This is a genomic window from Neobacillus niacini, assembly GCF_048572935.1.
GTDB classification, from domain to species: Bacteria; Bacillota; Bacilli; order Bacillales; family Cytobacillaceae; genus Neobacillus; species Neobacillus niacini.
Window position 1 is genome coordinate 3315001 of the sequence record NZ_CP183883.1, and the last position, 114424, is coordinate 3429424.

General features: G+C 38.0%; 122 protein-coding genes and 1 rRNA gene. 92 read left to right on the top strand and 31 right to left on the bottom strand.

What is annotated here, in order from left to right; genetic code table 11:
* Window positions 1–60: 60 nt before the first annotated feature.
* The 9 genes from rrf to ACN6MT_RS16400 all read left to right on the top strand — a co-directional run bounded on the left by rrf (window position 61) and on the right by ACN6MT_RS16400 (window position 7875).
* A 5S ribosomal RNA gene (gene rrf, locus ACN6MT_RS16360) occupies window positions 61–176 on the top strand.
* Window positions 177–376: 200 nt separating this feature from the next.
* The gene (locus tag ACN6MT_RS16365) at window positions 377–529 is read left to right on the top strand and encodes a YpzG family protein (protein ID WP_082799371.1); all 153 of its coding nucleotides are present in this window, start codon (window positions 377–379) and stop codon (window positions 527–529) included.
* Window positions 530–941: 412 nt separating this feature from the next.
* Window positions 942–2123, top strand: coding sequence for an ABC transporter substrate-binding protein (locus ACN6MT_RS16370; RefSeq protein ID WP_419887093.1), 1182 nt, complete (start codon window positions 942–944; stop codon window positions 2121–2123).
* 87 nt (window positions 2124–2210) lie between these two features.
* On the top strand, window positions 2211–3089 hold the full coding sequence (locus ACN6MT_RS16375; protein ID WP_063251662.1) for a branched-chain amino acid ABC transporter permease: 879 nt from the start codon (window positions 2211–2213) through the stop codon (window positions 3087–3089).
* A gap of 13 nt (window positions 3090–3102) precedes the next feature.
* Entirely contained in the window at window positions 3103–4041 is a 939-nt protein-coding gene (locus tag ACN6MT_RS16380; RefSeq protein WP_419887094.1) for a branched-chain amino acid ABC transporter permease, read from the top strand.
* A gap of 1 nt (window position 4042) precedes the next feature.
* Window positions 4043–4825 (top strand): ABC transporter ATP-binding protein, encoded by a 783-nt coding sequence (locus tag ACN6MT_RS16385; RefSeq protein WP_063251664.1) that lies wholly within the window; start codon window positions 4043–4045, stop codon window positions 4823–4825.
* Window positions 4818–5525 (top strand): ABC transporter ATP-binding protein, encoded by a 708-nt coding sequence (locus tag ACN6MT_RS16390; protein ID WP_063251665.1) that lies wholly within the window; start codon window positions 4818–4820, stop codon window positions 5523–5525. The genes ACN6MT_RS16385 and ACN6MT_RS16390 overlap by 8 nt, the downstream gene beginning before the upstream one ends.
* Window positions 5526–5633: 108 nt before the next feature.
* Window positions 5634–6314, top strand: a complete 681-nt coding sequence (locus tag ACN6MT_RS16395; protein WP_419887095.1) for a BsuPI-related putative proteinase inhibitor — start codon at window positions 5634–5636, stop codon at window positions 6312–6314.
* An 85-nt stretch (window positions 6315–6399) separates the two neighbouring features.
* Window positions 6400–7875: a spore germination protein gene (locus ACN6MT_RS16400; protein ID WP_419887096.1), complete on the top strand. Its 1476-nt coding sequence runs from the start codon at window positions 6400–6402 to the stop codon at window positions 7873–7875.
* Window positions 7876–7919: 44 nt separating this feature from the next.
* Here the strand turns inward: ACN6MT_RS16400 and ACN6MT_RS16405 are convergent, their stop codons facing one another.
* The 4 genes from ACN6MT_RS16405 to ACN6MT_RS16420 all read right to left on the bottom strand — a co-directional run bounded on the left by ACN6MT_RS16405 (window position 7920) and on the right by ACN6MT_RS16420 (window position 10769).
* Window positions 7920–8195: a YqhV family protein gene (locus ACN6MT_RS16405; protein WP_063251668.1), complete on the bottom strand. Its 276-nt coding sequence runs from the start codon at window positions 8193–8195 to the stop codon at window positions 7920–7922.
* Window positions 8196–8310: 115 nt separating this feature from the next.
* On the bottom strand, window positions 8311–9075 hold the full coding sequence (locus tag ACN6MT_RS16410) for a sulfite exporter TauE/SafE family protein (protein WP_063251669.1): 765 nt from the start codon (window positions 9073–9075) through the stop codon (window positions 8311–8313).
* Between the two features lie 125 nt (window positions 9076–9200).
* Entirely contained in the window at window positions 9201–9488 is a 288-nt protein-coding gene (locus ACN6MT_RS16415) for a hypothetical protein (protein WP_063251670.1), read from the bottom strand.
* 30 nt (window positions 9489–9518) lie between these two features.
* Window positions 9519–10769 (bottom strand): MFS transporter, encoded by a 1251-nt coding sequence (locus ACN6MT_RS16420; RefSeq protein WP_063251671.1) that lies wholly within the window; start codon window positions 10767–10769, stop codon window positions 9519–9521.
* Window positions 10770–10931: 162 nt separating this feature from the next.
* Between ACN6MT_RS16420 and ACN6MT_RS16425 the strand changes: the two genes are divergently transcribed.
* The 5 genes from ACN6MT_RS16425 to cysC are packed head-to-tail and all read left to right on the top strand — an operon-like array spanning window position 10932 to window position 14774.
* Complete coding sequence (locus ACN6MT_RS16425) at window positions 10932–11699, top strand: phosphosulfolactate synthase (protein WP_419887097.1); 768 nt, start codon at window positions 10932–10934, stop codon at window positions 11697–11699.
* Window positions 11684–12211, top strand: a complete 528-nt coding sequence (locus ACN6MT_RS16430) for a histidine phosphatase family protein (RefSeq protein ID WP_419887098.1) — start codon at window positions 11684–11686, stop codon at window positions 12209–12211. Before ACN6MT_RS16425 ends, ACN6MT_RS16430 begins: the two co-directional genes overlap by 16 nt.
* Before the next feature lie 43 nt (window positions 12212–12254).
* The gene (locus ACN6MT_RS16435; RefSeq protein WP_419956457.1) at window positions 12255–12956 is read left to right on the top strand and encodes a phosphoadenylyl-sulfate reductase; all 702 of its coding nucleotides are present in this window, start codon (window positions 12255–12257) and stop codon (window positions 12954–12956) included.
* 56 nt (window positions 12957–13012) lie between these two features.
* Entirely contained in the window at window positions 13013–14185 is a 1173-nt protein-coding gene (gene sat, locus ACN6MT_RS16440; RefSeq protein WP_419956458.1) for a sulfate adenylyltransferase, read from the top strand.
* Window positions 14175–14774: an adenylyl-sulfate kinase gene (gene cysC / locus ACN6MT_RS16445; protein ID WP_419887099.1), complete on the top strand. Its 600-nt coding sequence runs from the start codon at window positions 14175–14177 to the stop codon at window positions 14772–14774. Before sat ends, cysC begins: the two co-directional genes overlap by 11 nt.
* 8 nt (window positions 14775–14782) lie before the next feature.
* Here the strand turns inward: cysC and ACN6MT_RS16450 are convergent, their stop codons facing one another.
* The 4 genes from ACN6MT_RS16450 to ACN6MT_RS16465 all read right to left on the bottom strand — a co-directional run bounded on the left by ACN6MT_RS16450 (window position 14783) and on the right by ACN6MT_RS16465 (window position 19642).
* Entirely contained in the window at window positions 14783–15337 is a 555-nt protein-coding gene (locus ACN6MT_RS16450) for a YitT family protein (protein WP_419887100.1), read from the bottom strand.
* Window positions 15338–15579: 242 nt separating this feature from the next.
* The gene (locus ACN6MT_RS16455; protein ID WP_419887101.1) at window positions 15580–17028 is read right to left on the bottom strand and encodes a carbon starvation protein A; all 1449 of its coding nucleotides are present in this window, start codon (window positions 17026–17028) and stop codon (window positions 15580–15582) included.
* Window positions 17029–17171: 143 nt separating this feature from the next.
* Entirely contained in the window at window positions 17172–17903 is a 732-nt protein-coding gene (locus tag ACN6MT_RS16460) for a LytR/AlgR family response regulator transcription factor (protein ID WP_419887102.1), read from the bottom strand.
* 2 nt (window positions 17904–17905) lie between these two features.
* On the bottom strand, window positions 17906–19642 hold the full coding sequence (locus ACN6MT_RS16465; RefSeq protein WP_419887103.1) for a LytS/YhcK type 5TM receptor domain-containing protein: 1737 nt from the start codon (window positions 19640–19642) through the stop codon (window positions 17906–17908).
* 286 nt (window positions 19643–19928) lie between these two features.
* Between ACN6MT_RS16465 and ACN6MT_RS16470 the strand changes: the two genes are divergently transcribed.
* Together ACN6MT_RS16470 and ACN6MT_RS16475 are read left to right on the top strand one after the other, a co-directional pair.
* On the top strand, window positions 19929–20720 hold the full coding sequence (locus tag ACN6MT_RS16470) for an HAD family hydrolase (RefSeq protein ID WP_419887104.1): 792 nt from the start codon (window positions 19929–19931) through the stop codon (window positions 20718–20720).
* Window positions 20721–21007: 287 nt separating this feature from the next.
* On the top strand, window positions 21008–22015 hold the full coding sequence (locus ACN6MT_RS16475; RefSeq protein WP_419887105.1) for a DUF3231 family protein: 1008 nt from the start codon (window positions 21008–21010) through the stop codon (window positions 22013–22015).
* Between the two features lie 69 nt (window positions 22016–22084).
* Here ACN6MT_RS16475 and ACN6MT_RS16480 read toward each other — a convergent pair whose 3' ends face one another.
* Together ACN6MT_RS16480 and ACN6MT_RS16485 are read right to left on the bottom strand one after the other, a co-directional pair.
* Window positions 22085–22537 (bottom strand): S1 domain-containing RNA-binding protein, encoded by a 453-nt coding sequence (locus tag ACN6MT_RS16480; RefSeq protein ID WP_419887106.1) that lies wholly within the window; start codon window positions 22535–22537, stop codon window positions 22085–22087.
* A gap of 194 nt (window positions 22538–22731) precedes the next feature.
* A complete protein-coding gene (locus ACN6MT_RS16485) occupies window positions 22732–23322 on the bottom strand; it encodes a guanylate kinase (protein ID WP_419887107.1) in 591 nt (196 codons plus the stop codon).
* Window positions 23323–23691: 369 nt separating this feature from the next.
* Between ACN6MT_RS16485 and ACN6MT_RS16490 the strand changes: the two genes are divergently transcribed.
* The 5 genes from ACN6MT_RS16490 to ACN6MT_RS16510 all read left to right on the top strand — a co-directional run bounded on the left by ACN6MT_RS16490 (window position 23692) and on the right by ACN6MT_RS16510 (window position 27333).
* Window positions 23692–25137: a DEAD/DEAH box helicase gene (locus ACN6MT_RS16490; protein ID WP_419887108.1), complete on the top strand. Its 1446-nt coding sequence runs from the start codon at window positions 23692–23694 to the stop codon at window positions 25135–25137.
* A 74-nt stretch (window positions 25138–25211) separates the two neighbouring features.
* Window positions 25212–25403, top strand: coding sequence for a hypothetical protein (locus ACN6MT_RS16495; protein ID WP_419887109.1), 192 nt, complete (start codon window positions 25212–25214; stop codon window positions 25401–25403).
* Window positions 25404–25425: 22 nt separating this feature from the next.
* Window positions 25426–26358, top strand: coding sequence for a D-2-hydroxyacid dehydrogenase (locus ACN6MT_RS16500; RefSeq protein ID WP_419887110.1), 933 nt, complete (start codon window positions 25426–25428; stop codon window positions 26356–26358).
* Window positions 26359–26558: 200 nt separating this feature from the next.
* A complete protein-coding gene (locus tag ACN6MT_RS16505; RefSeq protein ID WP_063251687.1) occupies window positions 26559–26921 on the top strand; it encodes a DUF3147 family protein in 363 nt (120 codons plus the stop codon).
* 16 nt (window positions 26922–26937) lie between these two features.
* Window positions 26938–27333, top strand: coding sequence for a DUF3147 family protein (locus ACN6MT_RS16510; protein ID WP_063251688.1), 396 nt, complete (start codon window positions 26938–26940; stop codon window positions 27331–27333).
* 64 nt (window positions 27334–27397) lie between these two features.
* On the opposite strand, the gene ACN6MT_RS16515 is transcribed toward ACN6MT_RS16510, so the two are convergent.
* On the bottom strand, window positions 27398–27559 hold the full coding sequence (locus ACN6MT_RS16515) for a hypothetical protein (protein WP_419887111.1): 162 nt from the start codon (window positions 27557–27559) through the stop codon (window positions 27398–27400).
* 358 nt (window positions 27560–27917) lie between these two features.
* Between ACN6MT_RS16515 and ACN6MT_RS16520 the strand changes: the two genes are divergently transcribed.
* The 3 genes from ACN6MT_RS16520 to ACN6MT_RS16530 all read left to right on the top strand — a co-directional run bounded on the left by ACN6MT_RS16520 (window position 27918) and on the right by ACN6MT_RS16530 (window position 30409).
* On the top strand, window positions 27918–29006 hold the full coding sequence (locus tag ACN6MT_RS16520) for an FAD-dependent monooxygenase (protein WP_419887112.1): 1089 nt from the start codon (window positions 27918–27920) through the stop codon (window positions 29004–29006).
* 151 nt (window positions 29007–29157) lie between these two features.
* Entirely contained in the window at window positions 29158–29841 is a 684-nt protein-coding gene (locus ACN6MT_RS16525; RefSeq protein ID WP_419887113.1) for a phosphatase PAP2 family protein, read from the top strand.
* Between the two features lie 13 nt (window positions 29842–29854).
* Entirely contained in the window at window positions 29855–30409 is a 555-nt protein-coding gene (locus ACN6MT_RS16530) for a GNAT family N-acetyltransferase (protein ID WP_419887114.1), read from the top strand.
* 60 nt (window positions 30410–30469) lie between these two features.
* Here the strand turns inward: ACN6MT_RS16530 and ACN6MT_RS16535 are convergent, their stop codons facing one another.
* A complete protein-coding gene (locus ACN6MT_RS16535) occupies window positions 30470–30910 on the bottom strand; it encodes an N-acetyltransferase family protein (RefSeq protein WP_419887115.1) in 441 nt (146 codons plus the stop codon).
* 239 nt (window positions 30911–31149) lie between these two features.
* Between ACN6MT_RS16535 and ACN6MT_RS16540 the strand changes: the two genes are divergently transcribed.
* The 3 genes from ACN6MT_RS16540 to ACN6MT_RS16550 all read left to right on the top strand — a co-directional run bounded on the left by ACN6MT_RS16540 (window position 31150) and on the right by ACN6MT_RS16550 (window position 33989).
* The gene (locus ACN6MT_RS16540; RefSeq protein WP_419887116.1) at window positions 31150–31749 is read left to right on the top strand and encodes a biotin transporter BioY; all 600 of its coding nucleotides are present in this window, start codon (window positions 31150–31152) and stop codon (window positions 31747–31749) included.
* 18 nt (window positions 31750–31767) lie between these two features.
* On the top strand, window positions 31768–32757 hold the full coding sequence (bioB, locus tag ACN6MT_RS16545; RefSeq protein ID WP_419887117.1) for a biotin synthase BioB: 990 nt from the start codon (window positions 31768–31770) through the stop codon (window positions 32755–32757).
* Between the two features lie 131 nt (window positions 32758–32888).
* A complete protein-coding gene (locus ACN6MT_RS16550) occupies window positions 32889–33989 on the top strand; it encodes a threonine aldolase family protein (protein WP_419887118.1) in 1101 nt (366 codons plus the stop codon).
* A gap of 47 nt (window positions 33990–34036) precedes the next feature.
* Here ACN6MT_RS16550 and ACN6MT_RS16555 read toward each other — a convergent pair whose 3' ends face one another.
* Complete coding sequence (locus ACN6MT_RS16555; RefSeq protein WP_419887119.1) at window positions 34037–35608, bottom strand: hypothetical protein; 1572 nt, start codon at window positions 35606–35608, stop codon at window positions 34037–34039.
* Between the two features lie 200 nt (window positions 35609–35808).
* Here ACN6MT_RS16555 and ACN6MT_RS16560 point away from each other — a divergent pair, with 200 nt between their 5' ends.
* From ACN6MT_RS16560 to ACN6MT_RS16585, 6 genes are all read left to right on the top strand, one after another.
* On the top strand, window positions 35809–36552 hold the full coding sequence (locus ACN6MT_RS16560; RefSeq protein ID WP_419887120.1) for a DUF2161 domain-containing phosphodiesterase: 744 nt from the start codon (window positions 35809–35811) through the stop codon (window positions 36550–36552).
* Entirely contained in the window at window positions 36549–37193 is a 645-nt protein-coding gene (locus ACN6MT_RS16565; protein ID WP_063251697.1) for a LytTR family DNA-binding domain-containing protein, read from the top strand. The genes ACN6MT_RS16560 and ACN6MT_RS16565 overlap by 4 nt, the downstream gene beginning before the upstream one ends.
* A 120-nt stretch (window positions 37194–37313) precedes the next feature.
* Window positions 37314–38828, top strand: a complete 1515-nt coding sequence (locus tag ACN6MT_RS16570; RefSeq protein ID WP_419956459.1) for an acetyl-CoA hydrolase/transferase family protein — start codon at window positions 37314–37316, stop codon at window positions 38826–38828.
* A gap of 167 nt (window positions 38829–38995) precedes the next feature.
* Complete coding sequence (locus ACN6MT_RS16575) at window positions 38996–39196, top strand: cold-shock protein (RefSeq protein WP_026568674.1); 201 nt, start codon at window positions 38996–38998, stop codon at window positions 39194–39196.
* A gap of 750 nt (window positions 39197–39946) precedes the next feature.
* Entirely contained in the window at window positions 39947–41107 is a 1161-nt protein-coding gene (locus ACN6MT_RS16580) for a hypothetical protein (RefSeq protein ID WP_419887121.1), read from the top strand.
* Window positions 41108–41120: 13 nt separating this feature from the next.
* Window positions 41121–41666 (top strand): GNAT family N-acetyltransferase, encoded by a 546-nt coding sequence (locus tag ACN6MT_RS16585; protein WP_419887122.1) that lies wholly within the window; start codon window positions 41121–41123, stop codon window positions 41664–41666.
* Window positions 41667–41723: 57 nt separating this feature from the next.
* On the opposite strand, the gene ACN6MT_RS16590 is transcribed toward ACN6MT_RS16585, so the two are convergent.
* Complete coding sequence (locus tag ACN6MT_RS16590; protein ID WP_419887123.1) at window positions 41724–42653, bottom strand: DMT family transporter; 930 nt, start codon at window positions 42651–42653, stop codon at window positions 41724–41726.
* Between the two features lie 161 nt (window positions 42654–42814).
* Here ACN6MT_RS16590 and ACN6MT_RS16595 point away from each other — a divergent pair, with 161 nt between their 5' ends.
* The 5 genes from ACN6MT_RS16595 (at window position 42815) to ACN6MT_RS16615 (ending at window position 47102) form a co-directional block, all read left to right on the top strand.
* Window positions 42815–44356 carry a spore germination protein gene (locus ACN6MT_RS16595; protein WP_419887124.1) on the top strand — a complete coding sequence of 514 codons (1542 nt, stop codon included), beginning with the start codon at window positions 42815–42817 and terminating at the stop codon, window positions 44354–44356.
* Window positions 44357–44362: 6 nt separating this feature from the next.
* Entirely contained in the window at window positions 44363–45472 is a 1110-nt protein-coding gene (locus ACN6MT_RS16600) for a GerAB/ArcD/ProY family transporter (RefSeq protein ID WP_419887125.1), read from the top strand.
* Entirely contained in the window at window positions 45447–46694 is a 1248-nt protein-coding gene (locus tag ACN6MT_RS16605; protein WP_419887126.1) for a Ger(x)C family spore germination protein, read from the top strand. The genes ACN6MT_RS16600 and ACN6MT_RS16605 overlap by 26 nt, the downstream gene beginning before the upstream one ends.
* Before the next feature lie 4 nt (window positions 46695–46698).
* Window positions 46699–46854: a hypothetical protein gene (locus ACN6MT_RS16610; protein WP_157411713.1), complete on the top strand. Its 156-nt coding sequence runs from the start codon at window positions 46699–46701 to the stop codon at window positions 46852–46854.
* A 71-nt stretch (window positions 46855–46925) separates the two neighbouring features.
* Window positions 46926–47102 (top strand): DUF2187 family protein, encoded by a 177-nt coding sequence (locus ACN6MT_RS16615; protein ID WP_082799372.1) that lies wholly within the window; start codon window positions 46926–46928, stop codon window positions 47100–47102.
* A gap of 66 nt (window positions 47103–47168) precedes the next feature.
* On the opposite strand, the gene ACN6MT_RS16620 is transcribed toward ACN6MT_RS16615, so the two are convergent.
* The gene (locus tag ACN6MT_RS16620; protein ID WP_063251703.1) at window positions 47169–47360 is read right to left on the bottom strand and encodes a hypothetical protein; all 192 of its coding nucleotides are present in this window, start codon (window positions 47358–47360) and stop codon (window positions 47169–47171) included.
* 162 nt (window positions 47361–47522) lie between these two features.
* Here ACN6MT_RS16620 and ACN6MT_RS16625 point away from each other — a divergent pair, with 162 nt between their 5' ends.
* From ACN6MT_RS16625 to ACN6MT_RS16645, 5 genes are all read left to right on the top strand, one after another.
* The gene (locus tag ACN6MT_RS16625) at window positions 47523–47678 is read left to right on the top strand and encodes a hypothetical protein (RefSeq protein ID WP_157411714.1); all 156 of its coding nucleotides are present in this window, start codon (window positions 47523–47525) and stop codon (window positions 47676–47678) included.
* Between the two features lie 209 nt (window positions 47679–47887).
* The gene (locus tag ACN6MT_RS16630; RefSeq protein ID WP_419887127.1) at window positions 47888–49009 is read left to right on the top strand and encodes a cysteine desulfurase family protein; all 1122 of its coding nucleotides are present in this window, start codon (window positions 47888–47890) and stop codon (window positions 49007–49009) included.
* A gap of 90 nt (window positions 49010–49099) precedes the next feature.
* Window positions 49100–49789 carry a hypothetical protein gene (locus ACN6MT_RS16635; protein ID WP_419887128.1) on the top strand — a complete coding sequence of 230 codons (690 nt, stop codon included), beginning with the start codon at window positions 49100–49102 and terminating at the stop codon, window positions 49787–49789.
* A gap of 76 nt (window positions 49790–49865) precedes the next feature.
* Window positions 49866–50300 carry a CBS domain-containing protein gene (locus ACN6MT_RS16640; protein WP_419887129.1) on the top strand — a complete coding sequence of 145 codons (435 nt, stop codon included), beginning with the start codon at window positions 49866–49868 and terminating at the stop codon, window positions 50298–50300.
* Window positions 50301–50548: 248 nt separating this feature from the next.
* Complete coding sequence (locus ACN6MT_RS16645; RefSeq protein ID WP_419887130.1) at window positions 50549–51061, top strand: CBO0543 family protein; 513 nt, start codon at window positions 50549–50551, stop codon at window positions 51059–51061.
* A 72-nt stretch (window positions 51062–51133) separates the two neighbouring features.
* Here the strand turns inward: ACN6MT_RS16645 and ACN6MT_RS16650 are convergent, their stop codons facing one another.
* Window positions 51134–51439 (bottom strand): monooxygenase, encoded by a 306-nt coding sequence (locus ACN6MT_RS16650; protein ID WP_419887131.1) that lies wholly within the window; start codon window positions 51437–51439, stop codon window positions 51134–51136.
* 13 nt (window positions 51440–51452) lie between these two features.
* Complete coding sequence (locus ACN6MT_RS16655) at window positions 51453–52370, bottom strand: DsbA family protein (RefSeq protein ID WP_419956460.1); 918 nt, start codon at window positions 52368–52370, stop codon at window positions 51453–51455.
* A gap of 151 nt (window positions 52371–52521) precedes the next feature.
* Here ACN6MT_RS16655 and ACN6MT_RS16660 point away from each other — a divergent pair, with 151 nt between their 5' ends.
* From ACN6MT_RS16660 to qacH, 5 genes are all read left to right on the top strand, one after another.
* Window positions 52522–53091: a TetR/AcrR family transcriptional regulator gene (locus ACN6MT_RS16660; RefSeq protein ID WP_419887132.1), complete on the top strand. Its 570-nt coding sequence runs from the start codon at window positions 52522–52524 to the stop codon at window positions 53089–53091.
* A gap of 127 nt (window positions 53092–53218) precedes the next feature.
* A complete protein-coding gene (locus ACN6MT_RS16665) occupies window positions 53219–54277 on the top strand; it encodes an LLM class flavin-dependent oxidoreductase (protein WP_419887133.1) in 1059 nt (352 codons plus the stop codon).
* A 721-nt stretch (window positions 54278–54998) separates the two neighbouring features.
* A complete protein-coding gene (locus ACN6MT_RS16670; protein ID WP_063251710.1) occupies window positions 54999–55556 on the top strand; it encodes a cysteine hydrolase family protein in 558 nt (185 codons plus the stop codon).
* Between the two features lie 143 nt (window positions 55557–55699).
* On the top strand, window positions 55700–55951 hold the full coding sequence (locus ACN6MT_RS16675) for a hypothetical protein (protein ID WP_419887134.1): 252 nt from the start codon (window positions 55700–55702) through the stop codon (window positions 55949–55951).
* A 210-nt stretch (window positions 55952–56161) separates the two neighbouring features.
* On the top strand, window positions 56162–56539 hold the full coding sequence (gene qacH, locus ACN6MT_RS16680; protein WP_419887135.1) for a quaternary ammonium compound efflux SMR transporter QacH: 378 nt from the start codon (window positions 56162–56164) through the stop codon (window positions 56537–56539).
* Between the two features lie 110 nt (window positions 56540–56649).
* Here qacH and acpP read toward each other — a convergent pair whose 3' ends face one another.
* On the bottom strand, window positions 56650–56886 hold the full coding sequence (gene acpP, locus ACN6MT_RS16685; protein WP_419887136.1) for an acyl carrier protein: 237 nt from the start codon (window positions 56884–56886) through the stop codon (window positions 56650–56652).
* Window positions 56887–57054: 168 nt separating this feature from the next.
* On the opposite strand from acpP, the gene ACN6MT_RS16690 reads away from it, so the two are divergent.
* Window positions 57055–57417 (top strand): group I truncated hemoglobin, encoded by a 363-nt coding sequence (locus tag ACN6MT_RS16690; RefSeq protein ID WP_419887137.1) that lies wholly within the window; start codon window positions 57055–57057, stop codon window positions 57415–57417.
* 230 nt (window positions 57418–57647) lie between these two features.
* Window positions 57648–59015: an amino acid permease gene (locus tag ACN6MT_RS16695; protein WP_419887138.1), complete on the top strand. Its 1368-nt coding sequence runs from the start codon at window positions 57648–57650 to the stop codon at window positions 59013–59015.
* A gap of 55 nt (window positions 59016–59070) precedes the next feature.
* Here the strand turns inward: ACN6MT_RS16695 and ACN6MT_RS16700 are convergent, their stop codons facing one another.
* Window positions 59071–59487 carry a DUF1284 domain-containing protein gene (locus ACN6MT_RS16700; RefSeq protein ID WP_419887139.1) on the bottom strand — a complete coding sequence of 139 codons (417 nt, stop codon included), beginning with the start codon at window positions 59485–59487 and terminating at the stop codon, window positions 59071–59073.
* 239 nt (window positions 59488–59726) lie between these two features.
* On the opposite strand from ACN6MT_RS16700, the gene guaD reads away from it, so the two are divergent.
* The 4 genes from guaD (at window position 59727) to ACN6MT_RS16720 (ending at window position 63628) form a co-directional block, all read left to right on the top strand.
* A complete protein-coding gene (gene guaD / locus ACN6MT_RS16705) occupies window positions 59727–61082 on the top strand; it encodes a guanine deaminase (RefSeq protein ID WP_419887140.1) in 1356 nt (451 codons plus the stop codon).
* Between the two features lie 276 nt (window positions 61083–61358).
* Window positions 61359–62609: an ATP-binding protein gene (locus ACN6MT_RS16710; protein WP_419887141.1), complete on the top strand. Its 1251-nt coding sequence runs from the start codon at window positions 61359–61361 to the stop codon at window positions 62607–62609.
* 111 nt (window positions 62610–62720) lie between these two features.
* Window positions 62721–63410 carry a DUF421 domain-containing protein gene (locus ACN6MT_RS16715; RefSeq protein WP_419887142.1) on the top strand — a complete coding sequence of 230 codons (690 nt, stop codon included), beginning with the start codon at window positions 62721–62723 and terminating at the stop codon, window positions 63408–63410.
* Window positions 63411–63469: 59 nt separating this feature from the next.
* Complete coding sequence (locus tag ACN6MT_RS16720) at window positions 63470–63628, top strand: hypothetical protein (protein ID WP_419887143.1); 159 nt, start codon at window positions 63470–63472, stop codon at window positions 63626–63628.
* 50 nt (window positions 63629–63678) lie between these two features.
* Here the strand turns inward: ACN6MT_RS16720 and ACN6MT_RS16725 are convergent.
* Window positions 63679–64859 (bottom strand): IS3 family transposase gene (locus ACN6MT_RS16725; RefSeq protein WP_419886923.1). Its coding sequence is split into 2 segments (ribosomal slippage): window positions 63679–64571 and window positions 64571–64859, totalling 1182 coding nucleotides; the frame shifts between segments, so codons are not numbered across the junction.
* A 199-nt stretch (window positions 64860–65058) separates the two neighbouring features.
* A complete protein-coding gene (locus tag ACN6MT_RS16730) occupies window positions 65059–66480 on the bottom strand; it encodes a Na+/H+ antiporter NhaC family protein (RefSeq protein ID WP_419887144.1) in 1422 nt (473 codons plus the stop codon).
* A 193-nt stretch (window positions 66481–66673) separates the two neighbouring features.
* Here ACN6MT_RS16730 and ACN6MT_RS16735 point away from each other — a divergent pair, with 193 nt between their 5' ends.
* Window positions 66674–67111: a MarR family winged helix-turn-helix transcriptional regulator gene (locus tag ACN6MT_RS16735; protein WP_419887145.1), complete on the top strand. Its 438-nt coding sequence runs from the start codon at window positions 66674–66676 to the stop codon at window positions 67109–67111.
* 73 nt (window positions 67112–67184) lie between these two features.
* Entirely contained in the window at window positions 67185–67946 is a 762-nt protein-coding gene (locus tag ACN6MT_RS16740; protein ID WP_419887146.1) for a TerC family protein, read from the top strand.
* 97 nt (window positions 67947–68043) lie between these two features.
* Here the strand turns inward: ACN6MT_RS16740 and ACN6MT_RS16745 are convergent, their stop codons facing one another.
* Window positions 68044–69456 carry a vWA domain-containing protein gene (locus ACN6MT_RS16745; RefSeq protein WP_419887147.1) on the bottom strand — a complete coding sequence of 471 codons (1413 nt, stop codon included), beginning with the start codon at window positions 69454–69456 and terminating at the stop codon, window positions 68044–68046.
* Between the two features lie 249 nt (window positions 69457–69705).
* On the opposite strand from ACN6MT_RS16745, the gene rarD reads away from it, so the two are divergent.
* From rarD to ACN6MT_RS16760, 3 genes are all read left to right on the top strand, one after another.
* Window positions 69706–70635: an EamA family transporter RarD gene (rarD, locus tag ACN6MT_RS16750; protein ID WP_419887148.1), complete on the top strand. Its 930-nt coding sequence runs from the start codon at window positions 69706–69708 to the stop codon at window positions 70633–70635.
* Between the two features lie 187 nt (window positions 70636–70822).
* The gene (locus tag ACN6MT_RS16755; protein ID WP_419887149.1) at window positions 70823–71683 is read left to right on the top strand and encodes an HAD family hydrolase; all 861 of its coding nucleotides are present in this window, start codon (window positions 70823–70825) and stop codon (window positions 71681–71683) included.
* A gap of 45 nt (window positions 71684–71728) precedes the next feature.
* Window positions 71729–72721, top strand: a complete 993-nt coding sequence (locus tag ACN6MT_RS16760) for an LLM class flavin-dependent oxidoreductase (protein WP_419887150.1) — start codon at window positions 71729–71731, stop codon at window positions 72719–72721.
* 117 nt (window positions 72722–72838) lie between these two features.
* Here the strand turns inward: ACN6MT_RS16760 and ACN6MT_RS16765 are convergent, their stop codons facing one another.
* On the bottom strand, window positions 72839–73156 hold the full coding sequence (locus tag ACN6MT_RS16765) for a winged helix-turn-helix transcriptional regulator (RefSeq protein ID WP_063251726.1): 318 nt from the start codon (window positions 73154–73156) through the stop codon (window positions 72839–72841).
* A gap of 178 nt (window positions 73157–73334) precedes the next feature.
* On the opposite strand from ACN6MT_RS16765, the gene ACN6MT_RS16770 reads away from it, so the two are divergent.
* Genes ACN6MT_RS16770 through ACN6MT_RS16780 form a run of 3 tightly spaced genes read left to right on the top strand, consistent with a single transcriptional unit; the run spans window position 73335 to window position 75927 of the window.
* A complete protein-coding gene (locus ACN6MT_RS16770) occupies window positions 73335–74186 on the top strand; it encodes a VOC family protein (RefSeq protein ID WP_419887151.1) in 852 nt (283 codons plus the stop codon).
* Between the two features lie 17 nt (window positions 74187–74203).
* A complete protein-coding gene (locus ACN6MT_RS16775) occupies window positions 74204–75265 on the top strand; it encodes an LLM class flavin-dependent oxidoreductase (RefSeq protein ID WP_419887152.1) in 1062 nt (353 codons plus the stop codon).
* Between the two features lie 23 nt (window positions 75266–75288).
* Complete coding sequence (locus ACN6MT_RS16780; protein WP_419887153.1) at window positions 75289–75927, top strand: NAD(P)-dependent oxidoreductase; 639 nt, start codon at window positions 75289–75291, stop codon at window positions 75925–75927.
* Between the two features lie 65 nt (window positions 75928–75992).
* Here the strand turns inward: ACN6MT_RS16780 and ACN6MT_RS16785 are convergent.
* Window positions 75993–77326, bottom strand: a protein-coding gene (locus ACN6MT_RS16785) for an IS3 family transposase (RefSeq protein WP_419887154.1) whose coding sequence is annotated in 2 segments (ribosomal slippage) — window positions 75993–76954 and window positions 76954–77326 — 1335 coding nt in all. Because the reading frame shifts where the segments join, the coding sequence is not laid out codon by codon here.
* Window positions 77327–77535: 209 nt separating this feature from the next.
* A complete protein-coding gene (locus ACN6MT_RS16790; RefSeq protein WP_063251730.1) occupies window positions 77536–77859 on the bottom strand; it encodes a BC1872 family protein in 324 nt (107 codons plus the stop codon).
* A gap of 178 nt (window positions 77860–78037) precedes the next feature.
* On the opposite strand from ACN6MT_RS16790, the gene ACN6MT_RS16795 reads away from it, so the two are divergent.
* The 4 genes from ACN6MT_RS16795 to ACN6MT_RS16810 all read left to right on the top strand — a co-directional run bounded on the left by ACN6MT_RS16795 (window position 78038) and on the right by ACN6MT_RS16810 (window position 81043).
* Window positions 78038–78262 (top strand): YdbC family protein, encoded by a 225-nt coding sequence (locus ACN6MT_RS16795; protein WP_419887155.1) that lies wholly within the window; start codon window positions 78038–78040, stop codon window positions 78260–78262.
* 135 nt (window positions 78263–78397) lie between these two features.
* Entirely contained in the window at window positions 78398–79306 is a 909-nt protein-coding gene (locus ACN6MT_RS16800; RefSeq protein WP_419887156.1) for an alpha/beta hydrolase, read from the top strand.
* Window positions 79307–79479: 173 nt separating this feature from the next.
* Window positions 79480–79962, top strand: a complete 483-nt coding sequence (locus tag ACN6MT_RS16805) for a hypothetical protein (RefSeq protein WP_063251732.1) — start codon at window positions 79480–79482, stop codon at window positions 79960–79962.
* A 16-nt stretch (window positions 79963–79978) separates the two neighbouring features.
* Window positions 79979–81043, top strand: a complete 1065-nt coding sequence (locus ACN6MT_RS16810; RefSeq protein ID WP_419887157.1) for an alpha/beta fold hydrolase — start codon at window positions 79979–79981, stop codon at window positions 81041–81043.
* A 352-nt stretch (window positions 81044–81395) separates the two neighbouring features.
* Here the strand turns inward: ACN6MT_RS16810 and ACN6MT_RS16815 are convergent, their stop codons facing one another.
* Entirely contained in the window at window positions 81396–82088 is a 693-nt protein-coding gene (locus ACN6MT_RS16815) for a diphthine--ammonia ligase (protein WP_419887158.1), read from the bottom strand.
* Between the two features lie 145 nt (window positions 82089–82233).
* Here ACN6MT_RS16815 and ACN6MT_RS16820 point away from each other — a divergent pair, with 145 nt between their 5' ends.
* From ACN6MT_RS16820 to ACN6MT_RS16845, 6 genes are all read left to right on the top strand, one after another.
* Complete coding sequence (locus ACN6MT_RS16820) at window positions 82234–82416, top strand: hypothetical protein (RefSeq protein WP_419887159.1); 183 nt, start codon at window positions 82234–82236, stop codon at window positions 82414–82416.
* A 106-nt stretch (window positions 82417–82522) separates the two neighbouring features.
* On the top strand, window positions 82523–83455 hold the full coding sequence (locus ACN6MT_RS16825; RefSeq protein ID WP_419887160.1) for a VOC family protein: 933 nt from the start codon (window positions 82523–82525) through the stop codon (window positions 83453–83455).
* Window positions 83456–83636: 181 nt separating this feature from the next.
* The gene (locus ACN6MT_RS16830; protein WP_063251736.1) at window positions 83637–84113 is read left to right on the top strand and encodes a DUF2975 domain-containing protein; all 477 of its coding nucleotides are present in this window, start codon (window positions 83637–83639) and stop codon (window positions 84111–84113) included.
* A 10-nt stretch (window positions 84114–84123) separates the two neighbouring features.
* Window positions 84124–84342: a helix-turn-helix domain-containing protein gene (locus ACN6MT_RS16835; RefSeq protein WP_063251737.1), complete on the top strand. Its 219-nt coding sequence runs from the start codon at window positions 84124–84126 to the stop codon at window positions 84340–84342.
* A 37-nt stretch (window positions 84343–84379) separates the two neighbouring features.
* Window positions 84380–85174, top strand: a complete 795-nt coding sequence (locus ACN6MT_RS16840) for a DUF817 domain-containing protein (protein WP_419887161.1) — start codon at window positions 84380–84382, stop codon at window positions 85172–85174.
* A 246-nt stretch (window positions 85175–85420) separates the two neighbouring features.
* Window positions 85421–86686 (top strand): mechanosensitive ion channel family protein, encoded by a 1266-nt coding sequence (locus tag ACN6MT_RS16845; protein WP_419887162.1) that lies wholly within the window; start codon window positions 85421–85423, stop codon window positions 86684–86686.
* A 165-nt stretch (window positions 86687–86851) separates the two neighbouring features.
* Here the strand turns inward: ACN6MT_RS16845 and ACN6MT_RS16850 are convergent, their stop codons facing one another.
* The 3 genes from ACN6MT_RS16850 to ACN6MT_RS16860 are packed head-to-tail and all read right to left on the bottom strand — an operon-like array spanning window position 86852 to window position 89427.
* Window positions 86852–87637, bottom strand: a complete 786-nt coding sequence (locus ACN6MT_RS16850) for an ABC transporter permease (RefSeq protein ID WP_419887163.1) — start codon at window positions 87635–87637, stop codon at window positions 86852–86854.
* 3 nt (window positions 87638–87640) lie between these two features.
* Window positions 87641–88432, bottom strand: coding sequence for an ABC transporter permease (locus ACN6MT_RS16855; protein WP_063251741.1), 792 nt, complete (start codon window positions 88430–88432; stop codon window positions 87641–87643).
* Window positions 88429–89427 (bottom strand): ABC transporter ATP-binding protein, encoded by a 999-nt coding sequence (locus ACN6MT_RS16860; RefSeq protein WP_419887164.1) that lies wholly within the window; start codon window positions 89425–89427, stop codon window positions 88429–88431. The genes ACN6MT_RS16855 and ACN6MT_RS16860 overlap by 4 nt, the downstream gene beginning before the upstream one ends.
* Before the next feature lie 278 nt (window positions 89428–89705).
* Here ACN6MT_RS16860 and ACN6MT_RS16865 point away from each other — a divergent pair, with 278 nt between their 5' ends.
* The 18 genes from ACN6MT_RS16865 to ACN6MT_RS16950 all read left to right on the top strand — a co-directional run bounded on the left by ACN6MT_RS16865 (window position 89706) and on the right by ACN6MT_RS16950 (window position 110581).
* Complete coding sequence (locus ACN6MT_RS16865) at window positions 89706–91739, top strand: YhgE/Pip family protein (RefSeq protein WP_419887165.1); 2034 nt, start codon at window positions 89706–89708, stop codon at window positions 91737–91739.
* Between the two features lie 155 nt (window positions 91740–91894).
* The gene (rbsK, locus tag ACN6MT_RS16870; protein ID WP_419887166.1) at window positions 91895–92800 is read left to right on the top strand and encodes a ribokinase; all 906 of its coding nucleotides are present in this window, start codon (window positions 91895–91897) and stop codon (window positions 92798–92800) included.
* Window positions 92801–92815: 15 nt separating this feature from the next.
* On the top strand, window positions 92816–93727 hold the full coding sequence (locus tag ACN6MT_RS16875; RefSeq protein WP_419887167.1) for a nucleoside hydrolase: 912 nt from the start codon (window positions 92816–92818) through the stop codon (window positions 93725–93727).
* Window positions 93728–94326: 599 nt separating this feature from the next.
* Window positions 94327–94632 carry a hypothetical protein gene (locus ACN6MT_RS16880; RefSeq protein ID WP_419887168.1) on the top strand — a complete coding sequence of 102 codons (306 nt, stop codon included), beginning with the start codon at window positions 94327–94329 and terminating at the stop codon, window positions 94630–94632.
* 275 nt (window positions 94633–94907) lie between these two features.
* Window positions 94908–95663 (top strand): SDR family NAD(P)-dependent oxidoreductase, encoded by a 756-nt coding sequence (locus tag ACN6MT_RS16885; RefSeq protein WP_419887169.1) that lies wholly within the window; start codon window positions 94908–94910, stop codon window positions 95661–95663.
* 20 nt (window positions 95664–95683) lie between these two features.
* The gene (locus ACN6MT_RS16890; protein ID WP_419887170.1) at window positions 95684–96115 is read left to right on the top strand and encodes a MarR family winged helix-turn-helix transcriptional regulator; all 432 of its coding nucleotides are present in this window, start codon (window positions 95684–95686) and stop codon (window positions 96113–96115) included.
* Between the two features lie 23 nt (window positions 96116–96138).
* The gene (locus tag ACN6MT_RS16895) at window positions 96139–96954 is read left to right on the top strand and encodes an SDR family NAD(P)-dependent oxidoreductase (RefSeq protein WP_419887171.1); all 816 of its coding nucleotides are present in this window, start codon (window positions 96139–96141) and stop codon (window positions 96952–96954) included.
* Between the two features lie 173 nt (window positions 96955–97127).
* Window positions 97128–99176: a helix-turn-helix domain-containing protein gene (locus tag ACN6MT_RS16900; protein ID WP_419887172.1), complete on the top strand. Its 2049-nt coding sequence runs from the start codon at window positions 97128–97130 to the stop codon at window positions 99174–99176.
* Window positions 99177–99470: 294 nt separating this feature from the next.
* Window positions 99471–101657 carry an acetate--CoA ligase family protein gene (locus ACN6MT_RS16905; RefSeq protein WP_419887173.1) on the top strand — a complete coding sequence of 729 codons (2187 nt, stop codon included), beginning with the start codon at window positions 99471–99473 and terminating at the stop codon, window positions 101655–101657.
* Between the two features lie 4 nt (window positions 101658–101661).
* Entirely contained in the window at window positions 101662–102111 is a 450-nt protein-coding gene (locus tag ACN6MT_RS16910) for a MaoC family dehydratase N-terminal domain-containing protein (RefSeq protein WP_419887174.1), read from the top strand.
* A 62-nt stretch (window positions 102112–102173) separates the two neighbouring features.
* Window positions 102174–102590, top strand: coding sequence for a MaoC/PaaZ C-terminal domain-containing protein (locus tag ACN6MT_RS16915; protein ID WP_419887175.1), 417 nt, complete (start codon window positions 102174–102176; stop codon window positions 102588–102590).
* Between the two features lie 86 nt (window positions 102591–102676).
* Window positions 102677–103840: a thiolase C-terminal domain-containing protein gene (locus ACN6MT_RS16920; protein WP_419887176.1), complete on the top strand. Its 1164-nt coding sequence runs from the start codon at window positions 102677–102679 to the stop codon at window positions 103838–103840.
* A gap of 11 nt (window positions 103841–103851) precedes the next feature.
* Window positions 103852–104271 (top strand): Zn-ribbon domain-containing OB-fold protein, encoded by a 420-nt coding sequence (locus ACN6MT_RS16925; RefSeq protein ID WP_419887177.1) that lies wholly within the window; start codon window positions 103852–103854, stop codon window positions 104269–104271.
* 32 nt (window positions 104272–104303) lie between these two features.
* On the top strand, window positions 104304–105500 hold the full coding sequence (locus tag ACN6MT_RS16930; RefSeq protein WP_419887178.1) for an acyl-CoA dehydrogenase family protein: 1197 nt from the start codon (window positions 104304–104306) through the stop codon (window positions 105498–105500).
* A gap of 22 nt (window positions 105501–105522) precedes the next feature.
* Window positions 105523–106659 (top strand): acyl-CoA dehydrogenase family protein, encoded by a 1137-nt coding sequence (locus ACN6MT_RS16935; protein ID WP_419887179.1) that lies wholly within the window; start codon window positions 105523–105525, stop codon window positions 106657–106659.
* A 42-nt stretch (window positions 106660–106701) separates the two neighbouring features.
* On the top strand, window positions 106702–108174 hold the full coding sequence (locus ACN6MT_RS16940) for an aldehyde dehydrogenase family protein (RefSeq protein WP_419887180.1): 1473 nt from the start codon (window positions 106702–106704) through the stop codon (window positions 108172–108174).
* 144 nt (window positions 108175–108318) lie between these two features.
* On the top strand, window positions 108319–109737 hold the full coding sequence (locus ACN6MT_RS16945; protein WP_419887181.1) for an MFS transporter: 1419 nt from the start codon (window positions 108319–108321) through the stop codon (window positions 109735–109737).
* 316 nt (window positions 109738–110053) lie between these two features.
* A complete protein-coding gene (locus ACN6MT_RS16950; protein ID WP_419887182.1) occupies window positions 110054–110581 on the top strand; it encodes a YceI family protein in 528 nt (175 codons plus the stop codon).
* An 83-nt stretch (window positions 110582–110664) separates the two neighbouring features.
* On the opposite strand, the gene ACN6MT_RS16955 is transcribed toward ACN6MT_RS16950, so the two are convergent.
* Window positions 110665–111576 (bottom strand): LysR family transcriptional regulator, encoded by a 912-nt coding sequence (locus ACN6MT_RS16955; RefSeq protein WP_419887183.1) that lies wholly within the window; start codon window positions 111574–111576, stop codon window positions 110665–110667.
* Window positions 111577–112057: 481 nt separating this feature from the next.
* Between ACN6MT_RS16955 and ACN6MT_RS16960 the strand changes: the two genes are divergently transcribed.
* Window positions 112058–112348: a hypothetical protein gene (locus ACN6MT_RS16960; protein WP_419887184.1), complete on the top strand. Its 291-nt coding sequence runs from the start codon at window positions 112058–112060 to the stop codon at window positions 112346–112348.
* A 127-nt stretch (window positions 112349–112475) separates the two neighbouring features.
* Here the strand turns inward: ACN6MT_RS16960 and ACN6MT_RS16965 are convergent, their stop codons facing one another.
* Complete coding sequence (locus tag ACN6MT_RS16965) at window positions 112476–113783, bottom strand: cytosine permease (protein ID WP_419887185.1); 1308 nt, start codon at window positions 113781–113783, stop codon at window positions 112476–112478.
* 418 nt (window positions 113784–114201) lie between these two features.
* Here ACN6MT_RS16965 and ACN6MT_RS16970 point away from each other — a divergent pair, with 418 nt between their 5' ends.
* Complete coding sequence (locus ACN6MT_RS16970; protein WP_027322891.1) at window positions 114202–114402, top strand: cold-shock protein; 201 nt, start codon at window positions 114202–114204, stop codon at window positions 114400–114402.
* Window positions 114403–114424: the final 22 nt, after the last annotated feature.

Consider the following 114424-nt stretch of genomic DNA (forward strand, 5'->3'; position numbering starts at 1 on the left):
CGTTTTACAAAATACTTCTTCTGATTATCTAGTTTTGAGGGAATGATACCTCAAAAACAGTCTGGCAATAATGGCGAGAAGGTCACACCCGTTCCCATACCGAACACGGAAGTTAAGCTTCTCAGCGCCGATGGTAGTTGGGACTTTGTCCCTGTGAGAGTAGGACGTTGCCAGGCAAACCAGCAGATAACCTAATTGGGTTGTCTTTTTTGTGTGTTCAAAGCTCACCGTCGTTTTCTAAAATTTATCAGACTAAACGGCGTTTTTGCTTTAAATAATGTGTATTTTTATATAGCTAAAATCCAATACTATAAATGATATTCTTGTAATATCGCGTTTCAGAGTATCCCAATCCTAACTATTGAGGTGATTCATTGTGAGTACTCAAGATCATTTGGATCCACATTCTCAAAAGTTCTTCAATAATTGGACCAGGCCTAAGCGTGCTAGTTCTCAGGTAAATGGACACACAAAAATGTCTCAGCATAATATTATCACGAGATCAAACGCAAAGGCTCATAGGTGGTAAAGGATACATCTGAGTAAAAAGAAAGAAGACGAAATTTAGTCTTCTTTCTTTTTTTATATGTAAGGAACCTTTTGATGGTAATAAAAGTATATATCAGTAAAATATTTCAAGTGTAAATACATAAATACGAATAATATTTTCTATAGTTTTTTATGAATATCAATAAAATACAAGTCCGGAAAAATTATAAATTTTTTATAAAAAAGCTTTAAATCAACAAGAAAGCGCTTTAATTATTATAAAAAATAAAAAGTTCTGAAATATTGAAATAATATACTAGACTAACAATGAAAAAAGTACTACAATAACTAATGTTAATTAATTTAGCCTATAAACAAATCTCATGGGGGCAAGAAAGATACTAACCTACGAATCTTAGTATCTGAAAATTCAATCAAAGGGGGAAAACACCATGAAAAAGAAATTAGCAAGCGTGTTTATGGCTTCTACCATCTTTGCAGGAGTATTGGCAGGATGTGCAGGAGGAGCGAAAGAAAGTTCAGAAGGCGGCAATTCAGATACCATTAAATTGGGTGTGAATTTAGAGCTTTCAGGGAACGTTGCATCATATGGTGAATCAATGGCAAAAGGAATTGAAATGGCTGTTGAAGAAATCAATAAAAATGGCGGCGTTGACGGTAAAAAGTTTGATGTTGTTAAAGTTGATAATAAATCAGAAGCAGCAGAGGCTACAAACGGTATTATTAAGTTAACAAGCCAAGACAAGGTAACGGCTGTTATTGGAGCAGCAACTAGCGGTAATACAGTAGCTCAAGCGCAAATTGCCAATGATACGAAAACAGTTCTAATTGCTCCAGGCGGAACAAGCCCAACTGTTACGGTAGATGAAAAAGGTAAAGTAAGAGAATTCGTTTTCCGTACTTCTTTCATTGATCCTTTCCAAGGTACAGTAGCAGCAAACTTTGCCTTAGATACATTAAAAATTAAAGACGCAGCGATTTTCGCTGATAACTCAAGTGATTATGCTAAAGGCCTATCTAACGCCTTCATCGAAACCTTTGAAGCAGCCGGAGGTAAAATTGTTGCGGAAGAAGCATATGTAGCGAAGGATACAGATTTCCGTGCAACATTAACTAGAATCAAGGCGAAAAATCCTTCATTCATTTTTATTCCTGGTTATTATGAAGAAGTTGGATTAATTGTTAAGCAAGCTCGTGAGTTAGGCATCGATGTTCCATTAGTTGGTGCTGATGGCTGGGATTCGCCTAAGTTGGTTGATTTAGCGGGAGCAGAAGCATTAAATAATACGTATCTAATCAACCATTACTCATCTGAAGATCCAGATGAAAAAGTACAAAAGTTTGTTACAGCATTTAAAGAAAAGAACAATGATGAAGCACCTAATGCCTTTAATGCTCTAGGCTATGACACGGTTTACTTTTTAGCGGATGCGGTTAAGCGTGCAGGCAGCATTGATTCAAGTAAGATTCAGGCTGAATTAGCAAAAACAAAAGACCTAAGCCTAGTTACAGGTGTAGTAACAATTGATGAGAATCATCATCCAATTAAAACTGCTACTATTTTAGAATACAAAGATGGAAAACAAGTGTTTAACACAAAAGTAAATCCTTAAAAAGTACTAGTTAAGTAAAATGGAAGGATTATCCTTCCATTTTACTTGTGTAAAGAGTTAAATCTGGAAAAAATAGGAGTGAGAACAGTGGAGTGGTTACAACAATTGATTAACGGAATATCACTCGGTAGCATCTATGCCTTAATCGCATTAGGCTATACCATGGTTTATGGAATCATAAAATTAATTAACTTCGCCCATGGTGATGTTTTTATGGTAGGTGCGTTCGTCGGGTTTTATGCGATTAAGGGATGGGGTCTAGGCTTCTTTCCAGCATTATTATTCTCAATGGCATTTTGTGCAGTATTTGGAGTATTAATTGAAAGAATTGCCTATAAACGTCTTCGAAACGCGACTAGAATTGCGGCCTTAATAACGGCCATTGGTATGTCGCTATTAATTGAATACGGTGTGATATATGCTCGTGGGGCACAGCCAGAGGCGTATCCTGATAATGTATTACCAAGCACAACTTTTAACCTGTTTGGTGCTCAGATTAGCAGCCAATCCCTTTTTATTCTTGGCGTTTCCGTTGGACTTATGATTATTTTACAATTTATCGTTCATCGTACGAAAATTGGTAAAGCTATGCGTGCCGTATCACACGATATGGACGCTGCCCGCTTAATGGGTATAAACGTAGACATGACCATCTCCTATACATTTGCGATTGGTTCTGCATTAGCAGGAGCTGCCGGTGTTATATTTGGTGTCTATTATACGAAGATTGAACCACTAATGGGGATTATTCCCGGATTAAAGGCGTTTGTTGCCGCTGTTTTAGGTGGAATCGGAATTATCCCAGGAGCCATGGTTGGTGGTCTTATCCTTGGGGTTGTCGAATCAGTGGTTAGTGCAATGGGATTCTCCCTATGGAGAGACGCAGCAGCATTTATTATCTTAATCCTAATCCTTATTTTTAGACCTTCAGGCATCTTTGGAAAAAATACGAGAGAGAAAGTGTAGGTGAGATAGACAGATGAAAAAGGTTAATAAATTCTGGCTATTTCTCATTTTAGCAGTACTAATATATGGAATTGGTCAAGGCTTAATTCAAACAGGAATATTAAATGCATTTTATAGCAACATGCTAATCCTAATGATTATTAACATCATTTTAGCAGTCAGTCTTCACTTGGTTATTGGGATTACCGGACAATTTTCGATTGGACATGCTGGATTCCTTGCAGTCGGAGCTTATGTCTCAGCGATAATCACCATGAGATTTGAACTGCCATTTGTTCTAGCTATTATTATTGGAGGAATTGTAGCTGCGTTAGCTGGTCTTCTTGTTGGGATTCCAACTCTAAGGCTTCGAGGAGATTATCTGGCTATTGCTACTCTAGGATTCGGTGAAATTATCAGAATTGTGTTTTTAAATATCGATTATGTTGGCGGCGCTGCAGGAATGATGGTTACCAATATGACTACATGGACCAGTGCATTTGTCTGTCTCGTTATTACCATTTTAGTGATTGCCAATTTTACGAACTCACGGCACGGAAGAGCGTGTATTGCCATTCGGGAAAATGAAATTGCGGCAGATGCAATGGGGATTAATACAACATTTTATAAAGTTGCAGCGTTCGCGATTGGTTCCTTTTTCGCGGGAATTGCCGGCGGATTATTTTCACATAACTTTTACATTATTCAGCCAACAAACTTTGGTTTCCTAAAATCGTTTGATATTTTAATCTTTGTTGTTTTAGGCGGACTTGGAAGTATGTCTGGTTCGGTAATTTCTGCGGTCCTTTTAACTGTAATTTCAACCTACCTGCAGCAATATCCTGAGACTCGAATGATTATTTACAGTTTAGTCTTGGTTGTTGTAATGCTATATCGTCCACAGGGCTTAATGGGTACCCGTGAAATTACAGACTTCTTTGGTAAAAAGAAAAGTGTGAAAGGAGGAAATTAACATGGGCGCTTTATTAGAAGTTAAAAATGCGGGGATTCAGTTTGGCGGGCTTAAGGCAGTTTCAGGCTTTAATATGGAACTCAATCAAGGAGAATTGGTCGGTTTGATTGGTCCGAATGGTGCCGGGAAAACCACGAGCTTTAACCTACTGACTGGCGTATATGTCCCGACTGAAGGAGATATCTTGTTCAATGGTAAAAGACTAAATGGTCTTGCTCCATACCAAGTAACAAGAAACGGAATCAGCCGTACGTTTCAGAATATTCGTCTATTCAGTGAATTATCTGTATTAGATAATGTAAAGGTAGCTTACCATTCTTTAGCGAAGCATTCCATTTTAAGTTCTATCTTTCGCCTTCCTTCTCATTTTTCTGAAGAAAAGGTGATGGAGGAAAAATCATTAGAATTTTTAAAGATTTTTCAATTGGATCGTTTTAAAGATGAAAAAGCAAAGAATTTACCATATGGTCAGCAAAGAAGATTGGAAATTGCCAGAGCATTGGCGGCCAGTCCTAAACTATTACTGCTCGATGAGCCTGCTGCTGGTATGAATCCTCAGGAGACACACGAATTGATGGAATTGATCGCTTTTATCCGAAAACAATTTGATTTAACGATTCTTTTAATTGAACATGATATGGCGCTAGTAATGGGAATTTGTGAAAGAATTTATGTACTTGATCATGGGCAGCTGATTGCAGCAGGAACCCCTGATGAGATTCGTAATCATCCAAAGGTAATCGAGGCTTATTTAGGAGAGGAGGTTACGAGTGACCATGCTTAAAGTAAATGGAATTAATGTTTTTTATGGAAATATCCATGCCCTTAAAGGTGTATCATTAGAAATTAATGAAGGGGAAATTGTTACCCTGATAGGTGCCAATGGTGCAGGTAAAAGTACTCTACTTAAGACGTTATCCGGGCTGCTTAAGCCAAAGTCTGGGACAATTGAGTACTTAGGCAGTTCAATTTCTGGCAAGGCTCCCCAGTCTATTGTGAAGACCGGAATTTCTCATGTACCAGAAGGTCGCCGTGTATTCGCCAATATGAGTGTAGAGGAAAACCTAGAACTAGGTGCTTACCTACGGAAAGATTCGAAGGAAATCCGCAAAGATATACAAAGCGTTTACGAGCTTTTCCCAAGACTAGAGGAGCGTCGAAAGCAGTTATCGGGAACCCTTTCCGGAGGAGAGCAGCAAATGCTCGCGATGGGAAGAGCGATTATGGCAAAGCCTAAGCTGCTTTTACTCGATGAGCCTTCCATGGGATTGGCACCGTTAATGGTAAAAACGATTTTCCAAATTATCGAAAAAATTAACAAAGACGGAACAACCATCCTTCTAGTTGAACAGAATGCGAATATGGCACTTTCCGTTGCAGACCGCGCCTATGTAATCGAAACAGGTCGGGTTGAAATCTCTGGAACAGCAGCAGAGCTGCAAGCAAGTGAAGAAATCAAAAAAGCCTACCTTGGTGGTCTCTAGATTTCCGTAGGAAGCTAAAAATCTTTATATGAAAAATAAAATAGGTGTAACTCCAAACTCCTTTTAATCGACTATTAAGGTAATTCGATTAAAAGGAGTTTTTCATTTATGGGATATAAGATAATGATAATTTTATTGGCAGGATTGTTAAGTGCTTGTGGTACTGGGAATCAAACAAATGGAAACAGTGAGGTTGTGAAGAAAGAGAACCAAATGGATAAACGAAAACAAAGTGAAATTGCTGCAAATGTTCATCCAACGATTGAAATAAAAGAAGAAAACAATTCTATCATTATCAATTACAAAGTGAAAAATATATCTGGCGGACCGCTAAAACTATCTTTTACAAGCGGCTTACAGGCAGATTACATCGTTTATGATGAGGAAGGGAAAAAAGTAAAACAGTATTCTGATGAAGCCATGTCAACACAGGCAATCACTGAGATGACGTTTGTTAATAACCAAGAAATTCAAAACTCATTTACCATATCAGACCTTTACAATGGGAGTTACAAAATTGAAGTATTTTTAACCGCAAAGGAAGAACAAGCTAAGGTTGTAATGGATGTATTGGTTGAAAAATCACTATTTACAAAGGCATCTGGCATATTCACTGGCCAAATTGATCCTCATTCGATTGAGGTAGATATTAATGGAGAAAAAGTTTCATTTCAGTTAACAGATGAAGCAATACAGCAATTGCAAACCTTAAAAGAGGGCAGTGAAACTTTATTTGTTTATACAGAAAATGACACCCAAAAGACTATTAAAACGTTTTTACTGGATTAAACGATGATAAAAACTCGTAAGGTTAGTATATAACATCCAAACTTGCAGCAAAATATCATTATGAAAATTTTAGGAGTTGGCAGGTTTGGGAAAAAAGGGTACACAGGTTCCAGTAAAAGAGACGTTTGAAGAAAATGTTGATTATTTAATTAAAGAATTACGGATAGGAAAAAGTTTTGATGTAATTCACCGTCCTTTGGTATGGGGAGAGCGCAAGTTTGCTATGTTCTTGATTGATGGTTTTGCAGCGGCAAATATTCTGCTCTTAATCATGAAGGAGATTGAAAAGCGTAAACCTGAGGACTTTGGTGATAATCCCATTGAAAAGCTCTTTAAAACTTTCATTCCTCATGTAGAGGTTAATAAAACAGAGGATTTAGAAGAGGTTATCGCCCAAATTCTTGCGGGTCAAACGGCATTAGTGGCAGAGGGTGGTAAAGAGATTATCCTGATTGATTCACGTGAATATCCGATTCGATCACCTCAAGAGCCGGATATTGAGCGTGTGGTACGGGGCCCGCGTGATGGTTTTGTTGAAACGATAGTTTTTAATTTAGCATTAATTAGAAGGCGTGTTCGTGATCGCTCTTTAATCATGGATTATGTTCAGGTAGGAGAACGATCTAAAACAGATATTGCATTAGTTTATATTGATAGTATCGTTGATATGGAACACGTAAAGATGTTAAAAGATAAGCTGGAGAATATCTCTGTTGACGGTATCTCAATGGGGGAGAAAACCATTGAAGAATTTGTCTTTGGCCGAAATTATAACCCATATCCACTTGTCCGTTATACTGAAAGAGCAGATACCAGTGCGGTTCATCTAATGGAAGGCCATGTCCTGATTGTTGTAGATGGCTCACCCAGTGTGATGATCTGTCCTTCTACCTATTGGCATCATTTACAGCATGCAGAGGAATATCGCCAAAAACCCATAATAGGTGTCTTCTTGAGATGGGCACGATTTATTGCTGTTTTGGCTTCTTTATTCCTCTTACCATTATGGTACACGTATGCTACCAATGAGCAGCTGCTATCTGACCGGTGGAAGTTTATTGGTCTAAAGGATACCGGTGAAATTGGGTTGATATGGCAATTCCTCATTGCTGAAATTGGGATTGAAATTCTCAGAATGGCAGCCATCCATACACCGAATGCCCTTGCAACAGCGCTCGGTATCGTTTCTGCTATTATTATTGGAGATGTGGCGGTACAAGTGGGTATCTTTACACACGAGGTAGTTCTTTATGTAGCGGTTGCCGCAATCGGAACTTTTGCCACACCAAGTTATGAATTAAGTCTAGCCAACCGATTGTTCCGTGTTTTCTTTTTACTTATGGTCGCGTTACTAAAAGTACCGGGTCTAGCCATCGGAATTACCTTGTGGATTATTCTTCTTGCAAGAACGAAGAGCATGAATACTCCTTATTTGTACCCGTTCATCCCGTTTCATCCACTGGATTTTAAAATTATGCTTGCGCGAACACCAATCCCAATTAAAAATACCCGTGCCAGAATACTTAATCCACAAGATGCAACTAGACAAGCACATAAATAAGCCTATCATCATTCGATGATAGGCTTCCTTTTATGTAGTTTTGTTCATGATGACTTTACACCTATGAAGATAAAACTTACCCCAAGTGCAATCCAGACGAATTTCATAATCGATATTTTTTCGACTAAGCCAAATAAACCTATGGAGGTGGTTAAAACTAATATAATAGGTCCGATAAGTGCAAGCGAAGAGTTAACCATCAGGGCTTTTTCTACCGTATTAAATTTAATCATTAGGATTGCTGCAAATATTTCAATACTTCCCGATATTAATCGTAAAAACGCCATTCCGAGTACTACTTTTTCAATAATGATAAACATAATGACCTCCTGGAATTACCATTTCTACTATATGTATATGATTGGTTTTTCAAGAGAAGGACAGGTTTTTCATTTTCGTTAAAAATAGAAAAAAACACGGTGAGTACCGTGTTTCTTAAATAAGTTTAACACCACTAATCAAAATCATGATAGCCATAATTGTCCTTAATGGTTTCGCTGGGAATTTGGAGGATAAGTTACTTCCAATCAGAACCCCTGGGATGGAACCCATCAGAAGGTTCATCACCAATAAATAGTCAACATTGCCAATACCAGCATGCATAAATCCGGCAGCTGTGACGAGTAAAAATGCATGAGCAATATCTGTTCCGACAAGCTCTGAAGGGCTCATTCTGTATAGATAAAGCATTGCCAAGGCAAACAAAGAACCAGAACCAATAGAAGTCAGCCCAACAATAAAGCCCAAGATAACCCCAATACCAATCGTTAATCCACGTTTCTCATGAAGCGGCTTTTTTTGGAGAGAGTTTTCTTTTAATTTACCTTTAGCAAACGTTTTAATAAGAGTAGTCAATGCTACTAAAATTAAAACGTATCCTAAAGCATGTTTGATTACTTCCTCTTGGTTATGAAAAAATGAGTCGAACAGATGGAGAATCCCGACTGCACATATTGCACTTGGAATACTTCCGATAGCAAGATATTTTACCAGCGTTAGATTGATCGTCTTTTGCCTCCAATGTTGAAAAGATCCGAAAAGCTTGGTGATAGAATTATAAACCAGGTCTGTTCCTACTGCTATGGATGGACTAATCCCTAATAATATTAATATGGGTGTTAACAATGCTGCTCCGCCCACACCGGTCAAGCCAACCATAAACCCGATTAATAGCCCCATTAGAATAATTCCAATACTCATTAGGCCACACACTCCATATTTGTCTAACTGCTTATCAATAAATTATGAAGTGGTTAAATGCCATGTTACTACTGCCCAAACCCAAATTAAAAGAGGGCGGTCAATACCGTCCTCTAACCTTATCTTTATTCTTCTTCATCCTCTTCTTCTTTTAGCTTAATTTTTTTACAACCCACATACAAGCAGGATAGAATATCAAGCCCTGGTTTAGCCTTTGCTAATCCTTTTATATAGGGAGTGACCAAATCTTTAAAATCAGAACCCACTTCTTCATCTTCTAAAATGCCGTAAACATACAACTTCTTTTCATCAAATAAAAAGGCAACATTTCCTACACCCTTATTTTTCGAATTAACGACATTCAAGACCTGATATTCCGGGGTTATAACCTCAGGTGAAAAATATATTTGCAATTAAATCTACTCCTTTATATCTAACATGACTTAGGTGAATTGCAATTTTTCAAATAATGAATCACTTTCATTTTCTTCCGATGGTTTGGTTTTCGCTACGTGAATCAAGACCATACAAAGCAGTGCACAAAACAATGTTAAGCCGGCAGTGACTAAAAACATACCAGATCTGGACCATTCCATTAGGGAGCCAAAGACAGGAGGACCAATCGCCACCCCTAAGAATCGAACAGAACCGTATAAGGAGGTTACAAAACCCCTTCGGTCTGTGGGAACGGAACCCGTGATAAAACTATTGATACATGGGAGAACAAGTCCTGTTCCAATACTGCTTACAGAAAGTACGGCGAAAAAGGGAACTAAATTTTTAAAGAATATCAGCGTTGCAAAAGAAGTTGTCATTAGCAATAACCCTAATACGATTAAGGTTTTCATCAACTTCATTTTTTTACCAATTTTACTTCCAGTTATATATGAGGTGGTAGTCATGACAAGTAGGGGAATAGCTAATATCAATCCTTTTAACACACCATCAATTTGATAATCTTTTTCCAATATGTCTGAAATGTAAAATAAGATCCCAAAAAGTGTAAATAAACAAGTTGCTCCTGTTATATAAGCAGCAAATAACCAACGGCCCTCCGTTTTAAAAACAGATACAAGACCCTTCACATATTTACCAACCGGAGGGGGTTCCTTTTTGGTTTTCTTTTCCTTGATGAAAAAGATCGTTAATAAGCAGGAAATAGCACAGAAAATCGGAAAGGCGAAAAACGCTGCATACCAAAAGATTAAGGCTAAAAGAGAACCGATAATCGGGCTGATAACCTTTCCAAAACCATTGGATGCTTCAACTAAACCTAAAACTTTACTTTGCTGCCCACCTTTAAATAAATCACCTGTTAAAGCCATGGCAATAGGAGCAGTTCCTGCAGCACCCATACCTTGCATAATCCTGCCTGCAAGGATCCATGTATAAGAATTGTCAAACCAAGCGGAGGCCGCACCCGCTAAAAGTCCTCCACTCCCATATAAAATGAGGGCTGGGATAATAATGGCCTTTCGCGAAAACCTGTCAGACAAATAACCTAAGACAGGTATCGATATGGCAGCTGCAATTGAAAATGCAGATATGACTAAACTAACTTGAAATTGTGAAATATCGAGTTCTGACTTCATTTTAGGAAGGACTGGAATAAGCATTGAGTTTCCTAAAACAAGGATAAGCGGTATGGAACTAATGGCCAGAATCGTTAAGCCGCTATGTTTTTGCTTTGACAAGGATCTACACCCCTAACTGTGAGAATAGCCTTTTTATTGTTTCAAGTGAAGGCAGAGTTTATGCAAGACAATAGCCTAATTTCTCCTTTTCAAGCCTAATATCTACACATTCACCTAATTTTTGAATAATCTATCCTAGAAAAAAAGAGGAGGCGCTTTTATATGGATTTTTTAATACTTCCAGAAAGGACGTCAGGAAATAGAACGTATGGCTTAACCTCGGTGATCGATTTTGGCACCCCAATCGGTGAGTTAAAGCATATTTTAGATGATTATGGATACCTCATTGATATTGCCAAGATAGGAATTGGTTCTGCCTATGTGACTCCAAATCTAAGGCGAAAAATAGAACTTTATAAGGAGCATCAGATAAAGCCTTATTGTGGAGGAACACTATTTGAAAAATGCTTTTATCAAAATAAGGTACCTGAATATTTAAGGCATTTACGTAATTTAGGAATTGAATGGATTGAAATTTCCAACGGAACTCTGGACATACCACTTGAAGAACGCCTCCAATTGATTTCTAGTATTAAGAAGGATTTTCACGTTATTGCTGAAGTTGGGTCAAAGGATTCTACCAAGGAAATGGATATTTCTGATTGGAAGGAAGAAATAAACCTTTTATTACACGCAGGGTGTGCCTATGTGATTACAGAAGGCAGGGACTCAGGGACTTCAGGGATTTATGAAAAAACAGGCAGCATAAAATCTAATTTAATTCAGGAATTAATAAAAGATATCGACAGTAAAAAGATTATCTTTGAGGCACCAACCCCAAAACACCAAATGTATTTTATTAGAGAAGTTGGACCAAACGTTAATTTAGGTAATGTAAGACTTCAGGATGTTTTAGTATTAGAAACACAACGCTGTGGACTGCGAAGTGAAACCTTTTATGTGGAGGAAGATGAATGCAAATTACTGTGATTAGACACCTTCCAACGGAATGGAATAAAAAAACGTGGCTTCAGGGGAGGAAGGACATCGGACTTTCACAGGTTTCCCAAGAATTATTAAAAGGGATTGCTGACAATCGAATGAGACTTGAAAAATTAGCACCATTTGACCTTGTTCTAGCAAGTACATTACAAAGAACCCACCAAACAGCCAATCTCTATGGATTTGAATATGAAATAGAAGGATTGTTAGATGAATTAAACTTTGGACCATTTGAAGGTGTACCCAAAAATAAGCTAATAGAAAAATATGGGGACGTATGGTTTGAAAATCCGAAAGAATTGGTTTTAGGGGAAAGTATAAACAATTTAGAAAAACGGATTGAACTGTTTTTAAATAAATATCAAACATATAGAAATATCCTAGCGTTTGGCCATGGCTCTTGGATAAGAGCTATGATTTCATATGTCAAGTATGGTGATATTAACCAAATGAATAAACTGGAAGTGGTTAATAATGCCTGTATCACGTTGGCCATTTAACCTAAGGGATAGGAGAGAAATGGAGGTCTGAGGATTGTCTGAGATTTTAACGCATGATAAATGGGATGAAAAACGAATTGCCTCCTTTATAAATAGTCAGCCAGATTATTTAGATGTATTAAAGTGGGCATATCGAGAATATCAAGACGAAATTGTCTATGCCTGCAGCTTTGGTGTAGAGGGTATTGTACTAATCGATTTAATTTCTAAGGTAAATAAAGAGGCAAAAATCATTTTTCTTGATACAGAATTACATTTTCCAGAAACCTATGAATTAATAGAAGAGGTTAAGAATCGATACCCTTCCTTGAAAATCAACATGATAAAGCCGAAGAATTCCTTGGAGGACCAGGCAAAATGGTATGGTGAAGAATTGTGGAAGCATAATCCCAATCTTTGCTGCCATATGAGAAAGGTAGTTCCTCTGCAGGAAGGATTAGCGGACGCAAAGGCATGGATTTCTGGTTTAAGACGTGAACAATCCCTTTCCAGGAGCAAGACAGAATATATTAATAAAGATGACAAATTTCAAAAAATCAAAGTATGTCCCCTCATCCATTGGACCTCAGAAGATATCATGACGTATATTCAACTTAATAAGCTGCCTTATAATCCACTCCATGACAAAGGGTACCCAAGTATCGGCTGTGCTCCTTGTACGAAGCCTGTTTCAGACCAAAAGGATTCTCGTGCGGGCAGATGGGCGGGTCTATCAAAAACAGAATGTGGATTACATGAATCATAATCGGCTTTACCTATTCGGCCGTTTTATGATTCAGTTGGAATTGGGAGGGAAGAATGATGAGTGAAAGTGTGCCACATGGCGGCAAATTAATCAATCGTATTAACCATGGTCTTTCTATCGACTTATCACGAAACTATGTTTTGCTCGATAATTTGGAATTAAGCGATATGGAGTTAATTGCAAATGGCGCGTATAGCCCTTTAGAAGGGTTCATGGGAAAAGCCGATTATGAGTCGGTTGTAAGAAAAATGAGGTTATCCAACGGTCTTCCGTGGTCATTACCGATTACATTAGCGATAGATAAGAATAAAGCTATCGAACTTAAGGTTGGGGAAACGATTAATCTGATAAAAGATGGAGTCGTTTATGGTGAAATGAATGTGGAGGAAATCTATATTCCTGATAAAATCGTAGAGGCGGAAATGGTTTATAAAACAACGGACTTGCAGCACCCTGGTGTAAAAAAACTGTTCGCAAGGGATGAACTCTATGTAGCAGGTCCCATTATGATGGCAAGAAGGATCAATAACAGTGAGTTTGAACGTTTTTATCTAGATCCAATCCAAACAAGGGAGAAATTTAGGAATCTTGGCTGGAAGACAGTAGTAGGATTCCAAACTAGAAATCCAGTGCACAGAGCACATGAATATATTCAAAAAACAGCCTTGGAGACGGTTGATGGTCTTTTTCTAAATCCTTTAGTAGGGGAGACAAAGGCGGATGATATTCCAAGTGATATAAGGATGAAAAGCTATCAGGTTTTACTTGAACATTACTATCCAAAAGATCGTGTTTTCTTATCTGTTTTCCCGGCTGCTATGCGTTATGCAGGACCTAGAGAAGCGATTTTTCATGCCATCGTACGGAAAAATTTCGGATGTACTCATTTTATTGTTGGGCGGGACCATGCGGGAGTAGGAAACTATTATGGAACATATGATGCTCAGAAAATCTTTAGTGAATTTAACGAAGCGGACCTAGGAATTAAGCCACTATTTTTTGAACATAGTTTTTATTGTAAAAAGTGTGAAAACATGGCCTCTGAGAAAACCTGTCCACATGATTCTCGTGATCATGTTGTCCTGTCCGGAACAAAGGTAAGAGCCATGTTAAAAAATGGAGTGCACCCGCCTAAGGAATTCAGTCGACCTGAGGTAATTGAAATTCTAATTCAAGGTATGAAGCATGTTTACACGAAGGAAATAAAGGGTGTTGAACATGAAAAATAGTCAAAACATCACTTGGCACCATTCGAGTGTCAGTAAAAAAGAACGTCATGTGAAGAATGGTCATAAAAGTTGTGTTCTTTGGTTCACAGGGTTATCTGGGTCTGGGAAATCTACTTTGGCGAATGCAGTGGATCACTCATTATTTCATGAGGGATATAGCAGCTATGTATTAGACGGTGATAATATTCGCTATGGCTTAAATAGTGATTTACGTTTTGGTCCTGCAGATCGAAAAGAAAATATCCGGAGGATTGGAGAGGTGGCAAAGCTATTTGTAGACAGCGGGATTATCGTCTCATCTGCCTTTATTTCTCCGTTTCAAGAGGATAGAGAGCTAGTTCGTCAAATGTTTGATATAGGAGAATTTGTTGAGATTTTTGTTAAATGCCCTATTGAGGTCTGTGAAAATAGGGATCCCAAAGGGTTATATAAAAAAGCAAGAAAGGGAGAAATTCCAGAGTTTACAGGGATTTCTTCTCCGTATGAGTCTCCTGATCTACCTGAGATTGTAATTGAAACCGATCATATGACGATTACTCAATCAGTTGAAATCATAAAAAAATACCTAAAAGATAAGAAGATTCTATAAGGGTCTTCTTACCTTTTTCGCCAATTTGCTGTTAAAAACCTTATTCTATGGATCTTTAAATCATAGATAAAATCAATAATATTGGTAGAAAAAAATTGGCAAATAATCGCATATAAAACGATGTTATAGTCGATTACCACAGCGGTTAGTAAAAAGATAATAAGGTTAATTCCCATCATTACTTTTCCAGGGCTCCACTTTTTATAGTTGGCAATCATTAACGATGGAATGACCATTCCACCACTTGATGCACCTGCCCGAATCAATAATCCGACTCCAAAGCCAAAAATAATACTCCCAGCTACAATACAGATGAAAATATTAATGTGCGGGTGAGGATAGTGAGAAGTTATGTAACCTACCGTCATAGCGGTAATCGCAACTGAGATAATAGTGCGAAAGGTCCAGGTAAAACCAAAATAAGGGAGAGCAAATAATAAAAAGACAACATTCGCCAGCCATAAGGAAAATCCAAGTGATAGATGGGAAAAATGATTGATTAGGATGGCGAGACCAGCACCCCCGCCAGACGGAATGGAATGTGGAAATAAAAATACAGACATAGCAAAACCCTGAAGGGTTGCTCCTATTACTAAGCAAAAATATGTCAGCAATGTTTTTTTCATAACTAATAGAAATGGATCCTCAAATGTATAATCGTGATCTCCACTTTCATTCCTCCTCTTTGGACTACCTCTCCTTGTCCATTTTATGAGAACAGAAAAAGGAATATGTTGAATTAATTTTTACAATTAAAAAAGTGCACGCTGCAGCGTACACTTAATTCTTCAGAGGGGAAAGTACATTACGCAACTTTCCATCCAGAAATATCATCTTCAAGCGGCATATTAGTTGCTCGTGCCTTTTTAGCAGCACGGAAGAATAACCCAATAAGTACAGCAGCACCGATGAAGCCGCCAATCCAAGAAAATGTCATCGGCAATCCAAACCCGATAGGTGCATTTAATATATAGGTAATGACCATCACTAACATGAAGGAGCCTGGCACCAATGCTGTATAGTAGTTTTTCTTAGCAATGTACAAGTACATGGCACCGACAAAGAGCGCAATGACAGCTGTTGCTTGGTTGGCCCAACTGAAGTATCTCCATAATAAATTAAAGTCAATTTGAGTAAGTATAGCTGAAATCACGAATAAAGGTAGTGCAATCCATAAGCGGCTTGAAAATTTCTTTTGGGCAATATTTAGGTATTCTGCAATAATCATACGTGCACTGCGGAAAGCAGTATCTCCAGAGGTAATCGGCAGGACCACCACGCCAAGAACAGCTAACGTTCCGCCAATGGCTCCAAGAAGGGCAGTAGATGCTTGGCTGACAACCGCACCAGGACCGCCAGCTGCTAAAATATCATTCAATCCGTTATAACCATTGAACAAACTCATACCTGCAGCAGCCCAAATCATCGCAATGACACCTTCTGCAATCATCATACCGTAGAAAATTTTACGTCCTTGTTTTTCATTTTGTGTGGTACGTGAAATAATAGGTGTTTGTGTCGCATGGAATCCAGATAGCGCGCCGCATGAAATCGTGAAAAATAATAATGGCAAAATTGGGGCATTAGCTGGATGGAAATTCGTTAGTGATAATTCAGGAATTGGTGCCCCCGTTACAACCATTCCAATTCCTACACCTAAAGCACTAATTAAAAGCAAAGCACCAAAATACGGATAGAGTCGACCAATGATTTTATCAACTGGAAGTAATGTAGCTGCAATATAATAAATGAAAATAGCCGTAATAATAATTCCTAATGCAATTTTTCCATCCATTAAGACGTGAAGCAGACTTGCTGGTGTAGAAACAAATACGGTACCTACTAATAAAAGAAGCAGAACTGCAAAGGCATTTACCACGTGCTTCATCACTTTTCCTAGGAACTTACTTGCAAGCTCCGGTAAATGAGCACCTCGGTTACGGATTGAGATCATTCCAGTTAAATAGTCATGTACTGCTCCTGCGAAAATACAGCCAATCACGATCCAGATAAAGGCGACTGGTCCATATAGAGCTCCCATAATGGGACCAAAAACCGGACCTGTGCCGGCAATATTTAAGAGTTGAATTAAGGAATTCTTTGACGTGCTCATTGGCACATAGTCAACGCCATCGTTATTAACATAGGCAGGCGTTGCCCGATCTTCTTTCACGCCAAACATTTTTTCAATGAATTTTCCATAGGAAAAATAACCAATAATTAAAAGTGCAATACCAGCTAAAAATGTATACAATACTTCTCCCCCTTTTTTATGAATACGGTTACATTTATTAGTTTAAAAGAGTTAGAGGCAGAATAGAGTGATTTTAGATTAACAAGTAAAAAAAGAAGAATATCATGCTTATAATTGGATTTAAGATGCAAAAAATGAAATGATTAAATTTCTAATCGTAACCTTAATGCTTTCACGTAATTTCTGCTAACGGAAAGTAATTCCTTCCTGCCTTGAATTTCCAACTGATAGGCACCGTTAAACCACGGAGACAGCTTGTTCACATACTCCAAATTTACTAGAAAACTTTTATGAATTCTAAAAAATCCAAAGTTTAGTAGTCTGATTTCCAACTCCTTAAGAGGTGTTTTCGTTTCAAATTCACGACTTTTTGTAATCAGTTTGGTGACTTTATCGTCTTTAAGGATATAAAGAATTTCTTTTGGTTCCAGATAAATGATTTCACCATCGACTTCGAGTGCGAGTTTTCCTGGAGCTTTACCGTTATCCGGTTCGATTAGAGTGGTAAATTTCCTCTTTATGCGGTTTATCGTTTCCTGTAATTGCTCTTCATCATAGGGCTTTAATAGGTAATCAATTGCGTCGTAGCGGAAAGCCTCAGCTGCAAATTGTGGATAGGCAGTGGCGAAAACAACCAAAGGTGCCTTTTTTAATTCTAAGAGTGCTTTAGCTGCTTTCATTCCATTCATTTTTGGCATTTCTACGTCCAGAAAGACGACATCCGGTTGAAGTTGAATGGCACACAGGATGGCAGATTCCCCTGATTCAGCTTCTCCGACAATTTTAATACTGGGGTAGGTAGCTAATAAATGTTTTAATTCATCACGACTGTAGGGTTCATCATCAACAATTAATGTTCGAATAAGTGTTTCCATATTTAACTTACCTCCATACAGGGGACACAGAATTCAATCTCAGTCCCTTTACTTAACTCACTCTTTATATGTAGACGTGAAGAATTACCATACATGATGGTCAGCCTGCGGTTCACATTGTAAAGGGCTACTCCATTTCCGGTTTCCGAAAGAATAGGTGATTTGCATATTTGGCTGGCGCGGTCCTCGCTCACACCAATCCCGTTATCTTCTACTTTTACGAGGGTTACTTTGTTTTGTTTTTGTATTGTAATTTTCACCAATCCGTTCCTTTCCGTATCCTTCATGCCATGTTTAATTGCATTTTCAACGATTGGCTGAAGGGTGAGTGGGGGGATCGTCTCTAGAAGCGCACTATCCTCGATATCATATATGACTTTCAATTTATCTTTAAATCTAGCTTCTTCTATAGCCAAATACGCCTTAACATGCTTTAATTCTTGTTCTAGCGTGGTCACGCTTTGAGTCGTGACGGAAAGATTTTGCCGCAAGAAATGGGACAGAGAAACAAGCAGCTTCCGAGCCTTACCAGGATCGACTCGAATAAGAGAAAGTATCGTATTTAATGTATTAAATAGGAAGTGAGGACTAATTTGTGCCTGAAGTGCCTTGATTTCTGCTTCCTTAGCTAATTGAAAGGATTTTTCAGCTTCTGCTAGTTCAAGCTGGTTACTTAAAAGCGAGCTAAGCCCTGTTATTAATTCCATCGTGACGGGTGTAATTTCCTTTTCTGAGCGAAAATAGAACTTTAACGTTCCAATTGTGTCTCCTCGTTGTTTTAAGGGGGCGATAACAGCAGCACCAAGAGGACAGCCCTTTTCGCGGCAATGAATGGATTCTTGGTTTGCTGTTACGATTTCTCCCTTTTCGATGGCTTCCATCGTAATTTCGGTTTGGATGGGGCTTTCAGAACGATGATGGTCATGTCCTAGTCCAATGTGAGCCAATATTTCTGATAAATTTGTCATTGCCACAGCTCTTGTATTCATTTCATTATGGAGAATATGGCAGACTATTTTTGCGGAATGGGAAGTAAGTCCGTTTCTTAGATAGGAAAGGGTCTTTTCCGCAATTCTCAATGTTTTTTGTGCCTGCAGGGCACCTGCTTTTTCTTCTTCGTTTATAACACTTTTAATGATAAGCAGAAATAGGGCGCAGCCTAATCCATTTGCTAAAATCATTGGCAAACCAATGATTTCAACTAATGTCCAAGCCTTTTCAAAAGGGCGGGAAATGAGTATAATAACCAACATTTGCAATGATTCTGCAAGAGCACCAATCACAAAAGCAGATCTTAGTTTTAAGATTTTATTTTTTCGATAGAAGATTCCTGCCAAGAGTCCCGCGATAATGGTTGCTAAACCACAGGATAACCCGGTAAAACCGCCTAGTGTAAAGCGGTGTATACCTGCAATTAAACCTGCACCTAGTCCGATTTTATATCCTCCAAGTAGACCGGCTAATACAACTCCTATTACACGGGAATTGGCAATCGCTTCATCGGCATTTAAATTGGAAGTCCAACGGTTTATTTCCAGGCTGTCAGTATTGAGCGTTAATCCAGAATATGTTCCTATGATTCCGAAAAAACCAAAGAAAAGGATGGCTGTTAATTGCTGCTTGCGATTCAGTTTTTCCTGATAAATCATATCTCGAAAAAACGGAAATCGCGTTAAAATAAAGGCAATCATCACGAGAATGCCTAATCGCTCCACCATGGTTATTAATAAATTGAACATGGCAATCCCCCTTAATGGTGACTGTTACCAGCTAGTAAATCTTTCTTATTATTATATCAGTGTTAGGAATATTCGGAATAGTATTTCGGTTTATCTATTAAACTCATTGGGATTTCCACCGATGGGTGTAGTCGTCGATGATTAAAATCTTAGGTTTTTAAAATTCTTCTAATCCTTCAACCGTTTAGAAATGAGAAATTTATTTTTTACTTGTGAAAGAATATTCATTTAATTTTAAAAATGGTAAACTAGAAAAATATATTTGTGTGAAAGGTGATGCTTAGAAATGATAAGAGCAATTTTTTTTGATTTAGATGACACACTGCTTTGGGATCAAAAAAGTATTCAGGAAGCATTTGTTGCGACTTGTAAAGTAGCAGAGGAACGATATGGAGTAGACGCCACTGTACTAGAAGATGCAGTTCGTGAGGCTGCTAGAAATTTATACTCTTCTTATGAGACATATTCGTTTACACAAATGATTGGAATTAATCCGTTTGAAGGTTTATGGGGGAATTTTTTAGATGATCATGATGATTTTAGAAAAATGAAGGAAATTGTACCTGGCTATCGAAAAGAGGCATGGACAGCAGGACTTAAGGCATTGGGAGTAGATGACCCTGAATTTGGATATGAGTTAGCGGAAAGGTTCCCCAAGGAGCGCAGGAATTTACCGTTCGTGTATGAGGAAACGTTTCAAATTCTTGATTCATTAAAAGGGAAGTATCAATTGCTTCTTTTGACAAATGGATCCCCAGATTTGCAGAATACGAAATTATCAATTACACCTGAACTGGTTCCCTATTTTGACCAGATTGTCATTTCAGGTGCGTATGGAAGAGGAAAACCGGATCCTTCGATATTTGGGCATGCATTATCACTGATGGAATTAGAGAAGGAAGAAGTACTAATGGTTGGGGATAACTTAATGACTGATATTTTGGGTGCCAATAGGGCAGGAATTAAATCCGTTTGGATCAACCGCCACGATAAAGAAAGAAATGAAGTGATTCCAACCTATGAAATCCACCACCTCGAAGAGCTTTTTCCACTATTAGATGAGTTAAACAAGAAATAGAATAATAAAAGGCTGTCAAAAGTATACTAGACTTTTGGACAGCCTTATTTTTTTGTCCCATAAAAGCGTGGGCATTTGATTAGGGTAACAATCAGGGAAGGAGTGTTACCCTGATTTATGGTAAGAATCATGCTAGGATTGTTACGATAAAATCGGCAGCGTTGGATTTTGGTCATAATCAGACAAGCATTCTTATAGCAAAACTGCAAGCTGAATGGTAGAACCGTGTAAATAATTCCCTCCTATTCTGGAAATATTATGCCTGAAGAAGCTAGGAGGAACTAAATATGAATAATAACCTCAATCCTATTAAGTTAACGGCAGCTGAATTGTCTTATCTTTGGACCAGTTATCTTGCAGACAGTATGTCTATCTGCGTTTTGAAGTATTTTTTAGTACATATCGATGACCTTGACATTAAATCCCTTATCAATCATGCATTAGAATTATCGCAAAAACATCTTGATTTTATTCGTGAGCTATTTACTTATGAACAAATTCAGATTCCACAAGGATTTACCGAACAAGATGTAAATTTATTGGCTAAACGATTATTCTCGGATATTTTTTATCTAAGGTATATTCGGAACATGTCAAAGGGCGGTTTAGTTACCTATGGTAGGGTATTACAAAACGTTTATCGCCAGGATATTCGTTCTTTCTATGCTGAATGTATGACAGATACCCTTGAATTGGATTCTAAGGCAACGACAATTTTATTAGAAAAAGGGCTCGCTATGCGCCCTCCTATTATTCCTTATCCACAAAAATTAGAGTTCGTCCATAAACAATCCTTTATCTTAGAAGGTCTAGGGAGAAGGGAAGCGCTAACAGGAGCAGAGGTTACCAATCTCTATGCAAACGTTCTGACCAATCGCCTAGGTGTCGCAATCACAACTGCTTTTAGCCAAGTCGCGAAATCCAATAAGGTCCGAAAATATTTCTTGAGAGGAAAAGAAGTTTCATTGAAGCATATAAAAGTCTTAAGCAGCTATTTGGAAATGGACTCACTAGGATTTCCGATTGCGTTCGAACAAGAAGTGACAGACTCTAAGGAATCCCCATTTTCAGATAAATTAATGATGTTTCACTTTAATCTCATGATATATGCTGGGGTAGGTAACTATGGGATTGCGGTTTCCGAAAGTCAGAGAACCGATTTAGTTGTGGATTATACACGATTTAATATGGAGGTTCTGAAACTATCTGAAGATGGAGCCAATCTTATGATCGAAAATGAATGGTTAGAGCAGCCGCCTTTAGCTGCAAATCGGAGAGATCTGTCAAAGGGTTAGTGAGGATTTTCCTTTATTTAAAAAATAAAAGAAGGCATGCCCGTGCTGGCATGCCTTCTTTATCTATAATTATCCGCGTCTTCCGCCTCTGCCGCCACGTTTCGTTTCGGTGTTGCGTTTTAAGCTGGATAAGTTTTCTTCACTAGCTTTTAAGAATTTAGCCATTTTATCTTCAAAGTTCTCTTTTGGCTTAAAATTGCCGCCTTTTGAACGGAAGTCTTTTGATTGCCTGTTATCTCTTCCTTGGCGTTGTGGGCGCTGGGAATAAGAAGAAGTTTGACCTTCTGGCTTATGAATAGCTTTTTTAATGGACAAGGCAGTTTTACCGTCTTTCTCACTAATTACCTTAACTTCAACTTGATCTCCTACTTTAAGATGATCATTCACGTCTTTAACATAGCTATCAGCTACTTCACTGATGTGCACAAGACCAGTTGTGCCACCTGGTAATTCTACAAACGCTCCAAAATTAGTAATACCCGTTACTTTACCTTGTACTTTGCTGCCTACTTCGATCGACAAAAAGAGTTCCCCCTAAATAATGTTTTCAACACTTAATTATACACGGTCAATTAGACAATTTCAAGCTGTTATCTATATTGATTTACTTCATTTAAAAGTTTTTGGAAATATTTATGGTGATTCCTAATTATAAGGCAGTAAATATGAAAAAGGTCCAATGACAGGATAACATCCTATCGATTGGACCTTATTTTTTAGTAATCTGTGACAATTCGATTTCGATCGAGGAAAGCTTCAATGACTTCACTCACTTGATAGGAAACCTGTGGGGAGTCATAGTTTTCAAATATATGTTCACATTGATTTTTATATGCCATGGTTTCATCATAGTGTGCTAAGTGTCTTTGAATATCTTCTTCTTTATCATTACGAGCCTTATGTCTTTCAATAACCGTATCACGGTCAGCAAAAACGAAAAAGCGCATAACTTTGTCACCATACATGTTTTTTAATTTTTCAGTGCCTTCTGGATTTAACGTTAAATAGACAAGATTATGATTTTCAAATGCCTTAACAATATCCTCTTCACGGATTCCATAATGAATTCCATCGATTTCCACGATCTCAAGAAATTCTTCGTTGTCTTTCAGCTTGTTGAAATTTTCTTCCGAAACAAAATGGTAGTCTACGCCATCTTGCTCGTAATGACGGGGAGGACGAGTCGTGTAAGAGAGGACAGTTTCCATATCAAACGCGGTTGCGACCATCTTAGCAATCGTTTTTCTCCCTGAGCCATCGGGTCCAGTGTAAATGAATAACTTTTCCTTATCTTTAATTTTATACATAGATTACCTCCTAATAAAAAGATTTTTAGTAAATAAAAAAAGAGATCCACTGATGTATGAAGTTGCTGTCCAGTGAGTGATTCGTAATATCCTTATAACAGGATATTACTATTATAACAGATTCTGACGAAAATTTGGACTTTTCTGTTTTTTAATTCTAGTATCTCACTATAACTATCAGACAGCTTCTAAATCTACTGTACATTTTCTCTATGATGTTGTAAAGCTGTTGTGCAAGAGAGTATTAAAATAAAAGTCGAATTATCTAGCTTTTCAAGTATAATGAACATATTCAGATTTTGCATATGATATTTCTCACAGAGAAATCCTATAGAGAAGTTGGATAATAATAAAAAATGGGGTTGCCGCATGAGTGAAAAAAAGTTTGAGGATTATTCGTTAAGCGATGAAATAAGAAGGGCGCTTACGGTGCTTAAATACGAAAGTCCTACTGAAGTACAAACAAAAGTTATACCAAAGGCTATGGAGAGTCAGGATTTGGTTGTAAAATCGCAAACAGGCAGCGGCAAGACAGCAGCCTTTGCGATACCGATTTGCGAGATGATGGAATGGGAAGAGAAAAAGCCACAGGCTTTAATCCTTACACCGACTCGTGAACTTGCGGTTCAGGTTCGTGAAGATGTAACGAATATTGGTAGATTTAAACGAATCAAAGCAGTGGCGGTCTATGGAAAAGAACCATTCTCGAAACAAAAAGAAGAATTAAACCAAAAGACGCATGTGGTCGTTGGTACACCTGGCCGAACGATGGACCACATTGAAAGGGGAACGCTCCAATTAGATAAAATAAAATATCTAATCATCGATGAGGCGGACGAAATGTTAAATATGGGGTTTATTGACGAAGTTGAGGCTATCATTAAAGAGCTACCAGAGAACCGGGTAACAATGGTCTTTTCAGCAACCCTGCCAAAGGATGTTGAAAATCTTTGCCATCAATATATGAAAGATCCAATTCATATTGAGATCGCCTCTACAGGTGTTACAACGAATACGATTGAACACAGTGTTATCGAAGTGAAGGAAGAAGATAAGATTTCACTGTTGAATGATGTAACAGTAGTTGAAAATCCAGAAAGCTGTATCATTTTTTGCCGTACAAAAGAAAATGTAGAAAATGTCTATGCGGAATTGGACAAAGCCAATTATTCCTGTGAAAGATTACATGGCGGCCTGGAACAAGAGGATAGGTTTGCTGTCATGGACGGATTTAAAATGGGAAATTTCCGTTATTTAGTGGCTACGGATGTGGCTGCAAGGGGAATTGATATTGATAATGTGACGCTCATTATTAATTATGATGTTCCGATGGAAAAAGAGAGCTATGTTCACCGAACAGGTAGAACTGGTCGAGCTGGGAACAAAGGAAAAGCGATTACTTTCGCAACACCATTTGAAGGGAAGTTCCTAAAAGCAATTGAAAGATATATTGGCTTTGAAATTCCTCCAATGGACGCTCCTTCCGAGGATGAGGTGTTGAGTGGAAAAGCGGCATTTGAAGAAAAACGAAGCGGGCGAAGGGTAGTTAGAAATAATAAGACAGCTCGAATTAACAAGGACATTACCAAGCTCCACTTTAGCGGCGGTAAAAAGAAGAAGCTTCGAGCAGTCGACTTTGTTGGGACCATTTCCAATATTCCAGGTGTTTCAGCAGACGATATTGGCATTATTACCATCCAGGACAACTTATCTTATGTTGACATACTAAATGGCAAAGGCTCAATAGTGCTGCAAGCCATGGAACACACAACGGTAAAAGGCAAGAAATTGAAAGTGAGTAAAGCGTTAAAATAATCTGAACAAATAAGGACGATTAAATATACAATAATCGTCCTTATTTTTATAATTGAACAGAGAGGATCATCCCAATGAAATATTTTAAATCACAAATGAAGCAGTTAGTAAAAGACAACAAGGAATTGCAGCAGCACTTAAAGGAATTGATATATGAACATGAGCTTGAAAAAAACTATGCTCTTAAGGCTTTGTACCATTCAGAAGTGGCTGATGGCGGAAAATATCAGGCTGCCTATCAGGCACTTGACGTGCCGAAAGTTTGAGCTTTTTAGGAGAGGGAAAGAATTGAATATAAAGAATATTTTACTTGTCAGTCCAATGTATAGAGAACTACAAGCGTTAATTGAAAAGGAAGCCCCACATAAGAATTTCCGTTTTATGCCGGAGGAAGAGCTTTCACAGGACGATTTAAGCTGGGCGGACGCACTGGTCTCTTTTAATCTGAAAACGGAATATGATTACAGCACTGTGAAATGGGTTCACTCGTTGGGCGCAGGCGTTGACCGTTTTTTACATAAGAAAGATTGGAATCAAGAGGTACTATTAACAAGAACCATTTGTTCTTTTGGACAAAGAATTTCAGAATATTGCTTGAGCTATATCCTAAAAGATTTACAGCTCCATGACCGTTTTCAAGAGCAACAGCAGCAAAAAATTTGGGTTCAGTCGACTCCGAAATTAATACGAGAACAAAAAGTTCTTGTTTATGGAACAGGTGAAATCGGTCAAAGGATTGCGGAGGTTTTTTCTGGATTAGGAGTTAACGTTTACGGGGTATCTTTAGGCGGGAAGGAAAAAGCCGGTTTTACTAAGGTTATGACTCTTGATACTCATTTTTCTGTTTTAAATGAAATGGATTATGTGATTAATACATTGCCTTTAACGGAAAGAACAGAAAAATTATTTAACGATGCCATCTTTAGTGGTCTTTCTAATGCAGGATTTATTAATGTAGGGAGAGGTGCTTCAGTAGACGATACCGCCTTACTTCAGGCTTTAACCAATAATAAAATTCGATTTGCTATACTTGATGTATTCGAACAGGAGCCGCTTGCAGATAGTAATCCGTTATGGAATCATCCAAGGGTTCATATAACTCCACATATCTCTGCCATAACGACTCCGAGTGAGGGGGCTGCTTGTTTTCTTGAAACACTTAAAAATATTGACGATAATAGGCTGCTTGCCAATAAAGTTGATACAAACAAAGGTTATTAGCATAGAATTCATCCAAAACCCTGCGAAAGGGTTTTTTTAGATTTTCTTACACACTTCACAATGGTAACGCTTTAAAAATAGTAAAGAAATGTTCACATGTGATGGAGTGAAAATGCGGTAAAATGAACATGTATCATATTTATGTGAAATAATTCACAATAAATTATTTGGTCTTTCAAAAATAACAGGGGTGAATCACCATGGGAGAACTATCAATAAGTGCTTTACTGATAAGATTTATTTTAGGAGGAGGAGCCGTAGTTGTTTCAACACTTGTTGCTAGGAAATTAGGTGAAAAGGCTGGAGGCATTTTTGCAGCATTTCCAGCCGTGTATTTAGCCGCATTATTGACAGTAGGTTTGGACTTCAGTGGTAATGAACTAGTTGCCCATTCGATTATTTTATCGAAAGGTGCCATAGTCGGCATGGGAATTAATATTATGGTTGCCATTCTTGCGGGATATCTTTTGCCAAGGCAAGGATGGAAACGCGGTCTGTTGCAGGCTATGGGATTTTGGTTGGTTGTATCAATGGCTGTCGTGATGATTACAACATACTCATGAGGGAAGGGTGCTATTTATGTATAAAGATTTATTGATCCGCTTCATTCTTGGCGGTGCAGCGGTAATGGTCAGCTATTTGATAACGGTTATATCTCCTTGGAAAATCTTAGCCGGAATCTTTGCAGCATTCCCAGCCGTTATGATAACAGCGGTGTTAATGGTAGGGATTGCTTCCGGTTCAAAGAATGCAGCGAAGATTGCAAATGGGTCGGTTTTTGGAATGATTGGCGGTGTGGTTTGCGTAGCGACAGTATGGACCGTATTACAAGTAAGTGGTAACTGGATGTTAAGTATTGTACTTGGGCTTCTGTTTTGGCTGGGCAGTTCTATCATAATATCCACATTTAAAGACAAGCTTAAAAATAGTAGAAGAAATACCTTTAGAGTAAATTTACTCATTAGACACAAATAAAAACAAACAAGACGGCAGTTAGCCGCCTTGTTTAAGGTTACATAGTGTGTATTTTATATAATGCTTATTCCTCTGTATTTACTGTACCTTCCTCAGTACCTTCTTCATTTTGTTCTGTTTCTTCTGTTTCTGTTTCATCATTTCCCGTATCAGCACATCCAGTGGCAACTACAAGCAACATTAAAACAGACATTGAAGCAACTAACCAAGTCTTGAAACTTTTCATCTTAAAATTCCTCCTTGAATGCTTATAAATTGTATTACAGGATTATCATACAAGCTTTTGAAAGGAATTAGATTCGATTTGCCATTTCTTAACATTTGTTAACCTATTCTTTAAAAAAACTCAAACACTATGAAGCAAAATTTACAAATAATTTAGAATATCTGTTTTGAGTACATAATCAGAATCTATTACATGGGTAAATGGTAATAGGTATGTAAAATAATTAATTGACCGTTCTCAATAATTTTGTTACTCTATACTTAACTTTTTTTCTTATCATGAAACTTTTTGAAGCCAAACATTTAGTTGAAAATACATTATTATATAGAAAATTCATTAACAGTAGAAGGTGGGTAAAATGAACTTACAAGCAGATGTTTGTATCGTTGGCGGCGGACCTGCAGGGACATTACTCGGACATTTATTAGCTAAAAACGGTGTATCAACTATCATAATAGAACGATCTGCTGGAGTGAATAGGCAATTCAGAGGCGAGCATATTAATGCCGAAACAGAAAACATCTTAAAAGAGCATAAATTATTTGAGAAAATAGAAGAGCTCGGGATTCTCAAAATGAAAAAAGTTGAATACTTTTCTGGCAGAAAAATGGTGAAAAGTATCTCACCTGGTATCCATGAGGATCACGTTGGCATTCATGTACCTCAAGCACATTTATTAAGTGCTATTATTCAAGAGTCAGAGGCGTATAACCATTTCCAGTTATTATTTAATACAACAGTGAAGGAATTAATCCTGGATGAACAAGGAATCTATAGGGGTGTAAAAGCAATCCAAAACGGTCAAGAAATTATGATCTCAAGCAAAGTGACAATAGGGGCAGATGGTCGTTATTCAACCGTTCGGAAGCTTGCTAAGATTCCTACCATCGAAATGACACACGGATATGATGTCCTGTGGGCAAAAATCCCAGCTCCAGAGGGATGGGAACCGACAACAAGAATGGCGTTAGTTAATGGTCATCAGTTGGCGTTGTTTAGCCAAACGGGGGGATTGATCCAAATAGGCTGGAACATTTCTGAAGGAACTTTTTCTGCATTAAGGAAATGTTCTATCCAGCCTTTTCTACAACCATTGATTGAAAGTTTTCCGGAGCTAGAAGATGGTGTGAAAGAACACCTTCAATCCTGGAGTGACTTTGTTTGTTTAAAGGTACAAAGCTCCCGCTGTGAAACATGGGTAGAGAACGGATTAATCCTCATAGGGGACGCTGCTCATACCATGACACCAACAGGTGCAATCGGAATAAATTGTGGAATGAAAGATGCCCATATCCTAGCACCAATCTTAACCAAAGCACTAATGGAAAATAATATCCGATCTGAGCATTTGAAAATATTTGAAATGAACAGAAGAAACGAAATTAAATCGCAACAAATCATGCAAGTAAAACAAGAAACAACCTTTTACGAGAAATTTGTAGGGTGACAACTGATACGGTGACAGGCACCAAATATACAAAAAACACTGTTTATGCAGCGTTTTTTGTATATTTGGTGCCTTTTTTATTTGTGTATAATTAGTAGGAATGCAGTAAATGGGAAATTATATGTTTAACCAGTATGAAGGGGTTTTCAATATGAATGTGAAGTTTCAGGTTACACGTCTGTTTGTTGTGAGTTTATTTTCACTATTGTTTTTTAGCTTAGTAGCGGCCATGATTAGGGCAGATAAATTGCTTGATTTTGATCGTGCTGTCATTGAGGCTGTTCAATCGCATGAGGCACCTTTTATTACATCTATTATGAAGTTTTTCACAGAGATTGGGTCAACTAAAACCGTTGTGATCTTATGCCTTTTGATTATCTTTTTTCTATATAAGGTGCTGCACCACCGAATGGAATTACTATTATTTATTGGGGTTGTTATAGGATCCCCAATCCTAAATAAAGTGCTGAAAGAAATCTTCCGACGCGCACGCCCAGATTTACACCGGCTGATTGAAATTGGCGGTTATAGTTTTCCAAGCGGCCATGCCATGAATGCTTTTACCGTATATGGAATTCTAACCTTTCTACTGTGGAGACATATTTTTATTCGAAGTGGACGTACCCTGCTGCTTCTTGGTAGCTCCTTTTTCATTATCATGATTGGGGTAAGCAGGATTTATTTAGGAGTCCACTATCCTAGTGATATCATCGGCGGTTATTTTGCAAGTGGTTTTTGGCTTGCTACATCCATTTGGTTTTTTCAATGGGTTATGGAGCGACGACCGCACCTTGCTAGTAGAATGCTAAAAAGATCAGTAAAAACTTCTAAATAAAGGAACTAGACCGATGGAATTTATCACAACACACCAATGGGATGCAGATTTATGGCAAAAGACAAGAGATATCTATAATGTTGCTTTTGGCGAACATGCTACCAAGCCGGAAAGGATTATCCGCAATATGTTTGCGAGAGGTCTTAGTACGCTTCATGTGTTAATGGAGAACGATGTGGTTCTGGCGATGGCACTGACTGGATCTATGCCTAGCTCAAGCGTACTGCTGTTGGATTATTTGGCGGTACGGAAGAATATTCGAGGTCATGGTATTGGTAAGGACTTTTTTGATTACATAAAAGAATGGGCCAGAGCGCAGCATCAATACAACCGAATATTGGTTGAAGTAGAATGTGATGACATACCAGAAAATCATGCGAGAATCCATTTCTGGGAAAGATGCGGGTTTCACTTGTTAGACGATTATAAACATTGCTACAAATGGGGACCGCAGCATTATATGGCAATGGTCCTTTACCTTAAGAGTAAGCCTTCCACTCCGTTAAAAGGAAAAGACTGTCTTATGTATATGGCTTCTTTCCATAAAGAATCCTACAAATTAAACTAGTTACTGGCAGGGGTCATCAGATTTTATTCTGACGACCTTTTTTGCTTAAAGATAATGGTTTTAATTTAGATTCTTTGTCATTAAAGTAGATACGTCTGTAAATCCAAGCTTTTCATAAAGGCGCTTTGCCTGGTTGCCGGCATAAACGTTTAATTGGACCTTTCTATGACCCTCAGCCCTTAATTGTATGAACGCAGCCTTACATAGCTTCTCAGCTGCACCCTGTTTGCGAAAGGGTGGGAGTACATACATTTCATTGATAAAGCCAACTGTTTCATCTGTATTTTGATCGATGATTTGCCCTAAACCTACCCAACCTTGAATAACATTATGTTTTACTCGAACAAGGTAATATCCACCGCCATTCAAAAAAGGGGTCATCATTTCCATTGCTTTTTCCCGGCTAGGTTTTACGTACCCCATAGTGGCTTCTTTTAATACCTGTAAATGGTAATTTAAGATACTTTGAGTCTCCTCATAGGTTGCTTTTCTAATCGTCATTTCCCTTTCCATCCCCTTCAAAGACTATAAAAAAACTAGTTGAATACCTAGACTATAGTATGAAATTAGATAAATTTTGTTGCTGGTAAGGTGGCAATCATAAATGGTTTCTCTAAAGTCTGAAATATTGAGTGAAGGTTACGCTAAACCAAATTTTTATCATATGTTAACTTATGAATAAATTAAGTTGACATAAAAAGATGAACCTATTATTCTTAATTTAAAGAATATTTAGGGGGATGTTTATGAAACTTAAAACAACAGATTTAACAGCAGCGGCCATGTTTGTTGCGCTAATGGCTGTTGGGGCTAACATTACTTCCATCGCTCCATTCATGGTCGTAGGGGGGGTACCCATTACGCTGCAAACATTTTTTGCTATCTTAGCAGGCGTCGTTCTCGGCAGCCGATTGGGTGCGATTGCAATGATGGTCTATGCATTCGTTGGTTTGGTAGGAGTTCCTGTTTTTGCTCAATTTGGCGGTGGATTTGGCACTTTCTTAAAGCCTACATTCGGTTTTATTGTTTCTTATGTTTTTACAGCTTTTATCACCGGTTACATAATAGAAAAAATGAAAAATACGGTTGGGGTTTTTGCATTTGCAGCACTTGTAGGAATGGCAATTAATTATCTTTTCGGTACGAACTGGATGTACGCCGCATATAAAATTTGGGCTGCAGCACCAGACGGTTTTACCTATAAAATGGCTTGGTTATGGATGGTGGTTCCTCTTCCAAAAGATATTATTCTAGCTATTTTAGCAGGTGTTATGGGACATCGCCTAAAACGAACCTTATCCAAAAGTCAATTTTTTAAAAATGTTAGAAAAGCGAGTTAAGATAAGCGGAGGGATTCGATGAGTAAGTGGAAGGAATTAGCGTTAGAGGTGCTAAATGGTCATGTTATTTCTAAAGAGGAAGCCTTAGAGATTCTGAATTCCTCTGATATGGATTTACTAGAGGTTTTGCAAGGTGCATACGTTATTCGCCATCATTATTATGGGAATAAGGTTAAACTTAATATGCTAATTAATACAAAGTCAGGTCTTTGTCCTGAGAATTGCGGCTACTGTTCGCAATCTAGTATTTCCAATGCACCGATTGAAAAATATAGAATGGTTGATAAAGATACCATCCTTAAAGGAGCTGAGCAAGCATACCAGCTTAACGCTGGTACGTATTGCATAGTAGCGAGCGGTCGCGGTCCAAGTAATCATGAAGTGGATCAAGTGGTTTCAGCAGTAAAGGAAATAAAGGACAAATATCAGTTGAAGGTTTGTGCCTGCCTTGGAATTTTAAAACCAGAACAAGCCGCCATGCTGAAAGAAGCTGGTGTCGATCGCTACAATCACAATCTTAACACCTCAGAAAACCACCATGACTTCATCACGACATCACACACTTATCAGGATCGAGTGGATACTGTCGAGGTAATAAAAGAAGCCGGAATTTCTCCATGTTCAGGAGTCATCGTCGGCATGAAGGAAACGAAGGAAGACGTAGTGAACGTGGCAATGAGTCTAAGAGTTTTAGACGCAGATTCTATTCCTGTTAATTTTCTGCATGCAATAGATGGTACTCCGCTAGAAGGTACAAAGGAATTGAACCCTAGGTACTGCTTAAAGGTTTTAGCTTTAATGCGGTATGTGAATCCTACAAAAGAAATCAGAATTTCAGGTGGACGAGAGGTTAACTTAGGAAGTTTACAGCCGCTGGGATTATATGCTGCCAATTCAATTTTCGTAGGTGATTATTTAACAACATCAGGACAAGCAACAACTGCCGATCACCAAATGCTTGAAGATTTAGGATTTGAAGTCGATTTTGTAAAAGAAACTGTTCAATAAATAGGATATAAGAAAATTTGGGTATCATCTAGTAGATGATGCCCTTTTACATGTTTTATTATAAAATATCATTAAAAAGGTTAGAAGTTATTTTTGTTAAATTTACATAGTAGCTTGAAGGGAGAACAGTAATGTCAGAGATTAATGTTTTAGGAGAAGCCTATAAAAAAGCAAAATATAAGGTACCGGGTCATGGTCCTAGAAATATTAAGGTGCTTAAAGATGCACTCATGGATATCGATGGTGAAACGGAAAGCGAAATGTATGGAAAAGGTACAATCATCGATGACTTTCAAGAGAAAATGGCAAAGTACCTTGGTAAGGAATCCGCTGTATTTTTTCCAAGTGGAACGATGGCACAGCAAATCGCCTTACGTATTTGGTGTGACCGGAAAGAGGTCAAAAAAGTCGCTTACCATCCATTAAGTCATTTAGAAATTCATGAAGAAGATGGATTAAAGGAATTGCATCATATCGAGACGATCTTATTGGCTGATAAAGACAGAGTCATTCAACTGGAAGATGTGGTTAGCTTAAAAGAGGAAATCTCTTGTTTATTGCTTGAGCTTCCGCAAAGGGAGATTGGCGGTCAGCTGCCGGATTACAAAACATTGGAAGATATATCGGCATACTGTAAGGATAGTGGAATTAAATTACATTTAGACGGTGCAAGATTGTTTGAAATTCTACCTTATTATCAAAAAACAGCTGCAGAGGTTAGTTCTCTTTTTGATAGTGTATATGTGTCTTTTTACAAAGGAATTGGCGGTATCGCAGGGGCAATACTCGCTGGAGAAAAAACCTTTACGGAAGAATCAAAAGTTTGGAAAAGGCGTCATGGCGGCGATTTAATTAGTCTTTATCCATATTCCTTAACTGCTGATTTTTATTTCGAACAACGAGTGGGAAAAATGAACCAGTACTATGAAGAAGCAAAAGAACTTGCCCAATACTTTAATCGATGTCATGGAGTTTCGACAAAGCCATTGGAACCAGTTTCTAATATGTTTCATATCCATTTTGAGGCACCAAAAGAGGAGATAGAAGGGATTCTAGTAGCCATCTACGAAGAAACAGGTATAGGCTTAACCAGTTACGTGCGCGAAATCACTAAGACGACTAGTTACTACGAAGCGAGTATTGGTGATTTGTATGCTCAACTGCCTAAGGAGGATTTAAAAAAGGTTTTTCAACTGCTAGATGAAAAAATGAAGACCATTATAACGCTATGATTATAAAAATCCCCATTTCAGTTCAACACCGGAATGGGGATTACTAATTAGATAATATAAGGACCAAAGAAAATCGTTAATAGTAAGATGTGAAGTCCGACAAAATAGCTTATTCTTACCGTACCAGCCCAATGATTTACCTTTTTCGTATGAATCGTTAACCACAATGCGATGATGGCAAATAAAATCATGTAAAGATACGAACTGCCAGTAAAAGTTAAGTAGCTCGGTGCATTTGTATATATGTTATCAACAAAAAAACGATCTTTCCAAATGAGAGATGCTATCGCGTAAAGTCCAATCCCTGTATAAAAATACCAAATTGGATCGCGATCAGCGATTCTATTCCTAAAGATATACATAAATACAACAAACAGAAGCGGCCAAATAAACCATATAACGGCAAAGGCAATACCGAAAAATGATGAGGTTATCATCCCAAACGTTTTACCTAGTGCCTGCAGCCAATCATCTTGAGTATACTCTATTAATGGATTGACAGATTTAATGTCAGCAGATGATAGTTTAATTTTATGGCTATCGCCGCTTAAATCAATCCATGCGATCGTTTTTTCATTAATCCATTGCGGGTTCGTTGAAATCTCAGGTGTATTGCTGCGTCGTTCTGTTTTAGTGGTGCCACTTTCGTTTATTTCTGCAGAATAGATATTAAAGGTTGTACTGTCATTGAATTGGGTTTGTGTTCTCCCGTTTGCATGAAAAAGTATCGTTGGTTTATCATTACGAAAGGTAAGAATGACATCAGAAACTTCCTTCAAGCTGTTATTTCCTGCTGGATCTTCAAGGGTTAACTCGTTTAACGTTTGTGTTTTTGGACTAAATAAACTTGTTAGCATAAAATAGTTAAAGAACTCCGGATTTCCGCCTTGAGTCGATTGAAGCTCTTCCTGAAGTAACAGTGCTAACTTTTTACCATTCAATGCAAATGAAATATCATTTACAACTTTTCCCGGATCAACCTTTAAACTCGACTGGTATATGGTATTCATTTTGCCATTTGCATGCTGTTGCAGTGTAATATCGACACCAGTTGGATGAGATGAATAGGTTAATATACTTACTCCATTTTTGTTCTCTTTAGCTTTGAGCTTGAGTTTATCCAAATCAATATCCATTATTTTTTCGGAATTCTTTGTTCCGGGTGAAAGTTGATAGAGAACATGACCTTTTACATAAAGAGTGGTAGTTTCCAAAGGATAAAACTTCTCTACGTCTGAGACAATCATATTTTTTTCTTGGTCATAAATATTTTTAAAATCAAAATATAGAATCGTATCTTTCTGCTGGTAAACTTGAGTCCATTTAGTTACCGGTATGTTGTAAGTTTGCTCTTCCTTTACGGTGAAATCCTTGCTCAAAGTGGTTGTGGCTAATTTTCCATCTTCAAATCTTGTGAAAACAAAATCACCATTTTCCGTGACTTTTACAGGAGGCAAGTGATTCAAATTTGTTTCTCCTACCGTCAGGGCCCTGCTCCAATCATCAGCTGGAGGTTCCGTCACATCGGAAAAGTTTTCATAGAATAATAGAAATATTGCTAAAACGATCATGAACGCAGGTACAAACCAATAAAGCTTAGTAGTGAATTTATTGTTCATATTAGACCCCCATGTTACTCTTTAGTTCTCTATATATTTTGACAAAAATAATAGTAACATAATTCTGACAGAATAGGCTATACCAAACACAGTGCCGTTGTAAAATATTGTTAATTTAAACGCAGCTTGCCAATCGATAAAAATCAGTATAATTTCATGGTAAGATAACTTAGAGGAAAAATGTTTTTTAGGAGATACATATGACGGAAATGAAAAAACTGCAAGAGGCAGATTTATATAAACCAATTCAGAGGTATTTTTTACGAGAAGGCTATGAGGTATATGGGGAAGTGAAGGACTGTGATATGGTCGCAGTTAAAGAGGATGACCTGGTTATTGTTGAATTAAAACTCACCCTAAGTGTGGATCTTCTTATTCAGGCAGCCAAACGGCAAAAATTAACGGACCAAGTATACATTGCCATTCCTAGACCAAAAGGACGGTTGAATTCTAAGCAATGGGCTGATAAATGTCATTTAGTTAAAAGACTAGAGCTTGGCTTAATTGTCGTTTCCTTTCCAGGAAACCGCTCGAAAGCAGATATTCTTATCCACCCAACTTCCTTTCATCGTAAAATAGCTGCCGGTCGTAACAAGATGAAGAGAGAAGCCATCTTGAAAGAAATTAGCGGACGGAGTGCTGATTTCAATATAGGGGGCAGCAGCAGGACTAAAATCATGACCGCTTACAAAGAAAATTGCATTCAAATTGCATGTATTCTAAATAAAATGGGACCATTATCTTCCAAGGCGTTAAAAGTTTTGGGGGCGGGTGATAAAATCCCCTCCATCTTAACGAATAACTATTATGGTTGGTTTGAACGGATTAAAAGAGGTACCTATGCTATTACTGAGAAGGGCAGGCTTGAGGTGCAGGAGTATCAGGAGCTTGTAAACTATTATTTAGAAAAACTAGACATAAGTGATGGGGGAGAATCCAATTGAAGAGTATTACAGTTGTTTCCCTTCTAGATGTAATTAGTGAATTGTTTTCGGAGGAAATTTCAATAGCAGTCTCAGATACGAGTGAGTACATCTATTACCGCCCTAGTAAAAGGGTGGATTTGAAGATCCGGCGAGGAGATGTTTTGAAGGAGGGGACCATAGCCCATAAAGCTATAACTTCTCGTCAGAAGGTATCCGAATTTATTGACCGTGATGTATTTGGCGTTCCCTATCATGGGATGGCAGTCCCCTTCTTTCATGAAGGGAACCTAGAAGGGTGCGTTACAGCGATTTTCCCTTCATTAACCAGCGGTAAATTAGTGGTAACTATTAAAACCGAGGATGGCTGGATTCCCATGCCTTTTTCCGATGTGATTTACTTAGAGGCGAAGGAGAAAAAAACATTTGTAAACGGAAAGGACCATTCTGGCACCCATAAAAATACCTTACAGGAATTTGAGTTTCTGTTGCCAAAGGACCATTTTATCCGTTGCCACCGCTCGTATATTGTTAATGTTAATCATATCAAGGAGATATTTCCTGATACGCATTCCACCTTTATTCTTTCAATGAATAATGGGGACAGGGTTCCAGTCAGTCAATCCTACTCTAGTTATTTTCGCAGGCTGTTAGGGTTTTAAATCTGCTGGTTTAGAAATCGAATTTGCTGTTTTGTCTGAAAATTCCGTAGTTAATTCCACATTTTCCTACTAACTAAAACCTTTCAGTTAAAATAGGTGCAAAGGGGAGTGGGATGGATGATCGAAAGTAATTTAAAGCGGATTAGAGACCCTCAGCTTTGGGACCGGGTCGTGACACCAGAAGAAGCGGCAGAGTGGATTGAAGACGGAATGACTTTAGGGTTAAGCGGATTTACACGTGCGGGTGACGTGAAAGCGGTTCCGTTTGCATTGGTAAACCGTGCAAAGTCCGAAACATTTAAAGTCAACGTGTATACAGGGGCTTCTTTAGGATCTGATGTAGATAAATTATTTGCGGAGGCAGGTATTCTTGGAAAAAGACTTCCGTTTCAGGCAGATCCCACTATGAGAAAAAAGATCAATAGCGGTGAGTTGTTATTTGTCGACCAGCACTTGTCACATACAGCTGAGTTGGTTCGTGCAAATGTGATTGCCCCTATTGATTATGCAATTTTGGAAGCGGTATCAATAACAGAGGATGGAATGGTAATACCAACAACGTCTGTTGGAAATTCGTTATCGTTCGCATTAAATGCGAAGTCAATCATCATTGAAATCAATGTAGCTCAAAATGAAAATCTTGAAGGACTCCATGATTTATATGAACCTGGTAAACAAGGTGAACGGGATCCAATTCCGTTAACAGCAACAGATGACCGGATTGGAACACACGGAATACCCATCGACATTAATAAGGTAAAAGGGATCGTGTTTACCAACCAGCTCGATTCTCCGTCAACGATTGTACCGCCTGATGAGGAAACGGAAATCATGGCCCATTATTTAATCCAATTTTTAAGGAAGGAAGTAGACGCTGGCAGACTTACTGAACGACTTGCTCCTTTACAGTCAGGGATTGGCTCCGTAGCTAACGCAGTTCTACACGGAATGATCGATTCCGAGTTTCATGATTTAGAGGTCTATTCGGAAGTATTACAGGATGCCGTATTTGACTTGATTGATGCAGGGAAAGTCCGAACTGCCTCCTGCTGCTCGATTACCCTTTCAGATGGAAAAATGAAAGAGGTATTTGCTCATTTTGATAAGTATCGTGACAAATTAATCATGAGACCTCAGGAAATATCAAATCATCCGGAAGTTATCCGTCGTCTTGGATTGATTTCTATCAACACGGCTTTAGAAGTAGACATCTATGGAAATGTTAATTCTACTCATGTATTAGGAACAAAAATGATGAACGGTATCGGTGGGTCAGGAGACTTTGCCCGCAACGCCAGATTGGCTATTTTTGTCACAAAGTCGATTGCAAAAGGTGGAAACATATCGAGTATTGTTCCATTTGTTTCTCATGTGGATCATACGGAGCATGATGTGGATGTAATCGTCACCGAGCAGGGCTATGCAGATTTGCGTGGACTTGCACCAAGAGAACGGGTGGAATTAATTATCGAGAATTGTACCCATCCCTTGTATCGTGAGCAGCTTCGTGACTATTACCAAGAGGCATTAACGAGAGGCGGTCAAACTCCGCATGTATTGGAAAAAGCTTTTTCCTGGCACACCCATTTTGCCGAACAGGGGACAATGTTAAAAAAGATAGTTGAAACGGTGTAGAAAAAAACTTTGGAGATTCATTTGCTTTAATTGGATATCTCTGTTATAGTAAAGAAGAATTATTTTTGTTTGTCAGTTGGATTAAAAAGTTTTCAAACTTTACGTCTAAAGAACTGAGCAAGGATAGTAACACAATGTGTGCACAGCACACGAGGAGGAAACAACAAATGGAACAAGGTAAAGTAAAATGGTTTAATGCAGAAAAAGGTTTCGGATTCATTGAAAGAGAAGCAGGAGACGATGTATTCGTACACTTCTCAGCTATCCAAAGCGAAGGTTTCAAAACTTTAGACGAAGGTCAAGCAGTTACTTTTGAAGTAGAACAAGGTCAACGTGGACCCCAAGCTACTAACGTTCGTAAAGCATAATTGAACCGACATATATAAAAGACTCTCTTTTGAGGGTCTTTTTTTTGTGTTTTAAAGGGTGAATTGTAGCCTGGGTTGAGGAAAAACAGGGTTAGTGGCTGCGATTAGAAACTATTCGTGCCCGTCAGCGGGGAAAAGTGAGATTGGCGGTAACGAATAGGTGCTATTCGTGCCCGTGAATGAGGGAAAGTGGGATTGGCGATAACGAATAGGTGATATTCGTTCGCCCCCATGAATAAGGAAAAGTGGGATTGGCGGTAACGAATAGGTGCTATTCGTGCCCATGAACGGGGAAAAGTGAGATTGGCGGTAACGAATAGGTGCTATTCGTGCCCGTGAATGAGGGAAAGTGGGATTGGCGGTAACGAATAGGTGCTATTCGTCCCCGTGAACGAGAAAAAGCAGGGTTAGCGGTAACGAATAAAAATCAATCAAGCCCAAGCTTTCTAAAAACGTTCACTTTTTTACAAAAAAACCCTGCTCAGTAATGAGCAGGGCAAGTAACCGAAAAACGTATTACGTAAAGCAAATGGTAGACACAGTATAGCACACATTGAACATAATCCCTAATTATTTTTGAAAATAATCAAAAACTGTCCAGACTTCGCAAACAATTATGCCTATTATACACAAAAGACTCAAATGAATTCCAAAGGTTTTTTAAGGAAAAATAGCAATTTTAAAAGGTTTAGAGGACTTTTTGTTGAAATAAGTATAGTAAGTTTTTCCATTGGTGAGGTGGGATAAAAATTGAATAATATCCAATACGCTTTTATAAATGAATTTGGCCATTATGGATTCGATTTTGATCAACCTGAGACTTCGACCCACTTTATAATCGTTTCTATTTTAGTAAAAGGTTCTGATAAAGAATTCCTCGAACAGGAAGTTGAGAGAATTAAACAAAAACATCTCCAAAAAGGGGATATTGATGATAGTCTTCGACTGGAAATCTTAAGAGATTTAAAGGACTTACCCTTTAAGGTGTATGCGTATGTCATTGACAAGCGGAAAATTAGGGAAGACAGCGGCGTTACATATGAGAAGACATTTATTAAATTTTTTTCTAGAAAGATTTTTGAAGATCTCTTTCGTACCTTTGACACTCTTGACCTTGTCGCCGATGAACAGGGAGGAAGGGAGTTTACGCAGGAATTTATTGGTTATGTAAAAAAGAATTGCATTCCAGACTTATTTAATTATTCAACCTTTGGTTTTAACAGCAGCGAGTCTGATATTCTTCTGGAACTGGCGGAATTTATCGCTGAGACGATTGCAAAAGGTTATGACGTAAAACATCATTCTAATCAATATCCATCTTTTTATAGATTGTTGAAAAATAAAATCATCACCATTAATCTTTGGCCCCATAATTACAAGTACTATCTATATGACTGCCATTTTGAAAAAACAGACTCCGAAACAGATCAGATTATTATTAAACAAGCAGTTAATTTGGCTTATCAATACATTGAGAAACATCGGAAAAGTGAAGAAGAGGATGAAAAAGTCAGGATTGATTTATTGAAGTTTCTATTATTCAATTTAAAGGAAAATCCTGATGAATATGTTTATACCGAAGAGATCCTTGATAATCTTAATGCAATTAGAATTAATAAAATCAAGCAGCATTATTTTCGCTCAAATATTGTTTCGAAACTCCGGGACCAGGGGTTATTAATTGCCTCCAGTAATAAAGGTTATAAGCTTCCTGTTTGTTTAAATGATTTGTACGACTTTGTGAATCTATCAAGTTTAACGATCCATCCAATGATTCAACGAGTCGCTAAATGCAGGGACCAAATTCTTTTGGCAACAAACCATGAAATAGATATCCTTGAAAAATCAGAATACGACTATTTAAAAAGAGTAATAGAATTGGAAAAACTAGCATTGATGAACAATGAGTAAAAGGGGAATTTTCATGTTTTCATACAAAGTAGATGAAGAAATAGCAATTGAATTATTACAGCAGCACCATAAGGGTGAACTATATGACCTTATCGATTCAAATCGTGAACATCTAAGAAAATGGTTATTGTGGGTGGATAAACGGAAATCAGCAGATGATTTCGAATCAATCATTCCAATTTGGATTAGAAACTACGCAGACAATAATGGATTCGATGCCGGCATTCGATACAACGGAAAATTAGTAGGCATGATAGGGCTCCATTATATTGATTGGAAGAATAGCGCAACCAGTATTGGCTATTTTCTGTCGGAAGAAGCGCAGGGAAATGGGATTATCACACGGACAGTATCTTCTTTACTAAAATACTTATTCGAAACCTTGAAACTAAATAGAGTCGAAATACAAGTTGCTGTTAATAATCATAAGAGTATTGCGATTCCTGAACGTTTGGGTTTTGTTAAGGAAGGAATGAAACGAGACGGGCAATGGCTGCATGACCATTATGAGGACATCGCGACTTACAGTATGTTAGCAAGGGATTGGAAAAAACTATAGTAAGTCAATCTTAAATCAAAAAATGCTCTAGAGGGAGAATCCACTAGAGCTTTTTCATTACCGGAAATCCGCCACCTTTACGGCAGGTATTTTCCGATTAAATAACTTCGTATTTGTTCCAATATAAACTCCGGTTAAAACAAACGCCGCTCCAATTCCGTGAGCCCAGGTGAAGGTTTCTCCTAAATAGATGGTTGCCATCAACACTGCAGAAACCGGCATGACATTAATAAAAATCGAAGCCTTGGCTGCACCTACCTCTTTAATTCCGTAATAATACATAATAAAAGAAACCACGGTTACGAATATACTCATATGTGCAATCGCCACCCAAGTTGAGAAGTTGGCCTGTGCGATGTCCTGCCATGATGATTCTACATAAGCAAACGGTGCTAAGAAAACCGTACCAAACGCAACTGCGTAGGTGGTTGATTCAACAGCGCTATATTTTTTTAATACGACTTTACCAACCACACTGTACAAGGCCCAGCTAATAACGGCGCCTAATAAAACCAAGTCAATAGTCTTAAAACCTAATTGAAACAAGGTTAGGAAATGCCCATCGGTGATAATAAAGGCTGCCCCTGATAATGCGATTACCATGCCAATGATATGGTTTTTCGTGATTTTTTCTTTTAGAAAGACCCCAGATAAAAGGACGATTAATACAGGGTTCGAGGCGATAAATAGAGAACTCTTAATAACCGGTGCCTGTTTGGTGGCAATGAAAAAGCAGATATTATAGAGGGCAATTCCGGTTAACCCTAGGACCGCAAATAGTCCATAATCCTTGAGCGTTGGTTTTTTTCGATTCTTTTCCATTATCCACATAATCGGAAACAGAAGGACTGCAGCCCCTAAAAACCGTAAAAATGCGACAGTTGCCGGTTCAAAGCTTTGAACAGCAATTTTTCCTGCAATAAAGGCACTTCCCCATGTAGCCGTTGCAATGAACAACATCCCGTAAATCATCCATTTCTTTTTCATTCGCTATCCCCTAACCCGTCATTTTGCTAATTTTTATTTTACCATCTTTTTCGAAATTCGAAATAAAAAATTCAGTTGAACTTCTTTTTATTTCAGTAGACCAGTTCATACATAAAACTCCTTTAGATGGAAAACGATATAAAAACTGGGAGGGGTTTATTGTGAGGAAAAGGATGACAAAGTTGTTGAAGAAAAGTCTCAACACTGAACCTGAATTTAAAGAAGAGACCAATGCAGAGGAAATTGAAATAAAAAAACAAGATATAAGTACTCATATTGAGAAAAATTTAGATACATTTAAGTCATTATTTTCGATACCGAATAATGCAGATGTTAAATTACGCGAGTTTACGATTCAACAACTAAATCGTAAGGCTTTTATCATTTATATCAGTACGATGGCAGATTTAAAAGCCATTATGGACGGTATTGAGGGACCTTTAATTGATAGTGAGCACCCTTCAACAAAAATCCAAGATATCGTTTCCTACCCACTTGAAAAAACTGCTACCAAGATTGGAGACATCACAGAATTCATTACTGCAGGTGTCACGGCACTGTTTGTTGATGGTGATTCCAATTGCTATTTATTTGAAACAACAAAAATACGCGGCCGTTCAATTGAAAAGTCTGATAATGAAGTAATCGTAAAAGGGGGTAAAGAATCTTTTAATGAAAAGGTAATTGATAATATTGCCTTGATTCGGAAAAAAATTAAAAATGAAAACCTTCTCGTTGAAGCGCAGAAGATTTCAAAAAGATCGAGGAATAGTGTGTTTCTTGTTTACCAAAAGGACCTTGTAAATGACGATCTACTTAAAAATGTAAAAGAGAGGCTAAATTCATTTGATATTGATAGTACTCTTGATTTAAGTATATTAGAGCAAATGCTAGAGGAACGGCCAAAATCTTTATTTCCAACCATTGTATATACAGAACGTCCAGACCGCGCTGCCTCTTTTATCGAAGAAGGTCATATTATTTTACTGATGGAAAATTCACCAAGTTGTTTAATTCTGCCTGCTACCTTTTGGGCGATGTTTCATTCACCAGAAGATCATTATTTGCGGGCACCCTATGGTAATTTCATTAGAATATTAAGATTCTTTGCTTTGTTTGTTGCTGTTTTTACCTCCCCCATCTATCTTGCAATTACAAACTTTCATGTTGGGATGATTCCTCCAGATTTATTGATGGCCATTGCAGGAACTAGAGAAAGAGTACCTTTTCCATCGATCGTTGAAGTGTTGATGATGGAAATAGCCTTCGAGCTTATTCGTGAAGCCGGATTACGCGTTCCATCCCCGATTGGTCCCACGATTGGGATTGTGGGTGCATTAATCCTAGGTCAAGCAGCTGTACAAGCGAATATCATAAGCCCCATCGTCATTATCGTCATTGCCTTAAGCGGGCTAAGCTCTTTTATTATCATTGATATAAGTATGAATTTCGCAATTCGAATTACCCGTTTTTTATTTATTTTTTCAGCCGGATTTATTGGAATATATGGAATCACTGCCTTATTTATAGGAGGCCTCTTTTATTTAGTATCATTGAAATCATTTGGCACACCTTATTTTGCGCCGATGACGCCGCATTCCTTCTCGTCAAAGGATTTACTGATCCGTCATATTCCAATGAAAGAAAGGTTCCGGCCAGGATATCTAAAACCTAAGGATATGGTTAAACAAAGAAAGGGATAAAATCTTATGAAACAGCAATCTGGAAAACTTGGAATTCGTGAATTTGTTTCCATTGCAATATTGATGGTTGGGTCTAAAGCTACGGAGGATACTCCAGCTATTCTTTACAGTCACGTACAAAATGCAGCATGGATGATTCCGTTCATTTCAGCGGGAATCTTTTTTATCCCTCTTTATTTATTAATAAAAACGATGTCAGTGTATGATGAAAAAGATTTGTTTTCGGTCATTAAAATAATACTCGGAAAATACATCGGATTTTTGGTTTGTCTCGTTATTTTTATCATGAGTTCATATGCTGTATCGTTTGATACGAGAACGTATTCGAACATCATTCGAGCCTTTTACTTTACTACCACCCCTACTCTCATCGTCTATGCACTTCTAATATTAATTTGTGCATATGGAGCCAAGAAGGGACTTCAACATATTGGGTCGGTGTCTTATTTAATTGTGTTCTATGGCGTACTTTCTTTGTATATAGCCTTATTACTTGGTACTCAGAATGCCAATATTAATTCGATGTTTCCCATTTGGGGTCCAGGGCCACTTTCTCTCGTGAAAGAAGGCTCACAAAAGTTAACTTTATTTGCCGATTTTTTTCTCTTAACCATGCTCGTACCCTATCTTACATCAAAAAAGGCATTTAAAAGAGGTACTTGGTTAGCCTATTTTTACGTCAGCTTTCAAATTAGTATAGCTATTCTTACTTATGTCTGCATGTTTGGTGAGGGCTTAGCAGGGATTGCCTACCCTTTTCACACAGTTATTCGTTTTATATCACTAGGTCAATACATTCCGAATGTAGAAATCATTTTTTTCATCATTTGGATAATGGCGGCATTTATTCGTTTTACTGCTTTTTTATACATCAATGCCATGATGTTCGGTCATCTATTTAAAATTAAAGACTTTGAATACTTGATTCCATCACTGGCGACGCTTTATTTAATGATTGGCATGATTCCTGAAGCACCTATTAATGTCAGCCTTGTATTTAAACCATTAATAGTGAATACAGCAGGACCTTTTTTTGCCGTCATTTCAATTATTTTATGGCTAGTTGCTTTGTTAAAGGGAGAATTTAAACATGCAAAAAACAAAGACATTATTTAAATTATGGTTGTTTTGTGTCATGGTTTGCTTATTATCTGGCTGTTGGGATCGTGAAGAACTAGAGGATAAATCTTATGTCATCGGTTTAGGTCTTGACCATTCCAAAGAAAAAGATAAAATAAAAGTCACCATGTTGCTTGCCAACCCTGAAGTGGGGAGTATGCAAGGCGGTGGCGGTTCAACAGAAAAACCGCGAGAAATCATCACATTTGATGCGAATGATTTTATCGCGGCGAAAGCGACTGCCAATTCAGTCATTTCACGTAACATAAGTTACGAACTATTAAGGATTTTTGTTGTTTCCGAAGAATTTGCAAGGGATCCAATGTTTCCTACTACCTTTGACGAAGTGTTAAAAGATAAAGAAATCCGCCTAAATAGTTATATTGCGGTTTCGAAAGAAAAGGCATCACAGTATTTTTTGAAAAATAAACCAAGAATGGAAACCCGGCCGCACAAATATTTTCAGTTTATGGTTGATCACGGAATTGAAAATGGGCTCATTCCGGATTCTAACCTATTCCGTTATTTCAACACGATCGAAAGAGGAAGCGATCTCTTTTTGGCCATGTATACGACTGCAAAAAGGCAAAAGAACCCTGAGATAAAAAGGGAGGATGAATACACGGCAGGCGAACTGAATGCCACGGGTGAACTTGATAATACACAATTTATCGGGTCAGCTGTTTTTAAGAATGGAGTTATGTTCGATACACTAACTGGCCAAGAAACCCGAACGATCAATATTCTAGATGATACAACGAATATTAAAGATATATTAGTAAATATGCCTGATCCTTTTTCTGATAAAAAAAGACAATTTGCAGCAAGAATCATGAAAACGGAAAACAATAAAGTGAAAATGAATTTGAAAGGGATAACTCCTAAGATATTCATTAACATCCCGTTACAAATAGAAGTTATGTCTAATCCAAGTATGGTGGATTTTTCAAAAGAAAAAAACCAACAAATCTTAAAAAAATCTATTGCTGATCATATTGCAAAAGTGAATGAAGACCTTTTAAAGAAAACCCAAACCAAATTCAAAGGAATACCATACCCTCTTCCATTATATTCAAAAAAATATTTTGCAACAATTCAAGAATACAAAAAATTTAATTGGGCAAAAGCTTACCCTCGTGCAGACATCAAAGTAAAAGTGGATATTACGATTGTAGATTATGGAAATCGAACTAAAAAGGCTAAAAGGTTAGGGGGGTAGGAGATTGCAATTATTCATTTTCGTTACGTTAGCTGCAATTACGTTTTATACCTTTGGATTTGGGGTAACTTTATGGAAAGGAAAACAAAAAATAAGTGCAATAGCCGTATTTTTCCTTACCCTAGCTATCATCGTTCTTCCTTTTTTTTCGATATTTTAAACAGTATGTTTAAGGAGAAATGCAAGTATTGAAACAGTAATTTTTGGAAAATATAATTTCGAGGTGATAAAATGGCTCATGCAAAAGTTGGCGATAAGATTTCCTTTAAACGCGACGGTAATGCTTTAGAAGGTGTAGTCACGGGAGTAAGGGAAAATTCCGTTATGGTACAATACGGAATTTCAAAGGATAAGGATGAACCTTTAATTACGATTGTCAATCATAAAAATTACAAGATCACAAAATAAATGTGCCGCATATGATCAAAGAAATACAAAGAAAAAATCCCTTAGTCCAAAGGGATTTTTTCATTTCTAATCGTGATTGCGCTGACCTTTTTCGTTCCTGTTACCAGTTAAATTATTTGTAACGTTTTTGGCCGCGTCAACAGCATTCATAGCGACGTTTTCAGTTGTTTCTAAAGCACTGTGAACGGCATGGAAAGCAGCACCCGCTGTTTCTTTAATGCCTTCAGCAACACCTTTATCATTTTGTCTATTTGCCATGTTGATTCACCTCCTAAACAGAAATAGGTTATGTAGTTATCGAGGGACTATTCAGTAGGAAAGCAACTGGGAAAATTTTTTCATTTAACCCTTTTATTTATTAAGGGAATAGTAAGTGTGAGACTACATGGAACCATGAACAAGAAAATAGGAGGAAAAAGAATGGAAGAAAATAAAAAAATGGAAAAGCTGCTTCGCGAGTATGGCTATCCTGAAAAAGCCATTCCAAGATTAATGCGCGAAATTAGTTCAATGAATTATGATCGAGTGAAAAAGCTGATTCTGCCATATAACGATTTCACAGCAGGAAAATCCTAGAATACAAAAATTTTAACGATAAAAATATTATGTAAACCTAAATAAAAATTCATTCCCAGCCGCCTTCATTTAAAAGTCCATTTCAGAAAGTATTCCTTACTTGCTGGAATGGACTTGAATATCAATTAAATTTAGAACTATTATTCTATTTTTAGTAGAATAAGATAAGACAAACGTAATTCTTTTTAGCGGAAGGAATGATTATTCGTATGAAAAAAATTTATCTAGATTATAATGCTAGCACACCATTGGCACCAGAAGTGGTGGAAGTAATGCAGCCGCTTTTGAATGATTACTACGGGAATCCTTCAGCATTGCATTGGGCCGGAAAACCTGTGAAAGCAGTATTACATAAAGCGAGAAAACAAGTTGCCGAACTTTTAAACTGTTCCTTTGGAGAGATTATATTTACATCGGGTGGAAGTGAAGCCAATAACCTTGCATTAAAAGGTTCCTATATTAAAAACCTGCATAAAGGGAACCATATTATAACCACAAAAATTGAACACCCTGCAATCATAAATCCTTGTAAGTTTCTAGAAAAAATTGGAGCGGTTGTAACGTACGTAGGTGTAGATCAATACGGTAGAGTTTCACCCGAGGAAATTGAGAAGGCAATAACAAAAGATACCATCTTAATTACTATCATGCATTCTAATAATGAAACCGGCACCTTGCAGCCTATTCAAGAAATTGGAAGCATCGCTAATAGGCATGGAATAACATTCCATACAGATGCTTCGCAATCCATCGGAAAAGTTCCAGTGAATGTGAATGAATTAAAAGTGGATATGCTAACCATTGCTGGTCATAAACTGTATGCACCAAAGGGCATTGGTGCTTTGTTTGTTCGCAAGGGTGTTGAGTTAGAACCACTGATTCATGGTGCCGGGCATGAGCATGGACTACGTGCAGGTACAGAAAATACTTTATTGGCTGTAGGATTAGGAGCGGCATGTGAAATTGCGCGTACTCAATTAGATAATAACAAGCAAAAGGATCTGACTAATTATTTTTGGAAACAATTAAAAGATGAGCTTGGTGATCAGGTTGTGTTAAATGGACATCCTCAAGAACGATTACCGAATACTCTAAATGTCAGTTTTGTTAGAAAGATAGGCCAAGAACTATTAGATACAATCCCTCAGCTTGCTGCATCAACTGGATCGGCATGTCATGCTGGTAGTATTGAATTATCACCGGTATTAAAAGAAATGAAGGTACCTGAAGAGGTAGGGATGGGTGCCATTCGATTTAGTTTGGGCAGATATACAACAAAGGATGAAATTGATAGTGTTCTGAAAGCATTTAAAGAAATCTTGAAACCTTAATTAAAATATTTAATAAATAGAGTAAATTCATAAATAGATCTTTTGCTGTGTTAAATACTAATTAAAAATGTTTCTTTAATGAGGTCCTTTATGAAAAAGCTAGTTCTAACAACCCTTTTTGTTGTAGTGTTTCTAACGGGATTCGCAAAGCCTATCGAAGTCGTCCCTTTCTTGCAATCGTCCGCAAAAGGATTGCCAGAAAAGACTAATGTCCCTGTGCTTCTTCCAACTTATTGGGAAGAACAAACGAAGAAGCCAAAGAGGCATACAGCCGTAAAAGTAAAAGCCTTTGAAAATGGCTATGTGATATATTTTTTATCGATGGATAAGCACTATCGAGCAAATGACCCGGCGTTATTTCATCCAAGGGAGTCGAGTAAAACAGGAGAACTGTCCGGGTATGTTGGCAATATGACAGCTAGCGAGCGGCCAAATAATTTTGTTTTTTATAAAAAGAAAGATGGCGTTTCATTATGGATTCAACCGTGGATTAAATCTATCATTTACGCGAAGCGCGGACCCTGGACCTTGCGTTTTGATGGGGATAATGGGGATGAGCCATATCAACAGGCAGATGAGTTGTTTATTGCGATGAAGAAAGCTGACTGGTTAAAAAGAAAAAATATTCAAGAAGGTAATATCAATATATTAGGCACCCGAAGTGAAGCATACACAAGCTTTTCTTGGGAAACAAGTGATGGTTTTGTTTATCATTTTTCTTATAAAGGTCCTATTAAGGAAGCCGTTAAAATTGCGGATAGTCTAAAATATGTGGAATAAGCGAAAAAAATTTACCATTAATAATATCGCCAAGTTTTACAATCCTATAAAGGAAAAACATATTTGGAGGTAAACCATGGCGCAATTAAGAGATATCATGACATCAAATGTAGTTACAGTTAACGAAACACAGACTGTTCAGGAAGCTGCCGCGTTAATGAGCCAATATAATATCGGAGCTATCCCAATAGTAAATAACAACAGAGAAATAGTCGGAATAGTAACAGATCGCGATATTACCCTTCGTACGACAGCACAGGGAGAAAATCCACAAACACCTGTATCTGAGGTCATGACAGCACAGAAAATCGTACAAGGTACACCTGATATGGATGTGCACCAAGCAGCAAGTTTAATGGCACAACAGCAAATTCGCCGATTACCGGTAACCGAAAATGGACAAATAGTAGGAATGGTTGCTCTAGGTGATTTAGCAGTACAAAATCAATATGCAAACGAGGCAGAAGAGGCATTACAAAGTATTTCAACTCCATCTTCTCCACAACAATAATAAGAGGATTGTCCCCATCTTAAAATATTTTAATTCGCCTTTAGCGGTGCAGGTAAATTAGAAAAGTTTAATTCGTAACGTCCAAAGCCCATCTCACGCGAGAGGGGCTTTGGTTATTTTGATAAAATAATCTCAGTGTCTTTCAGACAGGGTTAAGGAAAAATTTTTTAGAATGATACTCATGAATAGAGTCAGGGGATTAAGAACTACTAATATTGGAAAACTACCAGTAAGGTAGGTGTTCGGTTATGGTAGCAATCGTTCTCTCTATATCATGGATTATTGCTGCCATGAAATTTGGAGATCGTGATTGGAAAAAATATTATCCCTCAATGTTATTTGCTGCACTGGGGAATGCATTGTATGAAATCCTTTGTTATAAATATCAACTCTGGAGTATGGAACCCAATGGGGTCGTTTATTCCATAATCCCAATGTTGTTGCTTATATTAGTTGGTATGCCATTATCAACATGGGTATTTTTATCTAAATATCCATATGAATTAAGTATATATAAAAAGGGCATTTATGTTTCATTTTTCGTTACAGTATTTATTGTTTTAGAATATATATCTATAAAATTTGGCGCAATTTCCTATCATAATGGGTGGAATCTCGGATGGTCATTATTTTTTGTGATAGTCATGTTCCTGGTGATTAGATTACATTTTACAAGACCTATTCTAGCACTACTCATTTCAATTCCTTTTTCGTTTTTATTATGCATGATATTCGAAGTTACGTTAGAGAAAATGAAGTAAAGCAAACAAACAAAAGCGAAAAAAAGCAACTTAATTGGAAAAGTCGCTTTTTTTTCGTTTTAGTCGTTGATTTTATTTTACTGGGCCGTTTGTGATTTCAGTAAGTTTAGAATTGATGGAAAGGATATTTGCGTTGACTTCTGTTATTCCAAATCCAGCCAATCTTTTTGAGTGCATATCTAAATAATTTTCTGCTGTTTCTTTTGTTTCAAAAATATAAATGCCGCCCGCTACATTTGTTTCAGGACTCTCTGTCCAGATTTTCCATATGAAGCCTTCTTCTTCATTAATACTATGTGCTAATCCGGAAAACTCTGTTGCCATTTCATCTCCGAATGGTCCATTCATTTTAAAATCAACTTGTAATACGAATGCCATAAATCATTCCCCTTTATTTTGTAAAATAAGATTCGCCCAGAATTTCTTGCTTAACGTAACTGCCTGGTGTAAGTTCTTTTTCAACAAAAGCACTCAGATCCGATTGTTCAATGTCGTACATTACTTCAATTTCTTTTGAAAATAAAAGTTTTTCTTTTTCAAGTAAGCTAGAAAGGGAAGGTTGTGGTTTTGGCTGCAGTTCTTCCATGTTTAGGACCTGCTTTAATCCGTCCACATAAGATTCAAACGGACGTCCACCAACAATTTTTACCCCTTTATTTTCCCCATTAATCATAACAATCGTTGGAAATCCTCTAACACCAAGGCTTCTGGCAAGACTAAAATCTTCATTTAATAATTGTTGTCCTGCTGGCTTTTCTGCTTCCTTTACAATCGCTTCTCCATCAAGACCAAGTTTATTTACTAGTTCGATCATAACAGATTGATCTGAAATATTTCGATTGAATGCGAAAAGGTCTTCTCTAGCACGTCGTAAGTATTCATAAGCCACTGCGTCGTTATGATTTTTTTGAATCACTTTATATACACGCGAAGGCGGGTAGGATGATTGAACGGGATTGTCAATCATGAGTGATCCATCTATTGGCATCCGGGAATGTACTCCAACTTCCCTCCAGTGAGGGGCAACGTCCGCGGGCTTATAAATACCGTTCGCAGGATCAATGGGACCATCATGCCATTTTTCCAGCAATCCACCCATCACAGGCTGAAAGTTAAAATAGTGGCCATACTGTTCTTTGAAACGACGTAAAACGGGTTCAATTGCCCAGCAATGTGAGCAAATAGGATCCGTAACATAATAAACTTCAATAGATTTTTTTGGTTGATTAAAATCAATCATCTCCATTTGTTCCTCTCCAGCCACTCCACATACACCTGTTTCTAAATCACATATCATATTATCGTTCATCAATTGATATTCACTCCTCTAAAGTTCTTTGTATTTGCTTTATAATTGAATTTTAGTAAATAATGAAAGAAATCAATACCAATAGTTCCTTCGATTTGTCGGTTATCCAACACTTTGAAGAAATTGTTGAAAAAGTAGGAGTGACAACAGAATGACTCAATCAAAGACGGATCCGCGCGTTCTGCGTACTCGGAGATTAATTATGGATTCTTTCATTGAACTTTCAGCTAAAAAAGAATTTAAGGATATTACCATAAAAGATATAACAACAGAGGCGATGATAAATAGAGCTACTTTTTATTATCATTTTGAAGATATTTATGATTTATTAGAGAAGGCATTATCCGAAGTATTGTTAGTGAATTTAAATGGTGATGCATACAAGTATGACAAACTTAATGATGAAGCTTTTGTAAGTATTTTCACAGCCATCACAAATTTTCAAAAGTCATTATCGAATCGTTGTCATAGAGGATACGAAGATACGATTGCCCGTATCATTAGAGAACAGCTCGAAGTCATTTTTTACAAAATGTTAGTCAAACAAACGACAATAGTAGATAAGGATTCACCAAAGATTCAATCAATCATTTTAAGCTGGGGGCTTTACGGTGCTTCAGTTGAATGGAAACGAACCGGTATGACGATACCGCCTGAAAAATTTATTAAATCGGCCATTCCATATCTACTGTCTGGGATTGAATTGGATTCCAATAACTGACAAGTCATGGTTTTGTCAGGAGAGTAAATTCAATTACTTGTCAATTAGTGTTAGATTGTTAAGATAATGATAGGGTTAACAAGAAAGATTACTTTTGAAGAATACATAAGTAGTAGGAGGCTATTTCGTGGAAATAGGATTAAGTACGTTTGTAGAAACAACACCGGATGTCGAAACTGGTAAGGTGATTAGTCATGCACAACGAATACGTGAAGTGGTGGAGGAAATTGTCCTCGCTGATAAGGTTGGGCTTGATGTCTTTGGAGTAGGTGAACATCATCGCGAGGATTATGCAGCCTCATCACCTGCGGTCGTGTTAGCCGCCGCGGCGTCACAAACAGAGCGAATTCGGTTGACTAGTGCGGTTACCGTACTTTCATCTGATGACCCAGTAAGAGTTTTTCAGGACTTTGCGACACTTGACGCCATTTCAAATGGACGTGCCGAGATTATGGCAGGTCGCGGCTCTTTCATCGAATCCTTTCCGTTGTTTGGCTATGATTTAAAGGACTATGATCAGTTATTTGAAGAGAAGCTTGATCTTCTATTAAAAATAACGAAGTCTGAGAAGGTAACCTGGAAAGGTGAACATCGGCCATCCATAAATAATTTGGGTGTGTATCCAAGACCTGTTCAAGATCCACTCCCAGTATGGATTGGAAGCGGCGGTAATCAGGAGTCGGTTATTCGTGCGGGTCTGCTCGGATTGCCACTTGTACTAGCAATCATTGGCGGAAGTCCACAGCATTTTGCTCCGCTCGTCCAGCTTTATAAAAAAGCAGCTGAACACGCTGGTCATGATGCTTCAAAATTGCCAATTGCCTCGCATTCGCATGGTTTTGTAGGCGAAAGCACAGAAGAAGCCGCGGCGAAGTTTTTCCCATCTACCCAACAGGCGATGAACAAATTAGGACGCGAGCGTGGATGGGGAAGATATGACCAAACAACTTTTGATGCGGCACGCAGTCTACATGGAGCCTTGTATGTAGGTGATCCACATGTGGTTGCTGAAAAAATCATTAACCTGCGAAAAAATGTTGGAATCACTCGTTTTATGCTCCACTGCCCAGTAGGCACCATGCCGCATGAGGATGTAATGAGGTCGATCGAATTATTAGGAAAAGAAGTTGCACCGATTGTTCGTGAAGAAGTTGCTAGGTGGGGAAAGGAAAACGAGGGTAAGTAATAGAGAAATAACGATTTTTAATAATTGCACCCGAAAATCGGGGGAAAGTTTGGTGGGTAACAATCGCGCGTACAAGGTTACCTAAAATTTGAAAATATATAATTGGGGTCACAATTCGAAGTGAATTGTGGCCCTATTTTAGTAGGAATCATTTCTTCGGTCAATCATTGCTTTTGTAATCAAATCCGTTCAATTTGTTCCTGAAGTCTTCATAAGTTCACCTTGGCATGTTTCTTGCGTTGATGTTTAGTATTGTTATTACATTCATGGGAGGGACAAGGAGAAGTATTAGGTCTAAGACTCACCATTAACAGGGCTTCACAATTTTCAGCGCCATTTGTTTTCGGGGGACTGGTACAGCTACAGGTGTAGGATCACTATTCTTTTTTATCGATACAATTATATTTACGGGAACATTTTTTACGAGAATTAAAGAAGACAAGGAAGCAGCTTCAGATAGCTTTAATAAAGCCAAAAATAAAACTAGCTTAACTGATCTAAAATAAAGTTTGGCAGGTGATATGATACTTACTCTTTAAAAAGAAATGGTATTGGTAGTTTACTACCTTAACTTGCCATTAGGTCATAACTCAGTGCTCTCTTATAGAACAGGTTCATAAATGATCGACATAAGTATGGAGGGGAAGTATGATTAACCAGTATACATTTTTTACAAAGCAATGAAGGACCTGAACAAATTATGTTGAGAGGAGTTTTGCCAGTGAATCAAGCTTTACTCGTAATTGACGCCCAGCAAGAATTGATTGAGGGAAATGAAAATGAGACCAGTGTTTTTAATAAAGAGGAACTCTTGAAAAATATTAACTTGGTTATTGAAAAAGCAAAAGAAGCTGAAGCATTGGTGGTTTTTGTAAGGGATAAAGATGTGGCTTCTGGTGAAGGAAAAGGGTTTCAAGTTCATCAAAAAATTAATATTCCTTCTGCTTCCATGATTTTTAATAAAAAAGCAACCAATTCATTTTATGGGACAGGTTTGCTAGATTACTTGAAAGATAATGAAATCGATCATCTTGTCGTCATGGGATGCCAAACTGAATACTGTATAGATTCGGCTGTGAGAACCGCAACAATTAATGGTTTTGACGTGACCCTTGCAGCAGATGGGCATTCCACAAGGGATTCGTCCGTCCTTACTGCCGAACAAATCATCAATCATCATAATAATACACTTCATGGACATGACAACGTTGACCATTTTGTGCTCGTTCGAAAAAGTGAAGAAGACTTGTTTCAACCTACACATAATAACTACAGATAAAAAGGGTTTGTAATAGACCAACAAATTGTAATTAGATTTGTTGGTCTATTTTAATGGTCATTTTAAAAAAATTATCTTTTTTTACATAAAAACCAAACATAAGTTCTATAATTAAGAGTGTCAATCGAAATGGGGGAATTAGAGTGTATTTCAATCTTGAAGTCCATCTTTGCATCGAAGGAACAGGAATTTTATCGAAGGGAAGGATTGCAGCTAGGAAAAAAAGTGAAATTCCATTGGTAGCATATCAGATAATACGAGACATTAAGCGAGACACGGGTTATCGTACAACCTTAATCCAACAGGTTATTGTAAATGGAACAGAGGATATAACAGAGGAGGTTAAGATAATCGATTGTATGCCCATTCCTCCTTTAGATACTATCTTTTGGTAATTACATGTAATAGCCAATAGTTTCTATGACGGGTTAGCCACGTAGCTTATGCCCGTGGAATATTGGTAGAACGAGAAAAGGTATGAAATATTTAGAACTTTTCCGTAACAATATCGTATATAATTGTAGCTAAAGATTAGGTCAAAACGCATCGCAAACTGCGGTGCTTTTTGTATTAGAAATAAAGTTGCCCAGGAGGACGGAATAACAGTGTCGTACCTATATTTAGCACTTGCAATAATCGGGGAACTTATCGGTTCTTCTTTATTAAAAGCATCTGAAGGATTTTCAAAACTGTTTCCTACGATAGGGGTAATAATAGCTTTTGTTGGTTGTTTTTTCTTTTTGTCATTGTCATTAAGGACCATCCCTTTAAATACTGCGTATGCAATATGGTCAGGAATTGGAATGGTTGCTACTACAATTATTTCCGTTTTAATTTGGAAAGAAAAAATTAACACTGCTAGCATTTTAGGGATCATACTTATTCTTGTTGGTGTTGTAATATTAAATTTGTTCGGGCCAGGACATGGCGAATCTGGTCATAAAACAAGTGAAACTATAACAATCAATGAAAAAATGGAATAACGAATAGAGAAGGATTATTTTACTCATTTAAGAAGATAAAAAAAGACGCCCCCGTATATATAAAAAATGACTGACAAATTAACCTACAATTTGTTAGTCATTTTTGGTTCTTATTTGTTACGTTGGTTCTGAATATAGTTTACGACATCGCCGACTGTTTGAAGTGTCGCTGCAACTTTGTCACTAATTTCAATTGCGAATTCATCTTCTATCTCCATTGTCAGATCGACCATATCAAGTGAATCAGCTTCAAAATCATCTTTGAAGGATGATTCCATTTTGATATTTTCCATTTTGATTCCTAGTTGGTCTGCAATAATAGGTTTTAACTTTTCAAATGTGCTCATGGTGACAACCTCCTACGTTTTCATACTCTCTATTATAACAACCTATTAAGGAACATAAAACAAAAACCAAAAATTGAGTTTGCTCTCGTGAAGATTTTAAACATTAAAGAATAAAAACAATTTTTGTGAAGAAAACTACTGCTATTAATTCTAGTTAGGAGTGTACACATGGAACAGAACCTTTATGAAAAAGTTGGTGGAGAAGAAGCCATTGCAAAAGTGGTGGACTATTTTTACTCAGAGTTGGTTCTTAAAGATAATACAGTTAATCAATTTTTTAAAGAAACAGATATGGAAAAACAACGCCGTCATCAGTCTAAATTTATTAGTTTTGCATTAGGAGGTCCAAATCAATATTCTGGACAATCTATGGCAAAAGCTCACGAAGGGATGAATCTTCAACCCGTTCATTATAGTGCAATCGAAAAACATTTACACGACGCGCTTGCTCACTTTGGAGTAGATGAAACAGATATAGATACAGCATTAACGAAAGTGGCAACATTGCGAGACGACATATTGTATAAATAACAAAATAAATTTTGGAATTTCAGAAAAGAAGGTTGGGCTGCCGTTTGGTGGCTTTTTCTTTTTTAATAAAAAACGTTTATATAATAAAAACTATTATGATTCAACAAATTAAAACGAAGAAGCAATAATACAGTAATGCGTTAATACGGTCCATTGCTAGAAAATTCTAAGAAGTTTATAATCTCTTAAAGAATAGATATAAAAGAAAGTTTTTATTGGAGGAGTATAGGTTGGGGAAAATTCATCAAAGTGAGAAACTACATCGCGGGTTAGATAACAGACATATCCAGCTAATTGCCCTAGGGGGTGCAATAGGAGTTGGATTATTCTATGGTTCCAGCGCAACGATTCAAATGGCTGGGCCATCGATTTTGTTCTCCTATTTAGTAGGAGGTTTAGTTATTTTTACCATAATGAGAGCACTTGGGGAAATGGCGGTAGATGAACCTGTTTCGGGTTCATTTAGTTCGTATGCAAATCGTTATTTAGGGGCATTTGCAGGGTACTTTACTGGCTGGACCTATTGGTTTATGTGGGTTGTTGTTGGAATGGCAGAAATAACAGTAGTGGGTGTTTATGTGAATTACTGGTTCCCAGACATTCCACAATGGCTGACAGCACTGGCTGTACTAGTCTTGATTACCATGATCAATCTTGCAAACGTAAAAGCATTCGGGGAGTTTGAATTCTGGTTTGCGATGGTTAAAGTTGTAGCTATTATCGGTATGATTCTCCTTGGATTAGGGATTATCTTCTTTGGAATCGGAAACGGTGGAAAGCCAATCGGCTTCGAAAACCTATGGATTCATGGAGGATTTATGCCAAATGGGGTCACAGGTATTTTAATGTCGTTGGTACTTGTGATGTTTTCATTTGGCGGGGTAGAATTGATTGGTATTACGGCAGGAGAGGCAAAGAATCCTCAAAAATCGATTCCTTCAGCAATTAATAATGTAGTATGGAGAATATTAATTTTTTATATAGGTGCATTAGGGATCATGATGATTTTATATCCTTGGAGTGAGATTGGAACAAATGGCAGCCCGTTTGTATTAATTTTTGATAATGTTGGAATTCCAGGTGCTGCTCACATTATTAACTTCGTGGTGATAACAGCAGCATTATCTGCTTTTAACAGCGGGCTATTCAGTTCTGGAAGAATGCTATACAATTTATCTCTACAAAATAATGGTCCAAAGTACTTTGGAAAACTTAATAAGAATGGTAATCCTAGACGTGGCATTTTGTTTTCATCTTTGTTTTTATTAGTGGCAGTTGTATTAAATTACTTTGTTCCCGAAAAAGTATTTATATATATATCATCAGTCGCTACGGTTGCCGTCATTACTAGCTGGACAATTATTCTAATAACACAATTAAAATTCAGACAATCAAAAACAAAACAAGATATCGAAAAACTAGCATTCAAAATGCCATTATATCCAGTTTCCACTTATTTAGCTTTAACTTTTTTAGCACTTGTTATTGTCTTAATGGCATTTATTGAAGGAATGCGAATGGCATTAATTGTTGCACCCGTATGGTTCCTAATTCTATATTTAGGATATAAATTTAAAAACAAAGGTACAACAATTTAATGAATTAAACGATGAGAAAACTTTCATATCTCGACTGTTATATAAAGAGGGAAGATTATTTAACTTCCCTCAAGCCATTACCGTTCAGAATCTCTTGAACACCTTCTTCACAAACTCCATAAGACCTCCAGGAGCAAGATTTACAAACTTTTTGAATATCGGAAGGTACAATATGCTTTCGAATGCGCAACTCAATCTCCTCCCATGCCAGAGTTTGACCAATCTGCAGTCCTAATCTCTCTAAAATCAAGGCATCTCTTTTATAGATATTGCCATCTTCACAGTGGTATACTCCTGAGTTCGGGTACTTTTCACACAATTGATCAGGACCCTCTACAAGTTGAATATTTATCTTGGGGTTTTCTCTCAAAGTTTGGTGCAGTCTTGTCATATTTTCCACATATTCTTCGGAATAGCCCATTCCTCGATAGCCCAAAAGACAAAATAGATGATGACCCCTTAGCTTGAACATAAATTTCCCCCATTTAAACAATTCGATCAACATTCATATGTTAACCTTAAATTTATATTGGTTTACTAATTGCTTTTATGATACCATATCTTACAAAATTAGAGTGTACTTCTGGGGAAAATTAGAATTAAACAAAGTTTAGATAATAATGCATAAAGGTCCTGCAAAATAGACTTACCATAGTAGATAACCTATAATATCAAATAGTAAAAACATAATACGAACAAAAGGTGAAGCTAATGGAAAACTATTCGAGGGTCTTTAAGGGGACTGCTTTTACGAGCAAGTCACCAACAGAAATAAATATTTTAAAAGATTATCTTTTCTGTATCAATGACAAAGGAATGATCGTGAAAGTCGTTGCGCCTTCAGATCAAGAATATGAAGCAATACTTAAAACATACGAAAATAAAGTTCAGACTTTAAAAGAAGGACAATATTTTTTGCCAGGCTTTGTTGATTTGCATGTTCACGCGCCTCAATGGGCGCAATCAGGAACAGCCTTGGATATTCCCCTATACGATTGGTTAAACAGATACACCTTTCCGTTGGAATCAAGATTCTCAGATCTTGATTTTGCCGAAAAGGTCTATAAGGAGGTTGTAAGCACGCTGTTGGCAAATGGCACCACGACAGCACTTTATTTTGCTACGGTCCATAAAGAGGCAAGCTTTTTGTTAGCTCGATTTTGTGCGGAAAAAGGGCAGCGCGGTTTAGTGGGTAAGGTTGTAATGGATAATCCTGATCAAACTTCAGAAATCTACCGAGACACTGATACGCAAACCGCATTAAAGGATACCGAGGATTTCATTATAGAAGTCAACGAATTAGCTAAAACAACGAAACAAGGTGTATACCCAGTGGTTACTCCGAGGTTTATTCCGAGCTGTACCGATGAAGCGTTAAAGGGTCTGGGAGAATTAGCGGCTAAGTATGATACATACGTACAATCACATTGCAGTGAAAGTGATTGGGAGCATGGATATGTAAAGGACCGGTTCCAAAAAAACGATGCGTTCGCTTTACATGATTTTGGCCTATTAGGTGAAAAGTCGGTAATGGCGCATTGCAATTTTTTAAATGATGACGATGCAGATTTATTTGTAAAAACAGGTACTGCAGTCTGCCATTGCCCTATCTCGAATGCCTACTTTGCCAATAGCGTTATTCCTATCGCTTATTTGCATTCCAAACGCGTAGAAATTGGATTAGGCTCTGATATCTCTGGGGGTTTTTCTCCAAGCATTTATGATAATGCTAGACAGGCTGTTATTTCCTCAAGAATGTTAGAGGATGGAGTAAATACCACACTGCCAGCTAAGGAACGTGGTGTACCAAATTCACGGATTACCATTAATGAAGCATTTTATTTTGCAACTGCCGGCGGGGGAGAAAGCTTAAGCCTCCCAATCGGACGATTAGCCGAAAACTTTGCCTGGGATGTTCAAATCATTGATACCACAGTAGCAACAGCAAAATTACCAATTTTTGAGGAGGACCTAAAAGATGTCTTCCAAAAAATCATGTATCTAGTTCGTCCAGAAAATATCATTGAAGTTTGGGTGCAAGGTGAAAAAGTACATTCTCGGTATTAAGGAGGACCGAGAACAATAAATACCAACTAAACAACTGTCTATCAAATTAATGTAACTTGATAGGCATTTTTTATTGAGCTTCTATGGAGTTCAATTTTAAATGTTTCTTGAAAAGACGTTGAATTTAAAATATAAGAAAACAAATACGACAAATTATGGGAATAATAAAGTATAATGTGAAAGGTATTAAATAGTAATATTAATTGAATAGTCATATACATAATGAATATCATTATTGCAGGATTCCAATTTTGAGGGATATGAAAGGTAAAGAAGATGAGTATAATCAAGGATTTTTTGCTGCAGCTTACGTTTATGGTAATACCCATATTTATCTACTATACATTTATTACTGAAAGGGTTAAGAATGATAAAAATAGAAAAGTAATCATGACCATGTTGTGGGGGTTATCAATCTTAGCATGCATGTCCTTCCCGGTGGTTTTTGGTGAAAATGCTCGATTAGAATTAAGGATTATTCCACTATTGTTAGGTACATTATATGGTGGAGTTTTTTCAGGAATTCTCCTAACAGGACTTATCATCCTCTATCGTCTATCTTTTGGAATCGATATAGGTTTTTATAACACAGTGCTCGTATTAGTATTATCCCTGCCTGTCATATTGTATTTTCAAAAATCGTTTGCCAGTTCGAAAAAAGGTTTAAGGGTAAAAATGGCTATGAGTCTCTCCTTTTACTATTGTCTTATTGGAATTACTTGGTTTGGTACACTGAGAGGATTTTCCATAGAAAATCTCATCGTTCCGATTATTCATCTTATCTTTGCAGTGGCAGTTACTTTTTGCTTTACGTTGTTAATTGAAACTATAAGGGAGATACACCAGCTTCGTTTAGAAATGCAAAACACGGAAAAATTGAAAGTAATAGGAGAATTAACCAGTGTTTTTGCTCATGAAATTAGAAATCCAATGCAGGCAACCCGAGGCTTTCTGCAACTTTTGAACGAGCCGGATTTGCCTGATAAAAAGAAGGAATATATCCAAATATCCCTTGAAGAATTAGACAGAGCAAATGCAATTATTAATGACTTTTTATCTTTTGGAAAACCATCCATTCAGGATAATGAAAGAATTGACGTAGGTTTTCAGATCCACCGTGTAGTTAATATCATTCAAAGCTATACCTTGAACCGTAATGTTGAGATTAAAACGGAGATTCGAGATAACTGCTGGATTTATGCTAATCCTCAAAAATTGAACCAGTCTTTGATTAATATTTTGAAAAATGCCATAGAGTCGATGCCTCATGGAGGAATTGTTTGGATTATTTGTTCTTCTACGGATGATGGGTATATAAAGATTAACATTAAGGACCAAGGAATTGGTATGACCAAAAAGCAAATCGATATGCTGGGTTCACCGTATTATTCCTTAAAGGAAAGTGGGACAGGACTAGGAATGATGGTAAGTTTTCAAATTATTCGTTCGTTCAAAGGTAAAATACAAGTGAACAGTGAAAAAGATATTGGGACTGAATTTATTATTCTGTTACCTCAGATAACCTAAAGGACCAGCTCAGTTTAACAACTGGGCTTTTTAATTTATCTTTCATAATGATCATGCGTTACGAACAAACTATACAAAGGAACTTTCTTGATTTAAAAAGGGAGAACATCAATGTTAGATTCTGTTGGGATCATCTTTCGAACCTTTACTGCATTTATTTTATTATGGATATTTATCCAAATCCTCGGTAAACAGACCATTGCTCAAAGGACCTATCACCTTTATATCGCTTCCATTACAATGGGTACAATTGCAGGGAATCTAGCGTTCAATATAAAAGTTAAATTCCTGTATTTTATCATTGCCTTTATTATTATGGGTACCATTGTGTTCATGCTGAATCTTGTTGCGGTACGTAAGCCTCGTTTCCAAAAATGGATTGCGGGTGAACCTGCAACTTTAATTCAAGAAGGACAAATTCTCGAAGAATCGATGGAACGAATGGGATATTCATTAGATTCTCTAAAACAGGCTTTGCGTGGAAAAGATATCTTTAATATAAATGAGGTAGAGTGCGCTATTTTGGAGATAAATGGCTCGCTTTCTGTTTTAAAAAAGCCACAATACCAAAATACTACCAAGCAGGATTTAAGTATACTGCCCGCTGCAGAAAGGGTACCGGTAGAGCTGATCCATGATGGGAAAATCATATATGAAAACTTAACCCAACACACCTACGATGAGGAATGGTTAATGGCTGAACTGAAAAAAAGAAATCTTTCTGTTTGTGACATCTCGTATGCTGTGGTAGGAACAAAAGGAAATTTATATATTGATTTGTTTCGGGATCAATTAAATTAATCTCGTTGAAATTTTTGTGAATAATAAGACAGATACACGATAATGGAGGAGGGCTTAAAATGCAATCTAACCAACAAGCTAAAAAGAATATAGGTTCTATTATGAAGCCAGATTTTGCTGGAACTGACGCACAAAAGGTAAAACAAGAAATTCAAAAAGATGTCAGCCAAGGACAAGGTGCAATGACCTCCCGAGAGGCAGGGGCTATGCAAGATTAAAAAAACCACACTTATGGTCTTACCCCTGTCAAGTAGACAGCTTAAAAAAACTATGCGACTAACGCGTGTCGGTATTCAACTGGCGCGCGTTTGTTTAGTTTCTTCTGAAAACGTTTGTAATTATAGTGGTAAATGTAATCTTCAATTGCTTGTCTAATCTCATCTTCTGTTTTACACTGTTCTATATACAACTTCTCTGTTTTAAGGTGCGAAAAGAAGGATTCGATGCAGGCGTTATCCAGGCAGTTTCCTTTGCGAGAGTGGCTGCCTTTTACGCCATATTCTTCTAGTCGTTTGTTGTATAGCTTAGACGTATACTGAAAGCCTTGATCTGAATGTAGAACGGCTTCAGCTGCGTCTTTTTTGCTTGTCCATTGAGAAACAGTATTTAAGACAAGTTCAAGGTCATTTCTTCTTGATAACTCCCATGCTACAACTTCATTATTAAACAAATCTTGAATGACCGATAAATAATAAAATTGCTTACCATCCGAAACGTATGTAATATCTGTAACCATCTTTTGATTAGGAGCTATTGCCTCGAATTTTCTATTAAGACGATTAGGCTGTATCACAGAAGGTGTGTGTCCATGTCGTTTCCTCTTTTTGCGTATGATAGCTTGAATCTCCATTTCCTTCATAAGACGGTATACCTTTTTATGATTAATTGAATAATCGTTTTCATTTAACCAGGTAGTCATACGAGGGTATCCAAATTCAGGATGAAGTAAATGAATCCCCATCATGTGTTCTCGTATATCCTGATCTTGTTTGGCTCTTTCTAATCTATCTTTCTGAGTAGCCCTCCACTTATAGTAACTAGCTGGCTTAACATAAGCGATCTCTAACAACCAGGTGATACGATGGGTATCTTTTAATCCATCAATGATCTCATATTTGATTTGTTGAGCGATTTCCTCTCCTCCTTTACCAGATTTGGATACTGCTTTTTTAAATAATCCACCTGCGCTTTCAAATAATCTCTTTCTTCTTCGACAGATTTAAATATGGTACGTGGCCTACCTTTGAACGGACTAGTAGCTCCAACTCTTGTATCAAACTGTTCCCCATCTTTCCACTTCCTAACCCAAACTTTAAGTTGAGTACAATTCTTAATGCCAAGTTCTTCAGCTAAAACCGCATAACTTTTATTTCCATTGATATACTTCATAACTGCTTGTAACTTAAATTCATCAGTATAACTCTTAAACTCTTGTCCCTTTTTAGCCATTGAAAAATCCCCTCCAAGTTTAAGTGTACCACCCACAATAACTATTGTGGTTTTTTTACACTGTCTACTTAAAGGGGATAATATCACTTAGTGGTTTTTTTTTGTGACTTATAAACACCTCTTTATGGAGAACAAATCTAAGAGACCGTTGTGAGATTTGTCCTAAAAATCCTATATGACGGAAAAATTCTTTTGCAAGTTAAATAAATAAGGCAGCTGCTAGATAGAAAATGATTGAAATGAAGCCGCCTATGATAGAAACTTTTAATTTATACCGCGCATATTCAACAATTGGCAGATCCATAATGGAAGCGGTCGTAATGGTTGTATCTCCTAGTGGTGAGGCCAGTGCCCCGAAGGCTCCACTAGCAAAAACAGCACCTACAGTTAACGGAATAGAGGCACCTGTTGAAACTGCCAAACTAACCCCTAATGGCATAAATAATCCCCATGTTCCCCAAGAGGAACCAATAAAGTAGCCCACTACTGAACCAAGCAGGAAAATCGTAGCTGGAGTGAGCCAAGCTGGTAAAAATGCACCTAAGGTGGAACTAATAAAGTTAGAAAAACCAAGGTCCTCGGCTGAAAGCGTTAATGACCAAATCAGCACGAGCAGACTAATAGCTTCCATCATCTGATTTCCGCCATCATAAAAATGGTACAAGAGCTCACTAAGATGTTGCCGTCTTATTATATAAAAAATGAAGGATAGGATTAGTGTGATAAAAACGGCTAATAGCATGACAAAGGTGGCATCCGCGATAGAAAAAGCATCGAATACTGTTTTTGCTCCTTTACTCCTTCCATCCTGCCACAACAAAAAAAGTGATAACCCTAATAGTAAAAAAACAGGAACAATCAGGTTCCATGGCTGGGCTTTCACCATTGACAATTCTTTCTTAATGCCAATTCGGTGAAATGCATGCTCTTCCTCTTCCAACTGCTCTTGAACACCTTTTACATTCGAATCCTTCTTGCTATGATTCCAAAAGGTTTGTATCAATCCGATGATGAGTGTGGTAATGGCAAAAAAGTTAAACAGAATACTTAGTAAGAAAACTTCATAAGGGGACATACCAAAATTCAAATCCCGTATACTTCCTTCTACCAAAGAAACCATGAAACCAACAAATGCGGTTGCGACTGGTAAGAGGACTATTACGGATTCTGTGGAAATGTCCATCGTCAGCCCGACTTTTTGCTTCGAGACATTCATTTTTTTTGCAAGGGATTTGACGACAGGGCCAATCATCATGATTCGGAACATCGGCATCATAAAGGTAAAAGGAAGGGTAAGCCAGATTAACCCTAGCAGTCCGCGTTCATTCTTTATCTTTGTCCCCACCCATTCTGAAAATCCTTTAATCCCTCCAGAAATGTTCATCATTCCAACCAAACCGCCAAACAGGTAGAGAAACCCAATAATTTTAATATTGGTCTCATCAGATAGGGTGGTGACAATATAGGAAACACTTTGAATCGTTCCATCTAACAAATCCGTGGTAAAAATCAAAGAACCAACTACAAGTCCTACTACTAGACCTGGCAGGATATTTTTTAGCCAGATGGACATGGCAATAACAATGATAAAAGGTAAAAGAGAAAGCCACGTATGTTCCAAAACATCTTCCTCCTTCTTGGGATTGTAATTCTACATATTCAGTTAGTATTTCCATAACATAGCTGATAATTTTCTTTTAATGGGGAAATATTTAAAAAATATGGGTCCACAATATATTTGATATAGAAAATGGAATGATTTATAATATATATAAATCATATATAATATGTATTATTGTTAATTGGAGGTAATCATGGATGTAATTGATTTTAAAAATGTCCTTTGGAGCTATACTAGGCAAATAAATGAAAGAACAAGTAATTTAATTATTTCTCTATGTGACCATCATGGAATTACAACGTTGCAAGGGAGAATTCTTTTAGAAATAGATCAGAATGGTTGGCACACCATTGGCACCTTAGCCAGCCGGCTGCATATTGCCGGAACCAATATTTCAACCATGTGTAAAAAGCTAGAAGGTAAAGGACTTATTTTACGTGTAAGAGATGAAGGCGATGAAAGAGTGGTAAAGGTAGCTTTATCAGATATAGGTAAAAGTGTGGTAGAGGAAATCAATCAAGAATTAATTGAGAAAATCTCTAATGCCATTCAAGAGGAAACAGACCAGTCTTTGTGCGAAATCATCAGCGGTCTCAAAAAATTAAATAAAATGCTGGAAAAGATGTCCTGAGCATAGGTGACTAAATGTTTAGGAAGAAATGCATAATGAACGTAGACTGAAAAACTAAAAGGAGAAATGCTGAATGTGGGAAGGAATTGTATCAACCTATGCGGCAATGTTAGATTGGCATATGTGGGCGGAGGTGTTAACCTCACCAAAAGCTTGGGGGTTAATCCTTTCTTTAGCCGTACTTGAATGTATCTTATCCGCGGATAATGCGTTAGTATTGTCTGCATTTGTAAAGCCACTTCCAAAAGAGCAGCAAAAGAAAGCCTTAGTATATGGGCTTTGGGGTGCTTATTTATTTCGGTTTATTTTCATTGGATTAGGAACGTTTTTAATTAAATTGTGGTGGATTAAATTAATCGGAGCCCTTTACTTGTTGTGGCTTGCAATTAAATTCTTTAAAGACAAGCTGCTTCATAAGGACGCAGGAGAATCGGAAGAACAAGTGCAGCCAAAAGGTTGGTTGGTGAAGACATTTGGATTCTTCTGGGCAACGGTTATCTCAGTAGAGCTTATGGATTTAGCTTTTTCTGTTGATAGTATATTGACGGCACTTGCTGTTTCAGAAGAGGTTTGGGTCATCTTACTGGGCGGAATGATTGGGATTCTTCTCATGCGGGGGGTAGCAACATTCTTTATCGCTTTGATGGACAGAGTGCCTGAGCTTGAAACTACAGCTTACATTTTAATCACTTTTATTGCGATTAAGATGGGATTAACTTTGGTAGATATTCATATTGCAAATGAAATATTTATCGGGTTCTTGGTATTGTCATTTGTTGTTACATTTATTATCCATTACATTCGTAAATCTAGAACAGAAAAATATTCTCATTAAAAATCTATTTATCAATAAAAAATGCCGCAGCGATTTTACTGCAGCATTTTTTATTTTAGATATCTTTAAAACGGAAATATTCATTTATCTATTCTGCCTACCAAATATCTCCACGCTCTTTTTTCAATGCCCTCATCTTTTCAGCCCATTCATCGATTCGCTGCCGAATTTCCTTGCTTTTTGCAGCTGCTTTTTCTCGATTTTCTTTTGCCATTGTGATATAGACTTCCTTGATAGCTTCGCTTCGTTCCATCGCCCAATCTCTTAGTTCCGTTTGCTCGTCATCTGTAATCCATTTATTTTCACCCAGTATGGTAATCGCATCTCTTAAACGGTGGGATTCTCGTCTGCCAATAGTCCATAGCTGTAATGGATATTGTTCTCCAATTTTGTATTCATCACCTATTTCCCAGCCATCAGGTGCCATGGTAAAAGCCCAGGCAAGATCAAGAGTGGAGGGAAGCCATTCATATTGAATGGTGTTTTTTAATTCTTCCGAACTGTCGGCTTTAAAGTACTCGCCGTTTCCTGCTTCGGCAACAGCCTTCAACTGATTTTCTGTATCTCCATCGACATCAAAGCCGATGATGTTGACGGTATTGTTACTGTTCTTTGCAGCCAAGTCTCTACTTGCCTGAATGGGGTCACCGCCGCAGGTTTCAGATCGGTCACTGACAATATAAATGGTCGTTCCCTCAAGATAATTACTGCTCATTTTTGCCGCTTTTTGAATAGCCCCTGCGAGTGGTGTCCATCCTTTACTTTCAAATGAGTCAACTGCCGTCTGGAAAGCTTGTTTCGAGTACTTACCCATTGGATAAAGTTCCTCGATCGCCGAGCACGATTCGAACATATCTTCATCGTTTTCCGAACCCTTATGGCCATAAACGACGAGAGAAACCTCGCTTGATTGTCCGATGGTTTGCGCAAAACTTTTTACAGCGTCCTTTGCTATGTCCATTTTTACTCTGCCATCTGCCTGTAGCAGCATGCTGGAGCTGGCGTCGAGTAAAATGATCGCCTTTTTTGCAGCTTTTTCTTCCTTGTCACCCCCAGACCTTGTCGGATCTGGCAGAAAGGGTTCATCAAACTGAGGTTGATAGGCCATGCTTTTTTCAAGGATATGCTTATAGTGAGGGCTGGCAAGAAGAGCCAGCAATCCTTTTTTGATTGATTCTAAATCACGCGAGTCTTTTGTCAATTGTTCCAACTGGGATGGTAATTGATTTTTAATTTCAGGGTCCATTTCTGGGATACTATTGCCAAGATCCTTGATATCTTCTTCATACGAGAAATCTGTCATTAATGTTCCAGGTGGAAGACTCAACAAACTATCCTTAGAAACTTTTAAATTTATTTTCTCTATTTTACCTAAACTATTTTCCTGCTTATCTTCCTGTTCCATGTCCTGCTTCACGGCAGGTTTGTTTGCGGCATTTTCTTTTTCATTATTGCATGCCGACAGGACAAACGAAATGAGCAGCAATAATAAAAAGCTATGTCGTTTCACGTGTATCCTCCTATTGCTCTTACAAATTATGTATGTTGTTGATAAAAAAACATTCTTATAAAGTTTAACATGAAGATACTACCTATTAATGAGTCATTCGTAATAGTAAATTAATAGTATTAAAGACAGAATAATTGCAAAGGTTAATAATCCTGGCATAAGAAGAATAGTGTGATATAATTACATGTGTTTTTTAGAAGCGTGTTGATTAACAACCATGATTAAACAGAAACTAGGTGAAAAAAAGAGATGGAACATGAAAAAACAAAAGGTATTTATTTTACTGCAGGTGCGTATATATTTTGGGGAGTTTTACCTATCTACTGGAAATTTATAGATCAAGTTTCAGCACTGGAAATTTTAGCTCATCGAGTCATTTGGTCTTTTATTTTTATTTTACTAATTGTTGGCCTTTTGAAGCGAAAACTATTAAAAATCTTTTTTCAGGTTCAAATGAAACAGAAAAAAACATGGTTTGGACTATTACTTGCTTCATTATTAATTAGTATTAACTGGTTCGTATATATATTTGCTGTCAATTCGAACCACATTGTGGAGGCTAGTTTAGGCTATTTTATTAATCCGCTAGTTGCCGTATTGTTAGGAGTATTTGTCTTAGGTGAAAAGATGAATAAGTGGCAGGCAATTTCATTTGTTGTGGCGGGAATGGGTGTAGTCTATATGACGGTGATGCTTGGGACTTTCCCATGGATCGCGTTGATATTGGCCTTATCCTTTGGTTTTTATGGGCTGTCAAAGAAACTAATAAAAGTAGATTCCATATTAGGCTTACTTCTGGAAACATTGTTTATTGTACCGTTCGCTTTATTGTTTTTAGCATATTTGGGTGTAAATGGTCAGCATAGTTTCGCAACCGGGTCCCTGAGGAATGATTTCTTTTTACTAGGATCAGGTATCGCTACAGCACTGCCGCTATTATGGTTTGGGATTGGGGCACAAAAGATTCCACTCTATCTCGTGGGCTTCTTACAATACATTGCTCCAACGATAAGTTTACTGCTTGGAGTTCTTATATACGGTGAATCCTTTACAAAGGACCATGCCATTACCTTTTCATTCATATGGATTGCTTTAGTAATTTTCAGTATTTCCAATATTCGTCAAGTGCTAAAGAAAAGACAAATGGTAACAGTAGCTACAAAAGCAAAGAGCGCTTAGATAAGGTGTACCAATAAACCTTCATTATGATTATTAAATACAATACACGTTAATTGATAAAGAGTAGGGACATCTGTCCTTACTTTTTTTGCCTCTGGAGGTAAAGTTGATTAAATTGTTTAGAGTATTCTCAAAGTGTATACTTACAAAATGAACAACTATTGAGTGTCTGAGGGGGAAAACACAGGTGGAATTTAAACCAAAGGCCATTTTTTTAGATATGGATGGAACGATATTAAATCATCAAAATCAAGTTAGTATACATACAAAAGAGGTTATTGACCAACTTCGTAATCAAGGGTTTTATGTTTTTATTGCAACGGGCAGAGCGTTTGACGAAATAGAGGGAATTGTCCCGGCAGGTTTTCAAGTAGATGGAATCGTAACCTCTAATGGTATGGCTGGATATGTGGGCGATGAGGTGCTCTTTAAACATTCCCTTCCACTTCACCTAGTGGAGGAAGTAATTAAAAAAGCAAGGGAAAACAAAGTCTATTACGAACTATTTCCGTATGGAAAGGACCGTATTACCTTAAAACAGGATCAAAGATATGTTGAAAATGAAATAACAGAGCCAAAGCCGGAAAGTGTCGGCATGAATGAGTGGCTTTCCCGTAAGAAAGCGATTAAAGAGGAAATTATGTGGGTAGACGACATTGTTGGAAATGAATTTTCTAAATTCTATTTCTTTGCTAGGTCAAAGGAACATATCAATCGCTGGAAAGAAGAACTAGAACAATTAAAGAAAGAAATAGACTTTACAACTTCGATTTCGTCCGATCATAATGTCGAGGTCATGGTAGCAAACGTGAACAAGGCAACAGGGATACAACAAATGTTAAAGCACTTTGAGTTGTCAGAGACTGAAACAATGGCAATAGGAGATAGTGATAACGACCTGCCAATGCTGCGACTCGTAAATTATTCGGTAGCCATGAAAAATGCTCATGATCGCATTAAAGAAATCGTGGATGACGTTACAGAATTCACTTGTGATGAAGATGGGGTGTCTTATTACCTTAGGTCAAGATTTTTGTCTGAAAAATAGTCATGCTAATGGTGATAAACAATCTCAAATGCCGGAGGGAATCTATTGAAATTAAGCGTTCTCGACCAATCAGTGATCAGCAAAGGGGATTTAGCAAGTACAGCCTTACAAAACACGGTAAAACTTGCTCAATTAGCAGAAGAGCTGGGTTATACAAGATTCTGGGTGGCTGAACATCATAATACAAATGGAATGGCGGGTTCCTCTCCAGAAATATTAATATCACATATCGCTTCGAATACCAGAAAAATTAGGGTGGGATCAGGCGGTGTACTGCTTCCTCAATATAGCCCATATAAAATCGCCGAGAATTTCAAGGTATTAGAAGCATTATTTCCAAACAGAATTGACGCAGGAATCGGACGTTCCCCCGGCGGTTCCCCCAGCACACGGATGGCGTTAACCGATGGGATACGAAAAAGCCTGAATGAATTCCCCAGACAGGTTGAAGATTTACAGGGGTTTTTTCTAAATCAACTGCCTATTGAGCACGGTTTTCATGATGTTAAAGCCTATCCTGCTATAGAAAGTTTGCCGGAATTGTGGATTCTAGGAATTACGCATCGAGGGGCAAGGATGGCTGCGGAGCATGGGACTGCATTCACCTTTGGACATTTCATTAGCCCAGATAATGGTGAACGGGCAATGGACTATTATTACACTCATTTTCAGCCATCCCCTTTTCTACAAAAACCTAAAACGAATGTATGTGTATTTGTGGTGTGTGCACAAACTCAGGAAGAGGCTGAAGAATTAGTGTTGAGCCAGGATTTATGGCTGCTTGGAGTGGAAAAGGGGATTGATACCAGGATACCATCCATCTATGAGGCAAAGAAAATCTCCTTAACAGCAGATGAACGAATGAAGCTTCAGAATAATAGAAGACGAATGATTATTGGTACACCAAAAAAGGTAAAAACGGAACTTCTACGGTTGAGTCAAATATACCATACCGATGAATTCATGATCATTACAAATATCTTTAACTTTCAGGACAAAATCCGTTCCTATACTTTATTAGCTGAAGAGTTTAAATGAACGTTCACAAAACATTATTGGAAAATAGACAAGAGCAGGAACCTAACTTAGGTATCCTGCTCTTATTGTTGAGAAACATAGATGTCTTTTTTCGTTTTATCTTTCTTTCCTATAAAGTTATGCTTCGGTTTTTACCCAAAGCTGAGACCAGCTCTCTATTTCTCGTAAGACCGATTCTAGTGAACGACCTTTTTCCGTTAATGAATACTCAATTATCACTGGTGTTTCGGGTATTACCTCACGTTTTACTACTCCTTGGTGTTCTAAGTCCTTTAAACGATCAGATAACACTTTTCCACTTATGCCAATAGCAGACTGAATTTCAGAAAACCGCTGCGATCCAGATAATAGCTGATAAATAACTAATGCACTCCATCTTTGACTAAGCAGGGAGATGGCTTTTTCGAATTTTGGACAGATAGTAGGTTGTTTCATACTACATTACACCTCTCTTAATTTTAGTATAGCATAAATTATCATTCCTTTACAAAAGGAAACTAGGTTACTTGACAATATGTAATAACATTAATATACTTACTTACATAAAGTAACTAACTTTTTTTGTTTGTAGATAACAAATTATCATAAGAAAAATGACTATAGGAGGGTTTTTATGGGATTTCATACGAAACCAACTACATTTGTAGGCCATGTCAGAATTAAGGTTGAAAATTTACAGCGTTCAATAAAATTTTATCAAGACGTTCTTGGTTTTGATATTTTAGAACAAACCAATTCAACAGTAAAACTAACAAGTGATGGAAAAACAAGCATTTTATCACTTGAACAACCTGACAATGTCATTCCAAAAATGGGGAGAACAACAGGTTTATATCATTTCGCTATCCTTTTACCAGAAAGAAAAGATTTAGCCAGCATTGTTATTCACTTGGTGAACAAGGGGATAAAATTTGGATCTTCCGATCACCTTGTAAGTGAGGCATTGTATTTAAAAGATCCAGATGGAAACGGTATTGAAATTTATATCGATCGGGAGCCTTCAAAGTGGAGCTGGAAAGGCGAAGAAGTGGCCATGACGGTGGATCCACTAGATTTTGAAAATCTATTGACTACTGTTAAACCAGGGGAAAAGTGGCAGGGTATGCCAGTAGGAACCGTAATGGGTCATATTCATTTACATGTTTCGGAATTAAAGAAAACAGAAGAATTTTACGTAAAAGGACTTGGATTTGATGTGGTCAATCGGTATGGTGTGCAGGCACTATTCCTTTCAGCTGGAAAGTACCACCATCATATTGGCGTTAATACATGGAACGGGCTAGGGGCACCAACTCCTTCTGTAAACAGTGTAGGTTTAGAATCCTTTACGCTCATTTTACCTAATGAAGAAGCACGGAACAAAACCGTATCTAATTTAAAAAAAATTGGTGCGAATGTGATGGAAGTAAATGGTTCTTTTGTCACGTATGACCCTTCTGGAAACAAAGTCGAGCTAGCAGTTTAAGTTAAGGAGGAATCCAAATGTCTACTAGTAATCATAACGGCATTGAAATAGGAATTTATACGCTTGCTGATATTGGTCAGGATCCTTTGACAAACAAAACGATAACACCAAAACAACGAATGAATGAAATCATTCAAGCAGCAAAGCTTGCGGATGAAGCGGGTCTCGATGTCTTTGGAATAGGAGAACATCATCGTTTGGATTATGCCTCCTCATCACCTGCAGTTATTTTAGCTGCTATTGCACAAGCAACCAATCAGATTAAACTAACCAGTACTACCAGCGTGTTAAGTACGCTTGACCCAGTGCGCTTATTCGAGGATTTTGCCACACTGGATGTGCTTTCAGGTGGCCGGGCAGAAATCTTGGCGGGCCGTGGAGCATTTATTGAATCATTCCCGCTATTTGGATATAGTACAAACGATTATGATGAGCTTTTTACTGAACATATGGAATTACTCTTTCATTTAAATAAAAATGAAAGAGTCACTTGGTCAGGTAATTTTCGGTCTCCATTAAAAAATGCAGAAATCTCACCTCGACCTGTACAAGAGGAAATACCGATTTGGATTGGTGTTGGCGGGACGCCTGAGAGTGCTGTCCGTGCCGGTAAATTTGGGGTTGGCATGGCACTTGCAATTTTAGGGGGAGATCCAGTGCGCTTCAAACCGCTGGTAGATCTTTACCGGAAGGCGGGAATGGAAGCTGGTCATTCATTAAACCATTTAAAGGTGGGAGTAACAGGGCATACTTTCATCGCTGAAACCACTGAGCGAGCTAAAGACGAGTTCTATCCTTATTATTCAAATTATTGGTCCTATGTGAATCGCCAAAGAGGAATGGGATCAAGGATGTCAAGGGCAGACTTCGAGCATATGGCAAGTCCTAATACCGCTTTGTTCGTAGGAAGTCCTCAGCAAATTGTGGAGAAGGTTCTTCGGCAGCATGAGCTTTTTGGACATAAACGTTTTTTAGCACAAGTGGATATAGGCGGGTTACCTTATCATAAAGTAGCCAAAAACATCGAGCTGCTAGCAACTGAGGTTGCCCCAGTGATTAAAAAGGCAACGAGTAGATAAATAATTAATTGGAGGAAGTCACAATGAAAATAGGAATTGTTGGAGCAAGTGGAAAAGCAGGAAGTCTGATATTGAAAGAAGCAGTGAGCAGAGGGCATAACGTAACCGCGATTGTAAGAAATGCCTCTAAACTTCAAGATAAAAATACAGCAGTCATTGAGAAAGATGTATTCGATTTAACAGCTGATGATTTAACAGCGTTTGATGTGGTTGTAAATGCCTTTGGAGCACCGCTTGGAGAGGAACAAGCTCATGTAGATGCAGGTCATGTGTTAATTGAGGTGTTAAAAGGAACTAAAACAAGATTAGTGGTTGTCGGAGGGGCTGGAAGTCTCTTTGTTGACGAGAATAAAACAGTAAGATTGATTGACACTCCTGAATTTCCGGATTTTGTTAAACCAACAGCAAATGGTCAAGGAAGGAACTTGGAAGAATTACAGGGTGTAACCAACATAACATGGACATTTGTTAGTCCTTCGGCAGTATTTGACGCAGAAGGAAAAAGAACAGGATCTTATCAGTCAGGGAAAGATCACCTTCTTGCTAATTCAAAAGGAGAAAGTTATATCAGTTATGCGGATTTTGCCATTGCAGTAGTAGATGAAGTTGAAAATCCAAAGCACCTTAATGAAAGGTTTACAGTTGTCAGTGAGAAAGAATAAAATAAAAAGAGTCCTGAGACTATCATGAACTATAACCCATAATATGGACAGTTTAATAAAAGAGCCTATGCTGCTAACAGACGACCTCGGTATTGGACCGGGGTCATCTTTTGTAATCCCCACTGGTAACGATGATTATTGTACTCCTCGATATATGAATCCACCATCTGTTTTAACTCAATAAAACTATTACATTCTTTATAATCAACCTCATCTTTAAAATGACCAAAGAAGGATTCCATTGGAGCGTTATCCCAACAGTTACCCTTACGGGACATTGATTGAGTTATATTCAACTTCTTTACTCTCTTTTGAAAGAGGGGGTGAGTATAATGGAAGCCTTGATCTGAATGCAGAATTGCTTCTGGATGGAACTGATTCTGCACTGCTTCTTTTAGCCTTCCTAATGTTTTATAAACAATATTCATCTTTAATGAAGTAGATAAATAGTGGGCTAGTATTTCATTGGTACTGCCATCTTTAACACATGATAAATAGGCTTTTTGACCATTTGCATAATATAAATAGGTTATATCTGTTAATAACACCTTTCCAGGTTCCTCTTGATTAAACTTACGCTTTAAAATGTTAGGACATGTTTTATGTTCTTGAGTAGCTTTGGACATTTTTTTGTATGGGTTCGCATTTCTAACCTTCGCAATTAGTCCGTACTTTCGCATTAACCTTCTAATTTTCTTATGATTCATTACTACAAAATAATCGTTTTCTAAAATCATCTTGATTGGTAATGCCCCCACTTTTTCCTTCTTTTGCTTAAAAATAGAATAGATAAGTTCATAATCTGCTTCATCATCGAAGTCTCTTTGTTCGCGAATGGAAGCTGCCTTTAACCAAGCATAGTACCCACTTCTACTTACTCCTGCTAGTTCACATAAGTAACTTACAGTGTTCTTTAGTTGGTGTTGACGAAGGATGTATTCAATAAGTTCGAATTTTTCTGATGGAGTTAATATCGTTTTTTCTTCAACGCCTGCCTCTCTAGTTCCTCTAGCTTTTTTAAGAAGTCATTCTCAGCTTCTAAGAATTTTATTTTAGCTTCAGCCTTCTTCAGTCTTTCCTCCACAGATAGTTCCTTCGACGAAGGGCGTCCAGTACTTGCCTTTCCTCTACGCTCTGTTTGAAGACCTAATTCACCAAACTTTTCAAAGGTTGCACGCCATCTTTGTAAACATCTCTTTGGCTGATCTTTACCTATCACTTCAATGTTAAAGTCATGCTCAATAAAAATTTGGGATGGACTTTTCCCTTGATGATACTCCTTTACCGCCTTTACTTTGAAGTCGGGCTCATAGGAAATAGAACGATTAGAAACACGTATAACATTAGGATTCTTCTCTAACTCTTTAATCTGGTATTCAGTAAATAGATTCTTACTCATTTAAATCCTCCGTCCACAATAATTCTTTTATTATAAACGGGTTTTCATTAAGGGGACATAGAAAAACCCGATTAAGGGGCACTTTTTATTTAGTGTCCATTAATCGGGTTATAGTTCATCAAGTGTCTTAGGACTCTTTTTGCTATTTATTTACCTCAGGCTGTAGTAGATTGTTTTTTAAAGAGGGGGGGAGCATTACAAATAATGTATTAGCACAGGGTGCTCCAGATTCTAGTGGTGTTGGCAACGGAGTGTTGTTCAATGATGGAATAGGCTGCATTGGTAATGGCTTGTGCTAATGTTTCACCTTTCGCGCGAATGTTATTAAAGCTAACTTCAGATTCTCCGGCAGTTGAAAAAGTAAAGCCGAATTCCTCCAGCCTTTTAACGATTAGCATCGCATGTTCAAGGTTATGTTCAGGTTGAAATTCCGAATCATGAATGAAAACGCCCTTTTCATAATCAAACCAACGGTCCCATCGATTTAACTTCCAACCTAGAATTCTCCGTGCAATTGAATCTGTTTTGGTCATTTTGATTACCCCTTTTCTAAATGTTATATAACAGTTTTATTATTTATAGTTATTATATAACACAGGAAGTGAAAATGACCACCATTTTTTAAAAAAATCTAAATATTTTTTCAGGATTCAATGTTTCTATGTTGTAAAAAGGGAAAAATATTGTATACAACGTAAAGGGAGTGTAATCATGGCAAACTTGAAATATGAAATAAAAGAAACGATAGGAATTATTTCAAAGGGTGCAAAGGGATGGAATAAGGAACTGAATTTAATTAGTTGGAATGATCGCGAGGCAAAATATGATTTGCGTGACTGGGACCAAAACCATGAGAAAATGGGGAAAGGGATTACTCTATCTAAAGAAGAGTTAATTCACTTAAAGAAATTGTTAAATGAAATGGACTTGAATTAGGAATTAGCGAAATATATTTAATATTGCCTTTTCAGAAAAATGCCCAAATTGACTAATACCCTTAAATGTTTTTTTGGTAAAATTAGGGTAAGAACACTATGGTTGTGATTTAAAAACACATGGGAGAGGATTGTTTTGCCTAGTATAAGTAGTTATTTTATAAAAAAAGGTATTAAAGCAGGGGCAAAAAAACTGAAGTTGGATGAAAAAGAAGTAGCTGAAAGCAGGCAGGTAATTGATTTGTTTGCTCGGAAATTCTCCAAGCTTCCAAACGGCTGTAAGGCTGAGCAAATTGAAATCGAAGGAATATACGCAGAGTGGATTTCCAACAAGCAAAGTGTGGAAGATAAAGTAATTCTTTACTTACACGGAGGAGGGTATCTTTATTGTTCAGCGGATACCCATCGGACGTTAGCTGCGAGAGTCATGATTGACTCAAGTGTTAAAGTTCTCCTTCCAGAATATCGACTTGCACCCGAACATCCATTTCCTGCAGCGATTGAAGATACTCTTACTATCTATCGATGGCTGCTTAAGCAGGGCTATGACTCATCGAATATCATCTTTGCCGGAGATTCAGCAGGAGGAGGATTATCGGTGGCAGCCACTCATGTGCTTAGAGATCAATATGAACCACTTCCGGCTGCGCTTGTATGTTTATCCCCCTGGGTTGACTTAACGAGTTCGGGTACTAGCTATAGGAAAAACAACGAGAAAGATCCGTATTTGAGGTGTGATCTTGTTCGAAAAACGGCTCAAGCATATGCGGGTGATGAGTCCCTTGACAATCACTTTATTTCTCCCGTATTTGCAGACCTTAGTGGATTTCCACCACTGTTTATTCAGGCGGGGAGTATTGAAATATTGTTAAGTGATGCACAAATGCTGGCGGTTAAGGCAGATCAGGCAGGAGTGAAGGTTCATTTTAAAGTCTGGGAAGGTATGTGGCATGTATGGCAAATCAGTGCCGGATTACCTGAAGCAAAAAAGGCTATAAAAGAAATCGGTGACTTTGTCAAGAAGACATTTTGCGTACGTCGATAAAATTCTATAATTTGTTTTCAGAATCTTCAATTTCTCCTATTGTAAGGAACTATTTATGGATGTAAAATACAGGTAAATAGTAGTGAATGAGTATTCATTCATTGAAAGGAGAAATACTTTTTACAAAGGAAAGAGTTGTAGTACACAAATATTTAATAAAGAGGTGACGGAACATGTCAGAAACGAATCCTTACGATTCTTTTAGGCAAATAAGTATAATGTTGGAAAAGGGATTAAATGGATTATTATTTCAATCTATAAATAACAACCCCTTAATACAAGTAACGAAGATAGGAATTGAGGCGAACTCTAGATACATAGAGTTGCTAAAAAGAAATCGAGAACTGATGGCTAATTATATGAATTTGCCAACAAAAAATGATGTAGCCAATGCGGTCAAACAAACGATGCAGGCAGAAGAAAAGATAGATATTCTCGAAGAGCAAATCTGGAATTTACAAGATCAATTTACTTTAGCTACACAAGAGCAGAATAAGGTGCTTGGAGAAATACTAGATTTTACGAAGCATATTCATATGGAATGGCAAAAAGCGTCACAGGAGCTTGCTGCATTAACACAAGTGAAAAGTGAATTTGAGCAAATGAAGAAGCTTTTGGAGAAAGAAAAGAAAGAGCCAGTTCTAGCAGCCAAATAAAGGTGAAGGAGAAAACATGATGGCGGTTAAATCACTAGTAAATATCCCTGTTTTTGATCTAGAGAGTGAGAAAAGGCGGTGGAATAATATTTATAAAGTTTTGAGCGAACCAAAGCCTGATATTGAATCTACACCTAGAAGAGCTGTATGGAAAAAAGGTAAAGCGGTTTTGTGGTATCACGCTGCTCCAGAGAAGAAATATACCACGCCCCTTTTCTTAGTTTATTCTCTCTTAAATAAAGCGTATATTCTTGATATCTCTGAAGAAGGAAGTGTGGTTGGCAATCTTACAAAACAGGGTTACGATGTTTATTTGCTAGATTGGGGCTCACCTGGATTGGAGGACAAGGATCTCACATTAGATAACTACCTTCTAGACTATTTGGAAGTTGCTGTAAAAAGGGCATTAAGACATTCAGATGCAAAAGAAATATCTATGGTCGGTTATTGTATTGGTGGCATGCTTTCGGCAATGCTAACATCACTAACCAATTTGCCCATTAAAAATCTTGTTCTGGCAGCAGTCCCCATTGACTACAGCAATGCAATCGTTCCAAATAAATGGGTGGAAGCTCTTCAAAACGGCACACTGAATTTTGATCGTTTTGCAGATGCGTACGAAGTTATTCCATCAGAGTTTCTATATGCCATCTTTATGGCGCTTCAAGGATTTAACATTGGACCAACTGTAAATCTGGTTACCCGTGCAAACGATCAAAAGTATGTTGATAAGTGGCGGAATATGGACAAATGGATGAAGGATGCCGTTACATTTTCGGGTGCAGCATTTAAGCAAATGATGGATGAATTATACAAAGATAACAAACTAGTAAAAGGTGAAATGAAGATTGGCGGTAAGAAGGTGGATTTAACCAATATTAAATGCAGTACATTGGTGATCACCTCTACAAGGGATGAACTAGTCTTAGAATCACAAAGCCTTCCTATCATGGAGCTTATTTCAAGTGAAGATAAAACTTATCAGCATATTGAGGCAGGGCATGTATCTCTATGCTTAACCGGCCAGTTTGCTTATGCGATTGATCCATGGCTGTCGGCTCGTTCTACTAGATTAATATAACCGCTAATTGGAAAAGCCTTAGCCCTTCGTATGCGGACTAAGGTTTTTGAATTTTTTCGGACACGCTACCTACGATGTGCATAGGTTTGTTGAGAACTCAGCCAAACCTTTGCCGTTTTTAGATGGTTTTTTCAAAAAGGTGTAATTGTTCCCGTTAACCTGGAAAAACGAGGTTAGCGGTAACGATATAGTACGAATCGTGCCCGCTCAGGCTGAAAGAAGGGTTTAATGGTAACGAATAAAGTCAAATCGTGCCCACTAAAGCTAAAAGAGAGCGTTTGTTGTAACGAATAGAGATTAATCGTTCCCTTCCTTGCTTGAAAAGGAGCTAAACAGTAACGAATAGAAAAAGCTAAATCTCACTAAGCTCCAAAGGCAAAAAGGCATATTCTCCGTTTCGAATAATATCTCCTTTCCGAACGGGAATAGGATGTTTAAAAAGGGGTCCATCTAGTACTGTGGTATGAAATTCTCCGCCTTCTCCACATGGGTCAATACCACGTGCTTCTAGTTCCTTCACAAATTCATGTGTAAATGTTCTCCCTAGGTCTGCTTCGCGCATTCCCATTGATAAATTCACCGTTACAATCACAGTAGTAAATCCTAGATTAATAAATTCTTCGACAGCTACGCGATGATTCATTCCCCATAAAGGCATTCCAAGCTTCAAACCAGCATTGTTCGCAACCTTTTCATGCCAACAGCCATGTTCTGGTATGTCCAAGTCTCCAGTTACTAACACTTCTGCTCCTTTGTTTCTCGCTTTTGATAAAAGGCTCATAAATACAGTTTCATAATCTGTCCAACTTGCAGCAGCGGTAAATACAGGCAAACCGATAGAGTTAGCTTGGGCTTCGATGAGCTCCGGAGGCATTCCATGGGATCTGGAACGTCTCCCTTCTTCTTCCAGCATGACTATGAGACCAACTGCTTCTCCAACTTTCATAGCTTTATAGAGAGCTAAGACACTATCCTTCCCTCCACTAAAAGAAGCTATAAATTTATGCCCGCAGGCACCACTTTTCCAATCCTTTACTTCTGTCATTCGCATCTATCCCCTTTATTGCTTTTTACAAACTTATATCATTTTATCAGGATTGTTCAATATTAAACTATAAAATTAATGAAAATGAAACTATTTATCACCTTATACGTTTAGGTTATTAGGAAAAATAAAAGGAGATGATTCAATGGAAGTAAATAAATGCCCTAAGTGTAATGGTGTTGAATTTGCAGAAGGGACAGATTTTATGTCCGTAAAACCAGTGGACAAGAAGTTTTCAATGGGCTCCAATAAAATTTATACCTTTTGCTTGAGTTGCGGAGAGGTAATTTCCATAAGGATAGAATCTCCTGCTATTTTTAGAAAGTAAAGGAAAACAACAAGGGGAACATATGGGTGAAATGATTACAAATACCCGAAAATTGGTCATACTCATATTGACTAAAAATTAGTGGGAAATAAAGGAGAAATAAATCATGTCAAATAGTAAACAGATAATTGTTCCGCATTTATGGTATGACAAGGGGGCAAAAGAAGCAGCCGAATTCTATGCTTCCATATTTCCGGATTCAAAAATTAAGAACGTAACAACCATCCATGACACACCATCAGGCGATTCCGATATCGTCACGTTTGAGCTTTGGGGACAAAAGTTCATGGCAATCAGCGCAGGCCCATATTTCAAAATCAATCCATCTGTGTCCTTTATCGTTAATTTTGACCCATCCCGAGAAAATGACGCAAGTGAAAAAATTAATGAGGTATGGAACAAATTATCCGATGGCGGAACTCCGTTAATGCCACTTGATAAGTATCCGTTTAGTGAGAAGTTTGGTTGGATTCAGGATAAATTTGGTTTATCGTGGCAATTAATGCTTACCAATCCAGAAGGTGAGGAGCGACCTACCATCGTGCCGTCACTTTTGTTCGTGGGAGATCAATGCGGCAAAACAGAAGAGGCGATTAATTTTTATTTATCAGTATTTAAAAACGCAAAGCCTGGACATATCGTCCGTTACCCTAATGGCATGGAACCGGATAAAGAAGGAACCATCATGTTCGCTGATTTTAGCATAGAAAATCAATGGTTTGCCGCAATGGACAGCGCGCACAAGCATAAATTTAATTTTAACGAGGCAATCTCATTTATGGTCTACTGCAACACACAAGAAGAGATTGATTACTACTGGGAAAGGCTCTCTGCTGTTCCAGAAGCAGAGCAATGCGGTTGGCTGAAAGATCAATTTGGCGTATCCTGGCAGATTGTACCAAGTAAGATGGATGAGATGATGAGCAAGGGCACACCAGAGCAAAAGGGGCGTCTAACAAAAGCCTTTCTTAAAATGAAGAAATTTGATCTTGCCGAATTACAGAAAGCATATGAGGATAAAGAGAAGGAAAGCTTATAAAGAATTGGAAGACAGGTTATAAATTGAATAGTTACAGTTAAAGAGCATTTCTTTGTCATGAGGAATGCTTTTTTTATGGGTATTAACAATAATAATGTCATAAAAATAGATAATTATTTATTGTAAAACGATAAATATCGTGATACTATCAAATAGAAAATAAATTAGTGAGGTGCTTTTTATGAAAATAGGGTCAACATTATTTTTAAGAATGGCTGTATTTCTTATTGGAACTCCAGTTCTTGCTTTAGGTATATTCGGGTTAACGTGGTTACCTAAAAATCCAGTAAATCCAGATTATGACCATATACTATATCCAATCGTAATCGGTATGTATTTATCGGTGATACCGTTTTTCGGAGCATTGGTTCAGGCTTTCAAACTTTTAAGCTATATTGACAAAAACCAAGCTTTCTCTGATTTGTCTGTTAAAGCTCTTAAGAATATCAAAATCTGTGCAATCACAATCAGTGTTTTATATGTGATCCTATTACCATTTGTTTATGTCGTAGCAGAGCTCGATGACGCCCCTGGTCTTATCATAATCGGAATGGTTCCTGTCTTTGCTTCAATGGTAATTGCCGTCTTTGCTGCTGTTCTTCAAAGACTTTTAAAAGAAGCGATTGATATAAAATCTGAAAATGACTTAACGGTCTGAGGTGATAACGATGGCAATTATAATCAATATTGATGTGATGCTAGCTAAAAGGAAAATGAGCGTAACGGAGCTTTCGGAAAGAGTTGGAATCACGATGGCGAACCTTTCTATATTGAAAAATGGAAAGGCAAAAGCGGTCCGATTTGCAACTTTAGAGGCAATTTGTAAGGCGTTAGATTGTCAACCGGGAGATATCTTGGAATATAGAAGTGATGAGGACACTCCATAAGACTAATTTTTCATATATAATTTTGGAGGCGCAAATTGTGAAAGCACTAAAACAACTCGTTCGTTTTGGTTGGGAGCAGGCCCTATCTTGTTTGTTTCCTGTTGTTATTTTTGCCTCTTTGGCTTTAACTAAAATTTTGCCGCTTCCCTTGCTGCCGCGGTATGATTGGCTGCTCATCATCTGCCTTCTCATGCAGTGGTGGATGGTGCGTTCAGGGCTTGAGACTCTTGATGAATTAAAGGTGATAACATTGTTCCATTTAATTGGACTCGCTCTTGAAATTTTCAAGACACACATGGGCTCCTGGTCGTATCCAGAGGAAGGATATTTCAAAATATTTGGAGTTCCTTTGTACAGCGGATTCATGTATGCCAGTGTCGCAAGTTATCTATGTCAGGCGTGGCGGAGGATGAAAGTAGAACTCGTTAAGTGGCCGCCGTTCTTGGTCGTTGTACCTCTTTGTGCTGCAATTTATTTGAATTTTTTCACCCATCATTTTTGGATTGATGTTCGTTGGTATTTAACAGCTTTTGTCATAATTGTTTTTTGGCAATCAAGGGTTACTTATGGGGTTGGTGGAACTCGTTACCGTATGCCACTCGCACTTGCTTTCGTACTCATCGGGTTCTTTATCTGGATAGCTGAAAATATTGCCACGTTCTTTGGCGCTTGGGAATATCCAAACCAAACAGAGGCTTGGAGTCTTGTTCATCTAGGAAAGGTGAGTTCATGGCTGTTATTAGTGATTGTAAGTTTCCTTATCGTAGCCACGCTAAAGCTGGTTAAGGGAAGTAATTCCACCAAAATAGATAGGGGTGCATTCAGAATGTGAAGGCTGCCTTTTCCTAATCTAGTAGTCTTTTGAAGTGCCCAAGGTTAAATCTTACCGAAAACAACATTTAATGCGAAAATAGCCTTCTAAAAAAGGTCGGATCCTTAGAATAGTAAGGTTCCGACCTTTTTAGGTAGAAGATTTCCATTGTAATACATGATTACGTCGACCAATAGGGAATATAAATGTAGAATGCGCTAGTGGTGGTATTGACTACGAAACGAAGATTTGAAAGGGAGGCAAGGTATGAGCCATATTCGTACCCGACTGCTTGAATACAATATGGACCCAGTTCAAACTGATTATCTTTCGGTTATTCTTATGATTCTTTTTATTGTGTTCCTCTGTATAGCTGCAAATTTTCTCACAAAAAAGGTAGTAATGAGAGTCATTACTCACTTTATTACTCATAACAAATTCGAGTGGGATGATATGCTGTTGGAAAGGAAGGTGTTTCATAGATTATCACATATTGTTCCAGCCATTATTATTTATTACTTTTCTCCAACCTTCCCTGACTTTCAACTGTTGATAGAAAAAGGTGCAATGACCTATCTTATCGTGGTTACGTTAATGGTCACGAATAGTTTTTTAAAAGCTTCTAATGATATTTATTTAACCTTTGAAATCTCCAAGATTAAGCCAATCAAGGGGTATATTCAGGTAGTTCAAATGATCATTTTCATTCTCGGGGGAATTGTTATTATCGCACATTGGCTGGGAGAGAGTCCATTCATTCTTCTCAGCGGGATTGGTGCTTTATCAGCTGTTCTTCTAATCGTGTTTAGAGATTCACTTCTAGGACTTGTAGCTGGTATTCAGTTAGCGGCTAATGATATGGTACGAGTGGGTGATTGGATTGAAATGCCTAAATATGAGGCGGATGGAGATATCATTGATATTTCTTTGAATACGGTAAAAGTTCAAAATTTTGATAAAACGATTACGACGATTCCAAGCTACGCTCTTATTTCAGACTCTTTTAAAAATTGGAGAGGGATGCAAGCTTCTGGGGGACGCCGAATTAAGCGTTCTTTATTTATCGACACCAACAGTATCAAGTTTTGCACCGAAGAAATGATAGAGAAGTTCAAAACAATCCAATTTCTTAATGAGTACATAACTTCTAAGGAACGTGAAATTGCTGAACACAATGCTAAGAATGAAATTAACCGGAATAATCCAGTCAATGGCCGTGCTCTGACCAATATCGGAGTTTTCAGAGCGTATATTATTCAATATCTTCAACATCACCCGGGAATTAGTAAAGAAAAGACTTTACTCGTAAGACAATTGGCGCCAACTGAAAATGGGCTACCTCTTGAAGTTTATGCTTTTACCAATGATATTCGCTGGGATGTGTATGAAACCATACAATCCGATATTTTTGATCATCTTTTTGCAGTAGCATTTGAATTTGGACTTCATTTATTCCAGAATCCATCTGGGAATGACTTTAGAAACATGTTGGAGGACAATTTGGAGGGAATGAGAGAGAGGAGTAGTAGATAACTACTCAAAACAATGCTTTCCACAAAAGGAAGAGTGCCAGGTACCTTCCGATTTTTTGGTAGGTGCCTGGCGCATTGTACACGAAATTATTCTCTTTTATTTACCATGAGACGGTACACAGTAACTTATTTTTCGTAGCTTAAACCATGAACAGGATTGGTAGATTTAATTCCCCGCTCCTCGATATTTCTTGACTCCCGCATTCCACAGAAGAATCGCAATACCGAAGAAAAGGATTCCCATGACGGGTGTAAAAAAGGCGTAGCCATACCATTCTTCACGATTTAAAAAATAGGAGGCTGGATACACACCGACAAAGGCAAAAGGTAAAATCCAGGTTAACACAAACTGAATTACCTTGTTGTAAATGTTGACGGGATAGCGGCCGTAATTGCTGATATTATACATCATCGGCATAATATCGGTACGGCTGTCTGACCAGAATCCAATACTTGCAATCGAAATAAAGATCCCCGCATAAATAAAGGCACCGCCAAACACCATGACAATAAAGAGCAAAACATCGTACCAAGTAAAGGTTAAGCCTAGGTTCGCAATCGAATAACCCATTACCAATAAGCCTGTAACAGCACCGAATAATGATTCCAGCTCTATTCTTTCCAGAATAATTTGGAAAAGACTGTGGACCGGGCGTGTCAAAATACGGTCCATTTCCCCTTTGATTATATAACGGTCATTAAAGTCCCAAATGTTAAAAAAGGATGAAAAGATTGCATAAGGAACAAGAAAAAATCCATAAATAAAGATGATTTCATCTCGATTCCAGCCGCCTAAAAAAGCTGTATGGCGAAATACGACTAAAATAAAAATTAAATTAACTGCTTGAAACAATAGATCAGATAGAATTTCAATTACTGTATCAGCACGATAAGTAAGCCTTGTTTTTAAATATTGAGAGGCGTATTGAAAGAACAATGAAAGATAAAACATTGGTCAGCCTCCTTGTACGATTAAATGTTTTTTTGCCTGCGACCATAATAAACGAATAGGAATCAGTAAAATGACAACCCAGACTGCTTGTGAGAGCAAAGCATGATAAATCTCCTCACCCGTAAAGCCTTCTGTAAAAATCATACTAGGAACATAGCTGATTGCTTGAAAAGGCAGATAGGACATCAAGTTCTGAGCCCAGTCCGGATAAAAAGAGATCGGGAGAAGTAAACCTGAAAACAAATCAATGACCACACGTTTTGCTCGAATCAAACCAGAATTATTAAATAAAAAGAACGTCATAATACCTGTTAATAAGTTGATATACGTATTGACGATAAAACTAAAAATCAGTGAGATAAAGAAAAATATCCAAGTGGTAAAATTAGCATCAAAGCGAACAGGAAAAATCAAGGCTACAATAATCATCCCTGGGACGGAGAAAAACAGTAAACGAAAGACGCCTTCCCCTAGTGCCTGCATGGTTTTCATCCCTAAGTAATTATACGGTCGTATCATTTCAATCGCGACTTTTCCGTCCTTGATTTCTGCAGCAATCTCACGATCAATATTATTATAATAAAACGCTCGTGCCATCCACGCTACTGCCACATAGGTAGTCATTTGAGCAACGGACAACCCTTGGATCTCTTCTTTTCCTCCATAAATCGCAGACCATAAAAAATAGTAAGCTCCAATATTGATACTATAAATTAAAATGCCGCTATAATAGTTTGTCCGGTAGGCGAGCATCATTAAAAAGCGAACCCGGATCATTTCTAAATACATACTCATGTTAAGGCCATACCTTCTTCATAAATCTTTCGGACGATCTCTTCGGTAGAAACCTCGTTGATTCGAACATTTTTAATCGGGTTTCTTTGGACGACATCACTGATCAATCGAGAGACCATTTGTTCATCTCCATTGATATACCCAAGCCAAGTGGTGGCATCCTTTTGTTCCCATTGGATATTTTCAACACGAGGCAAGGAACTGTGAGAGACTTCAGATAAAAATTCAAATTCAATTTGTTTCCCTTCCACCGCATGTTCTTGAAGTTGATTTAGCTTGCCGTCATAAATAATTTTTCCTTCATCTAGTAACACCACACGTTCACAAAGTGCTTCAATATCGGTTAAGTCATGAGTTGTTAAGAGAATGGTGGTTTTATATTGCTCGTTAATTTCCTGTAGAAACTTACGGATTTTTAGTTTCACTAAGACATCTAGTCCAATCGTTGGCTCATCTAAAAAAAGAAGCGGAGGATTGTGGACAAGTGCGGCGGCTAATTCACAGCGCATCCGTTGACCAAGTGATAATTTTCGTACCGGTTTATCAAGTAAAGGACCGATTTCTAATGTCTCAATCACATGACCCATATGACGGTTATAATCCTCATCTGAAACCCTATACACTTTCTTTAATAACCGGAAAGACTCTTGAACAGCAATATCCCACCATAGCTGTGACCGTTGACCGAAAACTACACCAATCGTTCTCACAAATTCTTCCCGCTGCTTATGGGGATTCATCCCATTTACCATAATCGAACCGGATGTAGGCGTTAAAATGCCGGTTAACATTTTAATAGTCGTTGATTTACCAGCACCATTCTCTCCGATATAGCCAACCATTTCTCCTTGTTTTACCGTTAAGGAAATATTATCAACTGCTGCATGAACTTTATAATTTCTCGTAAATAAATCGCGAAAAGCTCCAGCTAAACCTGGTCTGCTTGTATAAGAATTAAATTCTTTTCGTAAATTTTGAACCTCAATGACATTCATTTTGTTGCCGCCTCCCAGGAGTTTAAAAAGAAAAACATGATATTGAAAACGGTCGTACCAATCTTAAATAATAACCTCTGCTAGTTTTTCATGCAAGTAAGGTGCACTTTCCTTCATCTTCTTATTATTATTCACAACAAATACAACGATTAGCATTAAGAACAATGTTAAACGTAATCCCCAAATTAAGTTACATGTACGACTAAGGTTTTAGGATAAAAACACCGTTATTTACAACAATAGAAATAGGATGTTGTGAAATGGGTGTGTTTTTATAAATGAGGAAAATATGGAGTATATATAGGACTGATTGGAGAAATATCTTCAGTGTTCCAACAGTAGCATTATTGGTGGTTGGACTTATGCTGCTGCCTTCCGCCTATGCTTGGTTTAACATCAAGTCAATGTGGGACCCGTATGGGAATACTTCAGGTATCATCGTTGCCGTTGCCAATGAAGATGAAGGCGCTGTAGTTCATTTAACCAAGCAGAAGATTAATGTAGGAGACGAAACCATAAAAAATCTAAAAAAGAATAAAAAGCTTGGCTGGGTGTTTGTCGACCAGAAAGAAGCTATACGTGGCGTAAAACATGGAGACTATTACGCCTATCTTATTATCCCAAAAGAATTTTCCAAGAAAATTACAAGTATTTTAGAAGAGAATCCAGAAAAGCCACAAATCGTTTTTGGTGTAAATGAAAAAATTAATGCCGTTGCTCCTAAAATTGCTGCCACGGGTGCAACAGGTGTAACCTCCCAAATTAGTGAAGCTTTTATCAAAACCGTTGGAGACGCAATTTTCTCGGCATTTTTTAAAGCTGGAGTGGAGCTTGAAAAGGATTTACCGTCAATTTTTTCTGTTGAAAACCAAATATTTGAGCTTGAAAAGGCACTTCCGCAAATAGAAGAAATGGGACGTAAAGCGATTGCATTGGAAGGGAAACTACCTGAAATTCATGAAAAAGGACAACAAATTATTGCCTTGGAACAGAGGATTCCAGAACTTGAACAGGTGGGGGAGAGTATCTTAAAAGTGGAGGCAAGCTTGCCATTAGTCACGGATGCCGGTGAACAGGTGTTAGCAATGCAGGAAAGGCTCAACGATATTTCTAGAACCACTGCTATCGTCAATGACGTTACTACCAATATAGCCGAAATAGAAGCACAAATAGAACAAGCAATGGATAGTGTAAATGAGGCTAGCCAATCAGGCACAACCACCAATTCCGAGCAATTAACTGCATTATATAATGAATTGACAAACATACACGGAATCATCCAAAATAACCGGACAGATTTACAGCAAAAGGTAGAACAGGTTACAGCAGGAATTAATACTGCAGCAGATTTTATAAAAGATGTCATGCCTACAGTTGAACAAAAAATCCATAAAGCAGCCGATTTTGTACGGAACGACTTACCAAAAGTGAAATCCGATATTCGCGAAGCCGCAAATCTTATTCGTACCAAGCTTCCAGCGGCAGAACAATCGATTCATAAGGCTGCTGACTTTGCCAGAAATGATTTGCCCGGATTCGAAGAAAAAGTAAGAAATGCAGCAGATCGACTAAGACAATTTAAGAGCAGCATCAATATTTATGATTTAATTGAATACCTAAAACATGATCCTAATAAGGAAAGCAGTTTCTTAGCAAAACCAATTCTGTTAAAAACAGAACGTATATTTCCAATCCCAAATTACGGTTCAGCGATGACACCCTTTTATACCATGTTGGCACTTTGGGTAGGCGGCACACTCTTGGTGTCTTCACTACGAGTCGATGTAGAGGACGTGGAAAGTCATTACAAACACTACCAAATCTATTTCGGAAGACTATTAACGTTTTTGACCATTAGCATTCTCCAAGCGGTCATTGTATCAATAGGAGATTTGTATGTCATTCATGCATATGTCGCGGACAAACTATGGTTTGTACTATTTTGTATTTATATCAGCATTGTTTTCACTATTATTATTTATACTCTTTGTTCGGTGTTTGGCAATATAGGTAAGGGGCTTTCCATCATTTTATTGGTACTGCAAATTTCCAGTTCAGGGGCAACCTTTCCGGTAAGTTTGACGCCTGACTTTTTTCAAACATTGCACCCGTACATGCCATTCACATATGCGGTGAGCATATTGCGTGAATCGGTAGGTGGAATGATTAAGGCAATCGTGATAAAAGACACTCTTTTTCTGCTCATTTTTATCGGCATGAGCTTCATTTTGGCCCTAGCTTTAAAACGGCCGTTGGGAACGTGGATTCACCGTACAGCAGAAAGGGCAAAATCAAGCAAAATAGTTTCATAAGGAGATGAATTTGTATCTATCATCTTTACAACTAAAGGCAGAAGTTTTAAGGTGATTAGTATTATAAATAAAAAAGCATTTCAAGAAAATTAATCCTGTTTAGGTAAGTTTAGATCGTAATGTGTGTTTCGAGTAATGATAAGGATGGTAGGGATATGGCCGGAAAGAAAATAACGGTAATTGGAAGTATTAACATGGATTTAGTGACAAATACCAATCAAATACCTAAGGTGGGAGAAACACTGTTAGGAGATTCCTTTCATACCATACCGGGGGGGAAGGGTGCTAACCAAGCTGTGGCCGCAGTTCGGCTTGGAGCTGATGTAACGATGATTGGAGCTGTGGGGAACGATTCTTTTGGTCATTTATTAGTGGGAAATCTAATAAACCAAGGAATTAACACAAAAAGTATCATGAAAGTGGAGGATACCTCAACTGGAATTGCTACTATAATCGTATCGAATGGAGACAACAGTATTATTGTTGTACCCGGAGCAAATCACCATATAACTCCAGAAGTAATCGATAAACATGAAGATAAAATCAAGGATAGCAATATTCTCTTATTACAATTAGAGATTCCCCTTAAAAGTGTTATCAGAGCAGTAGAACTTGCAAAAAAATATGGAGTTCGAACGATATTAAATCCAGCACCAATTCAAAAACTTCCAATCGAATTACTAAATATGGTGGATTATCTGACACCAAATGAACATGAGCAGGCATTGTTATTTACTTCCGTAGATGGGACAGATGAAGTGTTAGAAAAATTAAAGGAAAAATGTATTGTAACCAAAGGGTCCAAAGGCGTTATGATTTTTAAAAATGGCGAAGAAATAGAAATTCCAAGCATCCGTGTTGAGGCAGTTGATACAACAGGTGCAGGGGATACATTTAATGGTGCTTTGGCAACTGCTCTATGTGACGGGCTTGAATTAGAACAGGCATGTCGATTTGCCAATATTGCTGGTGCCATCTCCGTTACAAAACTAGGGGCACAAACGGGAATGCCAACCAAAAAACAATTGGAAGAATTCTTACACATACATAAATCATTTTAAATGGAGTGAGTTTTAATGAAGCCAGTTATATTGGATGTGGATACAGGCATTGATGATGCGTTGGCGATTGCCTATGCATTAAATTCTCCGGAACTAGAGATCATCGGTCTAACAACATGCTTTGGAAATGGACCAATTGAAAATACCACTCGTAATACATTATTGGTCTTAGAACAGCTAGGAAAAAAGGTACCTGTCTATTCAGGAGCAGATAAACCACTAAACCGGCCTGCTAAAAAATTTCCGACACATGTTCATGGCGAGGATGGACTAGGTAACACGGTAAAAAAAGCTCCTCTCATGGAAGCAGAGTCTGAGGGTGCAGTAGCTTATATCATTAACCAAGTAAAACAGCGTCCTCACGAGATGACAATCATTGCGGTAGGACCACTAACGAATATAGCACTTGCGGTTAATAAGGAACCTGGAATAGTTTCTCTTGTAAAAGAGGTAGTGATCATGGGTGGAGCGGTTTTTACCGGTGGTAATACCACCCCGTTTAGTGAAGCGAATGTATTTGCCGACCCTGAAGCAGCTGAGTGTGTATTTTCATCAGGGTTATCTGTAACGGTTGTAGGTCTTGATGTTACGATGCAGACACTATTACCAAATGCCATTTTAGCTGATTGGCGTGCCAGGGATAGGGAGGAGTCCCATTTTTTTGCGGATATGACCAGTTTTTATATGCAAGCATATGAAACATTCCACCCGGGTATTGGCGGCTGTGCGCTGCACGATCCTCTTGCGGTCGGAGTTGTTATAGACCCTAGTTTTGTTAAAAAGGAAAAATGGAATGTTAAGGTTGTCTTAGAAGGGGAAGAGAACGGGCGAACAGTAGCTCTCGCTGAAGGTGAGCCAAAAATACAAGTCTGTACGCAAGTAGAAGCAGACAGGTTTTTGAACCATTTTTTAAGTCGGCTTTTTTAGTATAAGAAAACCACCTGTATTCATATACACATTTGAAATACAGGTGGTAAACACAATGTAACCTTACCTTTCAATGCCTTATCATCTACACAATTATTCGACTCAATGGGAAAAGAGAAACCAAAAGCTTAATGAATAAAGTTACCTAAAGATAAGAAAGTATTCTGTGTTAAAACAGAATACTTTTCTTATTTCTGTAGTTCCGTAATAACTTAATGTTGATTTCACTGTATTTGAAAATAAACGGAAAATTTCCGTTTAAATTAGAAAACACCTATAGTTACTTAAAAATAAAGAAAGTTTTTCCGGTTATATGAACCAAATCTTTGGAATTTTCCTTATTGACAGCAGTTAATCGGAATATCTTCGCTTATATGTGCTGCTTAAGCAGTCCCTATATACATTAGCCGGAATCTCTCCGCCTATAAATTCTCATACCTGCACGAGCATCAACAATGAATAATAATAAAAGAACTATTTGTTTCAGAAATTATTATATTGCAAAGATTTATGCCTTTTTGTACAAACATCCACACTCAGATACAGAGCCAATCATATTTTATCTTAATGAGTAGAAAAGAGAGGAGAAGTAGGCATAGGTGCGGAAAAAAAGTAATCAAAATCTAAAGTCGAACGACGAAAAAATAGAGGAACAACAAATTATCCCTTTAGAAAAATACGACTTAGTTCACAATTGGAAAATCATCATGCAATTTAATTTTACTTTATTTAAAAACAAAGATGAATTTGTAATTATTGATAATAGGGATGATTATATAGCTCGCTTTAGCATTACCAGTGCAGGGGTAATTGAATTTAAAAAAAATTCATATGGCTTAACTCCAAAGATTGATTTCTATAATAAAACGATTAAGATACCTATTATTACAGAGCACGGAAAGTAAGGAGTATAGAAGGCGGTGGAGCAATGCCTTCCAATAAGGATTAGGACCGTTGAAAAAAGGACTATAAAACAGACCAAGAGAACCAAGTTGTTAAATAATACAATCTTGGTTCTCTTGGTCTGTTTTGTATTCTATTCTATGTAAATGTTTAATTGTATTTACTCAGTCTGTGTTTCGTTGATTTATTGGTACGGAACGCAAAAGTACTTTAACGTTAAATATTTTAATGCTAAAATAAATAATGTAACCAACTTGTTAATAGGAGTGATTAATCAGTGGGTAAATTATTTGGTAAAATAGCACTAATCACTGGTGGTGCGAGTGGAATCGGTAAAGGAATAGCAACTGCATTTGTTAAAGAGGGTGCAACAGTAGCAATCATTGATTTGAATGAGGATTTAGGAAATATAACCTTGAATGAGTTACGTGCATACCAGCCTGAATCTGTGTTTATTAATGCAAACCTTGCTGAACATGATAAACTTCCAGGCATTATGGATGATGTCATTCAACGATATGGAAAATTAGATATTTTAGTCAATAATGCACATGCATCAAGAGTCAAGGCTTTTGAGCAGACGACACAAGAAGATTTCAATTTATCATTTAATACGGGTTTTTATCCGACTTTCTATCTAATGCAAGCTGCTCTTCCATACCTAAAAGAATCACAAGGAAAAGTAGTAAACTTTGCCTCAGGTGCTGGGTTAAATGGTGACGTGAATCAAGCATCTTATGCGGCAGCGAAAGAAGCGATTCGTGCCATTTCACGTGTTGCCGCAAATGAATTTGGCCAATTCGGGATAAATGTAAATTTAATTTCACCTATTGCGGACACACCTGGGGTGCAGCAATGGGCGGAGGAACATCCGGATTACTATCAAGCTATGCTTTCAAAGATTCCGCTTCGCAGATTAGGAAACATTGAAAATGATATTGGCCGGGTAGCTGACTTTTTAGCTAGTGAAGACTCTAATTATATTACGGGACAAACGATCATGGTGAACGGTGGTTCAATCAAACTGCGGTAAATCCCGGTGGGAGGACATATTTGGAACATAACAATATTTTTGAACTTATACGTACAGTTGAATTATTTACTAACGAGTCCATCATCAGGTGGACAAAGGCCTTTAGGTATAAGATTGGAATTTCACCAATTCTTGTACTGTCTGTTTTAAAACAAAAGGGTGCACAAAAGCAGTCCACTCTAGCAAATGAATTAGGATATACACCCGGCGCCATGACGAATATTGCCAATCGACTCATTAGCCAAGGATTTGCTAAGCGTGAATTTAATGAAGAAGATCGTCGGATTGTTTTATTGGAGATTACAGAGGAAGGGAAAAACGTCCTTAAAGAAGCACAAAGAGTAGGGAAGGAATTAAGAAAAGAATTGTTTCAACAATTGAGTGAAGAAGAAATAGAACAGTTTCTAGCTATTCATAAGAAACTAGTAAATACACTAAGTGAATCAAAGTAAATATTTTTGAGAGGTGGAAGAAAATGGGGAGAGTTCAAGGGAAGGTAGCCTTAGTGACCGGAGGAGCATCAGGAATTGGTTTATCGGCTGCAACACTCTTAGCAAGGGAAGGTGCCAAAGTCGTTATTGGCGATTTTAATTTTGAGGGAGCTAAAGAAGCAGCTGTTCACCTGAAACACCAAGGCTATGAAGCTAGTGCAATTTTCTTAGATGCTTCTAAAGAAGAATCGATTAAAGAAGCAGTTGATTTTACTGTGGAACAGTACGGTACGTTAACAGTTCTGTTTAATAATGTAGGGTTAACTAACTTAAAGAAAGATTTAGATGTCGTTAATATCGATCTGGATGAATGGGACCGTCTGATGAATGTGAATGTAAAGAGTGTACTATTAGGAAGTCGATATGCAATTCCCCACATGATAAATGCTGGTTGCGGTTCGATTATTAATACAGCGTCCATGGCAGGATTTTCTGGTGATGCGTTGCGTTCAGCCTATGGTGCTTCAAAAGCTGCTGTAGTCAACTTAACTCGCTATATTGCAGCGCAATACGGAAAAAATAATATCCGCTGTAATGCCGTTGCTCCAGGCTTAATTTTAACGCCAGCAGCAGCGAATAATATTCCGCCTGCTGTCCTTGGTATTTTTGAAAAGTATAATGCTCTTCCTTATCATGGGGAAGCCGATGATATTGGATTTACTGTACTATTTCTCGCATCGGATGAGTCTAAATTTATTACTGGTCAAACGATACAGGTGGAAGGCGGTCATTATATGGCAAATCCAAGTATCGCTGATTTTAATGAATATATGGCTCGAATTCATAAAGAAACAATGTAAATCTGCCCCAAGGGAAGTAAGAGTCTGACAGCTCTTACTTTACCTTTAACTCTAGTTTTCTGAAAATATTGAATAATAAAAAATCCCGTGATACACTTGAAACTAGTTAAATGTACCAAACAACATGACCAAACCCCCTTAGTCGATTTGATGTATAAAGTTGAGGAGGTAATATGGTAGATAAAACAGTTGCCAATCAAAATCAGCTGGATAGTAGGGACTTTGACCAATTGTCTAAAAAGTTATCAGGAAAAATAGATAAATTTCTCGTACTTTGTGTTTATGAACAGGAACATAAAAAACAGGATGACAAAGGGATGGAAATAGAGTCATCGAAAGGATCTCTTACGGCAATTCCCCTTTTTAAGGATGTTAGAGGATCAAATTCATTTATGATTTGGGAGCGGGTTTATCAAGAGAGTGCCCATGTATTTAATAGCCTTCGATTAATTGCTAGAAATCGGTTAATTAGGCAGATTGCTGAACATATTGTTCTGTACATTTTAACGAAGTATAAAAAGTTTTCTCCAACTATCGCAAATATTCAGAATGACAAGAGTTTGAAGGACCGGTCTGTCCAATATTTTGAGGAGATCCTTAAAAGGGATACTTTCTTAGTGAATGATGATGTTTGGCAAAATTTCTGTGATTGGTTCCGAATTCATCTGACGGAATGGGTTTTGAATGAAATGATACAATCCATCGGTTCTCGGCGGTTAATAGAATTGGATCAAAAAGAATTAAATGAACTTTTTTATCAATATATTTCACTTAATTTATCGGAAAATAAGGATTTCCTTACCCGTTTTACCAGCATTGTTAATACCTATACAATAGACTGGGTGAAAAAGATTATTACGCTCCTGAATCTGGATGATTGCACCGTACAACAGGTTGATGCCATGCTTAATTTAAAGGAGGAAGCCTCCTTTTTTGAGTTTCCATTAACGGCCTCAATGTATGACCCGACGTATCATTTGGCGGTACACGACTGTATTTATGTTATGAATAATGCTCCCTATCAATCTGTTCGCGAAGTATTTTATAAAATGTATTTCCACCCGGATGACTCAATATTGTGGCCAACAGCATCGCTAGTTAAAGGCAGTGTAGAAGGAGTTCTCCAAATAAAACCCTTTAAAAAAGATCATTACTCATTTAACAAAAACCATTCCATTGTCAAGGAAACGTGGAAGGAAGCCCAATCTTTATCGGACTTAGGAGCAGATGTTTTTGACGCTCTTTGTACTTTCTTTTTATCAAAAGCAAAGCACCATGATGATATCGTTGACATCCAATTAGATGACTTGTTAGCGATTCGAGGTCTGAAGCCAAAATTAGGTGGGGAAGGCCGTCGTGGAGGTTACGAAGAAAAACAACGCCGTCAAACATTGAAATCGCTTTCAACTATTCAGAAACTTTGGATTGACTTAAACAAGACGGTGATTTATGAAAAGGGTAAACCCGTTGAGACAAGTCTGCAAGGCAGGGCGTTTATATTTGTGGATCAAAAGGGGAGTGAGTATCCCATCACAGAAGAGTCCGGTCAGAAAAAGATACGATACAAGATGGATCAAGTGTTTGCGAAATATCTGTTTGGTTCTGGGCGGCAAGTGGCACTGCTGCCATTAAAGGGATTACATTATGATCCTTACCGTAAAACATGGGAAAAGAGACTGACCAGATACTTGAGCTGGCGTTGGAGGATACAGGCAAGAAAAGGCGAATTTTTACAACCCAATAAAATTAGCACGTTACTCGACGCGATAGGTGTAAAGATAAATGAACGGACTCCGTCACGAACACGTGAACGCCTTGAAAAAGGATTAGATACCTTGCAACAGGATGGGGTAATTGGTTCATGGTATTATGAAAAATGGCATGAAGCTATAGCGGATCAAAAGGGATGGGGCCGTATATGGATAAACGCTACAATCATCATTGATCCGCCCGAATATATAAAGGAACAATATCGTTCTATTAGAAAAAGTCCACCAGGAAAAAGTATCAGACAACTACCCCGAGACGTTTTTGAAGAAGTAGATGATAGGATTGGAATACGTGTTAGAGAGCTCCGAGAAAAATTTGATTTATCTTTATCACTGGTATCAGAAGAATTGGAGATTTCTACCTCTTATTTAAGCAATATTGAAAGAGGAATCAAAATTCCATCTAAGAAAATTAAAATGAGGCTAATGAATTGGCTGGATCACTTTCAATAAACAATGTAAGAACCTTATGCACCGTTACTATGCATAGGGTTCTTTTTTATTTCAAAAATGAAAGAATATCCTCCTCCATTGTCGAGGTGTTCGTGTACGATTGTCGGGATGATTGTGTACATAAATAATGTCCAAATTTTTTTATAAGTGGATAGAATAGTCGTTCTACTTCATTTTTCTTTTTTTATCTCCCTAATAATTAAATGATATAAAAGGTTCAGTTTTCTGAATTTTTAAAATTAAACCATTATGATTACTAACGAGTTCACATATTTGAGATTGGGGTTGGAAATCGTGCGAAATGAAAACGCTTCCTACGAAAGTCTGGAACCATTATTTTATCCTCGTTCTGTGGCAGTATTAGGTGCATCCGAAAATCCTAACAAGCTTGGATATATCCAAGTAAAGGCTTTATTGGATGGAAAATTTGCAGGAGAGATTTACCCAATTAATCCAAAATCGCAAGAAATCGCTGGATTAACTTGTTTCCCTGCATTAGTAAATGTTCCAGGCAATGTAGATTTAGCAATCTTTTGTGTAAGTGCAGGTCAAGTGCAGCAAAGTTTAGAGGATTGCGCGAAGAAAAAGGTAAAGGCTGCAATTATCTTTGCCTCAGGATATTCTGAAACAGGTGAAGATGGAGCTAGGCAGCAAAAGATGATAGCAGAAATCGCACGCAATAATGGTATCCGATTAATTGGTCCGAACTGTGTTGGATTGGTTAATACCATTAACGGGTTGGTTGGCACTTTTTCCCCAGCGGTTATGAGCCATCCCCTTCAAGATCAACGAGCAGTAGGCTATGTCTCACAAAGTGGTGCATTTGGCGTTTTAACCTATATGGCAGCAGCCCAGCACGGACTGACGTTTAATTATTTTGTCAGCGTAGGAAATGAAATGGATACAGAGTTTGCTGATGTGGTGGAGTTTATGATTCATGATCCGAAGACTAAGGTCATTAGCGGTTATCTTGAGGGGGCGAAAGATCCGGTAAAACTGTGCAGGTTAGCGAAAGAAGCCTTAGATTGCAATAAACCCATTATTGTCATGAAAACAGGAAGAAGTTCGGCAGGGAGCAGGGCAGCTGCTTCACATACGGGTTCTCTTGCTGGTTCGGATCAAATTTATGACGCCTTTTTCAAACAAACAGGGATTGTGAGAGCGAATGATTATGAAGAAATCATTTCATTTTCCAAACTCTTTTTGTCAGGAAAGCTGCCAACAGGTCGAAATACAGTCATTATTACCAGTTCAGGCGGCAGGGGAATCAATGAAGCAGATCGTTGCGAAGCGAATGGGCTCCATATTATTCCACTTAGTGAGGGTACAAAGGCAAAAATTAAGCAGTGCATCCCGTCATTTGCAAGTGCTGCTAACCCAATTGATTTGACTGCCGCCGCTTCCGTGACGAACCCTGAGTTATTTACTGCTCCGCTTAAGGCGCTAGTGGAGGACCCGGATGTTCATAATATTATTTTTACTGAATTTCCTATGTTTTGGGAGGGCGACAGCCCACACCTCCAGGAATTTATTCACACGTGTAGACAATCAGATAAATTCGTTCTAGTGACCAGCTTTCCATTAGAAGGAATGTCCATTCCGAAAGGGACCCCAGAATTGGAGAAAAACGGTATTCCTGTAATACCAGGTAATCTAAGCCCAATTCGTTCACTTGCCAAACTCGTCGAGTACAGTGAGAAATACCGTAAAAATCAAATTCTATGTGATCATGATGTCCCCTCTAAACTAGAACGGGAGGAGACCAAACAAAAGCTGCACACTTTACTGAAGCCAGGCGCTGCTTTAAGTGAATTTGAAGCAAGCCAATTGTTAGCACAATACGGAGTTCCTACAGCGAGAAAGGCATTGGCTGCTTCCTCTGAAGAAGCCGTACAGCACGCCAATTCGATTGGCTATCCGGTTGTCTTAAAAATTGATTCTAATGATATTCCACACAAAACAGAAGCAAATGGAATCAGGTTAAATATTCAAAATGATGAAGAAGTGAAGGCTGCATTTTCCGAAATTCTAAGGTCAGCTAAAAAATATAAACCTGACGCCATCATTAATGGGGTATCAGTCCATGAAATGCTCTCAAAAGGTACGGAAGTAATTGTAGGCGTGACGAAAGATCCTGTATTTGGACCTGTAATCATGTTTGGATTGGGTGGGATTTTTGTAGAAACATTGAAAGACATTTCTTTCCGTGTAGCGCCTCTTACAAGACAGGATGCTGCTGAGATGATTGAAGACATTAAAGCGAAAGCCATTCTTAAAGGAGTTCGGGGACAGGCTCCTGTTGATGTGGAGGCCATTATCGATGTTTTAATGAATATTTCTGATTTAATTTCGGACGCTGACGGTTTGATAGAAGAGCTGGATATAAATCCGATGATTGTCTATGAAATTGGACTTAAAGCCGCTGACGCACTAATCATTTCTAATCAACCCGTTCAAGAAAAAACGGAGGTTAGGGGGTAAGAAGATGGATATAGATACTAGTATTATTGGCTTAACAGGTCCACCCTTTACGTTTGAAGTAGAAAAAAGACATATCTGTCAATTTGCTTTAGCTATTGGGGACTACAATCCGCTTTATCTAGATGAGGAATACGCAGCCCGAACTCCTTATGGAGCGATTATTGCTCCACCTACCTTTCCGATTGTCATTGGCGCAGAGGGAGAAGGAATCAAGCTTGAGCTGGATCCTAAAAGGATGCTCCATGGTGAGCAGGAATTCATCTATACACGTCCGATTAGACTTGGAGACACGCTTATATGCCAAATGAAGGTGACAGATTTATATGAGCGTAAGGGGAAGAGTGGGAACATGCAATTCTTAGTGGTAGATACAGAAATTACGGATGAAGGTGGAAATATGGTGGTAATCAGCCGAATGAACATTATCTACCGGCCGAAACAGCAGATTGGGTAATGGTTCTCGCCATAGAGAGACAAACTTATTCGTGATCTTTTATATGAAAGGAGGAGCAGAAGTTGCTGAAATATGAAGAGTTGCAGGTAGGGCAGGAACTTCAGCCATTGGTAAAAGAGACTGTTACCAAGGTTCAATTAGTCAAATATGCCGGGGCGTCAGGGGATTTCAACCCGCTGCATACGGATGACCAATTTGCTCAAAGTATTGGAATGCCAGGTGTCATTGCACATGGAATGCTAGTCATGGGGTTCTTGGGTGAATATGTAAACAGCCTTGCGGGTGTTACGGCGCTAGTGACCAATTTACAAATGAGATTTGGTTCTATTACAAGACCAGGTGACCAGATTACCTGTACAGCTGTAATCCGAAACCTTTATGAAGAAGATGGGAAGAGGTTTGCGAGCTTAGAACTCAACGCCCAAAAGGATGCTGAGAAAGTCGTTGGGTCTGGAAAAGCTATTTTACAGTTTTTTTAAAAAAGGGTCCGAGTCAACGCTAACTTTTGTTTGAATTAGAGACCCACAGGTAAGGCTAAAACGGCATAAAAAAGGAGTGTTTATTCGTGTCAAATATAAAAGAACGCTATGCCATTGTAGGGGTAGGAGAAAGCGAACGGTCAAAAAATTCCGGAACTACTCCGTTGCATCTTGCCTTGGATGCAGCTAGGGCTGCCATTGGGGACGCCGGACTTTCACCCAAAGATATCGATGGCTTTATGAGTTACAGTGAAAATGACTCCTGTACATCGCATCAGTTGGCTACTTACTTAGGTGTTCGACCAAAATATGTGAAGGATATTTTGGGTGGAGGCAGCAGTACAGAAATGCTGATTGCTGACGCCATCGGTTTAATTGAAACAGGGCAGGTTAACACGGTCCTCATTTTCCGTTCGATGAATGGCCGCTCCGGTGTAAGAATGGGCGGCGGCGGCTGGGATGTAAATATGCTTCAATCGGCTATAGAGGGAGGAAGCTTTATTATCCCCTATGGAGCGGGGAGTCCAAGTCAGTGGTTTGGTTTATTTGCCACACGCCATATGTATGAAACCGGTCTTAAAAAGGAACATCTTGGTCATGTATGCGTCAGTTTTTATGAACATGCACAGCGAAATCCAAAGGCTTATTTCTTTGGCAAGCCATTAACCATGGAAGAGTATTTAAATACACCAAATCTAAGTTCACCTTTTAATAAACATGATTTCTGTCTAGAATCAGATGAGGCAAATGCCATTATCGTAACCTCTGCGGAAAGAGCAAAGCTATGTAAATCAAGACCTGCTTATATTATGGGAATTGCTGCTAGACAGTGTGTTTCCCACGCTCATTATTGGTCCAATTTATCGGAAGTGGCATCTGACTATGTAGCAGCTGAAGTCTACAAAATGGCAGGTGTAAAACCGGAGGATCTCCATGTTGCCTCGCTTTATGATTGCTATAGCTGGGTTGTTTTACGGCAGCTTGAAGCCTTTGGTATCGCACCGCGCGGCGAAGTGGGTGACTTTGTAGCAGAGGGTAACCTCCGAATGGGAGGGCGGCTTCCAAGTAATACTGCAGGCGGAATGCTTTCAGAAGGGTATACCCATGGAATGAATAATGTTTTGGAAATTGTCCGGCAGATTCGCCATGACTATAAAGGGACGGAACGGCAAGTAGATAATTGTGAAATTGGACTATGTACCGGATGGGCAGGCCCGGATATTGCCGGTGCTATGATTCTACGAAACTAGGAGGGAAAATAATGGATTATCAAAAACCAATTCCATTAAAAAATCAGGATAATCAACCGTATTGGGATGGGGCGGATCGCCACGAGCTCCTCATCCAAACCTGCGAAAGCTGCCATCAATATGCACACCCGCCTGGCCCGGCATGTGCTAAATGCGGAAGTACCGAGCTTAGTTGGGAAAACTTTGGCAGTGACATAAAGGGTACCATTTACTCGTTTGTCGTCTCATATCGCCCTTTTCTTCCAGGCTTTCAAAATGACCTCCCGCTTATTATTGCGATAGTGGAGCTTGAGAAGGCACCAACTGTCAGGTTAATTGGAAATATACAGGAGTGTAATCCCGATAATGTCAAAATTGGAATGCCTGTAAAGATGACATGGGTGGATATCACCGATGAACGTGCTTTGCCACAATGGATTCCATCACCATAAGTGTATGTTTAATTGAAAGGAGGAAAAAGTATATGGACTTTTCTTTTACTGAAAAAGAAGAAGCATTCCGCCAAGAACTCAGAACATGGCTTGAAGAGCATTTACCGGAGGGCTGGCACGAAGGAGACAGACAGCTGCCGAAGGAGTTAGGTGAGTACTCTAGGTTTCTAAGAGATTGGCAGAAAAAGTTATATGAAGGAGGTTGGGCAGCCATTGCTTGGCCAGAAAAATATGGAGGCAGGGCTGCTACTTTAATAGAGGAGATTATTTATCAGCAGGAAATGGTTCGAGTGAAGGCCCCGCCGCTCGTTAATTATGTCGGTATTCATATGGTTGCTCCTACCCTCATGCAAATAGGGACGGAAGAACAAAAGGATGCCTATATTCAGAAAATATTAACAGGTGAAGAGGTATGGTGTCAGGGATATTCTGAGCCAAATGCAGGGTCAGATTTAACGGCTATTCAGACAACCGCGGTAAAAAATGGTGACAAATGGATCATCAATGGACAAAAGGTCTGGACTAGTTTTGGGCATTTAGCAGATCGTTGCTTCCTTTTAGCACGAACAAGCCGAGGGGAAAAGAAACATAAAGGGATTACGGTATTCCTATTAGATATGAACCAGCAAGGAGTAGAAACACGTCCGATTATCCAGATGGATGGCAAACATGAGTTTAATGAAGTTTATCTAAATGACGCTATCGCTTATGACACCGATATTATCGGTGAGGCCGACGAAGGCTGGAAAGTCATGATCGCCCTGCTTATGCATGAAAGAACAGGTATTGGAGCGCAAGTATTTACCCTTGAACAGCAGTTCCAGGATTTAGTCGGTCTGACGAAAGAATTAGAGGAAGATGGCCGTCCATTAGTCAAAAATCCGTTTATTCGAAAAACGATGGTTGATTTATATACTCGTTCTCGTGGTTCTCTATTAAATTATTATCGTAACTTAACAAAGACGATAAAAAACGGGCAACCAGGTGCGGAGGGCTCTATGGATAAACTCATTGTAAGTGAATTAACAAAGGAACTGTTTGCTCAATCCGTTTCCATCCAAGGTCACCGGGGAATTTTATGGAAAGAAGATGCCGTTTATGGAGATTCCTATTGGCAGGAAAACTATCTTTATTCTTTCGGAATGACCATTGGCGGGGGTACAAGTGAGATCCAACGGAACACGATTGCTGAAAGAATACTTGGACTGCCTAAAGATATGGGACGCTAATGATGATGGAGGTGTTAGAAGTATGGACTTTTCATTAAATGAAGAACAAGAAATGTTCGGTAATTATGTACGAAAATATTTAGAAGACAAGGGAGAAACGAATATTGCCCGGAATTTTATGAAGGGTGATTTAGAATACTATCAATCTATCTATTCAGGGTTAGTTGAGTTAGGCTGCGCAGGTATTAATATTTCTGAAGAATATGGAGGAATGGGTCTGGGTGCATTGGACCTTGTTCCTGTCCTTGAAGAATGGGGCCGCAGCAACATGCCCGGATTGTATTTAGAAACCAATGCACTTGCTGTGCCTATTCTTGAGATGTTTGGAACAGATAAGCAGAAGAAAAAGTATCTTCCTGCCATTGCGGAAGGAACCCAAACTTTCTCCATTGCCTGGCTTGAACCAAGAGGCAGCTACAATCCGTTGGATATCCACATGACAGCGACAGTAGAAGGTGATGAGATTCTAATAAATGGTACGAAAACATTAATACCAGATGCTGAGTTAGCGGATAGTTTTCTACTGGTTGTACGAACTAGTAGTGACGGGGGGGACAAGGAGGGGATTTCACTCTTACTACTGGACAAAACAGAGCAGATCAAAATTCGCCGGCAAAGCAATATTGATGAGTCAAGGCAGCTAGGGGAAATAAAGTTGGAGAATGTAAGAGTGAGTAAAGAGTCCCTGATAGGATCCCTTGGTAACGGATGGGATATTCTCGAAGAGGGGTTATTAGCGATTAATGCAGCTTTATGCTCTGTAATGGTCGGAGGAATAGAAAAAGTGGTGGAAATGGCCGCAGAATATGCAAAAATCCGAGTACAATTTGGCCAGCCAATTGGACGATTTCAATCCATAAAGCACCGGATTGCTGATATGAAAGTAGATTTAGAGACCGCAAGATCTTTGGCTTATTACGCCAACTGGGCATTGGAGAATCGTACCGACGATCGGATTCAGGCAATTGCAGGTGCCCGTCTATTCACCGCAGAGGCCTTTAACCGAGCAGCCGGTCAAAATGTGCAAATTCATGGCGGAATTGGTTTTACAGAAGAAATCGATTGCCATCTCTTTGTGAAACGAGCCCGCTACTATGAACACTATTTAGGCAGCACTCACTATTATTATGAGAAAGCGGCAGCTGCGTTAGGGTGGTAAAAAAGTCTTCTACTATTCGTAATAAAAAAGGTGGGAACTTAGTTGGAAACAGCCAATAAGATTCGTGAGTTTCATAATCTCATAAATGGAAAAGTAGTACCTGCTGTATTTGGAAATTGGATAGAAAGTGTCAATCCGGCAGATGGAAAAGTATGGGCAAAAATTCCTTCCAGTACAGTGGAAGATACAGAAGAGGCTATTCTGGCAGCCAAACAGGCATTTGGGAAGTGGGCTGTACTTTCTGCCATCGAACGAGCAGCCTATTTAAGACAAATAGGTGACCTATTATCTCAATATGCTGAAGAGTTAGCTATGTTAGAAACGATGGATTGCGGCTGGGTGATCCGAGAAACAACTTATGGATTAATCCCTGTGTTACAAAGTATCTGGTATGACGCTGCACAGGCGGCCTCTATCGCCAGCCGAGGCGAAACCATTCAGCTGAGTGCAAATAGCTTTGGCTATACACTAAGGGAGCCATTAGGTGTAGTCGTCGGAATTTTACCATGGAATTCACCACTTTTTACGTTTACCATCAAAGCGGCCTATGCACTTGCGGCCGGGAACGCCGTGATTATCAAGCCTTCCGAATATGCATCCGTTTCTAGTTTGCGCTATGGCGAAATATTAAACAAGATTCTTCCGCCTGGTATTTTAAATGTAGTGTCCGGTGACGGGATTGTTGGAGAAGCCTTGGTAAGCCATCACGACGTTAATCGGGTGACCTTAACCGGTTCAGGAAATACGGCAAAAGCAATCGTAAGGTCAACCGCACACGCACCTAAACCACTAACATTTGAATTAGGTGGAAAGTCTCCTAATATTGTGTTTGCAGATGCAAATTTAGAAAAGGCAGCTGAGGGGGTAACAACAAACGGGATTTTTACAGGCAATGCGGGACAAATTTGTGTGGGAGGATCACGAATCCTCATTCAGCGGTCTGTCTTTGAAGAAATGATTTCTTTAATGACTGACATAATAAAGAAAAATATTAAACTTGGGTCACCAATGGATCCACAAACAACCATGGGACCGTTAGCGAATGCCACACAATATAACAAAGTGCGCCAATACATTGAATTAGGTATACAAGAAGGGGGAGAAATTGTTATTGGCGGCCGTTCCGGAGGGGAAGATGTTATACCAGATGAACCATCATTAGCTACCGGTTATTGGATAGAGCCGACCTTGATTCGTGTTGGGCGTAATTCTTTGCGTATATGCCAAGAAGAAATCTTTGGACCCGTTGCAACGGTTATGGCATTTGATACGGAGGAAGAAGCCCTGGCCATTGCCAATGATACGCACTTTGGTCTTGGAGCAGGTGTTTGGACCACCAATTTAGATTGTGCACATCGGATGATTCAGAAATTAGAGTCTGGAAATGTGTGGGTGAATACGTATCGCCGAGTAGGACCGGAATTACCATTCGGCGGTTTCAAAGATAGCGGATTTGGAAAAGATTCGATTCTTGAAAATACACGGGAAAAAACCTGTGTGATAGATGTGGGGTAAATAACAAAAGCTCTAGGCGCTATCAGATTCCGTCCTCAAGCCGATGGCGCCTTTAGCTGGACAATTCAAATGGCAACATGAACGTTGTCCTTCTTTTACCCATTTGGTCGGTATATTTTTCACTTAAAAACGGAGGGGAAAATAATGGGGGAAAAATCAGTTCGCAAGTCTTTTCATTTTTTATGTCTTGGAATTCTTCTCGTCGTGTTTGCGGAAGCAACACATATACCGGCCTATCCTAAAATGCTTGAACATTTCCAATTGGGGGCGGGATATTCCGTCTATATGCAACTGGGTTTTGCCTTAGGTTTAACAGGGTTTCAACCATTAATGGGGTGGCTTTCTGACACTCTTGGACAAAAGATTGTCATTCTGTTCGGAGCCGCTCTTCTAACGATTGGCTCACTTCTCATCGCGATAGCTCCCGCATTCTGGGTGTTAGTTTTAGGACTGTTTTTAAAAGGGTTTTCCGGTGCGGCTGTCATTCCATCCGGAGTATCGTTTGTTGCAAAATACTTTTCCTATGAGAAACGCGGAAAGACGATGGGTATCTATGGGTTTTATACAGTTATTGGCGGCCTGGCAGGACCAATATTAAGTGGAATCTTTGTAGATCGTCTTGGGTGGAACTCAATCTTTTTCCTTTGCAGCCTTTTAGGTGTAGTTGCCCTCCTGCTATTTGCCTTTGGGGTTCCGAATATCAAAGGGGTAAAATCTGCTTCATTTGACTTTTTAGGTGTATTATTTGTGTTTTTGTTACTTGGAGGACTGCTATCGATTCCAACCTTTATTAATAACTATGGGCTTTCGTCCTGGATGTGGGTTCCGGCGTTTATTATATCCCTTGTTTCGTTTCTTTTATTGCTTTTGGTGGAGAAACGTCAGAAAAAACCTCTACTGGATATTGAATATGCAAAGACAAAGAACTTTTGGGCACCTTCGGCAATTGCGGTTATTATGTTTATGTCTTTTAGCAGTGTTATGTATGTTTTAACGTTCTTTGTCCAAAGTGTGCAAGGGAAGTCTTCCACAGTGGTCGGTCTGCTTCAGTTCCCACTTTTTTTAACCATGGCATTAGCTAATATCGTAAGTGGTAGATTAATGAGTAAGATCTCGACTCGAAAGTTAATTGGCTCTAGTATAGGACTGTTGGTTGTCGGAGTAGGTATGTTATCCATTGCTAAAATGGATACCCCTTTTCTCTATTTATTCCTTTCCATGAGTATAATTGGTACAGCAATTGGTATGGTTGGTCCTGTTGTAAAATCTGTCATTGTTTCAAAGGCTAGCCCAACACGTCTTGGCGTTGTATCTTTTACGTATATCACAATAGAAAATGTTGCTTCACGTGTGGGTGCATCTTTTGCCCTTGTTACTTTCGCTCTATTTGCGGCTGGTGGAAATGCCGTAGGTGCTCTCTCAAGTACTGCCTTATTATTAACGATTTTTACAGCTTGCGCCTTTTTGTTCCTCGTGTTTATTCCAAAAAGAATAGAGGGGAATTATCAGGAAACAGAAGATTTGGCGGAACAAACTGAAGCAGTCGAAACCATTCCATTATAGTATGATTTCTCAATATAAGCATGAAAAAACAGACAGAAATATTATGTTTCTGTCTGTTTTTATAGTACTAAGTTACTTTTTTATAATGATAGAACATTTTGTTTTTAAAAAATAATTTCATAATGTGTTGACACTCTAAATATATCTATGATAAATTTATCTCATATTAAAAATAAATGAATTCGAGGTAAATTTAACTAAATCTTAAAATTTGATTTGATGATTGCAGTTGGATTGTCAAAAACTAAACAAATTTTTTTGAGAACATATCTCGAATTCGAGATAACAATAAAAAACAAGATGGGGGAATTTTAAAATGGCAAAATGGACAGTAGATCAATCACACTCAAGCGTAGGATTTGAAGTAAAACACATGATGGTGTCAAAAGTAAAAGGACAATTTGAATCTTACACAGCGGAAGTAGAAGCAACAGACTTAACAGATTTAACTTCAGCTTCTATTTCATTCACAATGGACGTTGCAAGCATCAATACACGCAGCGAAGATCGTGATAACCACTTAAGATCTGCAGATTTCTTTGATGTAGAGAATAACCCAACGATTACATTTACATCAACAAGCATTACAAAAGATGGAGATGACTATAGCGTAACGGGTGATTTAACCATTAAAGAGGTAACGAAACCAGTAACGTTTACTGTAGAATATAATGGTAAGGGTACAAATCCATGGGGCGTAGAAGTTTACGGATTTGAAGCAGAAGCAAAAATTAACCGTGAAGAATTCGGTCTAACTTGGAACGCAGCTCTTGAAACAGGCGGCGTCCTTGTAGGGAAAGACATCAAAATTAAAGTGGAATTAGAAGTTAACCGTGCAGCTTAATTGTTTCGATTAATATCAATTCAAAATGAACCGGGCGGTTTTTGCCCGGTTCTTCTATTTCCTTTACTCGGAATGATTTTTTTCTACTTTTTAAACTCATTCAATCTTTCATAAGTATCAATAAGAAAATCATAAAAAAGCTTTTCAGTTGGAAGCAGGTCACGTTCAGCAGGGTAGATTACACCGACTGTTCGCGTGAGTCTCGAATCTGAAAGGGGAATAACGACAGTAGATCGTGGTGTGTTATCGACCAATGTCATCTCAGGCATCAAGGCTACACCCAATCCTGCAGAAACTAACCCTTTTAATGCGTCAATATCCTTCCCTTCGAATGCTATGTTTGGTGAAAAACCTGCTCCGTTACATGCTTGAACCACTTGTTCACGAAACACGAACCCTTCAGGAAGAACGCAAAAAGAGTCATTTATTAAATCCCGTAATCGAACCGATTCCCTGTCTGATAACGGATGATGAAGGGGGATGAGTGCCACAATATTCTCTGTGAAAAGAATGTCCCCTTTAATCTTTTTTTCTTTTTCAAGATTTGGCATGGGGGCAATCATTGCCAAATTAAAATGGCCATTTACAACACCATCTATTAATTTGTAATAAAGGGCATTGCTCATTTGAAACTTTGCTTCGGGGAAACGAGTACGAAAAGAATAAATGATGTGAGGCAAGGTATGGGCTGCCATGCTAATCGGAAAGGCAATTCTAACGGTTCCTTTTTCAGGATTTAAATATTCTCTAATTTCTCTCTTTGAATCCTCCATCAAATACCACACTTGTCTAATCCGTTCATAAAAAATTTTGCCAAGAGGGGTTAATTTTACGCTTCGGCCCTCACGTATAAAAAGCTCTACCCCTAATTCCTTTTCTAAATTAGAAATTTGTCTACTAATGGCAGATTGGGCAATATGAAGCGCGTCTGCTGCCTCTGTTACATGCTCTCTTTTTGCTACTTCCAGGAAATATTGAATTTGTCTCGTCTCCATTTTTTACCACTCCACCTTCATGCATTTAATGCATGAAATGCATCAAAAATTTCTCAACAATTAATTATTAAATTATATATGGTAAACACATTATATTTCTACTATTAGAAACTTCGTGTTGTTTTGTCAAAAGATTTAAAGGAATGGAAGAAACGATGAAAACAAGAGTAACCGAAATCTGATGGAAATGAATCAGAAGGGGCTGGGCGGGTAATTGGTCTTATCAATAATATTCATACGGTTCAGGAATTATTTGATGAGATAATTCTAACAGCAGAAAAAGAATTAAGTCATATAGGTAGTCTTTTTGAAAAAGCAAACACATAAATAATATATGGTGATTGCTAAATCAAAGTACAGGGGTTCTAACCGAATACTGTTCCCTTATTATTATTCTATTTGTATCTTTCTCTCGAATATTTTTAGGAATGCTTGGTCAAAATACCATTTGTTACTAACAATGATGAAATGGGGACAGATAATGAAGGGAATTTTACAACAGGTAAAAGAGGAATTAGAAAAGGCATATGATAATCCACAATCCAACAATTTAGATCAATGCCTTCTGCAGCTTCAGGCGGCTAGAGAACAGTATGGGGATAAAGGTAATATGATTGAGAACTGTATCACAGCCGTAACACAAGCGAGAAATTCGATTGTTGCCTTGGAGAATGCAGGGGATGTATCTTCTGCCGCAGCCTTCGGTCAAGCCCATAATGCGATTCAAAATGCGATTGAGTCTTACGCTGGTACAGATGATAATCAGTATTAATGAGGGTGTTCCAAAAGCTTTGCTTTTGGACATCCATTTTTTATTTTGTCTGGTGGTAACTCCTGAAAAGCTAAAAAAGGAAAAAAGTTAAATTAACTTTTCCCCTTTCTTCTACTTGTTATTTCATTTACATTACTGTCTTTTCAGCACTTTCAGTGATTTTAGATTTAGTTAATAGGGACCCCACGTAATAGAAGATAGCAGAGGAACCTATACCGAATACCACCACGGAAAGATGTGGGGCATAGAAGTTAACCAATAATGCTACTATAGCAGCCATTCCCCATGCAATAAAAGGAAGAGGTTTCCACTTTGCAGAATCTAGCGTCTGATTTTTACCTAAAATAAGTTGATCTATAATGATAATGGTAGCGATTGGCGGGACAATTAAACCTAGAAGTTCCAGCCAGCTTTGGAAAGCGCTCCAAACGCCTGATACAGCTGCGATGATACCAATAATACCTAGTAAGATTGTTAAAAATCTCATGCTTTTTCCAGTCATATGAGAAAAACCAACTGCACCATTATACAAACAGTGTGTACATCCAACACCCAGATTAATAAAGACAAAGATGAGTGCCAAGAAGGAAAGAAGAGGACCTTGTCCAGATAATATAGGCATAAAGTCGCCGCCATTCGAGGCAGGATTTTGGATTACACCTGTCGCAACGATAATTGCACCTACTACTTCGGCGATAAACTTCCCAAATGGGAAGGCTGTAAATGCAGCTAGAAATCCTTCACGCCCATTTTTCGACCAACGTGTAAAGTCAGCCGTCATCGTACCAGAATCAGCAAACGTTGCAAATACCAAGGTGACTGCTGCCCCAAAAGACATAAGCCCTACACTAGTAGTTGGTTCAAAATTAAAAATATCTGGATTTCCCGTTTTAAAAGAGATAATAATAGACACAATTCCGAGAATGAGATACAGAGGTGCTGCGATCCATCCTAAAATCGTTAATGCCTTAATTCCAATAAAAGTCGCAGCAACATAAAGAACCCCGCCAATTAAGGTCATTAATAGCATTGGAGCACCAAAGGAGCGAGCCATTGTATCACCGGTTAGCCCTGTCATTAGAGCAAACCATCCTACTACCACTGTGGAAAGTAATCCCGATACAACCATGTATCCATATCGTCCAAAAGTTCTTTGAGCAGTCATGGCAAAATTTTCTCCAGATTTTCCCGCCAAATAGCTTAATGCTCCCACAATGAGACATAACAGCATATTTCCTGCTAGAATTGCAGTTATACCTAGTTTGAATCCAAGCATTGCTGTAATAACACCACCGATTACGGCACTTGTCAGAACCATTGGGAAACCAAACCAAACTGCTGCTACTGATGCTAAAGGTTTTCTATATTCTTTTGGAACAGGAGTGGTTTCAAATTCTGGATCTAATAGCTTTTGGTCCACATTATTGGTAGACATATTTTTCCCCCATCTTTTCTATTTTTAAGCGCTTTCAATAGGATCCTATATGCATATTTTAAGGAGGAAAATTATAGAAGTCTTTGGATATTGCAACTAAAAATACTCGAAACATTTAGTCATTTCATACGAAAGTTTGTGAATAAATTTTGAAAACTATACCTTTTTTGCGTGTTTATTTCTTTCATTTATTTTTCTTTATTATACTCTCCCCATCTGCACATTTGTGTAGAATTTGAGAGTGGCAAAAATGGTTGTGTTTTTGTTTTCTTGCAAATACTTTTATAAAATGTTAAACTTTAGAAGAATTATTTTTGTTCGGTGTAAAGGATAGTATATGATTAACTTTTCGTCTTGATGATCACTGAGTGCAAGGATAGTAATACATTGTGTGTAAAGCACAGCTGGAGGAAACAAAATGGAACAAGGTAAAGTAAAATGGTTTAATGCAGAAAAAGGTTTCGGATTTATCGAGCGTGAAGGCGGAGAAGACGTATTCGTTCATTTCTCAGCGATCCAAGGCGAAGGTTTCAAATCTTTAGACGAAGGTCAAGCAGTTACTTTTGACGTTGAGCAAGGTCAACGTGGAGCTCAAGCAGCTAACGTGCGTAAAGCTTAATAATAATAACAAAATAAAGCAG

What these genes read in the sequence shown, in the direction of transcription:
- ACN6MT_RS16370 (WP_419887093.1), top strand. Translation starts at nt 942, where the DNA reads ATGAAAAAGAAATTAGCAAGCGTGTTTATGGCTTCTACCATCTTTGCA.
- ACN6MT_RS16380 (WP_419887094.1), top strand. Translation starts at nt 3,103, where the DNA reads ATGAAAAAGGTTAATAAATTCTGGCTATTTCTCATTTTAGCAGTACTA.
- ACN6MT_RS16385 (WP_063251664.1), top strand. Translation starts at nt 4,043, where the DNA reads ATGGGCGCTTTATTAGAAGTTAAAAATGCGGGGATTCAGTTTGGCGGG.
- ACN6MT_RS16390 (WP_063251665.1), top strand. Translation starts at nt 4,818, where the DNA reads ATGCTTAAAGTAAATGGAATTAATGTTTTTTATGGAAATATCCATGCC.
- ACN6MT_RS16395 (WP_419887095.1), top strand. Translation starts at nt 5,634, where the DNA reads ATGGGATATAAGATAATGATAATTTTATTGGCAGGATTGTTAAGTGCT.
- ACN6MT_RS16405 (WP_063251668.1), bottom strand. Translation starts at nt 8,195, where the DNA reads ATGTTTATCATTATTGAAAAAGTAGTACTCGGAATGGCGTTTTTACGA.
- ACN6MT_RS16410 (WP_063251669.1), bottom strand. Translation starts at nt 9,075, where the DNA reads ATGAGTATTGGAATTATTCTAATGGGGCTATTAATCGGGTTTATGGTT.
- ACN6MT_RS16425 (WP_419887097.1), top strand. Translation starts at nt 10,932, where the DNA reads ATGGATTTTTTAATACTTCCAGAAAGGACGTCAGGAAATAGAACGTAT.
- ACN6MT_RS16430 (WP_419887098.1), top strand. Translation starts at nt 11,684, where the DNA reads ATGCAAATTACTGTGATTAGACACCTTCCAACGGAATGGAATAAAAAA.
- sat (WP_419956458.1), top strand. Translation starts at nt 13,013, where the DNA reads ATGAGTGAAAGTGTGCCACATGGCGGCAAATTAATCAATCGTATTAAC.
- cysC (WP_419887099.1), top strand. Translation starts at nt 14,175, where the DNA reads ATGAAAAATAGTCAAAACATCACTTGGCACCATTCGAGTGTCAGTAAA.
- ACN6MT_RS16450 (WP_419887100.1), bottom strand. Translation starts at nt 15,337, where the DNA reads ATGTCTGTATTTTTATTTCCACATTCCATTCCGTCTGGCGGGGGTGCT.
- ACN6MT_RS16460 (WP_419887102.1), bottom strand. Translation starts at nt 17,903, where the DNA reads ATGGAAACACTTATTCGAACATTAATTGTTGATGATGAACCCTACAGT.
- ACN6MT_RS16465 (WP_419887103.1), bottom strand. Translation starts at nt 19,642, where the DNA reads ATGTTCAATTTATTAATAACCATGGTGGAGCGATTAGGCATTCTCGTG.
- ACN6MT_RS16470 (WP_419887104.1), top strand. Translation starts at nt 19,929, where the DNA reads ATGATAAGAGCAATTTTTTTTGATTTAGATGACACACTGCTTTGGGAT.
- ACN6MT_RS16475 (WP_419887105.1), top strand. Translation starts at nt 21,008, where the DNA reads ATGAATAATAACCTCAATCCTATTAAGTTAACGGCAGCTGAATTGTCT.
- ACN6MT_RS16485 (WP_419887107.1), bottom strand. Translation starts at nt 23,322, where the DNA reads ATGTATAAAATTAAAGATAAGGAAAAGTTATTCATTTACACTGGACCC.
- ACN6MT_RS16490 (WP_419887108.1), top strand. Translation starts at nt 23,692, where the DNA reads ATGAGTGAAAAAAAGTTTGAGGATTATTCGTTAAGCGATGAAATAAGA.
- ACN6MT_RS16495 (WP_419887109.1), top strand. Translation starts at nt 25,212, where the DNA reads ATGAAATATTTTAAATCACAAATGAAGCAGTTAGTAAAAGACAACAAG.
- ACN6MT_RS16505 (WP_063251687.1), top strand. Translation starts at nt 26,559, where the DNA reads ATGGGAGAACTATCAATAAGTGCTTTACTGATAAGATTTATTTTAGGA.
- ACN6MT_RS16510 (WP_063251688.1), top strand. Translation starts at nt 26,938, where the DNA reads ATGTATAAAGATTTATTGATCCGCTTCATTCTTGGCGGTGCAGCGGTA.
- ACN6MT_RS16515 (WP_419887111.1), bottom strand. Translation starts at nt 27,559, where the DNA reads ATGAAAAGTTTCAAGACTTGGTTAGTTGCTTCAATGTCTGTTTTAATG.
- ACN6MT_RS16520 (WP_419887112.1), top strand. Translation starts at nt 27,918, where the DNA reads ATGAACTTACAAGCAGATGTTTGTATCGTTGGCGGCGGACCTGCAGGG.
- ACN6MT_RS16525 (WP_419887113.1), top strand. Translation starts at nt 29,158, where the DNA reads ATGAATGTGAAGTTTCAGGTTACACGTCTGTTTGTTGTGAGTTTATTT.
- ACN6MT_RS16530 (WP_419887114.1), top strand. Translation starts at nt 29,855, where the DNA reads ATGGAATTTATCACAACACACCAATGGGATGCAGATTTATGGCAAAAG.
- ACN6MT_RS16535 (WP_419887115.1), bottom strand. Translation starts at nt 30,910, where the DNA reads ATGACGATTAGAAAAGCAACCTATGAGGAGACTCAAAGTATCTTAAAT.
- ACN6MT_RS16540 (WP_419887116.1), top strand. Translation starts at nt 31,150, where the DNA reads ATGTTTATGAAACTTAAAACAACAGATTTAACAGCAGCGGCCATGTTT.
- bioB (WP_419887117.1), top strand. Translation starts at nt 31,768, where the DNA reads ATGAGTAAGTGGAAGGAATTAGCGTTAGAGGTGCTAAATGGTCATGTT.
- ACN6MT_RS16550 (WP_419887118.1), top strand. Translation starts at nt 32,889, where the DNA reads ATGTCAGAGATTAATGTTTTAGGAGAAGCCTATAAAAAAGCAAAATAT.
- ACN6MT_RS16555 (WP_419887119.1), bottom strand. Translation starts at nt 35,608, where the DNA reads ATGAACAATAAATTCACTACTAAGCTTTATTGGTTTGTACCTGCGTTC.
- ACN6MT_RS16560 (WP_419887120.1), top strand. Translation starts at nt 35,809, where the DNA reads ATGACGGAAATGAAAAAACTGCAAGAGGCAGATTTATATAAACCAATT.
- ACN6MT_RS16575 (WP_026568674.1), top strand. Translation starts at nt 38,996, where the DNA reads ATGGAACAAGGTAAAGTAAAATGGTTTAATGCAGAAAAAGGTTTCGGA.
- ACN6MT_RS16585 (WP_419887122.1), top strand. Translation starts at nt 41,121, where the DNA reads ATGTTTTCATACAAAGTAGATGAAGAAATAGCAATTGAATTATTACAG.
- ACN6MT_RS16590 (WP_419887123.1), bottom strand. Translation starts at nt 42,653, where the DNA reads ATGAAAAAGAAATGGATGATTTACGGGATGTTGTTCATTGCAACGGCT.
- ACN6MT_RS16600 (WP_419887125.1), top strand. Translation starts at nt 44,363, where the DNA reads ATGAAACAGCAATCTGGAAAACTTGGAATTCGTGAATTTGTTTCCATT.
- ACN6MT_RS16605 (WP_419887126.1), top strand. Translation starts at nt 45,447, where the DNA reads ATGCAAAAAACAAAGACATTATTTAAATTATGGTTGTTTTGTGTCATG.
- ACN6MT_RS16615 (WP_082799372.1), top strand. Translation starts at nt 46,926, where the DNA reads ATGGCTCATGCAAAAGTTGGCGATAAGATTTCCTTTAAACGCGACGGT.
- ACN6MT_RS16620 (WP_063251703.1), bottom strand. Translation starts at nt 47,360, where the DNA reads ATGGCAAATAGACAAAATGATAAAGGTGTTGCTGAAGGCATTAAAGAA.
- ACN6MT_RS16625 (WP_157411714.1), top strand. Translation starts at nt 47,523, where the DNA reads ATGGAAGAAAATAAAAAAATGGAAAAGCTGCTTCGCGAGTATGGCTAT.
- ACN6MT_RS16630 (WP_419887127.1), top strand. Translation starts at nt 47,888, where the DNA reads ATGAAAAAAATTTATCTAGATTATAATGCTAGCACACCATTGGCACCA.
- ACN6MT_RS16635 (WP_419887128.1), top strand. Translation starts at nt 49,100, where the DNA reads ATGAAAAAGCTAGTTCTAACAACCCTTTTTGTTGTAGTGTTTCTAACG.
- ACN6MT_RS16640 (WP_419887129.1), top strand. Translation starts at nt 49,866, where the DNA reads ATGGCGCAATTAAGAGATATCATGACATCAAATGTAGTTACAGTTAAC.
- ACN6MT_RS16645 (WP_419887130.1), top strand. Translation starts at nt 50,549, where the DNA reads ATGGTAGCAATCGTTCTCTCTATATCATGGATTATTGCTGCCATGAAA.
- ACN6MT_RS16650 (WP_419887131.1), bottom strand. Translation starts at nt 51,439, where the DNA reads ATGGCATTCGTATTACAAGTTGATTTTAAAATGAATGGACCATTCGGA.
- ACN6MT_RS16655 (WP_419956460.1), bottom strand. Translation starts at nt 52,370, where the DNA reads ATGAACGATAATATGATATGTGATTTAGAAACAGGTGTATGTGGAGTG.
- ACN6MT_RS16660 (WP_419887132.1), top strand. Translation starts at nt 52,522, where the DNA reads ATGACTCAATCAAAGACGGATCCGCGCGTTCTGCGTACTCGGAGATTA.
- acpP (WP_419887136.1), bottom strand. Translation starts at nt 56,886, where the DNA reads ATGAGCACATTTGAAAAGTTAAAACCTATTATTGCAGACCAACTAGGA.
- ACN6MT_RS16690 (WP_419887137.1), top strand. Translation starts at nt 57,055, where the DNA reads ATGGAACAGAACCTTTATGAAAAAGTTGGTGGAGAAGAAGCCATTGCA.
- ACN6MT_RS16700 (WP_419887139.1), bottom strand. Translation starts at nt 59,487, where the DNA reads ATGTTCAAGCTAAGGGGTCATCATCTATTTTGTCTTTTGGGCTATCGA.
- guaD (WP_419887140.1), top strand. Translation starts at nt 59,727, where the DNA reads ATGGAAAACTATTCGAGGGTCTTTAAGGGGACTGCTTTTACGAGCAAG.
- ACN6MT_RS16710 (WP_419887141.1), top strand. Translation starts at nt 61,359, where the DNA reads ATGAGTATAATCAAGGATTTTTTGCTGCAGCTTACGTTTATGGTAATA.
- ACN6MT_RS16715 (WP_419887142.1), top strand. Translation starts at nt 62,721, where the DNA reads ATGTTAGATTCTGTTGGGATCATCTTTCGAACCTTTACTGCATTTATT.
- ACN6MT_RS16720 (WP_419887143.1), top strand. Translation starts at nt 63,470, where the DNA reads ATGCAATCTAACCAACAAGCTAAAAAGAATATAGGTTCTATTATGAAG.
- ACN6MT_RS16735 (WP_419887145.1), top strand. Translation starts at nt 66,674, where the DNA reads ATGGATGTAATTGATTTTAAAAATGTCCTTTGGAGCTATACTAGGCAA.
- ACN6MT_RS16740 (WP_419887146.1), top strand. Translation starts at nt 67,185, where the DNA reads ATGTGGGAAGGAATTGTATCAACCTATGCGGCAATGTTAGATTGGCAT.
- rarD (WP_419887148.1), top strand. Translation starts at nt 69,706, where the DNA reads ATGGAACATGAAAAAACAAAAGGTATTTATTTTACTGCAGGTGCGTAT.
- ACN6MT_RS16765 (WP_063251726.1), bottom strand. Translation starts at nt 73,156, where the DNA reads ATGAAACAACCTACTATCTGTCCAAAATTCGAAAAAGCCATCTCCCTG.
- ACN6MT_RS16770 (WP_419887151.1), top strand. Translation starts at nt 73,335, where the DNA reads ATGGGATTTCATACGAAACCAACTACATTTGTAGGCCATGTCAGAATT.
- ACN6MT_RS16775 (WP_419887152.1), top strand. Translation starts at nt 74,204, where the DNA reads ATGTCTACTAGTAATCATAACGGCATTGAAATAGGAATTTATACGCTT.
- ACN6MT_RS16780 (WP_419887153.1), top strand. Translation starts at nt 75,289, where the DNA reads ATGAAAATAGGAATTGTTGGAGCAAGTGGAAAAGCAGGAAGTCTGATA.
- ACN6MT_RS16790 (WP_063251730.1), bottom strand. Translation starts at nt 77,859, where the DNA reads ATGACCAAAACAGATTCAATTGCACGGAGAATTCTAGGTTGGAAGTTA.
- ACN6MT_RS16795 (WP_419887155.1), top strand. Translation starts at nt 78,038, where the DNA reads ATGGCAAACTTGAAATATGAAATAAAAGAAACGATAGGAATTATTTCA.
- ACN6MT_RS16805 (WP_063251732.1), top strand. Translation starts at nt 79,480, where the DNA reads ATGTCAGAAACGAATCCTTACGATTCTTTTAGGCAAATAAGTATAATG.
- ACN6MT_RS16810 (WP_419887157.1), top strand. Translation starts at nt 79,979, where the DNA reads ATGATGGCGGTTAAATCACTAGTAAATATCCCTGTTTTTGATCTAGAG.
- ACN6MT_RS16815 (WP_419887158.1), bottom strand. Translation starts at nt 82,088, where the DNA reads ATGACAGAAGTAAAGGATTGGAAAAGTGGTGCCTGCGGGCATAAATTT.
- ACN6MT_RS16820 (WP_419887159.1), top strand. Translation starts at nt 82,234, where the DNA reads ATGGAAGTAAATAAATGCCCTAAGTGTAATGGTGTTGAATTTGCAGAA.
- ACN6MT_RS16825 (WP_419887160.1), top strand. Translation starts at nt 82,523, where the DNA reads ATGTCAAATAGTAAACAGATAATTGTTCCGCATTTATGGTATGACAAG.
- ACN6MT_RS16830 (WP_063251736.1), top strand. Translation starts at nt 83,637, where the DNA reads ATGAAAATAGGGTCAACATTATTTTTAAGAATGGCTGTATTTCTTATT.
- ACN6MT_RS16835 (WP_063251737.1), top strand. Translation starts at nt 84,124, where the DNA reads ATGGCAATTATAATCAATATTGATGTGATGCTAGCTAAAAGGAAAATG.
- ACN6MT_RS16845 (WP_419887162.1), top strand. Translation starts at nt 85,421, where the DNA reads ATGAGCCATATTCGTACCCGACTGCTTGAATACAATATGGACCCAGTT.
- ACN6MT_RS16850 (WP_419887163.1), bottom strand. Translation starts at nt 87,637, where the DNA reads ATGTTTTATCTTTCATTGTTCTTTCAATACGCCTCTCAATATTTAAAA.
- ACN6MT_RS16855 (WP_063251741.1), bottom strand. Translation starts at nt 88,432, where the DNA reads ATGAGTATGTATTTAGAAATGATCCGGGTTCGCTTTTTAATGATGCTC.
- ACN6MT_RS16860 (WP_419887164.1), bottom strand. Translation starts at nt 89,427, where the DNA reads ATGAATGTCATTGAGGTTCAAAATTTACGAAAAGAATTTAATTCTTAT.
- ACN6MT_RS16865 (WP_419887165.1), top strand. Translation starts at nt 89,706, where the DNA reads ATGAGGAAAATATGGAGTATATATAGGACTGATTGGAGAAATATCTTC.
- rbsK (WP_419887166.1), top strand. Translation starts at nt 91,895, where the DNA reads ATGGCCGGAAAGAAAATAACGGTAATTGGAAGTATTAACATGGATTTA.
- ACN6MT_RS16875 (WP_419887167.1), top strand. Translation starts at nt 92,816, where the DNA reads ATGAAGCCAGTTATATTGGATGTGGATACAGGCATTGATGATGCGTTG.
- ACN6MT_RS16895 (WP_419887171.1), top strand. Translation starts at nt 96,139, where the DNA reads ATGGGGAGAGTTCAAGGGAAGGTAGCCTTAGTGACCGGAGGAGCATCA.
- ACN6MT_RS16900 (WP_419887172.1), top strand. Translation starts at nt 97,128, where the DNA reads ATGGTAGATAAAACAGTTGCCAATCAAAATCAGCTGGATAGTAGGGAC.
- ACN6MT_RS16910 (WP_419887174.1), top strand. Translation starts at nt 101,662, where the DNA reads ATGGATATAGATACTAGTATTATTGGCTTAACAGGTCCACCCTTTACG.
- ACN6MT_RS16925 (WP_419887177.1), top strand. Translation starts at nt 103,852, where the DNA reads ATGGATTATCAAAAACCAATTCCATTAAAAAATCAGGATAATCAACCG.
- ACN6MT_RS16930 (WP_419887178.1), top strand. Translation starts at nt 104,304, where the DNA reads ATGGACTTTTCTTTTACTGAAAAAGAAGAAGCATTCCGCCAAGAACTC.
- ACN6MT_RS16935 (WP_419887179.1), top strand. Translation starts at nt 105,523, where the DNA reads ATGGACTTTTCATTAAATGAAGAACAAGAAATGTTCGGTAATTATGTA.
- ACN6MT_RS16945 (WP_419887181.1), top strand. Translation starts at nt 108,319, where the DNA reads ATGGGGGAAAAATCAGTTCGCAAGTCTTTTCATTTTTTATGTCTTGGA.
- ACN6MT_RS16950 (WP_419887182.1), top strand. Translation starts at nt 110,054, where the DNA reads ATGGCAAAATGGACAGTAGATCAATCACACTCAAGCGTAGGATTTGAA.
- ACN6MT_RS16955 (WP_419887183.1), bottom strand. Translation starts at nt 111,576, where the DNA reads ATGGAGACGAGACAAATTCAATATTTCCTGGAAGTAGCAAAAAGAGAG.
- ACN6MT_RS16960 (WP_419887184.1), top strand. Translation starts at nt 112,058, where the DNA reads ATGAAGGGAATTTTACAACAGGTAAAAGAGGAATTAGAAAAGGCATAT.
- ACN6MT_RS16965 (WP_419887185.1), bottom strand. Translation starts at nt 113,783, where the DNA reads ATGTCTACCAATAATGTGGACCAAAAGCTATTAGATCCAGAATTTGAA.
- ACN6MT_RS16970 (WP_027322891.1), top strand. Translation starts at nt 114,202, where the DNA reads ATGGAACAAGGTAAAGTAAAATGGTTTAATGCAGAAAAAGGTTTCGGA.